The sequence below is a fragment of the Carboxylicivirga marina genome, from assembly GCF_016612505.1.
Classification (GTDB): Bacteria; Bacteroidota; Bacteroidia; order Bacteroidales; family Marinilabiliaceae; genus Carboxylicivirga; species Carboxylicivirga marina.
On sequence record NZ_JAENRR010000013.1, the window covers coordinates 1 to 115,343 of the forward strand.

Annotated in this window: 94 protein-coding genes and 5 tRNA genes; 45 read left to right on the top strand and 54 right to left on the bottom strand. The window is 38.7% G+C overall.

The features are described 5' to 3' along the window. Positions 1–79: 79 nt before the first annotated feature. Positions 80–2,443: a translocation and assembly module lipoprotein TamL gene (tamL, locus tag JIV24_RS07270; RefSeq protein WP_289048156.1), complete on the bottom strand. Its 2,364-nt coding sequence runs from the start codon at positions 2,441–2,443 to the stop codon at positions 80–82. Positions 2,444–2,532: 89 nt separating this feature from the next. Between tamL and JIV24_RS07275 the strand changes: the two genes are divergently transcribed. Then, complete coding sequence (locus tag JIV24_RS07275) at positions 2,533–3,300, top strand: TrmH family RNA methyltransferase (protein WP_200464369.1); 768 nt, start codon at positions 2,533–2,535, stop codon at positions 3,298–3,300. Positions 3,301–3,309: 9 nt separating this feature from the next. Here the strand turns inward: JIV24_RS07275 and JIV24_RS07280 are convergent, their stop codons facing one another. The 5 genes from JIV24_RS07280 to purL form a co-directional block, all read right to left on the bottom strand. Next, positions 3,310–4,884 carry an NAD(P)/FAD-dependent oxidoreductase gene (locus JIV24_RS07280; protein WP_200464370.1) on the bottom strand — a complete coding sequence of 525 codons (1,575 nt, stop codon included), beginning with the start codon at positions 4,882–4,884 and terminating at the stop codon, positions 3,310–3,312. 59 nt (positions 4,885–4,943) lie between these two features. Further along, complete coding sequence (gene porT / locus JIV24_RS07285; RefSeq protein ID WP_234445742.1) at positions 4,944–5,669, bottom strand: type IX secretion/gliding motility protein PorT/SprT; 726 nt, start codon at positions 5,667–5,669, stop codon at positions 4,944–4,946. 44 nt (positions 5,670–5,713) lie between these two features. After that, positions 5,714–6,442 carry a bifunctional demethylmenaquinone methyltransferase/2-methoxy-6-polyprenyl-1,4-benzoquinol methylase UbiE gene (ubiE, locus tag JIV24_RS07290; protein ID WP_200464459.1) on the bottom strand — a complete coding sequence of 243 codons (729 nt, stop codon included), beginning with the start codon at positions 6,440–6,442 and terminating at the stop codon, positions 5,714–5,716. Between the two features lie 106 nt (positions 6,443–6,548). Continuing rightward, entirely contained in the window at positions 6,549–7,067 is a 519-nt protein-coding gene (locus tag JIV24_RS07295; RefSeq protein WP_200464371.1) for a peroxiredoxin family protein, read from the bottom strand. Between the two features lie 27 nt (positions 7,068–7,094). Then, positions 7,095–9,317, bottom strand: coding sequence for a phosphoribosylformylglycinamidine synthase subunit PurL (gene purL, locus JIV24_RS07300; protein WP_200464372.1), 2,223 nt, complete (start codon positions 9,315–9,317; stop codon positions 7,095–7,097). Positions 9,318–9,527: 210 nt separating this feature from the next. On the opposite strand from purL, the gene JIV24_RS07305 reads away from it, so the two are divergent. Both JIV24_RS07305 and JIV24_RS07310 read left to right on the top strand, forming a co-directional pair. Continuing rightward, positions 9,528–10,286 carry an SDR family oxidoreductase gene (locus tag JIV24_RS07305; protein ID WP_200464373.1) on the top strand — a complete coding sequence of 253 codons (759 nt, stop codon included), beginning with the start codon at positions 9,528–9,530 and terminating at the stop codon, positions 10,284–10,286. Beyond that, on the top strand, positions 10,287–11,360 hold the full coding sequence (locus JIV24_RS07310; protein WP_200464374.1) for an Ldh family oxidoreductase: 1,074 nt from the start codon (positions 10,287–10,289) through the stop codon (positions 11,358–11,360). A 70-nt stretch (positions 11,361–11,430) separates the two neighbouring features. Here the strand turns inward: JIV24_RS07310 and JIV24_RS07315 are convergent, their stop codons facing one another. Continuing rightward, the gene (locus tag JIV24_RS07315) at positions 11,431–12,171 is read right to left on the bottom strand and encodes an NADPH-dependent oxidoreductase (protein ID WP_200464375.1); all 741 of its coding nucleotides are present in this window, start codon (positions 12,169–12,171) and stop codon (positions 11,431–11,433) included. A gap of 168 nt (positions 12,172–12,339) precedes the next feature. Here JIV24_RS07315 and JIV24_RS07320 point away from each other — a divergent pair, with 168 nt between their 5' ends. Both JIV24_RS07320 and JIV24_RS07325 read left to right on the top strand, forming a co-directional pair. Next, positions 12,340–12,930 (top strand): hypothetical protein, encoded by a 591-nt coding sequence (locus JIV24_RS07320; protein WP_200464376.1) that lies wholly within the window; start codon positions 12,340–12,342, stop codon positions 12,928–12,930. A gap of 14 nt (positions 12,931–12,944) precedes the next feature. Continuing rightward, on the top strand, positions 12,945–14,375 hold the full coding sequence (locus JIV24_RS07325) for a flotillin family protein (protein WP_200464377.1): 1,431 nt from the start codon (positions 12,945–12,947) through the stop codon (positions 14,373–14,375). Between the two features lie 77 nt (positions 14,376–14,452). Here JIV24_RS07325 and dapA read toward each other — a convergent pair whose 3' ends face one another. Next, on the bottom strand, positions 14,453–15,343 hold the full coding sequence (dapA, locus tag JIV24_RS07330; RefSeq protein ID WP_200464378.1) for a 4-hydroxy-tetrahydrodipicolinate synthase: 891 nt from the start codon (positions 15,341–15,343) through the stop codon (positions 14,453–14,455). A gap of 166 nt (positions 15,344–15,509) precedes the next feature. Here dapA and JIV24_RS07335 point away from each other — a divergent pair, with 166 nt between their 5' ends. Together JIV24_RS07335 and JIV24_RS07340 are read left to right on the top strand one after the other, a co-directional pair. Continuing rightward, positions 15,510–16,181: a hypothetical protein gene (locus JIV24_RS07335; RefSeq protein WP_200464379.1), complete on the top strand. Its 672-nt coding sequence runs from the start codon at positions 15,510–15,512 to the stop codon at positions 16,179–16,181. Between the two features lie 191 nt (positions 16,182–16,372). Beyond that, positions 16,373–17,932: a sensor histidine kinase gene (locus JIV24_RS07340; protein WP_200464380.1), complete on the top strand. Its 1,560-nt coding sequence runs from the start codon at positions 16,373–16,375 to the stop codon at positions 17,930–17,932. Positions 17,933–17,939: 7 nt separating this feature from the next. On the opposite strand, the gene JIV24_RS07345 is transcribed toward JIV24_RS07340, so the two are convergent. Together JIV24_RS07345 and JIV24_RS07350 are read right to left on the bottom strand one after the other, a co-directional pair. Beyond that, a complete protein-coding gene (locus JIV24_RS07345; RefSeq protein WP_200464381.1) occupies positions 17,940–19,580 on the bottom strand; it encodes a carboxypeptidase-like regulatory domain-containing protein in 1,641 nt (546 codons plus the stop codon). 4 nt (positions 19,581–19,584) lie between these two features. Further along, a complete protein-coding gene (locus JIV24_RS07350) occupies positions 19,585–19,950 on the bottom strand; it encodes a BlaI/MecI/CopY family transcriptional regulator (protein ID WP_200464382.1) in 366 nt (121 codons plus the stop codon). 246 nt (positions 19,951–20,196) lie between these two features. Between JIV24_RS07350 and JIV24_RS07355 the strand changes: the two genes are divergently transcribed. The 4 genes from JIV24_RS07355 (at position 20,197) to gap (ending at position 25,773) form a co-directional block, all read left to right on the top strand. Continuing rightward, positions 20,197–23,487 (top strand): YCF48-related protein, encoded by a 3,291-nt coding sequence (locus tag JIV24_RS07355; protein WP_234445743.1) that lies wholly within the window; start codon positions 20,197–20,199, stop codon positions 23,485–23,487. Positions 23,488–23,697: 210 nt separating this feature from the next. Continuing rightward, positions 23,698–24,165 (top strand): hypothetical protein, encoded by a 468-nt coding sequence (locus JIV24_RS07360; RefSeq protein WP_200464384.1) that lies wholly within the window; start codon positions 23,698–23,700, stop codon positions 24,163–24,165. A gap of 225 nt (positions 24,166–24,390) precedes the next feature. Beyond that, the gene (locus JIV24_RS22635) at positions 24,391–24,519 is read left to right on the top strand and encodes a hypothetical protein (RefSeq protein WP_262896392.1); all 129 of its coding nucleotides are present in this window, start codon (positions 24,391–24,393) and stop codon (positions 24,517–24,519) included. A 246-nt stretch (positions 24,520–24,765) separates the two neighbouring features. Further along, positions 24,766–25,773 (top strand): type I glyceraldehyde-3-phosphate dehydrogenase, encoded by a 1,008-nt coding sequence (gene gap, locus JIV24_RS07365; protein ID WP_200464385.1) that lies wholly within the window; start codon positions 24,766–24,768, stop codon positions 25,771–25,773. A gap of 57 nt (positions 25,774–25,830) precedes the next feature. Here the strand turns inward: gap and JIV24_RS07370 are convergent, their stop codons facing one another. The 3 genes from JIV24_RS07370 to JIV24_RS07380 form a co-directional block, all read right to left on the bottom strand. After that, complete coding sequence (locus JIV24_RS07370) at positions 25,831–26,838, bottom strand: PorP/SprF family type IX secretion system membrane protein (protein WP_200464386.1); 1,008 nt, start codon at positions 26,836–26,838, stop codon at positions 25,831–25,833. An 18-nt stretch (positions 26,839–26,856) separates the two neighbouring features. Continuing rightward, positions 26,857–31,419 carry a T9SS type B sorting domain-containing protein gene (locus tag JIV24_RS07375; RefSeq protein WP_200464387.1) on the bottom strand — a complete coding sequence of 1,521 codons (4,563 nt, stop codon included), beginning with the start codon at positions 31,417–31,419 and terminating at the stop codon, positions 26,857–26,859. A 368-nt stretch (positions 31,420–31,787) separates the two neighbouring features. Further along, positions 31,788–33,032: an ABC transporter permease gene (locus tag JIV24_RS07380; protein ID WP_200464388.1), complete on the bottom strand. Its 1,245-nt coding sequence runs from the start codon at positions 33,030–33,032 to the stop codon at positions 31,788–31,790. 191 nt (positions 33,033–33,223) lie between these two features. On the opposite strand from JIV24_RS07380, the gene JIV24_RS07385 reads away from it, so the two are divergent. Next, complete coding sequence (locus JIV24_RS07385) at positions 33,224–35,488, top strand: aconitate hydratase (RefSeq protein ID WP_200464389.1); 2,265 nt, start codon at positions 33,224–33,226, stop codon at positions 35,486–35,488. Positions 35,489–35,533: 45 nt separating this feature from the next. Here the strand turns inward: JIV24_RS07385 and JIV24_RS07390 are convergent, their stop codons facing one another. Continuing rightward, a complete protein-coding gene (locus JIV24_RS07390) occupies positions 35,534–36,409 on the bottom strand; it encodes a DMT family transporter (RefSeq protein WP_317193946.1) in 876 nt (291 codons plus the stop codon). A 118-nt stretch (positions 36,410–36,527) separates the two neighbouring features. Between JIV24_RS07390 and JIV24_RS07395 the strand changes: the two genes are divergently transcribed. The 3 genes from JIV24_RS07395 (at position 36,528) to JIV24_RS07405 (ending at position 39,702) form a co-directional block, all read left to right on the top strand. Then, positions 36,528–38,585 (top strand): S9 family peptidase, encoded by a 2,058-nt coding sequence (locus JIV24_RS07395; RefSeq protein WP_200464391.1) that lies wholly within the window; start codon positions 36,528–36,530, stop codon positions 38,583–38,585. A 174-nt stretch (positions 38,586–38,759) separates the two neighbouring features. Then, a complete protein-coding gene (locus JIV24_RS07400; protein ID WP_200464392.1) occupies positions 38,760–39,047 on the top strand; it encodes a hypothetical protein in 288 nt (95 codons plus the stop codon). A 10-nt stretch (positions 39,048–39,057) separates the two neighbouring features. Next, positions 39,058–39,702: an oxidoreductase gene (locus tag JIV24_RS07405; RefSeq protein ID WP_200464393.1), complete on the top strand. Its 645-nt coding sequence runs from the start codon at positions 39,058–39,060 to the stop codon at positions 39,700–39,702. A 16-nt stretch (positions 39,703–39,718) separates the two neighbouring features. Here the strand turns inward: JIV24_RS07405 and JIV24_RS07410 are convergent, their stop codons facing one another. Beyond that, positions 39,719–41,044: a DEAD/DEAH box helicase gene (locus JIV24_RS07410; protein WP_200464394.1), complete on the bottom strand. Its 1,326-nt coding sequence runs from the start codon at positions 41,042–41,044 to the stop codon at positions 39,719–39,721. A gap of 131 nt (positions 41,045–41,175) precedes the next feature. On the opposite strand from JIV24_RS07410, the gene JIV24_RS07415 reads away from it, so the two are divergent. Further along, complete coding sequence (locus JIV24_RS07415) at positions 41,176–43,260, top strand: hypothetical protein (protein WP_200464395.1); 2,085 nt, start codon at positions 41,176–41,178, stop codon at positions 43,258–43,260. A 1-nt stretch (position 43,261) separates the two neighbouring features. Here JIV24_RS07415 and JIV24_RS07420 read toward each other — a convergent pair whose 3' ends face one another. Next, the gene (locus tag JIV24_RS07420) at positions 43,262–44,209 is read right to left on the bottom strand and encodes a hydrogen peroxide-inducible genes activator (protein ID WP_200464396.1); all 948 of its coding nucleotides are present in this window, start codon (positions 44,207–44,209) and stop codon (positions 43,262–43,264) included. Positions 44,210–44,327: 118 nt separating this feature from the next. Here JIV24_RS07420 and JIV24_RS07425 point away from each other — a divergent pair, with 118 nt between their 5' ends. Further along, positions 44,328–44,807 (top strand): Dps family protein, encoded by a 480-nt coding sequence (locus JIV24_RS07425; RefSeq protein ID WP_200464397.1) that lies wholly within the window; start codon positions 44,328–44,330, stop codon positions 44,805–44,807. Between the two features lie 49 nt (positions 44,808–44,856). On the opposite strand, the gene JIV24_RS07430 is transcribed toward JIV24_RS07425, so the two are convergent. Next, a complete protein-coding gene (locus JIV24_RS07430) occupies positions 44,857–46,071 on the bottom strand; it encodes a BaiN/RdsA family NAD(P)/FAD-dependent oxidoreductase (protein ID WP_200464398.1) in 1,215 nt (404 codons plus the stop codon). A 483-nt stretch (positions 46,072–46,554) separates the two neighbouring features. Here JIV24_RS07430 and JIV24_RS07435 point away from each other — a divergent pair, with 483 nt between their 5' ends. Further along, the gene (locus JIV24_RS07435) at positions 46,555–48,213 is read left to right on the top strand and encodes a nucleoside kinase (RefSeq protein ID WP_200464399.1); all 1,659 of its coding nucleotides are present in this window, start codon (positions 46,555–46,557) and stop codon (positions 48,211–48,213) included. 124 nt (positions 48,214–48,337) lie between these two features. On the opposite strand, the gene JIV24_RS07440 is transcribed toward JIV24_RS07435, so the two are convergent. The 12 genes from JIV24_RS07440 to JIV24_RS07490 all read right to left on the bottom strand — a co-directional run bounded on the left by JIV24_RS07440 (position 48,338) and on the right by JIV24_RS07490 (position 58,117). Beyond that, the gene (locus JIV24_RS07440; protein ID WP_200464400.1) at positions 48,338–49,201 is read right to left on the bottom strand and encodes an SDR family oxidoreductase; all 864 of its coding nucleotides are present in this window, start codon (positions 49,199–49,201) and stop codon (positions 48,338–48,340) included. An 87-nt stretch (positions 49,202–49,288) separates the two neighbouring features. Continuing rightward, positions 49,289–49,792, bottom strand: a complete 504-nt coding sequence (locus JIV24_RS07445) for a cupin domain-containing protein (RefSeq protein ID WP_200464401.1) — start codon at positions 49,790–49,792, stop codon at positions 49,289–49,291. Positions 49,793–49,818: 26 nt separating this feature from the next. Next, entirely contained in the window at positions 49,819–50,316 is a 498-nt protein-coding gene (locus tag JIV24_RS07450; protein WP_200464402.1) for a hypothetical protein, read from the bottom strand. A 2-nt stretch (positions 50,317–50,318) separates the two neighbouring features. Then, complete coding sequence (locus JIV24_RS07455; RefSeq protein ID WP_200464403.1) at positions 50,319–50,849, bottom strand: helix-turn-helix domain-containing protein; 531 nt, start codon at positions 50,847–50,849, stop codon at positions 50,319–50,321. A 495-nt stretch (positions 50,850–51,344) separates the two neighbouring features. Beyond that, positions 51,345–52,190, bottom strand: coding sequence for a formylglycine-generating enzyme family protein (locus JIV24_RS07460; protein ID WP_200464404.1), 846 nt, complete (start codon positions 52,188–52,190; stop codon positions 51,345–51,347). Positions 52,191–52,387: 197 nt separating this feature from the next. Further along, positions 52,388–52,597: a GDCCVxC domain-containing (seleno)protein gene (locus JIV24_RS22775; protein ID WP_289048169.1), complete on the bottom strand. Its 210-nt coding sequence runs from the start codon at positions 52,595–52,597 to the stop codon at positions 52,388–52,390. 116 nt (positions 52,598–52,713) lie between these two features. Then, positions 52,714–53,340 (bottom strand): DUF2238 domain-containing protein, encoded by a 627-nt coding sequence (locus tag JIV24_RS07465; protein ID WP_200464405.1) that lies wholly within the window; start codon positions 53,338–53,340, stop codon positions 52,714–52,716. 313 nt (positions 53,341–53,653) lie between these two features. Next, complete coding sequence (locus JIV24_RS07470) at positions 53,654–54,223, bottom strand: REP-associated tyrosine transposase (protein WP_200464406.1); 570 nt, start codon at positions 54,221–54,223, stop codon at positions 53,654–53,656. A gap of 73 nt (positions 54,224–54,296) precedes the next feature. Then, a complete protein-coding gene (locus tag JIV24_RS07475; RefSeq protein ID WP_200464407.1) occupies positions 54,297–55,148 on the bottom strand; it encodes an alpha/beta fold hydrolase in 852 nt (283 codons plus the stop codon). Between the two features lie 584 nt (positions 55,149–55,732). After that, entirely contained in the window at positions 55,733–56,428 is a 696-nt protein-coding gene (locus JIV24_RS07480) for a hypothetical protein (protein WP_200464408.1), read from the bottom strand. Between the two features lie 139 nt (positions 56,429–56,567). Next, a complete protein-coding gene (locus JIV24_RS07485; protein WP_200464409.1) occupies positions 56,568–57,140 on the bottom strand; it encodes a hypothetical protein in 573 nt (190 codons plus the stop codon). A 248-nt stretch (positions 57,141–57,388) separates the two neighbouring features. Further along, positions 57,389–58,117 (bottom strand): DUF6261 family protein, encoded by a 729-nt coding sequence (locus tag JIV24_RS07490; protein WP_200464410.1) that lies wholly within the window; start codon positions 58,115–58,117, stop codon positions 57,389–57,391. Between the two features lie 616 nt (positions 58,118–58,733). Between JIV24_RS07490 and JIV24_RS07495 the strand changes: the two genes are divergently transcribed. The 3 genes from JIV24_RS07495 (at position 58,734) to JIV24_RS07505 (ending at position 61,868) form a co-directional block, all read left to right on the top strand. Beyond that, positions 58,734–59,480: a polyprenol monophosphomannose synthase gene (locus JIV24_RS07495; protein WP_200464411.1), complete on the top strand. Its 747-nt coding sequence runs from the start codon at positions 58,734–58,736 to the stop codon at positions 59,478–59,480. A 270-nt stretch (positions 59,481–59,750) separates the two neighbouring features. Next, the gene (locus tag JIV24_RS07500; protein ID WP_200464412.1) at positions 59,751–61,088 is read left to right on the top strand and encodes a dihydroorotase; all 1,338 of its coding nucleotides are present in this window, start codon (positions 59,751–59,753) and stop codon (positions 61,086–61,088) included. Between the two features lie 270 nt (positions 61,089–61,358). Beyond that, positions 61,359–61,868 (top strand): hypothetical protein, encoded by a 510-nt coding sequence (locus JIV24_RS07505; protein ID WP_200464413.1) that lies wholly within the window; start codon positions 61,359–61,361, stop codon positions 61,866–61,868. Between the two features lie 109 nt (positions 61,869–61,977). On the opposite strand, the gene JIV24_RS07510 is transcribed toward JIV24_RS07505, so the two are convergent. Then, complete coding sequence (locus JIV24_RS07510) at positions 61,978–63,240, bottom strand: aspartate kinase (RefSeq protein WP_200464414.1); 1,263 nt, start codon at positions 63,238–63,240, stop codon at positions 61,978–61,980. A gap of 162 nt (positions 63,241–63,402) precedes the next feature. On the opposite strand from JIV24_RS07510, the gene fbp reads away from it, so the two are divergent. Together fbp and mfd are read left to right on the top strand one after the other, a co-directional pair. Further along, positions 63,403–64,428: a class 1 fructose-bisphosphatase gene (gene fbp, locus JIV24_RS07515; protein WP_200464415.1), complete on the top strand. Its 1,026-nt coding sequence runs from the start codon at positions 63,403–63,405 to the stop codon at positions 64,426–64,428. Between the two features lie 479 nt (positions 64,429–64,907). Then, positions 64,908–68,360 (top strand): transcription-repair coupling factor, encoded by a 3,453-nt coding sequence (gene mfd / locus JIV24_RS07520; protein WP_234445745.1) that lies wholly within the window; start codon positions 64,908–64,910, stop codon positions 68,358–68,360. A 2-nt stretch (positions 68,361–68,362) separates the two neighbouring features. Here the strand turns inward: mfd and JIV24_RS07525 are convergent, their stop codons facing one another. After that, the gene (locus tag JIV24_RS07525) at positions 68,363–69,388 is read right to left on the bottom strand and encodes a response regulator (RefSeq protein ID WP_200464416.1); all 1,026 of its coding nucleotides are present in this window, start codon (positions 69,386–69,388) and stop codon (positions 68,363–68,365) included. A 95-nt stretch (positions 69,389–69,483) separates the two neighbouring features. Between JIV24_RS07525 and JIV24_RS07530 the strand changes: the two genes are divergently transcribed. The 6 genes from JIV24_RS07530 to JIV24_RS07555 all read left to right on the top strand — a co-directional run bounded on the left by JIV24_RS07530 (position 69,484) and on the right by JIV24_RS07555 (position 77,008). Further along, positions 69,484–70,218 carry a type III pantothenate kinase gene (locus tag JIV24_RS07530; protein WP_200464417.1) on the top strand — a complete coding sequence of 245 codons (735 nt, stop codon included), beginning with the start codon at positions 69,484–69,486 and terminating at the stop codon, positions 70,216–70,218. Further along, positions 70,202–71,545 carry a hypothetical protein gene (locus JIV24_RS07535; RefSeq protein ID WP_200464418.1) on the top strand — a complete coding sequence of 448 codons (1,344 nt, stop codon included), beginning with the start codon at positions 70,202–70,204 and terminating at the stop codon, positions 71,543–71,545. The genes JIV24_RS07530 and JIV24_RS07535 overlap by 17 nt, the downstream gene beginning before the upstream one ends. A 24-nt stretch (positions 71,546–71,569) precedes the next feature. Continuing rightward, positions 71,570–72,928, top strand: a complete 1,359-nt coding sequence (locus JIV24_RS07540; RefSeq protein WP_234445746.1) for a tetratricopeptide repeat protein — start codon at positions 71,570–71,572, stop codon at positions 72,926–72,928. A gap of 4 nt (positions 72,929–72,932) precedes the next feature. Further along, positions 72,933–73,511 (top strand): LPS export ABC transporter periplasmic protein LptC, encoded by a 579-nt coding sequence (gene lptC / locus JIV24_RS07545; RefSeq protein ID WP_200464419.1) that lies wholly within the window; start codon positions 72,933–72,935, stop codon positions 73,509–73,511. A 54-nt stretch (positions 73,512–73,565) separates the two neighbouring features. Continuing rightward, positions 73,566–74,828 (top strand): hemolysin family protein, encoded by a 1,263-nt coding sequence (locus JIV24_RS07550; RefSeq protein ID WP_200464420.1) that lies wholly within the window; start codon positions 73,566–73,568, stop codon positions 74,826–74,828. A gap of 116 nt (positions 74,829–74,944) precedes the next feature. Next, on the top strand, positions 74,945–77,008 hold the full coding sequence (locus JIV24_RS07555; RefSeq protein WP_200464421.1) for a peptidylprolyl isomerase: 2,064 nt from the start codon (positions 74,945–74,947) through the stop codon (positions 77,006–77,008). A 49-nt stretch (positions 77,009–77,057) separates the two neighbouring features. On the opposite strand, the gene cobA is transcribed toward JIV24_RS07555, so the two are convergent. The 11 genes from cobA to JIV24_RS07610 form a co-directional block, all read right to left on the bottom strand. Next, positions 77,058–78,776, bottom strand: coding sequence for a uroporphyrinogen-III C-methyltransferase (gene cobA, locus JIV24_RS07560; protein ID WP_200464422.1), 1,719 nt, complete (start codon positions 78,774–78,776; stop codon positions 77,058–77,060). Between the two features lie 27 nt (positions 78,777–78,803). After that, positions 78,804–79,307: a precorrin-2 dehydrogenase/sirohydrochlorin ferrochelatase family protein gene (locus tag JIV24_RS07565; RefSeq protein ID WP_200464423.1), complete on the bottom strand. Its 504-nt coding sequence runs from the start codon at positions 79,305–79,307 to the stop codon at positions 78,804–78,806. Positions 79,308–79,366: 59 nt separating this feature from the next. Then, on the bottom strand, positions 79,367–79,594 hold the full coding sequence (locus JIV24_RS07570; RefSeq protein ID WP_200464424.1) for a DUF2061 domain-containing protein: 228 nt from the start codon (positions 79,592–79,594) through the stop codon (positions 79,367–79,369). 1 nt (position 79,595) lies between these two features. Then, positions 79,596–81,320, bottom strand: coding sequence for an NADPH-dependent assimilatory sulfite reductase hemoprotein subunit (locus JIV24_RS07575; RefSeq protein WP_200464425.1), 1,725 nt, complete (start codon positions 81,318–81,320; stop codon positions 79,596–79,598). 21 nt (positions 81,321–81,341) lie between these two features. Beyond that, a complete protein-coding gene (locus JIV24_RS07580; protein ID WP_200464426.1) occupies positions 81,342–83,129 on the bottom strand; it encodes a diflavin oxidoreductase in 1,788 nt (595 codons plus the stop codon). 290 nt (positions 83,130–83,419) lie between these two features. After that, positions 83,420–84,343, bottom strand: a complete 924-nt coding sequence (cysK, locus tag JIV24_RS07585) for a cysteine synthase A (protein WP_200464427.1) — start codon at positions 84,341–84,343, stop codon at positions 83,420–83,422. Between the two features lie 11 nt (positions 84,344–84,354). Beyond that, positions 84,355–84,774 (bottom strand): RrF2 family transcriptional regulator, encoded by a 420-nt coding sequence (locus tag JIV24_RS07590; protein WP_200464428.1) that lies wholly within the window; start codon positions 84,772–84,774, stop codon positions 84,355–84,357. 210 nt (positions 84,775–84,984) lie between these two features. Next, on the bottom strand, positions 84,985–86,151 hold the full coding sequence (locus tag JIV24_RS07595; RefSeq protein WP_200464429.1) for a BamA/TamA family outer membrane protein: 1,167 nt from the start codon (positions 86,149–86,151) through the stop codon (positions 84,985–84,987). Positions 86,152–86,155: 4 nt separating this feature from the next. Further along, positions 86,156–87,397, bottom strand: a complete 1,242-nt coding sequence (locus JIV24_RS07600) for an aminotransferase class V-fold PLP-dependent enzyme (RefSeq protein WP_200464430.1) — start codon at positions 87,395–87,397, stop codon at positions 86,156–86,158. 58 nt (positions 87,398–87,455) lie between these two features. Further along, positions 87,456–87,875 carry a c-type cytochrome gene (locus JIV24_RS07605; RefSeq protein WP_200464431.1) on the bottom strand — a complete coding sequence of 140 codons (420 nt, stop codon included), beginning with the start codon at positions 87,873–87,875 and terminating at the stop codon, positions 87,456–87,458. Between the two features lie 29 nt (positions 87,876–87,904). Continuing rightward, positions 87,905–88,378: a DUF302 domain-containing protein gene (locus JIV24_RS07610; protein WP_200464432.1), complete on the bottom strand. Its 474-nt coding sequence runs from the start codon at positions 88,376–88,378 to the stop codon at positions 87,905–87,907. Positions 88,379–88,518: 140 nt separating this feature from the next. On the opposite strand from JIV24_RS07610, the gene JIV24_RS07615 reads away from it, so the two are divergent. From JIV24_RS07615 to JIV24_RS07625, 3 genes are all read left to right on the top strand, one after another. Beyond that, on the top strand, positions 88,519–89,067 hold the full coding sequence (locus tag JIV24_RS07615) for an IS1096 element passenger TnpR family protein (protein WP_200464433.1): 549 nt from the start codon (positions 88,519–88,521) through the stop codon (positions 89,065–89,067). Between the two features lie 7 nt (positions 89,068–89,074). Then, positions 89,075–89,980, top strand: coding sequence for a tRNA (adenosine(37)-N6)-dimethylallyltransferase MiaA (gene miaA / locus JIV24_RS07620; protein WP_200464434.1), 906 nt, complete (start codon positions 89,075–89,077; stop codon positions 89,978–89,980). Positions 89,981–90,415: 435 nt separating this feature from the next. Further along, on the top strand, positions 90,416–90,772 hold the full coding sequence (locus tag JIV24_RS07625; protein ID WP_200464435.1) for an NUDIX domain-containing protein: 357 nt from the start codon (positions 90,416–90,418) through the stop codon (positions 90,770–90,772). Here the strand turns inward: JIV24_RS07625 and JIV24_RS07630 are convergent. Genes JIV24_RS07630 through JIV24_RS07640 form a run of 3 tightly spaced genes read right to left on the bottom strand, consistent with a single transcriptional unit; the run spans position 90,762 to position 92,988 of the window. After that, positions 90,762–91,478: a class I SAM-dependent methyltransferase gene (locus tag JIV24_RS07630; RefSeq protein WP_200464436.1), complete on the bottom strand. Its 717-nt coding sequence runs from the start codon at positions 91,476–91,478 to the stop codon at positions 90,762–90,764. The two genes, JIV24_RS07625 and JIV24_RS07630, sit on opposite strands and share 11 nt — an antisense overlap. Next, complete coding sequence (locus tag JIV24_RS07635) at positions 91,478–92,431, bottom strand: glycosyltransferase family 2 protein (RefSeq protein WP_200464437.1); 954 nt, start codon at positions 92,429–92,431, stop codon at positions 91,478–91,480. The genes JIV24_RS07630 and JIV24_RS07635 overlap by 1 nt, the downstream gene beginning before the upstream one ends. Positions 92,432–92,433: 2 nt before the next feature. Continuing rightward, positions 92,434–92,988, bottom strand: coding sequence for a DUF4199 domain-containing protein (locus JIV24_RS07640; RefSeq protein ID WP_200464438.1), 555 nt, complete (start codon positions 92,986–92,988; stop codon positions 92,434–92,436). A 319-nt stretch (positions 92,989–93,307) separates the two neighbouring features. Between JIV24_RS07640 and JIV24_RS07650 the strand changes: the two genes are divergently transcribed. The 8 genes from JIV24_RS07650 to JIV24_RS07685 all read left to right on the top strand — a co-directional run bounded on the left by JIV24_RS07650 (position 93,308) and on the right by JIV24_RS07685 (position 95,953). Then, positions 93,308–93,381, top strand: a tRNA-Thr gene (locus JIV24_RS07650). Between the two features lie 52 nt (positions 93,382–93,433). After that, positions 93,434–93,519 (top strand) — tRNA-Tyr (locus JIV24_RS07655). 4 nt (positions 93,520–93,523) lie between these two features. Next, a tRNA-Thr gene (locus tag JIV24_RS07660) sits at positions 93,524–93,597 on the top strand. A 25-nt stretch (positions 93,598–93,622) separates the two neighbouring features. Then, positions 93,623–93,695, top strand: a tRNA-Gly gene (locus JIV24_RS07665). A 44-nt stretch (positions 93,696–93,739) separates the two neighbouring features. Continuing rightward, a tRNA-Tyr gene (locus JIV24_RS07670) sits at positions 93,740–93,822 on the top strand. A 172-nt stretch (positions 93,823–93,994) separates the two neighbouring features. Beyond that, on the top strand, positions 93,995–94,429 hold the full coding sequence (locus JIV24_RS07675) for a hypothetical protein (protein WP_200464439.1): 435 nt from the start codon (positions 93,995–93,997) through the stop codon (positions 94,427–94,429). Between the two features lie 87 nt (positions 94,430–94,516). Then, complete coding sequence (locus tag JIV24_RS07680; protein WP_200464440.1) at positions 94,517–95,131, top strand: L-threonylcarbamoyladenylate synthase; 615 nt, start codon at positions 94,517–94,519, stop codon at positions 95,129–95,131. A 480-nt stretch (positions 95,132–95,611) separates the two neighbouring features. Beyond that, positions 95,612–95,953, top strand: a complete 342-nt coding sequence (locus tag JIV24_RS07685; RefSeq protein WP_200464441.1) for a helix-turn-helix domain-containing protein — start codon at positions 95,612–95,614, stop codon at positions 95,951–95,953. Positions 95,954–96,293: 340 nt separating this feature from the next. On the opposite strand, the gene JIV24_RS07690 is transcribed toward JIV24_RS07685, so the two are convergent. The 4 genes from JIV24_RS07690 to JIV24_RS07705 form a co-directional block, all read right to left on the bottom strand. Beyond that, positions 96,294–99,770: a carbohydrate binding domain-containing protein gene (locus tag JIV24_RS07690; RefSeq protein WP_200464442.1), complete on the bottom strand. Its 3,477-nt coding sequence runs from the start codon at positions 99,768–99,770 to the stop codon at positions 96,294–96,296. Between the two features lie 311 nt (positions 99,771–100,081). After that, entirely contained in the window at positions 100,082–101,584 is a 1,503-nt protein-coding gene (locus JIV24_RS07695) for a TrkH family potassium uptake protein (protein WP_234445747.1), read from the bottom strand. A gap of 370 nt (positions 101,585–101,954) precedes the next feature. Beyond that, the gene (locus tag JIV24_RS07700) at positions 101,955–102,320 is read right to left on the bottom strand and encodes a hypothetical protein (protein WP_200464443.1); all 366 of its coding nucleotides are present in this window, start codon (positions 102,318–102,320) and stop codon (positions 101,955–101,957) included. Positions 102,321–102,419: 99 nt separating this feature from the next. Then, positions 102,420–103,490 carry a DUF3810 domain-containing protein gene (locus JIV24_RS07705; protein ID WP_200464444.1) on the bottom strand — a complete coding sequence of 357 codons (1,071 nt, stop codon included), beginning with the start codon at positions 103,488–103,490 and terminating at the stop codon, positions 102,420–102,422. Positions 103,491–103,610: 120 nt separating this feature from the next. Here JIV24_RS07705 and JIV24_RS07710 point away from each other — a divergent pair, with 120 nt between their 5' ends. Both JIV24_RS07710 and JIV24_RS07715 read left to right on the top strand, forming a co-directional pair. Beyond that, positions 103,611–104,732: a GNAT family N-acetyltransferase gene (locus JIV24_RS07710; protein WP_200464445.1), complete on the top strand. Its 1,122-nt coding sequence runs from the start codon at positions 103,611–103,613 to the stop codon at positions 104,730–104,732. Positions 104,733–104,802: 70 nt separating this feature from the next. Continuing rightward, positions 104,803–105,720 (top strand): YitT family protein, encoded by a 918-nt coding sequence (locus JIV24_RS07715; protein WP_200464446.1) that lies wholly within the window; start codon positions 104,803–104,805, stop codon positions 105,718–105,720. Here JIV24_RS07715 and JIV24_RS07720 read toward each other — a convergent pair. Next, the gene (locus tag JIV24_RS07720) at positions 105,683–106,390 is read right to left on the bottom strand and encodes a pseudouridine synthase (RefSeq protein ID WP_200464447.1); all 708 of its coding nucleotides are present in this window, start codon (positions 106,388–106,390) and stop codon (positions 105,683–105,685) included. The genes JIV24_RS07715 and JIV24_RS07720 overlap by 38 nt on opposite strands. 286 nt (positions 106,391–106,676) lie before the next feature. On the opposite strand from JIV24_RS07720, the gene JIV24_RS07725 reads away from it, so the two are divergent. Next, a complete protein-coding gene (locus JIV24_RS07725) occupies positions 106,677–107,576 on the top strand; it encodes a DMT family transporter (RefSeq protein ID WP_200464448.1) in 900 nt (299 codons plus the stop codon). Here the strand turns inward: JIV24_RS07725 and JIV24_RS07730 are convergent. Beyond that, entirely contained in the window at positions 107,566–108,522 is a 957-nt protein-coding gene (locus JIV24_RS07730; RefSeq protein WP_200464449.1) for a lipid A deacylase LpxR family protein, read from the bottom strand. The two genes, JIV24_RS07725 and JIV24_RS07730, sit on opposite strands and share 11 nt — an antisense overlap. Positions 108,523–108,697: 175 nt before the next feature. Here JIV24_RS07730 and JIV24_RS07735 point away from each other — a divergent pair, with 175 nt between their 5' ends. Both JIV24_RS07735 and JIV24_RS07740 read left to right on the top strand, forming a co-directional pair. Next, on the top strand, positions 108,698–109,912 hold the full coding sequence (locus JIV24_RS07735) for an acyloxyacyl hydrolase (RefSeq protein ID WP_200464450.1): 1,215 nt from the start codon (positions 108,698–108,700) through the stop codon (positions 109,910–109,912). Between the two features lie 46 nt (positions 109,913–109,958). After that, on the top strand, positions 109,959–110,525 hold the full coding sequence (locus tag JIV24_RS07740) for a DUF4251 domain-containing protein (RefSeq protein ID WP_200464451.1): 567 nt from the start codon (positions 109,959–109,961) through the stop codon (positions 110,523–110,525). A 38-nt stretch (positions 110,526–110,563) separates the two neighbouring features. Here the strand turns inward: JIV24_RS07740 and JIV24_RS07745 are convergent, their stop codons facing one another. From JIV24_RS07745 to JIV24_RS07755, 3 genes are all read right to left on the bottom strand, one after another. After that, complete coding sequence (locus tag JIV24_RS07745; RefSeq protein ID WP_200464452.1) at positions 110,564–113,944, bottom strand: sensor histidine kinase; 3,381 nt, start codon at positions 113,942–113,944, stop codon at positions 110,564–110,566. A 122-nt stretch (positions 113,945–114,066) separates the two neighbouring features. Then, positions 114,067–114,714, bottom strand: coding sequence for an urease accessory protein UreH domain-containing protein (locus JIV24_RS07750; RefSeq protein WP_200464453.1), 648 nt, complete (start codon positions 114,712–114,714; stop codon positions 114,067–114,069). Between the two features lie 76 nt (positions 114,715–114,790). Then, positions 114,791–115,312, bottom strand: coding sequence for an NUDIX hydrolase (locus JIV24_RS07755; RefSeq protein WP_200464454.1), 522 nt, complete (start codon positions 115,310–115,312; stop codon positions 114,791–114,793). Between the last annotated feature and the right edge of the window lie 31 nt (positions 115,313–115,343).

Sequence of the window (115,343 nt, forward strand, 5' to 3'; positions counted from 1 at the left end):
AATATACCATTTAATCATCAGAATATCAATTAATTAAACCGCTTAATTTATTCTATTTTAGGACTTTAAACAACTTCTATTAAAAAGGATATCCGATTGCAAAGTTAAAAGCGGTATCATCCCATGAAATAGGACGAACACCCAATACCCATCTTTTACCTTCTGGCAAAATAGGGTCCCTTGCCTTAACACCCACATCCAACCTAAAAACGAAGTAACTAAAATCAAGCCGGGCACCCGTTCCCACGCCAACTGCAATTTGTTTATAAAAACTATCGAAATGAAACAAGCCCTTTTCATCAACTTCATCATCACCTGACGAACGAATTGTCCAGATATTACCTATATCAACAAAAAATGCCCCTTCGAGCAACCAAAATAACTTAAAGCGATACTCAGCATTGGCTTCCAGTTTAATGTCAGCTGTCTGGTTGTAATAATCTAACTGCGTTTCTTCAAATGAGCCGGGACCAAGACCTCTTACCGGCCATGCACGCAGACTATTTGCTCCACCTGAGAAATAACGTTTCTCGAATGGCAACACCGTTAGGTTACCATACGGATAACCTACCCCCATAAAAATCCGATAGGCAAAGGAGTTAATTGGGTTAACATTAATGTGGTATCGCCAATCAATATCAGCCTTAATGTACTGTGCATATCGAATCCCGAACACCTCATTAAATTCATTACCACGATTATTACCAACTAAGGAGCTGATACCATCTAATAAATTACCGGCCGATTGAATATTGGCCTGAAAATAATGGTAGTTCTTATTGCCGGCAATGGACTGCTCATTATAAATAAAAGTATAGGAAGTACTACTAATTAAATGATCTTCGTAACTGTATTTTAGAAATGTACTATCAATATTGTCCTCAAAATCAGGATCGATATAAGGAACATTAATCACACTAAAGTCAACAGGCGATAGGTAATGAGTTACTAAAGGTGAAGATTTCCATGTATAACCAATTCGCCCATTGGCGATGGTTCTGGTATAGTCAGGGCGACGCTGATAATTATAGGACAGTGAGAAGTTGGTTTGAGGATTATAGCGTTTCCTAAAATTTTCGATTTTGAAAGGCACCATAAACTTTGGAATTGTTAGTGTTGCATCACCACCAGCCTCTAGCGTTCGGAAAGATTCTTTATTTTTTGCCTGCTGATTTTCTCCGGCTACCCTAAATCGCATATCAAACACTTCACCTCCCCGAAGAAGGTTCTTGTGCTTGTAATTAAAACTACCAGCTGCTCCTAAATTACCCGACGAGTTGGTACCTTCTACTTCAACTGTGTAGTTCTGTAGTTTTGATGATGATAATTGAATAAAACATTGCAACAGACCATTTCCCTCTTCATCCGATTCTCCTTCCATCTCTTTAAATCGAATATTTACAAATCGAAACAACTGAAGTTCTGCCAATAGCAACTGTGTTTTATTAACCAAATCCTGATTATACAATTGCCCTGGAAAAATATAGTTGGAATTCATTAGAACATCAGCCCTAAAGTCCAGGTTATCGCCGTACAGGATTTTACATCCCTCATATTGAAGACTATCGAATTTACTCAAATAAGTATCACCTTCTTTCAATGCTCTTTGCGGCTCGTATCCAACCAAAAAATACACATCCTTTATCCTGTACTTGTTGTGATTAATAATTGAATCAGCTCGCCCAACTATTTGAATCCTATCTTTAATAATAATCAAGGAATCATTTACAGAATAATTACCCAAAGCACTATCGGCCAAAAAGTAGACAAACTCCTTTCTGAATCCATAATACCCTTCATTTCGCATAACTTTGGTAATCCGTTTACGTTCATCATCATGCAAATCTGCATCGAAAGGCGCTCCTGGCTTTAACAGGGAATTGATCGTATCGTTATAAATATGCCCTTTGATTGAATCATCGTCTATACGATAAGCAATTTGATTTATTTTATAGCGTTCTCCCGATTTGATGGAGTACCTGATTTTTGCCTTTTTATTTTTTAAGAACAGTACGGTATCTTCCACTTCGGCATTGTAGTATCCTTTATTATTCAAGTACAAACGTAATTGTTCACTTGATTTTTGCCTTAGCAACTCGTCATATAACTCAGGTTCCTCACCAATTCGCCTCAACCACTTATTAAATCCTTTAGTATTGTCTTTTCCTGAGAGGTTGTATAATCCTAGGTGAAAACGCCAGAATCCAAGGATCTTAACATTTTCGCGCTGACGCACATAATAACGTAGTTCTTCTTTAGTAATATCCTTCGCCTGATTTTCGATTTCAATTTTATTGAGCAAATAAGCATCATCGGGCACATACTTTGTTGACCGGCAGCCAAAAGCGCCAAAAGCAAGCACTACAAACATGATTACTAAATACTTATTCCCCATTGTTACTAATTGAATCGATTCAGGCAATAAACGAAATGGATATTCCACTTTGTTAATTTGCCATAAAGATATTTAATTCGCTTGATAAGATATAACTTTGTATCACATAAACTCAATTCGAATATAAACACCTTACAATGCTAAGTAAAAACAAACAGAAGTTCATATTGTCGTTAAGTCGAAAAAAGGTACGCGAACAAAATGAAGTATTTGTTGCTGAAGGACATAAATTGGTTTCTGACTTACTTAGTGCCGGCTGCGATGTTGATACAATCATAGCAACAGATAGTTGGTTAAACGAAAACAAGACACTAACCAACAACTGCCACGAAATAATAGATTCATCAACAGATGAATTGAAAAAGGTTTCTCAACTTAAAAGTCCACCTTCGGTCATTGCCGTATTCAACCAAAATAAGAAACCGTTAAACATCGAGCATCTTAAAACACAACTAAGTATATTTTTAGATGAAATACAGGATCCGGGTAACCTTGGAACCATCATCAGGCTGGCCGATTGGTTTGGCATTAAAAATATTATCTGTTCAAAAAACTGTGCCGATGTGTACAATGCTAAAACCATACAATCAACCATGGGTGCAATAAGTCGGGTTAATGTGCATTACGTTGATACCTTAGCCTTTTTTCAAGACTTCCAAAATTTAAAGCTGCCTATCTATGGGACCTTTCTGGATGGCGATAATATTTATGAGGAGAGCCTAACTTCAAATGGCTTAATAGTAATGGGAAACGAAGGGAAGGGCATTAGTACTGAGGTTGAAAGACACATCTCAAGTCGGTTATTAATACCCCCTTACCCTGATAACGCCAGCACATCAGAGTCATTAAATGTTTCAGTTGCGACTGCCATTATTTGTGCTGAATTCAGAAGAACAAAAAACTAAGAAGTCCTTTTACTCAAGTGTCTTTCCAGTAATAAATTCCCAGGCTTTCTCAGCACATCGCTCACCATCAATGGCAGAAGAGGCAATACCACCGGCATAACCTGCTCCTTCACCACATGGATAAAGTCCCTGAACCTGTACATGCTGAAATGTGACTCTGTCGCGAGGGATACGCACTGGTGACGACGTACGACTCTCAACACCCACAACTAATGCTTCATTGGTCACAAAACCTCGCGCTCGCCTATCAAAATAATCAAATCCCTTACGAAGCCTCATACCTATATTTTCAGGAAGCCAAAAATGCAAAGGCGATGCCACCAAGCCTGGCACATAAGAGCACTCAGGTAAATCAAATGACAATTTCCCATCCACAAAGTCAGCTAATGACTGCGCAGGAGCTACAACCCCTGCTCCACCATTTACGAAAGCCAATCGTTCCAGTTCCTTTTGGTATTCCAAACCACCGAGCACACCTTTGTTTTGAAACTCCCCAATATCTTCTGGTTTGATTTCAACTACCATACCCGAATTAGCCCATTGCGAATTACGCTTTGATGGCGACATACCATTTACTACCATTTCATCAGCATCTGTCATTGCCGGCACGATAAAACCACCAGGACACATACAGAATGAATAAACACCACGATTATCCATTTGACAGGATAAACTATAGGTTGCAGCAGGTAAATGATTACCTCTACCTTTAGGTGAATGGTATTGTATTTGGTCAATTAATTCTTGCGGATGCTCTACCCGAACACCCATGGCCCATGTTTTGGCCTCTAGCTGTACATTATTTTCATCGAGCATGTAATAAATATCGCGAGCAGAATGACCCGTTGCTAAAATAACAGCCTGCCCGATTATTTTATCACCTGACTCCAATTCAACGCCTTTTATTTGATTATCAAGCAAAATGACATTACTAACTTTGGTATCAAAGTGAACCTCACCACCCGCTTCAAGGATGGATTGTCGCATAGCTTTAATAACTTCAGGCAACTTATCGGTTCCAATATGCGGATGCGCATCAATCAGTATATCTTCACTGGCACCATGAAAAGTAAAGACTTCAAGCACCTTTTTAAAATCACCTCTTTTGGTACTTCGAGTATAAAGCTTACCATCTGAGAAGGTTCCTGCCCCTCCTTCACCAAATGCATAATTTGATTCTGTATTGACCGATTCATTCCGGTTTAGCTGAGCCAAATCCTTTTTTCGCTCATTAACACCTTTGCCTCGCTCGAGCACAATTGGTTTAAGCCCTAACTCGATTAAACGCAAGGCAGCAAAATATCCTCCAGGCCCTGCACCCACAACAATTACCTCATCTTTCTGACTAACATCAGAATACTCAAACTTGGGCAATTCGTGCTTAGGAGGTTTTGCATTAGCATAAGCTTCAATGTGCAATTGCACCAATACAATTTTCTGACGAGCATCAATGGAACGCTTTACAACTCGTATGGCAGTTAACTTATCAGGGGCCACTTTCATTTTTTTAGCGACCAAAGACTTGATAACCTTATCGTCAGATGCTTCTTTAGGGGATAAACGTAAAACTATTTCGCGTTTCATTGATGTCATTTATTAATTCCACAAATGTGGAGTACTTTAAAACGCAAAAGTAATTGAATTTATTCAAAATAGAATGTCAGGCTAAATATTCGCGATTTGAGTTTATCCAAAGCTTCGGTATACACTTCGTCACCCGGCTCACCTGTTCCATCATGGTTAAGCATATCTGCCAGACCGATCGACATTCTTGCTTCCACTGACAAACGAAAATAAGTCAGATAGAAGTCAAAACCTGCTCCAAATTCCAGGTATCCATCCAATGAGGTTAGTAATAATTTATCTTGCTTATCCTTGGCCAAATCATAACGGGTATTAAAACCACCAATCAAATATGGTTTGGCATTATGCATGCGAAATGCATTGTATTTAAGCAAAAGTGGAAATTCTAAAAAAGTGGATTTAATCTTAAAAGACTCTTCACGCTCCAGAAAGTTGCCGTCCTTATCATATTTGATGTAGGTCATATTTCGCTGTCCGAAACTAATACCTGGTAAAAATCGCAGGTTTAAATTCTCTCTTAGCTTGTAACTGGAGACTATTCCAATATTCAGCCCCGGAGTTAAGTCCAACACATCGGCATAATATAAATTTCCATCAGGGTCTGAAGGCGGTGTAACCCCAGAGTTATATACCCGGAAGTCCATTGTATTGATTCCAATTAGGAAACCAAAATGCAGTGGACGCTCATCAAAGGAACGCAAGTTGGCAATTTTACTATTCTTACCCTGCGCCATTAATGCATTTACCTGCGCAACTAGAAATATGATTAATATTATCTTTTTCAATGTGTGCTTTTTGACTTTACATTACAAACTGATAATTTACTTTTTTATTGCGCTTTCTTTTCAGACAGATAAATTGTAGCAATGCCCATTGTTTGTTTGAAACGCTTCAACGGTGTCATTCCAGCCTTGGCTAATTCATCATCAAAACGCTTACCATCCGGAAAGGTCAAAACCGATTCGGGCAGATAAGTATAGGCTGCCTTATCTTTTGAAATAATGCCTCCCAACCATGGAAGTATATATCGAAAGTAAAACATATACAATTGTTTAAATGGAAAATACACAGGCTTTGAGAACTCCAGCACCACCATTTTACCACCAGGTTTCAGCGTACGAGCCATGTCACTCAATCCTTTATTCAAGTTCTCAAAATTACGAACACCGAAAGCGACCATCACAGCATCAAAAGAATCATTTTCGAAAGGTAGATTCTCTGAATCCCCCTCCTGTACTGAAATAACATTTTCGAGGTTTCGCTTTTTAATTTTCTCCTCAGCGACTTTTAACATCTCAACAGAAATATCAACACCTACTACTTTACATCCTAATCGCCGGTTTGCTTCCAAAGCCAGATCTCCGGTTCCGGTAGCGACATCTAGGATTAATGGTTGCTCAATATCTTTCAATAAGTTAATAGCTCTTTTTCGCCATATCTTATCAATACCCATTGAAAGAAAGTGATTAAGAAAATCGTATTTAGGAGCTATATTATTGAACATTCCGGCCACCTGTTTCTTTTTGGAGCCTTCTGCTGTATATGGTTTAACAGTCATCATTTAATAATTTTCACCAAAAGTATAAAAAAGGAAGGATTTATTACCTTAAATAAAAAGAGGATGCTTTTGTAAACACCCCCTCAATATCTAATTAGTAAATCTTTTATAATTGCCGCTTCAACACATCAATCATGTGTTCAAACTCTTTATGACTATAGCCTCTGGATGCATAAATTACTTTACCGCCTTTATTAATAATGTAATTGCGCGGAATAGATTGGGTTGCAAACTGACTGAAAATTTTCCGCTCTTCATCAGGACAAAATGGAAGGTCAAATCCTTTTTCCTTAGCAAACTTCTTCAATTCTTCAGGAGTATGCTCTCGTCCTATTACAAGCAGCACAAAATCCTCATTATCTTTAAATTGATTCCAAACTTCTTTTTCCAATACTGGTAATTCTTGAATACAAGGCGGACACCAGGTGGCAAAAAAGTTAAGTAACACAACTTTACCTTTAAAATCGGCAGTTGTCATTTCTCCATCGGGTGTCACAACAGTAAAAGAAGGGGCAACATCACCTACTTTCACTTTTTCCACTTCTTCGGCTTGCGCCCAAGCAACAAGCACTCCTGCAGTCAATATCAAACTAAGAAGTGTAATTATTTTCAACTTAGATTTCATAAATTATATATGTGTGTTTAATTCTTCTCATCCTTGAACCCAGTTCTCTAATCTTTGTTCAAATGCAAGTTTCAACTCATCGATATAGCCGTATGATTCATCATCAATTCGCACTTCTCCTTTCGTAACGTGTCCTAAAATCGAAAACGGAACCTGGGTACTCATCATAAAATCAACAAAATCATCTTGTTTTTCTGGTGAGACCGAGACAACCACACGACTCTGGGATTCTCCAAACAAGAACGCTTCTTTTCTGATTTCGGCATCTGATGTGATATCAAAGCCAAATTCTAATGGAATGCTCGACTCCAGTAGACTAAAAAATAATCCTCCGTTTGAAACATCATGTACTGAACGAACAAGACCATCCTTGATCATTTCTGTAACTGTTGATTGCAGTTCTTTTTCTTCTTCGGAGTTATAATATGGCGCTGCTGATTTTTTAATATTTAAGATGCTACTGGCATATTCAGAAGAATTCACATCATTTCGAGATTGACCAACTAGAAAAATCATATCTCCTTTATGTCGGAATGATAAAGTATTATGGTGCTTCTCGTCGTCGACCACCCCAACCATACCAATAACGGGTGTTGGTGTAATTGGCTTGAGCTGTCCATTTTCTGAACGTTGATTATAAAAACTCACATTCCCACCAACAACAGGCACACCAAAATCATTACAGGCTTTTGTTATTCCCTTAACAGAATCAACAAATGTGCGATAAACCTTTGAATCATATGGATTACCATAATTTAGACAATCGGAAAGAGCAATAGGTCTACCACCTGCACACACGATGTTACGTGCTGCTTCAGCAACTGCTATCTGCGCCCCAATTAATGCATCTGATTTCATATAACGCGAGTTACAATCCATCGTTGCCACAAGCGTTTTTTCTGATCCTTCAATATTTACAAATGCTGCATCGGATGGGTAATCAAAGTTACCATTATCGGAGTTTGTTTGGCTACTAAACTTATTGGTCAGCCACCCCTTGGATGCCACATTAAGATTAGAAAGCATCACCTTCACTACATCAGGATAATGATCGGGCTCATCATAAATATCCAAATTTATTGCGGGCAATTCCTCAATATCTTCATCAATATCACGCTCATACACCGGAGCAGATTTTCCATTCATCGCAATATCAACAGGCATCTCAGCAACCACCTCTTTTTCACTAAAGCACATCACCTTACCATCATCCGTCACTTTACCAATAACAGCCATAGCAACCTGCAAGCGTTCTATAATAGATTTTACTTTTTCTATTTCTGAAGGAGCAATACATACCAATACTCTGCCCCATGTTTGCGACAACAACAAATCTTTCACTTCCAGACCTTGTTGACGCTCTGGAATGGCTTCAACATCCAGGTGGATACCTGAATTACCTCTCCCTGCCATTTCTAAAGCAGCTCCAACAACTCCTTGGGTACCTATCGGCTGAATCCCAACCAAATCTACAGATGCACTCATTTGTTGTATGGCCTCGAGGAGTTCCTTTTCAATGGATACATCCATCATCTGTTCAATTGAAACAGGTGGCGTATCTATTTCGGCTAATATATCTGTTTCAAACACATCGGTATCAACTCCATCTTTACCTGTGCGTGCACCTACAACCAAAATCAAATTATCAGTTCCTTCGGCCTTACCATTAATCAATTTGTCTTTTGGCACTACGCCAATAGCCATATTATTAACTATAGGAGTAGTATTGTAGCCTCTCGAAAAGAAAGTTTCTCCGCCTAACACAGGCACTTCAAAACCACGCTCAAACTCACAAATGCCCTCTGCTACTTCTTCAAAAAGCCAACGAGCCGTATCGCGTTTGCCATCACCAAAACGAAGCGAACTTAAAATAGCCGATGGTTTAGCTCCCATTGAAAAAATATCACGCATAACAACACGCAAACCAGTTAAAGCTCCTAATCGTGGCTGTATAGCACAAGGACTATTATGTGACTCCACCTTAAAAACACAAGCATTACCATCACCCAAATCAACCACACCGGCATTATCATCACCAGCCTTCACCAGGATATCTTCCCCACCCTTAGGTAAAGTAGCTAACCATTTGATTGAATTTTTATAACTGGCATGCTCTGACCACAATCGTGAAAATAATTGTAATTCTAAAGAGTTTGGATGACGACCCAAAAGCACTTTTATCTTCTCAAATTCTTCTGAAGTCAACTCTAACTTCTCAGCTTCTTCTATTGTAGGAATTGTTACGCTCATAGTATAGCATTTTGGAATTGCTCTTTTATTCAGAGACAATTTAATATACATTTGCAGGGCTTCGGCAACGAAATTATTTTATGTTGAAAGTATAAAAAATAACCCAAATACCAAACGGAAGGTCGCATTTATACGCAACACTTGAGAAACGTATAAATAATTTACGCGAACTTACATTTTTAGTTGAGGAATGAATAAAATTGAACTGCAATGGATAAAATAGCACTAATCACAGGCGCCACATCGGGTATTGGAAAAGCGACTGCTTTAAAACTTGCAAAAACAGGCTATCAGATAATCATTACCGGTAGACGAAATGACAAACTACAGGCTCTAAAACTAGAATTAGAAGAATCAAACACGAAAGTATTAGCGCTTAGTTTCGACATAAGAGATCACGAAGCTACAAAATCAGCCATTGAACAAATACCAAATGATTGGCAAACGATTGATGTACTAGTTAACAATGCTGGCTTAGCTGCTGGTGCCGATCCTATTTACGATGGGCTATGGAGCGATTGGGAGCAAATGATTGACACCAACATTAAAGGACTCCTTTATCTGTCCAAACTAATTATCCCGGGTATGATGGAGCGTAAAAGCGGTCATATTATTAATGTATCATCCATTGCAGGCAAAGAAACTTATGCCAATGGCAATGTTTACTGTGCGAGTAAACACGCTGTTGAGGCCATCACCAAAGGCATGCGCATCGACCTATTACCCTTTAATATTAAAGTATCATCGGTATCACCGGGCATGGTAGAAACTGAGTTTTCAGTGGTACGCTTTCATGGCGATCAGGAGAAAGCAGATAATGTTTATAAAGGGCTAACACCTTTATATGCAGATGACATTGCTGACGCAATTGAATTTATGGTAACCCGCCCTGCTCATGTCAATATTAATGACATGCTAATTATGCCAACCGCACAAGCCACTGCCGTCTACAATCATCGAGAAGAGTAAATGATTAAATCTGCGCAACACCTCGATACATTTATTCAAAATGCTTTTATTGCAGCCGGTGCTAACAAACAACATGCCGCAATGGCAGCTGAAGCACTTGTTGCTGCCGACCTAAGAGGTGTTGATTCTCATGGTATTGCTCGCCTTGGTGGCTATATTCGCCTTTGGCAACAAGCACGTCTTAACATGCGCCCTAACATTAGAGTTGAGCACGAAACACCAAGTACAGCTTTAGTTAATGGTGATTTAGGTGCAGGATTAATCGTTGCTCAAAAAGCCATGGATATCGCTATTGATAAAGCCAACAACGTTGGAACAGGCTGGGTCGGTGTAAAAAACTCAAATCATTTTGGCATTGCAGGTTATCATGCTATGAAGGCACTAAAGCACGATATGATCGGCATATGCATGACTAATACTAGCGCCTTGGTTGCTCCTACTTTTTCAAGCGAACGTTTGTTGGGCACCAACCCAATAGCAGTAGCAATACCTGCCGATAAGGAACCTCCATTCGTTATGGATATGGCCACTACTCCTGCTGCTAACGGAAAGCTGGAGGTTTGTGAAAGACAGAATAAAGACATTCCTGAAGGATGGGCTCAAACCAAAAACGGAGACCCAACAACAGATAACAGAGCCCTCAAAAATGGAGGTGCTATGCTTCCTTTAGGCTCCGACCGTGAACACGGTTCGCATAAAGGCTATTGCCTTGGAGCATGGGTTGATATCTTTTCAGCCGTTCTTTCAGGTGCTAACTATGGCCCCTGGGTGCCCCCATTTGTATCCTTTCTCACACCACCTCCAAATCCGGTTGGTGATGGGATTGGGCATTTTATTGGCGCCATGCGTATCGATGCCTTCAGGCCAGCCAATGAATTTAAAACCCACATGGATAACTGGATTAAAACGTTCAGACAATCGCAACATATAAAAGCACAACCAACAGTTCAAATACCCGGAGATCAGGAGCGAATAATAGAAAATGAGCGTTTAGCCAACGGTATATCAATTCACCCAACAATTGTCAATGAGCTCAACGAGCTCAGTAGAATCCTGCATATCCAACAGCTATAACTGATAGCTTTTAAAAAAAACAGGCAAGCATATATATACTTACCCAATATTATCTGTGCAGTTAATACTTCTACATGAATCCCTGTGCTTTTAACACGCCTAGTAATTGCTTACTAAAATGCTCGTTATCTGCTTTTTTATATCTCACATCGGTAAAAACCTGAGCTAAGGTTTCTTTACCATTCTCTTTTACAAAGGCAATGTTCTCTTCCAGACTTTCTTTTGTCGCGTATAATTTTGAAATCTGTTCTTGAGTATAATCCTTATATGTTTCTTGATGTAAAACGGCTTCAAGTGGCAAACGATCAATTTGCGCCGGATCTTCATCAGGGTAACCCAATGTAACGGTAGTAATTGGCACAACGCCATTTGGCAATTTCAATACATCGATAATTTTATCTGCCATATAGGTAGTTGTTCCCAAATAACAAATTCCTAAACCTTTAGATTCTGCTGCCACACAAACATTTTGCGCTACTAACAAAGCATCAATTGCTGCAGTTACAAAAGACAGGAAATTATCGTAACCTGGCTCGGCATTATTTTGCTGACACCAAAGGTTAAAACGATTAAAATCGGCGCAGAAAGTTAAAGTAACAGGTGCTTGTTTTACCATGGGCTGATTAAAATGGCATGGAGCCAGCTTTTCTTTCATTGCATCATCTTTGGTAACAACAATGCTATACACCTGCATATTTCCAGTTGTAGAAGCACGCACCCCAGCCTCCAGAATGTCAATTAACACATCTTCCTCTATAGCTTGATTGGTGTATTTTCGAATGGTCTTGCGATTTTTTAAAATATCAATCATAGTTCCAGCTTTTAATTTTAAAGATTCAAATGTAGAAATAAAAGGGAGAACAAAATCAATACATACCGCCGGAAATAAAATGTTAAAAAATTTTCATTACAAACTGTATTTTTATGATTTAAATCAATCGCATTTTGTTAATTTAGGAAAATATAAAACTCATTTATTATGTTCGAATTTTTTGGTTTATCATGGGAAACCATGACACTTTTTGAAAAATTTTATTGGTGTATTGCAATTCCATCTTCTCTCCTATTTATCCTGCAGGTATTACTCACTTTTATAGGCAGTGACTCGCACGATATAGAAGCAGATGGCAACCCTGATTTATCAATTGAACATGATACAGGAATAGATTTTCAATTCTTAAGCATTAAAAACCTCATTGCCTTCTTTACAATATTTGGTTGGACAGGAATTATTTGCATTGATTCTAACCTTTCCATTTGGCTTACCATATTAATTTCAACAATCTGTGGCCTTTTAATGATGTTGCTAATGGCATCTATCATGTACTTCATGGGCAAATTAACAGAAAATGGCGTTTTTCATCTTTCAACAACTATTGGAAAGATTGGCACCGTTTACTTGACTATTCCCGGAAATAGAAAAGGTTCTGGTCAGATTCAAATCGATGCCCAAGGCTTTAGAACCATTGATGCCATAACAGATAACAACGATGATATTTCCACAGGTTCTATTATTGAGGTAGTTGACGTATTAAATAACGATATACTAGTAGTAAAAATCAGTAACTAACATTTTAAAAATTTATGGGACAATATTTAGTTTTTTTAATTGCCGCTGTCGTTCTATTCTTTTTCATTCTAATTATTTCGTTTTTTAGAAGATATAAAAGATGTCCATCAGACAGAGTAATGGTTGTATACGGAAAAGTTGGCAAAGGTTCAGGTTCAACATCCAGATCTGCAAAATGTATACATGGTGGAGCAGCATTTATCTGGCCAATTATTCAAGATTATTCTTTTCTAGATCTAACACCAATTTCAATAGAGATAAATCTTACAAATGCACTTAGTAAGCAAAATATCCGTGTTGACGTTCCCTCCAGATTTACAGTTGGAGTATCAACTGAATCAGGGGTAATGACCAATGCAGCAGAAAGATTATTAGGTCTCTCACAAGACAATGTTAGCAATTTAGCCAAAGACATAATCTTCGGTCAACTTAGGTTAGTTGTTGCTACTATGGACATCGAAGAAATCAACAGCAATCGTGATAAATTTCTTGCAGCCGTATCTAGCAATGTCGAACAAGAATTAAAGAAAATCGGATTAAAATTAATAAATGTAAATGTCACGGATATTAATGACGAATCGGGTTATATCGAAGCATTAGGTAAAGAAGCTGCAGCTAAAGCAATCAATGATGCGAAAAAGAGTGTTGCCGAAAAGAATCGTGATGGGTCTATTGGAGAAGCCAATGCGCATCAAGACCAAAGAGTACAAGTAGCAGGAGCTGATGCTACTGCGGTTGAGGGTGAGAATAGCGCAAAAGTAACTATTGCCAACTCCGATGCCAACAGACGCGAAAAAGAAGCTGAAGCTGAAAGAAAGGCTGTCGCTGCTGAAAAAGTCAGTCAGGCAAAAGCGCTCGAAGAAGCATACGCAGCTGAGAAAAGCGCTGAAACAGCTCGTGCCTTAAGAGATAAAGCTGCTCAAACTGCTGATGTTGTTGTACCTGCTGAAGTCGATAAACAAAAAGTAGAAATTGAAGCAGAAGCGATTGCCGAACAAACCAGAAGACACGCCAAAGGTGATGCCGATGCTATTTATATGAAAATGGAAGCGGAGGCTAAAGGTATTTATGAAGTATTAAGCAAACAAGCTCAAGGATTTGACCAATTAGTAAAAGCTTCAGGTGGTGATTCAAATAATGCTGTTATGCTAATGATTGCCGACAAACTTCCTGAGTTAGTTAAAACGCAGGTAGAAGCAGTCAAAAACCTAAAGATTGACAAAATTACAGTTTGGGATTCTATGTCGGGTGGAAAAGATGGAAATTCTCCAACATCTGCCAAATTCCTTTCTGGAATGCTAGGCTCTCTGCCGCCAATGGATGAATTATTCAACATGGCAGGTATGCAATTACCAGATTATTTAAAAGGAAAAACACCCGTTGAAGAACCTAAAGAAATTGAAGCTGAGGAAATAATTGATGATGAACCTAAACAGGAGAGTTAATCCCCATTTATAAACTAAAAAAAGAGCGTTTCCGTTGAAACGCTCTTTTTTATCCAATCCAACAACAACTAAAATATCTATATAATACTTAGTTTTTTAAGTTCATCAAGCAACAAAGCTTTTGTGCTTTTTTCCATTGCACACATCGGTGAGCGAAATACTTCTTTCACCCTTCCCATTTCCGCCAATGTAGTTTTAACGGGTATCGGATTTGATTCAATAAACATCAAATCCATCAACTCACGAAACTTGTAAAAAATAGCGTTCACTTCTTTGACATCGCCAGTTAATGAAGCCGCCATTAACTGAGCAAACTCTTTAGGAATAACGTTGGCAATAACTGAAATACAGCCATCAGCTCCAAGTAAATTGGCTGAAGCCGATAAGAAATCATCACCGCTATAAACCTTAAAACCATCAGGTCGCTGAGCTACTAACTCGGTAAACAACGCTAAATCACCCGAGGCCTCTTTGATTGCAACAATATTATCAAAAGCATTGGCTAACTTAATTGTATTTGCCACAGAAATCTTTGAACCAGTCCGGCTTGGTACATTGTACAATATAATTGGCACATCAATCGCTTCTGCAACCGTGGCAAAATGCATGTACATACCCTTTTCTGTTGGTTTATTGTAATATGGTCCAACAACCAATACCGCATCTACTCCAATAGCCTCAGCCTTAAGCGAATATCTGATACATTCCTGTGTCGAGTTACTTCCAGTACCTGCAATAACCGGTATTTTTCGGCCCACTCGCTTAACAGCACGCTCAATTAAAAAGGCATCTTCATCTCCTGTTAAGGCAGGTGTTTCTCCTGTGGTGCCACACACTACCAATCCATCCGTTCCATTTGTCAAATGCCAGTCAATCAACTGATCAAAAGCATCAACATCAATGTCTCCATTTTCGGTAAATGGTGTTACTATTGCTACAATTGAGCCTTTCAATTCAAAATTCTTCATGTATCTATTCCTTTCGACCAAGGTCAAATTCAAAGAGTTAATCAATTATTTCGGTTTCAAAAATATCAAACACTTTGGGTAAATGAAAGTTTTTCAACAAAAAAAACTTCTTTATAACACTTTGTTAATATCTTAACATTTAATATATTTGCCCAAAATTAGTAGTATGAAAACAGTTAGTCAAGCCGTTGAGTCAGTTATAAAAGTAAAGCCTTTTGTTATAGAAGCCTTGTGTGAAGGTCTGCTAAACATATCATCATTAGCCAGACAAATTCAACCTATGGTTGAGAAATTGACTGAAAAACCAGTTAAACAAGGCGCCATTGTAATGGCATTAAACCGACTTGCCCCACAACTTGACTACTCATTGAATCGGAACCTCCAGAAGCTACTTGAATCCTTGGGAGATATCATCGTGCGTTCTAATCTTACTGACTATACCTTCAGGAACAGCAATACCATTTTCAATAGTCACACAAAAGTAATGCATGATATTAGCAACCAGCAAGATGTGTTTTACACCCTTGTGCGTGGCGTTTTTGAATCTAATCTGGTGGTTAGCTCTACGTACGAAGAGCTGGTCGAAAAGTACTTTTCTGAAGAAGATTGCCTGATGAAACAATCTGAACTATCAGCCATTACCCTAAAGTTGCCGGCTGCTAATGTTCAAATTACCGGCTTTTATTACCACATACTCAAAGCCATTGCCTGGGAAGGTGTTAACATTAAAGAAGTCATTTCAACTACCAATGAATTTACCATTATTGTTAACGATGAAGATGTGGATAGAGGCTTCACCATTTTAAAGAACCTTAAAACAGCATACAAGCAAAAGTAACATAGGCATTAAACAACTATTTTTCAGCAGCATTCAAGCCCTTATTTTTATATAAAAACACCTTTCTGCTAATCTTTTTGGCCAATTCATTGTTGCTAAATAACAACAGGGCTACCTGACAAAGGGAAAACAAAATGATTTCATGTCATTGAACTGGAATTCATTAATTGTAAATCAAAATTTGGCGAGGGGTGGAAGGAGACAATTACACATATCAGCAACTGATAGAGGAATGTCAGAGCCTCAGGCAAGAAATAGAACTTTGCCGCAACAGCAGCTCTACAATTGAAGAATCGACCTCTAGCCTAAATGCTTTAATAAACAATCAGGAAGCTTCCATTTGGTCTATTGATAGCCAATACAACTACGTTATTTTTAACAACCATTTCAAAGATGCTTACTTACAAGCTTTTGGCCTTAAAATTAAGAAAGGGCTTAATTCGCTTGACGTATTAGATCATGAGTTAAAAGAGTTTTGGAAAGAAAAATACGATCAGGCTCTTAACGGACAACAGATTGACTTTGAATTTACTAACAAAGCAGATAACAAGGATTTTATATTTAACGTATCACTTAATCCGGTTATTTCAAACGGTATAGTAATTGGTGTTGCAGCCTTAAGTGTTGATGTAACGCAGCAAAAATGCGCAGCAAATATATTGGCCGAAAAGAATGCCAATATGCTTTCGATAATGGACAATACCCTGGAGAGTATATGGGCCATTAATACGTCTTATGAAATACTATTTACCAATTCTGTTTTTAAAAATGAATTTTATCACAGCTTTGGCGTTATGCTCGAAAAAGGTGTAAACCTGTTAGAGTCGCTACCCGATGCACTTCGGCCAATTTGGAAAAAACGATATGACAGGGCACTCAGCAATGAGCGTTTTTCGTTTGTCGATGCCATTGATGTTGGCGACAAAATATTTTATGTTGAAGTATCGATGAACCCAATGCTACACGACGAAAAGGTGATTGGTGCTTCTTTTTTTGCAAATGATATTACGGAACGTAAAGCTGCCGAAGATGCCTTAATCGAAAATGAGCATCGCTTAAAAGAGCTCAATAGCACCAAAGACAAGTTCTTCTCAATTATCGCGCATGATTTAAAAAGTCCTTTTAATAGTATTGTTGGCCTGAGCGATTTACTTGTAGTCGAAGCCGAGAAAGGGAATGATATTAGCGAGATTGCCAGAATTGTTCAAAAGTCATCGCACCAGGCTATGGATTTGATCAGCAATTTACTTGAATGGTCGAGAACACAATCGGGCAAAATTGATTTCAACCCTGAATATTTTGAAGTTTGTCACTTATTAAATCAGGAGATTAAGGCCCACAACACATATGCCAGGCAGAAAAACATTAACATTAATAACCTAATAGCTAATCACACGCTGGCACATGCCGATAAATATATGATAAGCTGCGTATTCAGAAATCTACTTTCTAACGCCATAAAGTTCTCGCACCAAGGTGGTGAAGTCAATATATCCTCAAGCAAGAATGATAAGTACATCTCCTTTTCAATTATTGATAATGGCATAGGCATCGATGATGATGACATAAATAAGTTATTTGTGATTGATCAAAACCACTCAACACCAGGTACAAAAAATGAACAGGGAACTGGCTTGGGATTAATCTTATGCAAAGAGTTCATTGAGATGCACAAGGGGCGCATATGGGTCAATACAAAAAATAAAAAAGGCAGCGAATTCTGCTTTTCACTGCCCATTATATCCTTATAATTAACAATTAATCAAACTCAACCGGCACAATCAAAGTAGTAGAAACAGGCTTACCACGTTGCTCACCAGGCTTCCAGTCATTCAATTCAGAAATAATCTTTACAGCATGTTCGGCTTCTTTTTCATCCCAACGGTTCAATGCTTTTATATTTGATATGCCTCCTTTGGCATTAACCATAAACTGAACATTTACAACCCCGTTCAGGTCTGTCTTTTCTTTGGCATTGGTAATCCAGGTATACAAACTGGCAAAATAACCATCCATACCCCCTTTATAACTCGGCATATCTTCTACCACATAAAATACCGGTTTTCCATCTTCTGTCGGAGGTGGTGGAGGTGGCGGAATCATTTCTTTCTCCTTCTTTGTTGCTGATGGCGGAGGCGGAGGCACCATCTTCCCTTTATACTTGGCTCGATAAGCTGAAGGATCTAACTCGTAAGCGATTGGTGACAGTGCAATGTAAAGATCCTTTCCTTTTTCAACCTTAACTTCCCTTGTATTAAATCCAACAAAAGACACAACAAGAATATCACCTTCTGAAGCCGGCACTTCAAAGCTACCATTCATATCAGCAACAGTACCGGTTGTAGTTCCTTTAATTACTATACTCGTGCCCGGTAATGCTCCTTCCACAATCTTTAATTCTGGCTTTTTGTTTCTATCCTTCTGAATATGCAAGGTATCAGACACAACTATCCTGCCTTTAACAGTAAATGTTTCTTTCTTATCCTGAGTCGTTTTATTATTTACCTCTTCAGGATTAGAGGAATACTCATAAACAGGCTCACTAAAAGCCCATAGCAAACCGCCAATCAATGGCAGTACCAACAGCAACTTTAACAATCGCCATTTGGATTTTCTGTTGTTTTTCATCATTTTTAATCGTCGTTTATTTTGGGAGAACCGGAAGTGATTGGCTAGCACTGACGCTTCCGCTCCCATTGTTTCACATATAATGTGTTGAATGTATTTTTCTTTCTGGAATCCTTCATTCAGAACTCCCTGATCAGCAATAAACTCTAAATTCTGTTTTACCAAACGACTATAGTACCAGGCAAAGGGGTTGAACCATTGAAAGACAATAAACAATTCACTCAAGATTACATCAATCCAATGATGCTGTACTAAATGAATACGCTCATGACTATATACCTCTGCATATTCAGGTGTCAGATAGGCTTCATCATTTATGAAAATCCGATTACCAAATACAAAAGGCATTTCAACCTTTTGATGAACACAAACGTTTACTCCATCAACACACAGTGCCTTAGATGACCGGAGCAGGTGTAACATTTGAATCAACTGGTGAAACAAACGCAATATAAAAAACAATGTAACAAGCCCGTAAATGCACATTCCCACCACATACCAATTAATATTGCTTGCCACCTCACTATCTACAGTAACAGCATTAACAACCTCAGGTTTTATCGGTACAAAGGCATCATCTTGTCTTATAGCCTCAACTATCACAGTATAATTGAGCTCAACAGCAGGTAATATAATTGCCATTATAAGACCTAATAAAAGGAAGAAACGGTTGGTACTATAATGTGCATCATTACGAAGAAACAAATGATATATGGCAACAAACAAAAATACGATAAGAAATGATCTTGAGAAATAAGTAAGTAGTTCCATGGTTTTAGCTATTAGATGTATGCCCTGCATCTTTCAAAAGTTCTTCAAGCTCTTCGATATCCATCTCATTATCTTTGGCAAAGAATGCTGCCAATCGGGCAAAGCTTCCTCCAAAATAGTTTTTCAACAGATGCTTCATTTGGTAGGATGAATATTCCTCTTTACTAATCAATGGATAATACATATATATATTCCCTACCTTTCTATAATCAACAATCTCTTTCTTTTTAAGCACTTTAAGAACCGTAGCAACCGTATTATATGCTGGCTGTTTATCTTTAAATCCCTTAAGAATATCTTTTACAATTCCCTCTTTCATTTCCCAGAGAATATGCATTACTTCTTCTTCAGCTTTTGTTAATTGTTTCATTTTTGCAGTATCAGAGTAAAAATCCTAAGAAGCAAGATTACTTACCTCACTCATTGTCTAAATATAAATTGTACTACAAGTATAATACTATATTTTTAGTATTTCAACTATCTTTATAGTATTTAATGTGCTTTTTTTCTAAAACACTTCCCACAAACAACTTTAAAGCTTTCAAGCATGCGTTAGCTATAAAAATGTTTATCTTCGATTTTATCTATTTAAATTTTCACCCCAAATCATATTATGATGATAAATCGACCTTTAGGAAAACTCACCACCATCCTCCTGGTGAGTGCATTATTACTTGGTAATGCAACTGCTTTCGGGCAAAAGAAAAAAAAGAAAGATGCAGATGAAAATAAATCTGCCATTAACAGTGAATTAGTTTCAGGCCTAAAATTACGCAATATCGGTCCGGCTTTTACTTCAGGACGAATTGCTGATTTTGCCGTTAATCCCACCAACCATTCTGAGTATTATGTAGCCGTAGCCAGCGGAAACATCTGGAAAACAACTAACAATGGTATTACCTTCAAACCTGTGTTTGATAAGTATGGCTCGTACTCTATCGGTTGCTTAGCAATGGATCCGAACAACAGTAACGTGGTTTGGGCCGGCACAGGAGAGAACAATCATCAACGTGCTTTAGGATACGGTGATGGTGTATACAAAACTGTTGATGGCGGCAAGTCATGGGAAAATATGGGTTTGAAAGAATCTCGCCAAATTGGTATGATTTTAATTGACCCACGCAACTCCGATGTCGTTTATGTAGCTGCCGAAGGTTCAGCCTGGGGAGCAGGTGGCGAACGCGGTTTATACAAAACTACTGACGGTGGCAAGAACTGGACTAAAGCCCTAGACGTTAGTGAAAACACCGGTATTAATAATATTATTTGTGATCTGCGTAATCCGGATATACTATATGCCACATCAGAGCAACGCAGACGCCATGTACACACTAAAATTGGCGGCGGTCCTGAATCGGCTGTTTATAAATCAACTGATGCCGGACAGAACTGGCGTAAAATTATGAAAGGCCTACCTTCAGAACACATTGGAGGAATGGGTATTGCAATCTCACCTCAAAATCCTGATGTACTTTATATCATTGCCGACGCAGCTAATAAATCAGGTGGTTTCTTTCGAACGACTGATCGTGGCGAATCATGGAACAAAATGAGTGATCACCATTCAAGTGGCCAGTATTACAATGAGATATTCTGCGACCCTGTTGAATTTGACAAAGTGTATTCTGTTGAAACATTCTCTCATGTCACTAAAGATGGTGGTAAAACCTGGGCTAAATTAAGCACGAAAGATCGCCATGTTGATGACCATGCACTTTGGGTTGACCCGACAGACAACAAGCACTTTATGATTGGAGGCGATGGTGGAGTTTATATTACATACGACGCAGGTAAAGCCTGGCGTCAGGTCAGCAACTTACCAGTCACACAATTTTATCGTGTAACGGTTGACAACGAAGCGCCATTCTATAATGTATATGGCGGAACACAAGATAATGCCTCACAAGGAGGCCCTGTTCGAAATACCTCTGAGTTCGGAGTAACATCTGGCGAATGGTATGTAACAGTATTTGGCGATGGATTCTGGTCGCGTGTTGATCCAACAGACCCAAATATTGTGTACAGCGAATGGCAATATGGTAACGTAGTTCGTTACGACAAAAGAAGCGGTGAGAAAATTATGGTGAAGCCACAACCGCGCAAAGATGAATTAACGTATCGTTGGAATTGGAATGCTCCATTAATTTTGAGCAAACACAATCCATCAACCATTTACATGGCTGCCAACAAGGTATTTAAAAGCACCGACAGAGGTAATACATGGGAAGTTATTTCGAATGATTTAACAGCCCAGATAGACCGTAACACATGGCCTGTTATGGGCAAATACTGGAGCGTTGACGCAGTGGCTAAAGACGTTTCAACATCGCAGTATAACACGATAGTCTCGCTGGATGAATCTCCAATTAAAGCCGGATTAATTTATGCTGGATCTGATGATGGCTTAATTCAGGTAAGTGAAGACGATGGCAAAACATGGCGTAAAGTGTCAACATTCCCAGGTGTTCCTGCACATACCTATGTCAGCGACATTTATGCTTCACGGTTTGATGAGAATGTGGTATATGCCACTTTTGATGGTATGAAAAGCGATGACTTTAAACCTTATATTTTAAAAAGTACAAATAAAGGCCAAAGCTGGACCCCTATTACCAATGGTCTTCCTGCGAATGGAACTGTACATACCTTAGAACAAGATACCGAGCGTAAAGAACTGCTTTTTGCCGGTACTGAATTTGGCATTTTCTTCTCAATTGACGAAGGTGCCAACTGGACACAATTAAAAGCAGGCATACCAACCATTGCAGTGCGCGACTTGGCCATACAAGAGCGAGAAAATGATTTGGTAATGGCAACTTTTGGCCGTGGTTTTTACGTATTAGATAACTATGCTCCTCTTCGCGAGTTGAGTGAAGAATTAACTAATAAAGATGCCCACCTATTTGAAACTAAGGATGCACCTTTATTTATGCAAACAGATAAGATTTATGGACAAGGTGCTACTTATTATGGAGCCCCTAACCCTGAGTATGGTGCAACTTTTACTTTCTACCAAAAGGAAACACCCAAAACACAACGCCAAATCAGACATGAAAAAGAAAAGGAATTGTTTAAAAACGGAGAGCGTATTCCTCAACCATCATGGGGCGAATTAGAAGAAGAAGGGAAAGAACTTCCTGCTTACTTATTGGTAACGATTAAAGATGAATCTGGAAGTATCATCCGAACTTTCACAAAGAAACCATCTAAAGGCATTACCCGTTTCAACTGGGATTTGCAATATAACAGCACTGATATTGTTAAGGCTAAAAAATTCGATCCATTCAAAAAGTCAGATGGAGGGATTTATGTTCTTCCTAGCAAATACACGGTAGAAATTGCGCAAATCAAGGATGGGCAAGCAACACAGTTAGCAGATCCGCAAATGTTTAATGTTGTTGCCTTAAACAACACAACGCTTCCGGCAAAAGATCGTCCGGCCATGGTAGCTTTCCAAAAAGAAGTTAGTGAGCTGTCTAAAGCCATGAATGGAACACTTGCTTTGGTTAATGAAATGATGCAAGAAGTTGCAGCCATGAAACAAACAGCACTGGTTTTACCAAATGCACACAAAGAAGTACTTCCTTCATTAAATGCTATTGAATTAGAATTAAACGATATTAGCTTTGCATTCAGAGGCTTAACAGCAAAAGCCAGCTGGGAAGAAATTCCACCTGCTGAAATGCCGCTAATGAATCGTCTGAACAGTATTATTTGGGCTCAAATCAACAGTACCTCTGATATTACTACTACTTCTAAAACAAGTTATAATATTTTAACTGAGAAATTCCCGGTTGTATTAGAGCAAGTGAAAGCAATTGCAGAAACTAAACTACCTGAAGCCAGAAAACAAATGGATGCGATGAATGCCCCATATACGAAAGGGCGCATTCCGCAATGGAGATAAATAAACATGATTGTGAGTGATAAGAATTGAGTGATGAAACGATATGTGAGATAATTATTCTTGTACTATTTTCTTACTCTGCTCTTACCACTCACTCCTATAGTTCGTATGACTTTTTTAAATTTTAATCTACTCTTAACAAAAACAGTAGATTAAATCAATGGGGTTTTCTATATTTACCCCCTAAACTTTAAATAATTTAAAAATAAAATGACACCAAAAGCCATTTTGCCGCACATAGGATTCGGCAGCATCAAATTCGGGATGGAAGAACATGAAGTATCAAACTACTTAGGTGATCCTGATGAAACAGAAGTACAAGACTATGGTGAAGGCGCCGAGGCCAATGTACTTTATTTCGATGAAATGGGAATTTCCATGTCTTTTGACAAGGAAGAAGATTATAAATTAGTTGAAATCTCATTTGAAACCGACAATTTTATCTTGCATGATGCCATTAAAGTAGGCATGCCAAAATCTGATTTCTTGGCAGCACTAGAGAAACTAGAAATGGGCAACTACGATATGGAAGATATGGCAGACGATGGTTTCGACGACAAAGAACTTTATGTCTTTGAAAAAGAAAATGTTAATATTTGGATGGACGAAGAAGCTGTTTCTTCCATTCAAATTGGTCCTGAATGGGTCGATGATGAAAACATTCGATGGCCTCTATAAAAGACCTCAAACTCTTTAAAGCTCTGTTAACGCAGAGCTTTTTTTTATCTCCTTCCGTTCATGTAAGAAAAACATTCATTCATGTAGATTATTGAGACATTGCCCAAGTAGAATATAATAAATGAAACCCTACAGCGCATTTTCCGTTAACTGTGTTGGAAACTAAAAGATTTTGGAGATATCGAATAATCTCCTATTTTTACAGACAAAGTAAAGGATAGAAAAATGAAAAAGATTTCGTTGATTGCAGCTGTTTTATTTTTGATGGTGTTGGGAATGAGTTCATGCAAAAGCACAGAGGATTGTCCTGCTTATGGCTATGCCGAAGTAGTTGACAATACAGAGAGAGCATAAATAATACAGTTCAGAAAGAATTACTAGTAGCATAAAAGGAGTGTATAAACTCGCTTTTATGTTACTTTTTTTGTTTTATACCACCAACGTTATCTGTGCGTCTTCCAGTCACAAATTTCACTTTCTACATTTTAAAGTTTATTAAGAAAATCATTTTCGTATTTCTTGACGTTTTAATTATGATTTGCTACTTTTGTGACGCATTTTTGAAGACCTTATCAAAACAATTCTTAAAAAAGCAATAAAATGTCAAAAATCAAGATTGGGATTAACGGGTTTGGCCGTATCGGACGTTTCGTTTTCCGTCAGGCTGTAGCTAAAGGAACAGTTCAAGTTGTTGCTATCAACGATTTGATCGATGTAGATTACATGGCTTACATGTTGAAGTATGATTCAACTCACGGTCGTTTCGACGGTACTGTTGAAGTAAAAGACGGTAAATTAATTGTTAACGGTGACGAAATCCGTGTAACTGCTGAGAGAAACCCTGCTGACATTGCATGGGGTGCTGTAGGCGCTGACTACGTTGTAGAGTCAACTGGTTTATTCTTAACTAAAGAAACAGCACAAGGTCACATCGACGGTGGTGCTAAAAAAGTGGTAATGTCAGCTCCTTCAAAGGATGACACACCAATGTTTGTTATGGGTGTAAACAACAAGAAGTACACTAACGATATGACTTTCGTATCAAATGCATCTTGTACTACTAACTGTTTAGCTCCTATCGCAAAAGTATTGAACGACAAGTTTGGTATTGTTGATGGTTTAATGACAACTGTACACGCTACTACTGCTACTCAGAAAACAGTAGACGGACCTTCAGCTAAGGACTGGAGAGGTGGACGTGGTGCTGGTCAAAACATCATCCCTTCATCAACTGGTGCTGCTAAAGCTGTAGGTAAAGTAATTCCTGAGTTGAATGGTAAGTTAACTGGTATGGCTTTCCGCGTACCAACTCCTGATGTATCAGTAGTTGACTTAACCGTAAACTTAGCTAAAGGTGCTTCTTACGAAGAGGTTTGTGCAGCTATGAAAGAAGCTTCAGAAGGCGAATTAAAAGGTATTTTAGGATACACTGAAGACGCTGTTGTTTCTAACGATTTCATCGGCGAAACTCAGACTTCTGTATTTGATGCTAAAGCTGGTATCGCTTTAACTGACACTTTCGTAAAAGTTGTATCATGGTACGATAACGAAATGGGTTACTCAGCTAAAGTATGTGAATTGATCGAGTACATGGAATCAGTAAAATAATTGATTCTCTCAATCATATTAAGAAGGCTTCCAATTATGGAAGCCTTTTTTTATCTCCTAATAACTCAAGAACTTGTAATTATGCCGCTTGTTACGTCTTTCGATTGAACAAGGAATTGCACTTTTACTTTTATCGCGACACATGCGATAATTGACTACCAATTGATAAGTATTTCCATAGGCAGAACGTGCTTTGGTTAAACCAAACTGATATTCCAACCCAACACTGAAGTTTTGATAAACTACACCTCCAGTTACAGCCATACCTAACGATTTACCAATTTTATCTTCTGTAGTATGTCGATATGAAACCAATCCCCAGGTTGCCCAATCAGGATCTGGCGTGGGCATATAAAGCTTTAAATTGGCATCCATCCGGCTATCTATATACATATTTCGTCGATACAGAAAAGTGGGTTCAATGTAAAAATCACGATCGGGAATTTTATAACTCCCCCCTGCATGAAAGTGAAAATCAGTTGTTAAGTCTGGCTCATCCTCATGACTATACAACGAATTATTTTGTGGCAATAAGTTTGTTACGCCCAGTCCAATATGATAGTCATTGTACTTCAAAAGAATACCCGTACTGGCATTAAAACCCCATCCACTTTCATTGCCACCGGATATCGCAGGATCGAAGTATTCAGGATCCAACAACTCTTGTACCTGTAATGAGCTTTGCTCAACTGTAAAAGCTAATCCAAACGACAAGGTCATGGTTCTTCGTTTGGTTTTTGTAAGTTGAAGCTCATATGAGAAAGCTTGGTGCAAGCCCATCTCGCTATAATAGCCATTTCGATCATTGTAAACATAGGTACCTGAACCCAGTTGTTGCAAAACAGGAATTTGAAAACTAAAAACCTGATATGTTGGAGCTAAATCTGTTCCAAACCATTGCTTTTGAAAAATACCAGTAGCTGTAACACAATTCTTATGAAAGGCAGCAGCAGCAGGATTCATCTGAAACAAATCATATACATATTGATTCGTCAGATAATATTTTTGTGCATATCCTAAGTTAACACACAAAAGCAATAGCAGTATTACCCTAATCTTCCTCACAATATCAACAGTTAAGGTTTATCTTTTAATCGTTAAATGACCTTTTAATACTTTATTGATTGGCATAAGCTGAATGACATACCAATAAGCATCGGACTGAACTGCTTTACCGAGGTACTTTCCATCCCAAGGAGGATCACTGGCTAAATATTCGGTTAATAGTTTACCATAGCGATCAAAAATTCGAATGATTGTATCAGGCATTCTGTCCAAGCCTCCAATTTTCCATGTGTCATTATATCCATCACCGTTGGGTGTTAAAACTGGTGGAATTTCGATATCTAAAATATTATTAAGATTGATGGTGTCAGAAGCCATACAACCATTTAAATCCTCAACAGTAAATATGTGTTCCCCGTTAGATAAATTCGGAAACACATTACTCTCTTGCAGTTCATCTTCATTGATAGCGTATTGATATGGCATTGTACCACCATTTGCCAGTACTACTACCTGTGCATAAATTGTCGTATCAAGAGCAGCAACAACCGGTGTTGGATAAACTTTTAACTGCATCGTATCTGTAGCCCAAACACAACCATCAAATGCCTTTAACCAATATATTCCTTCTTCATGCAATTCAATGGTTGGAAAAACACCACCAGTACTCCATTCATACTGTTCAAAACCAGCCGCAGCATCTATCCAAATTGTTTCAGAAAAACATATTGACGTATCATTCAGCAATTCGAGTGGAGCCGCCACTTTATGCTTCACCGTTTGTGTATCAAATCCATGACAACCGAACTCATCTGTTACAACAACCGTATTAATAGTATCCATTAAACTAGCTGTGACTAATTGAGAAGATTCTCCATTGTGCCAATCGTATGAAGCATAACCATCGCCTGCATCAAGCACCCATAATTCTAACGGACAAATAATCACATCTGGCCCTAAATCTACTTTTGGCACCGGACGCCATACTACAGAACTCGTACCTGTCCCTACACAGTCGTTTTCATCTGTTACATGTAATGAATACTCTCCATTTGTAACATTAATGCTTTGAGTAGTTTCTCCTGTACTCCAAAAGTATTCGTATGTTCCTGACGGACCCGCTAATAAAAACTCAGTTCCAGCACAGCCAATATAATCCTGAAGATTAACCTGAGGTGCTTCCAATAAAAAAACATCGACATCATCCTGTGCCGAACAACCATTTTCATTCCAAACCTCTAGTTTGTAATTACCCGACTGCGTAACAAGCAATTCATTGGAAGCAAGTGCGGGATTATCATTCCATTGGTATCGATTATGTAAACTATTGGGTGAAATACTAAGGCTAACATTTCCACAAGCAGAAATATCTTCACCTAAATTAAGCAGCGGAGCTGCATCAATATTTACCACTACCTCACCTGAAGCATCGCAATTGTTATTATCTAGCATTCGGAGTATATAAGTACCAGATTCAGTAACATCATAAGATGCATTGTCAATCAATAATATTTCTCCAGCTGATGATGCTTTGTACCAACTATAACTTTGCACATTTGCAGCTTCTGGGTTCGTTAATGTTACCAATTCATAATCACAAGCATTTTGTGGCTGACCCAAGTCAATATTTATTGGACTAATACCATTGACATTCGCCTGTTCTGTTGCTTCGCATCCGAACTCATCAACTACTGTAACAGAATACGTTCCAGAAGCATTTACCTCATATGAGGCAGTTTGCCAATCGTTGTAACGTTTTGTGTCATCTCCATTCCAATACAAGTAAGCAAATGCTGAAGTGGACGAACTAAACGACTCTACCTTAAGCTCAACAGATGTATCATCACAAAGTGATATTACTGCAGGAAGATTAACCGTTGGAAGTTCATGCTCATCAACTGTAATTCGATTGCGTTTTTGACAAGTACCAGCCATAGCTACCACTTCATAAACTGCTTCAGCCGAAACATTTGCAATTTGATTCAGATTATCATATTCTGGTCGGCCAATACCGTCAATTGTCCACGAATAAGAATCATAACCAGAGCTTGCAATAACGTCAATGGAATTGCCTGCACATAAATCTTCAGTTATTATTAAATCAATTGGGTTGGCCGTCTGGAATGTAAATATAACCTCATCACTTACCGCACACCCATTGATATCTGTAGCCTCAACCTTATATAAACCACTATTATCGATTGTAGAGTTCGTTATACTATAGAGATGAGCTGGTGATGGGTTCAAATCAACTACAGTTCCCGGGCTATTATCCGGTTCAAAAGTCCATTTAAAATCAGTATAATTTGATTCGTTGGAAATATTAATTGAAACACCAACGCACTCTTCTCTATCCGGACCTAAATTAATATTTAATGGCTCATGAAATGTAATCTGAACTTCATCATTGGTAACACAACCATTGGCATCTACTACTTCAAGCATATAATTACCTGATGACATTACATCAATTGATTGTGTTGTTTCACCTGTACTCCAACTGTAAGAATTCAATCCGGCAGGTGCAGTAATTTTCAATGAACTTCCTGCACAGGCTGATTGACTACTAAGATTCAATACAGGCAACGGAATGACCGTAATATCAATTGCTTCGGTTTTAGAGCAACCTTCAGCTGTCCAAACGGTCAACATATACACACCTGATTGCGTTGGGTTTATCCAATTTTGTGACTCATCTATATTTATCACCACACCATTTAAGCTCCATTCATAACGCTCAAAAGTGCTTGTATTTATTACTGCTTCGCCTTCACAAACCGTAGTTGAATTAATAATTATTTCAGGAACGGGAGCTATACCAATACCAACCGTATCACTATTAGAGCAACCCATTGCATCTGTTACAATCACACTAAATTCTGACGATGTACCATCAGCAACAAATTGCGATCCCGAAGCATTATCCCCATTGCTCCATAGATAAGAAGCATATATATCTTCCAAGGCATAATCAATCACCTCTCCTTCACACACTAAAGTATCATTGCCTAATTCAATTTCAGGAAAGAAGAAATCAACATCCAATGTATCTGCTGTAACACAGCCACCAAACATAACCTCGGCCTCAACCCAGTATTTTCCAGGTTCAGTTACGGTAAAAGTCCGATCGTTCGATAATACTTGCCTGCCCGTTTCTGTTGAGAACCAATTGTATGATTTCATTCCGTCTTTAGCCTCTAATTGAACTTCCTCTCCAAGACATTTATCGCCTGAGTCGCTAGCATAAAACGAATTATACGATGAAAAATATCCAAAACTGGAACCTCCTCCTGTGATATCCGAATCGCTTTCGTCAAGAATACACAAATGAAATAAACCACTTGAATTCTCTAATTGATAAGGAATACCAGTACTCAGGTTATTCAAGTTTACAGCACAACACACCCAGGCTTCTTGCCCGGTATCTTGTCCAGGAACCGTTTGCCAACTATTAATGTACTTTGACACATTAATATCGTTACCTGCATTATCATACAAACTAAAGTTCTTCACATCTTTTCGTTTAATGATAACATTGACCCAGAAGTCTCGATTAAAAACCCGTGTGAATGATACACTATTGGAGCCATTACAACTGTAACTAGGCAAAATCGCACTTCCTATTTCATTAGCTATTGTGCTGGCATTAGGGTTGACTAAACCAGTTAATTGATAGGCATAAACTTTTTTTGTTGCAAAAATAAACAAGGCATGATCCGATATATCAAACTCTTCGATTTCTCCCCTATTTAAAGCCTTTGTGTTTTTGGTTGTATTGTTTGTGAAAACCAAAGTATTGTCTTCGATAGCCATTACAAACACCTTTTGTACTGAATTTTGATTTTTATAGCTGGATGCAGATTTGCTGGTATTAATAGCTACATATTCATTTCCAATAACATTGACAGGGATTAGTTGGTCACCGATCAAATCATTCGGAAAACTATCTGTATCCTCTATGATGGCATCATCAGATATTGTTATGGCAATTCGTTTATCGGCTACAACATGAGTGCCCCCTAATGAGGCTGATGGAGAAATATCAGCACATTCGATACAGTAGGTTTGCCCTCTGTTTAATACAATATCATACGCTATACCAGCAGCATGACCTACAACATTAATTGAAGGAGTAATCGTTACAGTTGTATTATCCTCTGTAGCAACTATATCAGCTTTCTCACTGGCATTCCCTTCAAAATCAGCATTATTACCATATACATTTTGAGATGGAATAAAGAACTCAAAACCAATAGCATTATCTTCTTTAAGAATAAACTTATCAGGATTATCAACTGCACTAACATCGTAATAAGCAGTAATGTCAGCTGTAGATGTTATTAATATTCCCTTATTATTGACTTGATTGGAAGGATAATTTTCCACATCCACTTTTTTTAACTGAAAACCATAGTGGGAGTGTGCACCAATAGAGTGCATCCCAAGAACTTTTCCTCCCTGCGCAGGCAAGCTAATAGTCACAGTAGCAGGTTCGTCAAGAGAGGTAACTCTTAACACAACCGGATTATCGCCAGCACCTTCCCATACGTCGGGTGCTGCGAACCAAAATTCACGACCAATCTGTCCATTGACTGCAGTGCAGAGCATCAATAGCAGAATATTTGTAAATATTCTTCTCATTTTGGTTAATGTTAGGTGAGATGTAAGATACCGTCCAAACTCTCACTTGTTATTACCATTTGTTACAACACAATTTTATAACACCTACACTATTAATCCCCTTAGATATATGCTCCCGAGCATTCTTGATAATTAAATACGATGGTTACATTGCTAATGTTGCATTTTCAATTACATTTTTAACATCATATACTATCCAGAAACTACTAGCACACACACTAAGAGCCTATTTTATTGGATATTACAAATAAAATAAAGTTTACATATTTTCACATATAAAAACACCTATAAATATAAAAAGACGGTATTTTTTTCAATGCGATAAACAATTGAATTGCTTAAATCACATCAAGATATACTCAGGGCAATTATTCGTAACGCAATGATTCGATAGGATCTAATTTAGATGCTTTAATGGCGGGTAATAAACCAGACAAAACACTCACTCCTAAACAAACTAACACACCAACAATAACCCAATCCCAAGGAACAATAAAACTTGATTGCATTATCATTGACATCAAATTACCAACGAAAACACCTACAACAATTCCTACAAAACCCCCAATTTGACCAATAATGATTGTCTCAAATAAAAACTGATTTCGAATGGCTTTACTACTTGCCCCTATTGCTTTTCTAATCCCAATTTCCCGAGTCCGCTCAGCCACTGCCACCAGCATTATATTCATTAATCCGATAGCTGCACCAAGAAGTGTTATTGCGCCAATTCCAAATGCTATCCAGGTCACCTGACCGGTGCTATCGATAAGTAAGCGAGATAGATTATCACTTTTGTTAATATTGAAGTTGTCTTCATCATGCACTGTCAGTCGTCGTATAATCCGGAATAAACCCGTTGCCTCTGATATGGCGATATCAACTTGCTGACTATCGTTTGCTTTAACTACAATTTTGTAAGACATACTAGCGCGGCTAAACACCTGACGCACATTGGTAACCGGCAGAAGCAATATGTTATCACTCTGTGAACCAAAGCCTGCACCCTTTTCTTCTAAAACACCAATTACACGGTACTTGGCTCCTCCGCTCACAATTACCTTATCAACAGGATTCTCATCATTCGGAAACACTTTTTTCGCTAAGGCACTTCCAATTAAAGCCACATAGCGATTATCCTTAATTTCCTGCTGAGTGAAATTTCTTCCCTTAGTAACATTATGACCTTCCACATCCAAAAAGTTCTCATCTACTCCAATCACCATCACATTCGGATTAGACTTCTCAGATTCGTGCTTAACGGTTGCTGCTCCCGTAGCAATATGAGACACTGCTACAATGGCCGGGAAATCAAACTCGTCTTTAAACTGCATGGCTTCTTTAAAAGAAATGAAACCATAACGTTTATTGCGCAACTTTCTTTTCCCAATCTGCACATTCATCCCCCGATTCTCAATAGTAAATGAATTAGCTCCCATACCTGTAAACTTTGAACTAATAGCCGATTGGATGGATGAGATAGCGGTTAATATCCCAATTAAAGCAGTCAGGCCAATTCCAATAATCAAAATTGTTAAAATCGTTCTCAACAAATTGGCTCGGATGGAACCAAGAGCAATGCGAAGATTTTCATAGATTAATGTTAACTTCATATCGGGTAGATTTCTGCTATTACAAATTGTGGCATCAAGTTAATAAAAGTATTCCAATGCCTGCTATTAACGCAACCAAATCCCATCTGAACTGTTAAAAACATGATAATTAACTAAGTTCTTTTTAGTAAGTTTGTACTTCTTATAATTTGACAGAAAATCGATAGTAATAATATTAAATCAATAGTAATATGGCTTTTGATATTAAAATGATTAAAAAGGTTTATACTGAGCTACCTGGCAAGGTTGAAAAGACTCGTCGTCTACTTAATAAACCTCTGACATTAACCGAAAAGATTTTATATGCTCACCTGGCCGATGAGACTCCTTCAAAATCCTTTGAACGAGGTACCTCATATGTCAACTTCAACCCAGATAGAGTTGCCATGCAAGATGCAACTGCTCAAATGGCTTTATTGCAATTTATGCAGGCTGGTAAATCAAAGGCTGCCGTTCCTTCAACGGTTCATGCCGACCACCTAATACAAGCCAAAGTTGGGGCTGATAAAGATTTGGCTACCGCTGAGGTAAGTAATAAGGAAGTTTATGAATTCTTGAGTTCAGTTTCGAATAAATACGGTATTGGTTTCTGGAAACCTGGTGCTGGTATTATTCACCAGGTGGTGCTTGAAAACTATGCCTTTCCGGGCGGTATGATGATTGGAACAGACTCGCACACCGTTAATGCAGGCGGACTGGGAATGGTTGCAGTTGGTGTAGGAGGAGCCGATGCTGTTGATGTTATGGCTGGCATGCCTTGGGAGCTGAAATTCCCGAAACTGATCGGTGTAAAGCTTACCGGAAAATTGAATGGCTGGACAGCCCCTAAGGATATTATTCTAAAAGTAGCCGGATTATTAACGGTAAAAGGTGGAACCGGATGTATCGTTGAGTATTTTGGCGATGGTGCTGAATCATTAAGTTGCACAGGAAAAGGAACCATCTGTAACATGGGTGCTGAAATTGGTGCCACTACATCTACTTTTGGTTATGACGACTCGATGGCTCGTTACCTTGAAGCAACTGACCGCGCCGACGTGGCAGCAGCCGCCAATGAGGTAAGAGAGCACTTAACGGCAGATGCCGAGGTATACGCCAATCCAGAACAATATTTCGATCAGGTAATTGAAATTAATTTGGATACCCTTGAGCCACATTTAAACGGACCATTTACCCCGGACAAAGCAACACCAATTTCAAAGATGCGCGAAGAAGCAGAGAAAAATGGTTGGCCTTTAAAAGTAGAAGTGGGCTTAATTGGTTCTTGTACCAATTCGTCATACGAAGACATCTCGCGCGCTGCATCTATTGCTAAACAAGCCGCAGAAAAGGACTTAAAGGCAGCAGGTGAATTTAAAATCACACCAGGGTCAGAGCAAGTACGTTACACCATTGAACGTGATGGTTTAATTAACACCTTCAATGAGATGGGTGGCGAAGTGTATGCCAATGCCTGTGGACCATGTATTGGAATGTGGGCCCGAACAGGTGCCGAAAAGCAAGAAAAGAACACTATCGTTCATTCGTTTAACCGTAATTTTGCCAAACGAGCTGATGGCAACCCAAACACCTATGCTTTTGTGGGTTCGCCTGAATTAGTTACTGCTATAGCCATTGCTGGAGATCTTGGTTTTAATCCAATTACCGACACGCTTAAAAATTCAAAAGGCGAAGAAGTTAAGCTGGACGAACCAAGTGGTTTTGAACTTCCTCCAAAAGGTTTTGCGGTTGAAGATGCAGGATATCAAGCTCCAGCTGAAGATGGATCTGGAGTTAATGTAGCTGTAAGCCCCGAGAGTGATCGATTACAACTGCTAACACCTTTTAAGCCTTGGGATGGCAAAAACATAACCGGAGCCAAACTTTTAATAAAGGCCAAAGGGAAATGTACCACTGACCATATTTCTATGGCTGGTCCTTGGTTGAAATTCCGTGGTCACCTTGATAACATTTCAAATAACATGTTGATTGGTGGCGTTAATTTCTTTAACGATGAAACCAACAAAGTCAAAAGCCAGCTTAGCGGCGAATATGGTGAAGTACCAGCTACGCAACGTCAATACAAAGCAGAAGGCATTCCAACTATAGTAGTGGGTGACCATAACTATGGTGAAGGTTCTTCACGTGAGCATGCTGCCATGGAGCCACGTCACCTTGGTGTGAGAGCTGTGTTGGTGAAGAGTTTTGCCCGGATTCATGAAACGAATCTTAAGAAGCAAGGAATGCTAGGTCTAACATTTGCTGATGAAGCTGATTATGACAAAATTCAGGAAGATGATACATTCAATTTCCTGGATTTAGATGCTTTTGCTCCTGGTAAAAACCTTAAGCTTGAGGTAGTACATGCCGATGGCTCTAACGATGTAATTGTAGTCAATCACTCATACAATAAGCAACAAATCGAATGGTTCAAAGCCGGCTCGGCATTAAACCTGATTAAAGAACAAAACAAATAGAAGAATCACTATTTTAAACTTAAAGGCTGTCAGTTTTGGCAGCCTTTATTTTTTTCTATTAATCAGATACACTCCCAATAAAACCACGCCCATAAACAATAAGTGAAAGACGGTAACTGTTTCCCCATCCAATAATCCCCACATAATCGCGAATATAGGAATTACATAAGTGACGGATGATGCAAAGACTGCTGACGTATATCTGATCAAGGTATTCATCATCAGCATTGCCAAGGCCGTGCCTACAATACCCAATATTGCCAGCGCCCCCAAATGCAGTAGCCAGTTTTCGTTTTGAATAGCTTGATTTATATCAGATGTGAAAAAATAGACAATAGCGACCGGTCCAATAAAGAAGAAGGACAAGGCTGTTATCTGAACGCCATTCAAATGAGTCAAATAATTCTTTACCACATTAATATTGAAAGCATAGCAAATGGTTGCTGCAACAATAAAAAAGGCATAACTATTAACATTTGCCAAGGACACATCATTGCCCGACGTGATTAAACCAAGAGCACCTAATAAACCAAGGGAGATACCTATTACCTGACTTATTTTTTTCTTAATGCCGAAAAACACCAATCCAACCACCAGGGTAAATACAGGTGTTAAAGAATTAAGCATACCTGCCAAAGCACTATCAATACGCGTTTGCGCTTTGGTAAAGAGAAAAGCAGGAATCAGACTCCCCACAAAGCCTGCAACCAACAATGGGATAACATCTTTGCGTTTCAATGATTTTAGATGGCGTAAGGAGACTGGCAATAGCACCAATGAAGCAAAGCCGATACGCAAGGCAGCAGCTTGCACACTATCAAAGCTTTTCAATCCAATTTTCATCAATATAAACGAGCTTCCCCACACAAATGCTAAGAGCATTAATGCTGAAAATTGAAACCATTTTTTATCCCAGGGCATAATAAAATTTTCTACGAAACTAGTATTTTTTCATTAACGAAGCTGTGAATCTAATTTATATCATACCCTTTCAAACTCAATCTTTCTATCTTTATAATTAAATTTCAATACAACAATTATGCATTCAAAAATCAGATCCTACATGATGCTGGCCCTCCTTTTCCTGGCCACAAGTTTTACCATTCACTCTCAGGGCGTCTTAACGCCAGAAGAGCTACTTCAGTTAAAATCAAGCAGAACTGTTCAGTTGCATCCTGATGGTTCAAAATTAATTTACACAGTTCATACACCTCGAACTCCAAACGAGGCTCCGGGCGGATCGCATACTAAGTACATGTTGGCAGATTTAGTAACCAATCAGAGCTCACCTCTTTTTGAAGATAACATCAAAGCAAGCACTCCAAAGTGGAGTCATGATGGACAAAATTTAGCCTTCAGAATGAAAACAGATAGTGGTTACCAAATATTTGTTATTCCTAACGGAAAGAATAAACCAATAAAAATTACCAATGAAAGTAACGGCATAAATTCTTTTCAATGGAATCCTGATGGTAAAGGCTTTGCTTACTTATCAACAACACCACTAAATAAACAAGAAAAAGCACTAAAAAAGCGTGGTTATGATTTTATCTATTACGAAGAGAATATCAAAAACGACAACTTATTCCTGATTAAAGTTGATGAGAATTTTAAACAAACTGCCAAAACCCAAATTACTAAAGAAGTAAATGTTTGGGACTTTAACTTTGATCAGAAAGGCGAACAGTTGGCTTATTCTGCTACAGGATTAAAATTGATTGATCAAAAATACATGTTTCGAAAAATCCACATCTTTAATTTAGAAAGTGGATTAGTAAAGCGTGTAGTAAACAATGTAGGCAAACTGGGCAATTATAATTTCAGTCCCGATGGCCTACATCTTTCTTACACTGGTGCTTTAAATATTAATGATCATGCTGTTAGCCAGGCTTATTGGGTTAATATCTCAAGCGGAGAAATTAAAAATATAACACCTAAAGACTACAAAGGCCACATTACCTGGGCTAACTGGAAAAACGATAAAGAAATTGTGTATCTGGCTCATGAAGGAGTCTACCCAAAACTATATACAGTAGCCATTAAAAACAACAAGCGAAAGCTATTACTTGATGCACAAACTGTTGAAATTATTTTTAGTTCACCACTCTATAGCAGCGACTTCAAATCATTTGCCTTTAGCGGAAGTACGCCCAATGACATGTCGAACATTTATAAATGGAATGGCAAAAATGAATTGATAACAGTAACAGACATTAACCCTGAACTGGCGAAAACCAAACTAGGCCAACAAGAACTCATTAATTTTTCGGCACGTGATGGTTTAAATATCGAGGGCTTATTAATGAAACCGGTAGGTTATAAACCAGACGAAAAGTATCCACTAATTGTTTATGTTCATGGCGGACCTGAGTCGCACCATTCTAATGGCTGGCTAAGCGGCTATTCAACACCAGGGCAGGTAATGACTGGCAAAGGATATTTGGTAGCGTATTTCAACTACCGGGCCAGCACTGGTTATGGAGTTGACTTTGCCATGGAAGGTTTTGAAGACCCAGCCGGCAAAGAGTTTGATGACCTGGCAGATGGCATAGACTATCTGGTTAAAAATTATGGTGCCGACAAAAACAGAGTTGGCATGGCAGGCGGCTCTTATGGCGGCTATGCTTCGGCCTGGTTTGCAACTTACTACACAGACTATATAAAAGCAGCAGCTGTATTTGTTGGCATCACCAATGTTGTTAGTAAACGAGGCACTACTGATATTCCCTATGAGGAACTACATGTTCATAGCAATAAACCATTAGAAGATATGTGGGAATTAAACCTTAAACGCAGTCCCGTTTACCACGCCCACAAAAGTAAAACTGCTACTTTAATTTATGGCGGAGCCGCCGACCCACGTATTCACCCATCCCAAAGTATAGAATTATATCGCCGTATGAAGATGAATAATCACCCGGCCGTTCGCTTGGTACAATACCCTGGCGAAGGACATGGCAATCGCAAGCAAGTGGGTCGTATTGATGTGTTATATCGCCAGATAAGCTGGATGGACTGGTATGTAAAAGACCTGAAACCATTTGATGGAGATATGCCACCATTGATCATCAGCGATAAATATGGCATAGACTGGTAGGTATCTAAGAACTAAATGAATTTGATTTTTGTTTATCAAGCGAAGTTGAAGTGAAATTGCAGGCCATTATTCACTTCAACTTCGCTCAGTGAACAAATACAAAAATGATTCGAACAACATCTGTTAATAATTTATCAAACGAAACATACTAAACTACTAATAAGCTCATCTCAAATGATTAAAAAGCCAAATCTCGACACAATTGTCTTTACCTTATGGATAGCTTACATGTTTATTGGTTTTATAAAGCTATCGGCCATTTCAAGCATTTTAGTATTAACAGGTGCCATATTAGGTTGCGCCTTATTATTCAACAGAACCAGAGGTATTCTTAAAGGTGAAATCAAGTTTCAGCTATGTTTTTATTTTTTAGTGGCACCGGTTATTTCTATTTGGTTTATCTACAGTGCCGCAACAATACTAATTGAACATTTTAGTACAGGCACACCTTTATTTCTTTAAATCTTCAACAATGAAAACGGCGCTTATAGCTGGCCCTACCGGATTAGTTGGCCAAGCTCTTCTATCATTTTTACTTGAAAGCAATCATTACGAAAAAGTGATTGCACTTATTCGACGACCTCTTAATAATGAACACCCAAAACTCATAGAACAGATTATCGACTTTGAGCAATTAGAAAACCTAAGGACCGAACATACCGTTGATGATGCATTTTGTTGCCTGGGTACCACCATTAAAAACGCCGGCAGTAAAGAAGCATTCACAAAGGTCGATTATACCTATGTAATACAATTAGCCAATTGGGCCGAACGCAATAATTGCCGTTCATTCTCAGTTATCAGTTCAGTTGGTGCCAATAGTCATACAACTAACTTCTATCTGCAGACAAAAGGCCATATGGAAGAGGCGGTATCAAAACTCAGCATCCCTTCAATGCACCTATTCAGACCTTCGTTACTTTTAGGTGATAGGAATGAGTTTCGTCTGGCCGAGAAGCTTTCTGAAAAAATCATGTATCTGTTCAATCCATTATTAATAGGACGATTCCAAAAATACAGAGCCATAAAAGCGACTCAGGTTGCACAAGCAATGCATAACAAAGCTCAAGAAGACATAAAAGGCGTCAGGATTTATGAAGGGAAAGAGATTAGATAAAGAAGATACTTACCAACTATTTCGAAACCTCCATCTTTAGTTTCTTACCTTTTATCTTTTCACCCTTTAGTACTTGCATCACCTTTTGTACTTTACTTCGTTTTATGGCTACAAAAGCACTACGATCCAAGACGTTAATCAAGCCCAATTCATCTTTTTGCAGTTGTCCTTTTTTAAGAAACAAACCAACAATATCCACTTTATTGATTTTATCTTTTTTCCCGCTTCCGATGTATATCGTTTGCCACTCGGGCAGTGCAGGTAAAGGTAAGTCCGTTTTTAGCTCATCAAATTCAACATCTTCGGTTACAAATTCAGGTATCACCTCATCTTCAGCCAAAACAAGATAAACTGTACCATCGGCGTGCATACGGGCCGTTCGACCGTTCCGGTGAATAAAAGCGTCTTCTTTGGATGGTAAATGATAATGCATCACATACTCTATTTCCGGAATATCTAATCCGCGTGAAGCCAAATCAGTTGTTATCAATAAATGATGACTCCCATTACGAAATTTTAATAAGGAACGCTCCCGTTCTTCCTGTTTCATACCACCATGAAACACATCATGAGCCACGCCCATATCCACTAAATGATTACTTATTCGATCTGCGGCATCGCGGTGGTTAACGAAAGCCAACATAGGGGCATTACCCAGCTGACTAACCAAACGAACAAAGACATCCAGCTTATCTTTACCCTCAGCCCTAACACCTTTCATCGTCAGGTTAAGTGTCTGAACATCTTCTTCAATGAAATTTAATTCCTCAGGACTTTTGATGCCTGTAAAATGCGGAATTTCGTCCATGGCCGTTGCTGATGTCAGCACACGCTGTTCTACTCCCTTCAGCTGTTGTGTAATTTCTTTCATCTCTTTTTGAAAGCCTAGCTCCAGTGCTTTGTCAAATTCATCGAGCACTAAATATCTGATAGCCGATGGACTAAAGGACTCACGTCTTAAATGATCGGCCACACGACCTGGTGTCCCTACCAACACAGCTGGTGGATGCTTAAGATTGTTAATCTCAGTTCGAATGGCATGACCACCATAACAACAATTCACTTTAAATCCGGTGCGCAAACTCTTAAACACCTGTTCGATTTGCAGAGCCAGCTCGCGAGCAGGAGCTAAAATTAAAAGCTGTACTTCCTGACTTTTTTTATCTAATTGCTCAAGCAATGGCAGCAAAAATGCCAGCGTTTTACCAGATCCTGTAGGAGAAAGTAACACCACATCGCCTTGGCGCTTAATACTGTCAATCGACGCCTCTTGCATTTCATTTAAGGAATGAATATTTAACTGACGTAAAGCTACCTGTGTTGATTTTTGTAATTGTTGCATACCGCAAAGATACGCTTTAGTTTAGTAGCTTCTATGTTACAATTTGAGGTTTTCGAACCGATTTAATCACCTGTTTATTTTTAGAACCATTTTAACCAATAAGCGTATACGCCAAATAAATTCAATTGTATATGCCCAGGCTGTTTATAGTCGCTATTTCATATTTACTTGCATCTCATATTTGTTTTAGTCAGCAATTAACTTCGCAACAAGAAGCATGGCTTTATCGGATTGTACAAAAAACACCAATCTTAAAACAAAACTGGAATGATTCTTTCCACTTCAACACCCTTCCTTTTACAACAGAAAAACGAGGACGAAAACGTTTAGATTACAATGCAATAAGCTATTATCAGACACATAACCCTCAAAGTTTGCAAATAGATTATGATGAAATTAAATCATCATCGCAAGGGTTAATTACAGAGGCCACCATCAAACTTACCCTATGGGAATTAAATGAGGAATTAAAAAAATGTATTAATCAACATATCGATTGTAACAAAGCCCTGCATGAACAGCTAACGTCGCCCCTTAAACAATATTTACCCAAACGAGGGAGTAAGAAACGACATGCACAAATTATAAATATCGTTATCCATCCTTCTTTGCCCATTTTTAAGAAAATTGAAGAACTGAACGATTCTAATGTTGATGGACTAGCACAAAAGAATTTACTCAATACCTGGAGCCAAATCATCTCCGATTATTCTTTCAATCGCAGCCATCACTTTTTTAATATTTTAACCGGAGGACAATCACTCAACAGCACTACTTTTCTGGCAGCTGGTGAAGGCAGTGGAACAGCTGGTTTATTATACGAATGGGAGCTTAACCCTAATGACAGCACCAAAACATGGTATGGTAAAGGCATTGGCCTGTTTACCTATCAGGTAAGAAACTACAAAGATGAATTAAGGTTACAAACGCATTTGACCAAACAATTAAAACTAGATAAAGATGAAGACATGGCTCTTCATACATCTTTATGGGGATTAGATTCTTCGTTTAAACCTATGTTGATTGTCACTGATGACTCAGTCAGTTATCATTTATTTGCTATTTCGGCTAAATCAGGTTTATCGCCAGACAGACATTTGAGCAATGGCATCTCTCATGTTGAGCGTATAGAAGAACACAGGCAAAGGAATATTATTACTCCGATGAAAGAAATTCAATCAAACAGCCTGTTGGATAAAGCATATAAAAACAAACAACTGACAGAAGCAGAAATCACACTATTAGAATCGGAAATTGATACACTCAGGAAGTATGAACCTGATAACATAAATGCCATTGATTATAAAAAAAGGCTCATTGATGCGAAGTTAAGTACCTTATCGAAAAAAGAACAACGTATTAATGAATTGGAACGCTCCCTAACCAACAAATACAAGTCCATTTCGAATGCCGAAAAGAAACTGATGGAGATGGAAAAACTATTAGGTCCATCGCCACAAGAATGGACCAAGGAAGACGACATTTATACGTTCAAGAATGGCGTTACCTTCGACCCCACTACACAGGATTTAGTATTTCCCGCTAGAGAAAATGAAAGAGTGATAGATGTTCGACTCGTATCGGCAGGATACACCCTTGAAGGCAAAAAGAAAGATGAAGTTCAGGCTTATATTACCATAACACTAGCACAAGAACGAGCAATTGAGCCTGAAAAATCTCAATACACAAGCATCGATACAACACTTATTAAGCACTATTTTCCGGATGAATTTGTACTTACCAACCTTCAATTGGATAGCTCAACTATTGCAAAAACTAAAACCTTTAATCACTATAAATTCACAATCGAACAACTTGCCATTTCAGATAAGCTTAAAAGTCATTCGAGCAACTACACAAACCGGAAGCGCGAATATCAATTGCCATTAACCATTGATGCTCAAAACAGAAAAACACTTATACAATTTAAATCGGCAGGCGATACCTTGCTGATTAATTGTAAAGCGTACGCTGACCCGGTGGCCACCCGTCTGTCCGTCGCATCATCTCAATTAAGGGAGCACCTGAAAGTGACAAGTAGCTCGCAAAGCAACAATAAATACCTGATTGCTCTAAGAGCTATGCATGCATTAAAAGCAATACTTGCAACACTCGACATCTCATATTCTGACTGTTCAGATGAGAACACATACCATAACCTGCAGTTGAATCAAAAAGAATTCGAAATTATATTTGACTCAATCAAGGATAAATAGCTTACTTCCATTCTACAATGTGCCCTCGGTTTTTATGTAACATTTCCTCGGGCACACTTACCTTTACCGAATGTGCTATACGATCGAGCAACAGACGTTTATAAAAAGCACGTGAATAAACTAGACTTACTTCACGCAATGGCACAGGCGACTCAAATTCCTTAACTTGCTTGTGCAGATCGAATACTAATTCCAGTGCTGCCAATCCTGGCAAGAGCGTATATCCACCTTCAGTGTCTACCATTTTCCGAATCGTATCCAGTGAGCCACTTTCAAAATGCAAGGGCAAATCAGAGCTCACATTCTCTTGCAACTCACAAAGATTGAGCACTTGCGAACGAAAACAATGCCCTTCATCTAATAGCCATAATCCCGACGATGTCAACATATCAACTGTTAAAACATCCACTTTATGCAAGGAATGATTGGGATGTGCATAGATAAGTACATCCTCATAAAAAAGCGGCTGCTCAATAATATCATTTTCCTCCAATGGTGTAACCAGAATAGCCGCATCCAACAAATCCCTTTTAAGGGCTTTAACGAGCTCTTCGGTTACCATCTCTTTGAATGAAATATTTACTAAAGGATTGTTTTTCTTAAAATGTCCGACAAAAAGAGGTAATAAGTAGGGTGCTAAAGACGGAATAATACCAATTGTAAGATTCCCTTCTATGCGCCCCGACTCTTCCCTGACAATTTCTTCCAGTCGGTTATACTCATTAATAACAACACGTGCCTGATGAATAATCTTCTTTCCTACCGGCGTTGTTAATATGGGTTGCTTGGTTCGATCAAAAATGACGATATCCAATTGTTCTTCCGCCTTCTTAATCTGCATACTTAATGTAGGCTGAGTAACAAAGCATTTTTCGGCCGCAATGGTAAACTGTTTGTAATTATCTACTGCTACCAAATATTCTAACTGTTGCAAATTAAGTCCAAGCATCTGTTTTTCAACTATTATAAACAATATCGATGCAATGTATAAAATTTATCTATTTGATTGATAATATTAGGCAAGATATATTTGTATCAGAAATTAAAACAAACAAAAACACAATATTATGAAGACAATTAACGAACTATTAGGACTTAAAAAACAAGAGAGCGAACAATTAATTAATGACCTAAATAATCTACTGGCCAATTATCAGTTATTCTACCAAAACCTTCGTGGTTTCCATTGGAATGTTAAAGGTGAGAAATTCTTTGAGCTTCACCTCAAATTCGAAGAATTATACAATGATGCAGTGGTAAAAATAGATGAGATTGCTGAGCGTATTTTAACTTTGGGAGGAACGCCAATGCATGCCTTTGCCGATTATCTCGACACTGCTAAAATAGAAACAGCTAAAAATATTACCAACGGTAAGCAGTGTATGGAGTTGACTTTAGAAAACATGGCCACTCTGGTGAAAGTTGAAAAGGCTATGCTACCTCTGGCTCAGGAGGCCGAAGATGAAGGCACCATCACTCTCTTAACCGATTACATCAGTCAACAGGAAAAAACCATCTGGATGTTACATTCATGGTTGACTAAATAATTTCATGAACTTGACCGCAGTAGGCGTCTGATATTTTCAGGCGCTTTTTTTATTTTAATTGAGCGGCCACAAATCCGGTCGACCAGGCTGCTTGCAAGTTATACCCTCCGGTGATGGCATCAATATCCAATACCTCGCCAGCAAAGTACAGATTCTCGCAAACCTTGCTTTCCATAGTGTTTAAGTTTATACTTTTTCGACTGACACCTCCGCAGGTCACAAACTCCTCTCTGAATTTGGAAATTCCTTTCACTGAATATTCATCATTGCTTAAGGTATTGATGAGCCTATTCATCCCTTTCTTACCCAATTCACTCCACTTTTTGCGGCTCGACAGCTCACATTTATCCAATAGGAAAAGCCACAAACGCTCCGATAAACCAAAGGGTTTTACATTTGCTAACACCTTATTTGGATACCGCATAACGATGGCATGCAGCTCATCCAACACCTTATCACTCCGCTGTTCATTACACCAATTAACCAGAACTTTAAAGTCATAATCCTTCTCATTAACTAAGCGAGCTCCAAAGGCCGATAATTTCAATATGGCAGGACCACTCATCCCCCAATGTGTAATCAACAATGGTCCTTCGGCTTTTAGTTTTGTTCCCTGAATACTTACCGTCGCTTTTTCAACCACCACACCCATTAATTGTGTGACTTTATCGTTGGGAATATTAAAGGTAAATAAAGATGGAACAGGCGATTCTATTTTATGCCCTAATGCTTCGAGCCAATTTAAACCGCTTTTCTTTGGTGAACCTCCAGTGGTGACAATGACTTTATCAAAAAAGGTTGAAGCTTGATTCTCATTGAGAAAATTCAACTCCAGACCATTATCTTTTGGCTGAATAGCACTTACGCCGGCCTGTGTTTTTATTTGCACACCTAATCGACGGCACTCTTTTAAGAAACAATCAATAATACTTTGAGAATCTTGAGAAACCGGAAACACACAATTATCATCCTGAATAACAAGTGGCACACCTCGTGATTGAAACCAATCCATGGTGTGAGTGGTATTAAACACATGAAATACCTTCTTGAGGCTTCGCCCTCCCCTCGGATAAGCTTCGCATAAATCGGGTATCGAAGTGCAACCATTGGTTACATTGCAGCGTCCTCCTCCTGAAATTTTCACTTTCGACAAAACTTTCCTTGCTTTTTCGAAGATGATTACTTCTGCATTTGGGTAATTCTCTTTAACTGCAATAGCTGCGAAAAAACCTGCTGCTCCTCCTCCTATAATTCCAATCCTCATTATCTGTACTACTAGTGATTCATTAAATACACTTTGCAAAATTAGAAATTAATAAATGTAAACCACCACTGGAAAGCTTGCATATCACTGCAATTGCATTTAAAAAGTAGCTTCGACAACTCAAGCCGTTGAGGCTTCACCTTTTTGCCTCCAGCTCAAAAAGGTGACAAAAAAGCCGCCGACTAAAGCACTCGTTTACCCATTATGGCAATGTTTCAGGAAAAATTTAAAAATTTCCAGCTTGTCATCAAATTTTTCTTCCCTCCACTTATGCCAATGGGTCCCAAACTGCGTTGCTTATGTCGGTATAACATCATCAAACTTAATTCCACTTTAATACCAATCATGTTTTATCATGTAAATACCATTTTTGGGCAGCCTTGAAATTGATTTCAAGCTTCAATTCTACCTTTTTATACAATAATTGCGGCCTTTATTTAGTAAAAACCTTAATTTTATTACTCAAACTTTAATACTGACAGAATGAAGACAGTTCATATAAAGTGCCTCAACAATGGCAAAGCCGGCTGTTATAAAGTAGGCACCCCTCTTGAAGAAATCGCCAAAGATCTTGGCATTAAACTTAAAACACCAATACTAGGTGCGTATGTCAACAATAAACTTCGTGAATTATCTTACGAGGTGTATCATCCAAAAACCATTGAATTTATTGACATCACACGCCCTGATGGAATGCGCATGTATATCCGCAGTTTATCGCTGGTACTATATAAAGCTGTTGATGAGTTATATCCTAAAGCCCAATTACGCATTGAGCACTCGGTATCAAAAGGCACCTATTGTTCGGTAGAAGGAGAAGAGCTAAATATTGATGATGTGTTGCGCATTAATAAACGCATGAAAGAAATCATTGCCTCTGATACACCTTTTATCCATCGCCAGGAAGAATCTGAAGAGGTAATTACACGCCTCGAACAACAGAACCAACACGATAAAACAGAATTAATTCGTCATCGCGGACAACTGTATACATCATACCACCAGTTGGAAAAACACATTGGACTATACTATGGTTACCTGGTACCTTCAACCGGCTATTTAAAGGTATTTGACCTCATCAAGTATTACAATGGCATGTTGTTGCAAATACCAAAGCGCAATAACCCCGATGAACTGGAAGACATTGTGGTGCAAAACAAGATGTTTGATATTTTCCAGGAATTTGCTGAATGGAACCGCGTATTAAATGTGCGTAACCTGGCTGACATTAATGACTCATGTTCCAATGGAAAAGCAGAAACACTCATTAAGATTTCAGAAGCACTGCACGAAAAGAAAATCGGTCATATTGCTGATATGATAGATGAACGAAAGAAATCAGTTAAACTCGTTTTGATAAGCGGTCCGTCATCAAGTGGGAAAACCACCTTTGGTAAGCGATTGGCTATTCAACTGATGGTGGCAGGCATGAAACCACTTAACCTTTCACTGGATAATTATTTTGTTAATCGAGAGAAAACGCCTTTGGATGAAAATGGAGAGTACGATTTCGAAGCTTTAAATGCTCTGGATGTTGAACTTTTTAACGAACAGCTGCTTGACTTGCTGGCTGGCAAGGAAGTGGAAATACCTAAATTCAATTTTGAAACAGGACAGCGCTACTACGATGGGGAGAAGCTTCAGATGAATGATGATAACATTCTGATTGTAGAAGGTATTCATGGTTTGAATCCTCAACTTACTCACCTGATTCCTGACCAATCAAAATTTAAGATATACGTATCGGCTCTAACGTCGGTTAATATCGATAATCAGAACCTGATACACACCACTGATAACCGCTTGGTACGTCGAATTGTACGTGATTATAAATACCGAAAATATTCAGCTCAAGATACCATTTCGCGCTGGCCAAGTGTGCGTCGTGGAGAAGATTCACACATTTTTCCATACCAGGAAGAGGCCGATGTCATGTTTAATACGGCCTTATTATATGAGCTATCGGTATTAAAACAGCAAGCTGAACCAATCCTGCTGGAAGTACAACCAAATCAACCTGAGTATACAGAAGCCAGAAGATTATTGAACTTCTTCAGTTATTTTAGACCGATACAAACCAGTGAGATCCCACCTACATCTATTATCAGGGAGTTTCTGGGGGGAAGTAGTTTTGACTATTAATCAAAATGCAATGCAAAAGGGGCTGTCTCAAAAGTATGAGTTGGTTTGGCATCAAACTTACAATTTGTAAATTTTATTGTCATGCCATATGCTTTTGAGACAGCCTCTTTTAGTTATAAATTGTTTACGCCAGCAAATCTTTCATACCAAAGGCTGTCAAAAATCCGGCATGCTGCTCGGCAACTTGTTTATTAGCCTTTTCAACAAAATCGCCCGTCATAGCATCTACCACTGTTCGCAATGGGCGCTGTCCCTTTGGTGTATCTATTAACTGAAGAACGGCATCGGGCACCATTTGAGGATCGGGCTTTACTGTTTCAAACATTTGCCCCATACCAGCACCTATCTGCTCAGGTATTTTAGCCAAATCACCATAAGCACTGGCAACACCTTGGTCAGAACCATAGGCTACCTTACCAAATATCTCAGTAGGAAATGCTCCCGGTTGTATTAACACCACATCAACACCTAATGGACGAACTTCGTAATGCAAGCCTTCCGTAAGGCCTTCCACGGCGAACTTTGTTCCATTATAAACAGTCATAAAAGGGGCAGAAAAACGCCCTAAACCACTGGATATATTGACGATTAACCCTTCGCCCTGTTTGCGCATTTGTGCCAGACTGGCTTTTGTTACACGCCACAAGCCTTTTACATTGACATCAAACATCTTCTCAATATCATCGGCCGTATAAGTCTCGGCCAATCCACCGCCATAGAAACCGGCATTGTTAACCACTACATCTAATTGTCCTTCTTTGGCAATCAAGTCCGCTACTACCCGATTCACTCCTTCACCATCCGTCACATCCAACTCTACAACATTGACATTATCTACTGCCGATAATTCCTTGGCTTTATCGGCATTTCGTCCATTCAAATCTCTGATGGTGGCATAAACCGTGTAGCCTTTGGCTGCCGCACTTTTAGCCGTTAAATAGCCAAATCCACTGTTCGTTCCGGTAATTAATACAACTTTCTTTCCCATTTCAATCGTTATTTGTGGTTTAAACTTACTCTAAAAGCAAAACACAAGTCCGTATTGAATGGTTCAAAACCAACAGGATAGGATATATTACGAATGTGTTAATTTACAAATCACCTCTTTTTGATGAGGAAAAAGGGTAATAAGCTCTTTTCGTGGTCGTAAATCAAAGTCCTCAAAACTAAAACCGGGAGACACTGTGCATCCAACTAAAGAATAAGCCTCTTCATCAGGCACTTCGGCAGCAAACCAGCAACCACCGGCAACAACAAACTGCGGTAACTCGCCAGCCAAAACATCAGCTCCAATTATATGATTAGAATAATGGCCTTCGGGCGTTATGACATGAAGCCGAATGGGCGAACCATCGTAAAAATGCCATATTTCATCTTGCTTTATCCTGTGAAAAACAGAAAAACTATCAGAAGTCAATAAAAAGTAAATACAGGTTGAATAATTCCTGCTCCCTTTATATTCTGCACCTAAGCTTTCTTCCTTTATTTCTCCAACACTTCGATAGGTTTCTTTAAAATAACCACCTTCAGGATGCGGGCTTAAGTTTAATGCTTTTATAATCGATTCTATCTTAGTCATTGTATTCTCAATTGCAATTCCACTGATTACTTGATGGCTCTGGGTAAAATATTTTCTCTCTTTACAAACCCATCTTTACTTGTCACATACAGGTAATAATCGGCCAACCCCATTTCAATATTAACATCAATCTTCAATTCTATAAATTCCATTGTTTCCGAGTCGGTTTTAAGCTGATACCGCATCGTTTTTATTAAACCTTTATCAAGCACCTGAAATAAGCTATAGCTTGCTATTTTACCAATGGTGATCGGGACATATTCATACGCCTCTTTATACATGTTGGCATTCTGTACAATTCGTCCGTGTACCAAAGCTGTCATATAATCCTTATGCAATAAATACCTCGCCCCATTTTCATTTTTAAACGACTTCAGAATATCTTTCACGATCATACTACCGCGGTTTTTCAGCTTCGGTTCAAGCTGATTCAATGGTATCTTTGGGTATTCTGAGGGTCCGCACGATGTAAAAACAATAAGTCCGATTATTATTGCAATCAGGCTACTCTGTAGTTTATTCATAGTCAGCTGTTATTATCATTAACCATTGCTTTTTCCTTATCACTAAATGTATTCAAAGCCCTGAATATAGCAAATAAAGCATTGGCTAATAATACACCAACCAAAGGCATGATGATATTAGTTTTCCAATACACCCACAGGCAACCAAGCGTTACCCCCAGCACCATTAGCTGCAGACTCATCACCTCTTTATAGTGTTTGTGCATGCCATTAACGACATTCTTTTTAGCATTCCAGATTAAAATACTTGGGAAGACAAGCGGTATGATGCTACTCAAATGCAAGAGTGCTATCCAGTTGTTATCATTCACCTCTTGAACCGCTGTACTTTCCTCCGAAGAAGTTTCAACAAACATACTGTAATCAACTTCCAGGGCTTTTGCAATCATTTGAAGAGTATAGGCACGTGGGTCCACGTCCCCATTTTCAATGCGCTGAATGGTGCGGGTGCTCACCTCTGTTTGGTGTGCCAGTTCTTCCTGTGTGATCCCTTTTTTAGTACGGAGTTCTTTAATTAGTTTACCAATTTCCATCGTTTCTTTTTTTCTTCAAATGTCACACTTATACGCTTTACAGAGCAACTACAAAAACACGACATTCACACGACATTTGCAAACAGAACACTTTTTACCAGTCACATAACTGACAAATTCATCATTGTATATCAATGTTGTTCTAAATGTTATATCAATTGGGCTGTCCGCCCAAACCCGACTTCATTTTTTGGCTTAATCCAAAAAACGAAAGCAAAAAAGATCAAGGCTACACCCGCTTCGCTTAAAAAACTACGGTTGATGACAGAAATTGTTTTAAACTCGTCTTTTTCCGTACCTCCAAAAGACTCGAACAGAAAACAATTTAAAAGCGTCATTTCAACCTTGTTTTTTGACTCACCTGCTGAGGCCCTTTCGGAACAAGATCATTCGAGGCACGAACAAAAACGTTTAGGACGCTAATGATTGTATATCTAATTTGCCTGGTATTATAATTCACTACACCTTAATACGGGCTACCCACTTTGGCTGAGCTTAATGACTATCAATCATAACTGGTCTGACAACACGAAAACCGATATCATTATCACTCTTGTGCACTTTTAGTGCCTTGCCTTCAAAAATACCCTGATTACCATCCCACGAACTTCCTTTCACAATTTTCATTTGTGAATCGTTGACATAGGCATTTGAGCAAGTCCATTCGGCCACATTACTCAACACATGATTGACTCCCAATACCTCTAAGCCACCTTTGTCAGACGGAAGAATCTTCTTTGAATTAAATGCTTTATCATCAGTTTGGATTTGACTGGCCAGGTACATCCATTCATTTTCGCTTGGCAGGCGATAACGGTAATACAAAGGCTGACCTTTGGAACGGTGCTTCTTGACTTCCATCTCTGATTTCCAGGCACAATACCACTGAGCGGCCATATGCGATACTCCCACCACAGGATACTGTGCATATTTTTTATGGCTAAAATAATCGTCATAAGGTTGTACACTCAGGTCAATCAGCAAATCAAGGATTTCATGATATTGCACGCATACCAAATATTCTTTCATAGCAATAGATGACGCAGGTATATTCCTGTATTGTTTCGCCTCATCATGGTCGAGATTAACCATGCACAGCTCTTCATAAAGGTGTTTTTGTGCATAGTCGATAAATTGTTTATACTCTGCATTGGTCACCTCATTACTCACCCAAAAAGCCTTCACCTCAACGGTCTCATTTGGATTTGGCAATATATTAACAAAGCTTCCTTCAGGTATATAAACCATGCCCTTTGGCTTTATTTCTTTCACTTTATTTTTAGGAGTCGAACTAGCCAGTAAAAAAGCCAATCCGATCAGTAGGAGCAAGCGTATTTTCATTCGTATAAAATTTATCTCTTTTGTTAGACGATAGTCTCAATAAGTTTGGATTTATTATCGTTTTAATAACGTTTGGCTGCCAGATAAAGTATTTGTATATCTATAAAATCATTCGACCGTATCTCACATAAAGTGCAGTGCTTCATTACTTCGAACGACATTGACTCTTATACAATTGTATTATCGGCTTTTATGCGTCAACAACAGCAATCGGTTCCTTTCTGTATCGGAGGGCATTTTACACTTCCATAACTACAAAACACACAGCAGTCGCCTTGTTTTGGTTTTAGCATTTTATTACAGCTTTCGCATTCATAAAAGAATTGACAAGCATTTATTGGCATTGTTTCTTCTTTTTTGTGTCCGCAAGCCGGACAAGTTATGATTGATTGCAGTATGATTTCCATTTGATATTAATCTTTAAAATAAGAACCTCCGTTAAACTTAGCGAGACACTATATCAACAAGGAGTTTAACCAGTTTCTCCTTCCAAAATCCATGGAGCCAAAGCCCTTTTTTTGTGTTAACTTTCCTTTTTAAGCCAGTATCCGCAAATGATAAAAACGCTTGCAGCCCCCAGGATATCGAGATACATATCTTTTTGCGCATCCCATATATCGCCTTGAGAACCAAGAAAAGCAGCACCAGCATCGCCACCCTCGAATACAGCATAGTACATTTCTATTACCTCATACAAAGCGCCCCAAAAACCCATTGCCAGAATACCAAGGAAAATAGCTGTAGCCCTATTTTTTACCCATTGTTTTCTTAAAAAGAGCTCAGCAATGGGAAAGGCAAGAATACCAACCAGGAAATGCCCAAGCCTGTCAAAATTATTTCGACCATCGGGAAACAGAAAATCCATATTAAGACCACTTAAAAGCTTATTTCCGAATTTAAACGGTGCAAGCTCAAAGGTGTAGTGTCCGCCATAGGTATGAAATAGAAAGAAAAGAGTTATCAAAAAATACGACAGGTTTGAGAACCTAAACTTGTTATAAGTAAAAATTAGAATGACTACAGGAATTATAATTGGTAAATTCTCAGCAAACCATACAGCTCTGTCAAAAGGATTTATTGCTAAAACTGCAAACTCAACAAGGTAGAGCAGTAGAAAAAAATGAGGTAAATAGTGTTTCAATTGTTTCATATTGTAGTGTTATTATTGGTTGTAAAAGTTGTTCTCCTTTGCTTGCACCCTTAGTCATTGTGTCACGCTACGTTTTCTTATAATGCTTTTGGCTTGTTATTAATGACATAGCGGAAAAGGGCTTCTAGTTCGCATATTAAAGCAAAAGTATTAAAAGTAAAATTATCACGAATACAATGATTATATAAGCCTGTATGGCACTTGATTTGCCCCATACATTATCACCTTTTCCCATAATTTATCGTCAAATTCTTACTTCGTTAAGCGTAGCGTCTCGCTACGTTTTTTTTCTACAAGGCCTCTGGCCTGAACACTACTTCACAATTACTACCGATGGTGTTAGTACTTCTACTTCGGGCAGCACTGCACTTTCGCCAGCATAATTACAAGCACTTGAATAGATATAATCTTCGGGCTGGTGAACCAGGCCGGCACGTACAGGGTTCATATGTATATAATCCACTTTTTGCGTTACAAACTTATCAGAATAAACATGCATAGCATGGTCCTCGTGTGTCCAAACCTGATAATGTGAATTGCGCTTATGTCTTAAGGCAGCTTGTCGAAATACTTTCAACAGCCACTCAGAACGACTTTCATTGTCCTGCTCAATGTATTGAATAAAATTTTTACTGGTATAACTCTTAAAATCGCGAATAGTATTACTTAACTGACCACTATTACTTTGCACCAATAAATGTATATGATTACTCATGATGACATAGGCATAAACAATCAAACCTTTGTTAGCTATACAAAATTTTAAGTTATCGATCACAATATCACGATAAATCTGACGAGAAAATAAATCTACCCAACTTACTAGCTGTAAGGTGATAAAATATGCGCCTTCTTGATTATCTATTTTATACCCGGTACTCATACAACGAAGATACGTTATTAAATAAATACCTAATCGATTATGCATTTACAGGCCAGAGGCCTTGTTATTACGCCTAGTAATTATTTACTTCTCCTTTTCTATAAATTAACACAAGTTCCTTAATTGCGTTAACTACAAGCTCTGGCTCAGTAAGATGTATAGAATGTCCGCTTTTAGTAGTAATAATTTGTTCAGCATCTTGAACATTTTCTATGATGCTTGCTTGCATATCAGCCCAAACTTTCATATCGTCTCGGTGATATCCTACAGATTCTTGATTCCTTCCATATTTAATCGCAGTTATCATTCTTACTGGTATTTGAGAAGGAATTTCTATACCTTTTATTAATTCACAATTAATTTCATACTGTTCCCATTCTTCCTTTATTATTCCTGTTGTTTGATTAAGACTAGGATCAAATATTTTGTTAAATTTTATTATATCCTCAGCGGCGTGTGTAGTCCTAATGTACTCAAACCAGTCTTCGTGTGGATGATCAATAAAAACCAATCCAGCCACATGATCTGGATACATATGCGTGAAATACCGAATAATTAATCCGCCAAGCGAATGTCCAACAAGAATATATGGAGGTTTGATTTTTTCATGATCAAGAAATTGTTTTAATTCATTGACATAATTTGGGAGTATTCTTGGATTAGGGCTCTGAGTAGAATTACCTAATCCGGGTCGGTCATAAGATATGACCCTAGTAAAATGTGGAATCAAAGTTTGAAGAGTATCATAATGCATTAATCCAAAACCTAAACCAGCTTCAATTATTACGGTTGGCTTACCAGTTCCATTATCTTTTATATGTAGATCAAAATCATCAAATGAGACTATTCTTTCTGAATCAGATTCTTTACATGAGTAGAGTCCTAAAAGAATCAAGAGGAAGATTAATTTAACTATTGTTGCCATGACATCAGAGTTTTGTTAAAGGCTAATTTATATTTGAGAAAGGCAAATGTCAAATAATTTAGTATTATTAGGCCTAACAACGTTTGGCTAGTCGAGTAGGCAAAGGGAATTTGACCCTAAGCCTTTCACATAACCGTGCTTGATAGTCTCTCCGTTAAGCGTAGCGTCTCGCTACGTTTTTTTCTACAAGGCCTCTGGCCTGAACACTACTTCACAATATGATTACTCATGATGACATAGGCATAAACAATCAAACCTTTGTTAGCTATACAAAATTTTAAGTTATCGATCACAATATCACGATAAATCTGACGAGAAAATAAATCTACCCAACTTATTAGCTGTAAGGTGATAAAATATGCGCCTTCTTGATTATCTATTTTATACCCGGTACTCATACAACTAAGATACGTTATTAAATAAATATCTAATCGATTATGCTTTTACAGGCCGGAGGCCTTGTTATAAACTACGTAGCGAGACGCTACGCCGAGCGGAGGGAGAATATTACATTCAGTCTGTTACAATGTTCATCTAAAATTCCAAAGCCTGCCAAGTTTTCTAGTTTAGCTAACTCTCATTTTCTAAAGAGATAAACCCCATGGTTGATTATCATTAAAACCAGTCAAAACCTCTGTGTCTGATTCAACCACTACTTCATTACCTAAACGGGCATTACACATTATCCTCAATTGATAAGCCTTTGTATTGTATGGATTTCTTCTTATCAGTTCGTCCAAACAGTCGACACACTTTTGATATTTCTTTTTATTAAGATGTTTATTTATCATACTCTGCAGTTTGTCATCTGATTTAAAAGTTACTGGTATATTCTGAGAATAGGCCACTATCAGCGCAGGTGCTGCAATATGTTGTTCACTCAAATAACTATAATGGTACTTTGTTCCGTTTATAATAAATGCTAATTGAATTATTATCTTCTGGTTAACTGTTATCGAATCTGTTGCTTGCCATTTACCACCAGTTGACATTAAAAGCCGAATAACCTCTTTATCAATGTGGTTATCAATCGGATTGAGAATAGATACATCAACAATGTGTCCTTTAGGTGATACAGTAAGCGATGCAACAGACAATCCAACCGTTAGTGAATTCTGTGAAACTAAAGGATAGGAGGCATTCTTAGCAATAAATTTATTAAAGCCATCCTTGCCTTCTGTAAATCTTGAATTAATATCTAATGCTCTGTCTGATATGCTCTGTGCACTCATTAGTAAAGACAGGTAAAAGAATACAAACAGTAATAATTGCTTCTTCATCTCTTTACGATTTTTTAAATAGCCATCGTTGCATGTATCTATGCTCCGTTAAGCGTAGCGTCCCGCTACGTTTTATCTTGCATGGCCTCTGGCCTGTTTACATTTCGACGGAGCGAGACGCTAAGCCGAACAGGGAGCGTTATTGTATAATTTTCTCTAGTAGTAAATTTTCGTCACTTTCATTACCATGCAATTGAATTTTTACTGTTTTGCTTTTCGCAAAAGCGTTGAACTTTGAGTTTTTTTGAAGTCTCCTGAAGTCGCTCATGATTTGTTCTAAAAATTCATTAGTTCCTTCAGTTGTATTAATTTCCTTTTCATTCCATAGTAAATCATTTCGTACTGTAAGTGTATTTCCTTTACCTTGATATATTTTTAAGTTCTCATAATTCCATATCTGACCTTGTTGAAGCTTTTGGAGACCCTCAGTAATTAAATCACTATCATCTAATTCTTTATATACTGAGTCTACTGCCTTAAATTCTCGTAAACCAATTGTTAAGCCTGCAATTCCAAACAATAGTAATGAGATTATTAGTCTTGAAATTTGCATGTTTTCAATTTGGAAATCACTATTCAATAAGAATGATATAATTGCTATCGGAATACCCCAATAAACTGAACCATGAAGAAATGCGTATAGCCACTTCTTCTTTCTACGCTCTTCCCATTTTGAATAGAATTCTTCTTGTTTTTTGCTTAATTCTTTCATGTACGTCATTTTTACCTCCCTGTAAATCTTACATATACAACACAATGCCATCTTCTTTATCAAGCCTTCAGTATTTTACCAATCCCTCTCTTTGATTTGCTACACCTAAAAACAGCATTCCCTAAAACTACTATAAATCACCGCTCAATGGCGTGAGTAAAGTCGGATAAATGAAATCCATTAACTACTCATACAAAAGGGTGCCATTACATGGCACCCTTAAAACTTACACCAACTGTGATAATTAGTTAATTACTGCTTAGCTGTAAATCGTCAGCATTGTTGCGTCGGCGCCTGATGATGCTGTTGGCCGAATCAATTAACAAAGCCGTTTGGGAGCACAAGTCGGTATACTTATCAGGGTCAACCTGAATCATGGCTCGCAGATACACCACCAGTCGTTCATTCACAACTTTCCGCAATTCTCTTTTAAGCGATGAAGCATTCTCTGATTGTTGCACTGCCGTTCGGCTATTGTTCCAGGCTGCTTCTGCTGTTTTAAATTTTGTCTGCTCGTTATCCAGCTGGCTGCTTAGTTCTTTTAAACCGGGTAACAGTTCCACTTTAGATGCCACCTCCGGCTTAGCCATATCTTCTAAAAAAGAATCCGTCAAGGCCGACTGCGCTCCATAGGCTTCATTTACCAAATCAAAACCATACTTATCAATAACGGCATCTACTTCAAAGGCCGCTTCTCTTACCTGTGCATCCGGATGGTGCAGATAACCCTTTGCCAGGTACAAAAGCGAACGGTAAACACCATCGCGTGCCGCATCAAAATTATCCAGGTCCGACTCCGCTCTATCTTTATTAATAGCTGAAAGCAGCTGGTTATTTAATGGCTGAATCTGCCCCTTGAGCGCAAGCATATGCACATCGTCGGCAGGTGCCTTATCAATTTCATTCAAAATATTCGTTGTTAAATCGGCCATTTCAGCCACACGAATGTCGTTAAATACTTTACTAATTTTTCTCATAAATACTTGTTTAAATGATTATTGTGTCGGTGTAAGTTCTTGTCGGATAGCCATGCACGAACATGCAAAGCTTATTTTATGGAAACGTAACGTCATGTACGCACCTGCATAAGCTTCCTGCCAAAAAAAGAAGCCGTACACAAACGTGCAAAGCTTGTTTTACGCATAAGAGAGCCCATGCACGGACGTGCATGGCATGTTTTTTCAAAAAGTGAAGGCATGCACGTTTGTGCATAAATGGTGATTGAGCACTTAAAAGCATTCACCGTTAAGAAGTAAGTTGACATGTCTGGTTACAATTGTGTTATCTACTTGTTAATTGCAGAAACACAAAAACGTAACACCTTTTGACACACCTATTTTTCATTTTCTTGACGAATAGCTGATTTTTGCAGATAAACAACGTCTTTTATGTGATGAAAAATGAATTGTGTTTAACACCTATTATTGAGCCACTAAGAGAAAATGGTCAATTTTCTTTCACAAACACCGTTGCACAAGTATTAACAGGACCTTACTTTTGAGTAATAGGCCAAGCCGACAGTTCGCCAATTCGACAGTTCTTACTACCTTTAGCCTTTCATTACATAATACACAACAAGAGGAACAGCCACATATGCAGAATACACGAAACCTGGTCATTATACCCACTTATAACGAGAAGGAAAACATTGAAGCCATTATTGATGCGGTTTTTAGCCTGCCTCGTTCCTTCGAGATCTTAATCATTGACGATAATTCGCCCGATGGCACTGCTGATATCGTAAAAGGCTTGATGGAGAAACATCCAGAGCAGCTGCATATAGTCGAACGTGAAGGCAAGCTGGGATTAGGAACCGCCTATATTACGGGCTTTAACTGGGCTGTTGAGAAGGCTTATGACTACATTTTTGAGATGGATGCCGACTTTTCACATCCTCCAAAAGACTTAATTAACCTGCACGATGCCTGTTTAAATGGTGCTGATATGGCCATTGGCTCGCGCTACATCTCAGGTGTGAATGTGGTTAACTGGCCCATGGGACGTGTACTGATGTCGTATTTTGCCTCAGTGTATGTACGTTTCATCACCGGCATGAAAATTATGGATACCACTGCAGGCTTCAAGTGCTACACTCGCAAAGTACTCGAAACCATCGACCTGGACAATATTAAGCTAAAGGGCTACTCGTTCCAGATTGAGATGAAGTTTACCACCTGGAAATTTGGTTTTAACATCGTAGAGGTACCCATTATTTTTACCGACCGTACCGAAGGCACCTCCAAAATGAGTGGCGGTATTTTTAACGAAGCTGTTTGGGGTGTTATCAAAATGAAAATATCGAGCTGGTTTAAATCCTATAAAAGAGACGAAAGCGTTTAAGGATATTGGATGTATGACCTTGGCCGTAAAGATAGATAAGGACGTCAATACTATTGATCTAATGACCTATTGACCTATTGACCTACTAATCTAATCACCTACTAACCCAAACATGGACATTCAATACAATTATTCTGAACTTAGCAAAGTAGTTCAACCAATTTGAAGCAAAGCTGTTAAACTACTAAACTTTTCAACTCCTTAAACTCTGAACTGGAAACTGAATAAGGAAAAACCCATCAACTTTTTAAACTGATAAACTAAGAAGATATGTCAACGCTACTTATAAAAAACGCCACCATTGTTAACGAAGGAGTCAAAATCAATGGAAGTGTTTTAATCGAAAACGACTTAATTAAAAGTATTATAGCTGATGGTGATTTACCAAAAGCAGATAAAGAAATTGATGCCACTGGTTTACTATTATTGCCTGGTGCCATCGACGATCAGGTGCATTTCCGCGAGCCGGGATTAACACACAAAGCCAATATCGAAAGTGAATCGCGTGCGGCTGTAGCTGGAGGCATTACCTCATTTATGGAGATGCCAAATACCAAACCTCAGGCTACTAATCATGCTGTTTTGGAAGAGAAGTATGATGCTGCATCGAAAGTATCGCCTGCCAACTACTCGTTTTACCTGGGGGCTACCAATGACAATATTGATGAAATCTTAAAAACAGATCCTAAAAAGATTTGTGGTATTAAAATATTCATGGGCTCATCAACGGGTAATATGTTGGTTGATGATGAAGAAACATTGGGTCGTATTTTTGCCGAAAGCCCAACCATCTTAACTACTCACTGTGAAGATGAAACCACCATTCAGGAGAATACCACTATTTATAAAAATAAGTTTGGCGAAGACATGCCATTTAAATATCACCCGGTGATTCGTTCATCAGAGGCGTGTTACAAATCATCTAAAAAAGCATCGGAATTGGCTCGTAAGCATGGTGCACGTCTGCACATATTACACCTGAGTTCAGCCGAAGAGTTGGATTTACTGGATACAGACCTGCCTTTAAAAGACAAAAAAGTAACGGGCGAAGTTTGTGTACATCACCTTTGGTTTACCGATTCCGATTACGACAAATATGGCTCGCGTATTAAGTGGAACCCGGCAGTTAAAGCTGAGAGTGACCGTAATGCATTACGCAAGGGCTTAATTAACCACAAGCTCGATGTAGTAGCTACCGACCATGCACCGCATACCATTGAGGAGAAGAACAACAAATACTTCAGTGCACCTTCGGGAGGTCCTTTGGTACAGCACGCTTTAGTATCGATGCTCGAAATGGTGAAGCAAGGTATATTCACCTATGAATTAGTGGTTGAAAAAATGGCACACAACCCGGCCATATTATTTGAAGTTGAGAAACGAGGCTACATACGCGAAGGTTACAAAGCCGATTTGGTATTGGTTAATCCAAACGATAGCTGGGAGGTAAAACCAGATAACATCCTTTACAAATGCGGATGGTCGCCTTTTGAAGGCACTACCTTCTCACACAAAGTGGTGCATACACTGGTTAATGGTCAGTCAGCCTACGCCGATGGCAAAGTCAACACCGAAGTAAGAGGAGAAAGACTTACTTTTGACAGATAATAGTATCTATTGAAGTCAATGGTTAAACACATATGCTTATAGCTTACAGCAGGAAAGTATAGTGTGTTGGCCAGTCAAAAAGGCGAGCCGGCGAAGGGATGTGGGATAAAGCTTCTTTTTGACTAGACTTTTTTTGTTTACTTTTGGTAGCAATGACAAAAAGTAAAGACTTGTCCCTTGTCAAAACGGGAGCCCATCCGGCTAGAGGATAAAAATTTATGTATTAGCATGCACTTAAAATAACTATTAATTATAAATGATTAATGAATAATGAATAATAAAAAATACATCAAGCACACGGCTTTTATAGTTGTGTGCTTCTTTTTTGTTTTTAATGCCTGTAAACAAAAGCAAACAAGCTCATCATCTACTGATTTCAAAGCGCCAGGCCACTGCATTGCCGATACCATTATTTATCCGGTGGTGATAAAAAACCTGGATTCATTAGATGTGTGGACCGAACAATGTCTGAGCCAGCTGGAACGCCAGAAATTTGTTGACCAGATATTTGATGCTATTTATAAGCGCAAAGCCAAAGCCTATAGCTACTTTAACAACGAGGAAATGTCGATTTCCGACATCAAAGCCCTTGAAGAACAAGCTGATTTTAGTCGTGATAAAATAGGCAAACTACAGTTTTGGGAAACCTGGCATTTTGATGAAGAGCAACTCATAATGACAAAAAAAGTACATGCCATATTACTGGCCTATGAGTTCTTAACCGAAGAAGGTGAATTACGGGGTTATAAAGCAGCTTTTTATATTAAGATGAAGGAATAAACTGTTAAACCTGACCCTCGCTGGCGCGAATTTGTAATTCGTGCCAATTAAAAGAAGTTCCAAGTACCGATTACAAATCGGCGCTAGCGGTGACCTGTCAGGTTTTATATTATTCAAACTTCCACTCCGAAGCTTTTAAGACATAACGTGCAGTTTTGCGGCTCATCTGAGAATCAACAACTTCCTTTCCGGTAATCACCTCATTAATGGCTTCATCGGTATAATGTCGAATGGTGACCAGCTCCATCTCCTCGTTGTAACGTACATCAAACTGCTCTTGAAGTTCTTCAATGGCTGCCTTCACATATTTTGTATCATCCACACAAACTGAGAAATTCAATGCCGATGTTTGCATCATATTTAAAGTAACACGGTGATTGGAGAAGATATGGAAGATATCGCTCAAACTTTCCTCCATAATAAAAGAGAAATCTCTGGGCGACATAGAGATGAGCATCTGGTTTCGTTTTAATACATATATCGGTTGAAGCTCTTTTGTTTGCTCACTACTTTTTATCACGGTACCAACATCTTGTGGCTCCACAAACGACTTAACCAATAGAGGTATATGCTTATTCTGCAAAGGCTTTAGTGTCTTTGGGTGAATCACCTGAGCGCCGTAATAGGTCAGCTCAATGGCCTCCCAATACGAAAGTTCATCAATCTTTGTGGCTTTCGCATACCAACGTGGGTCAGCATTTAGTACACCAGGCACATCTTTCCAAATAGCCAGGTACTCAGCATCCATCACATGGGCTATAATTGCACCGGTATAATCAGAGCCTTCGCGTCCTAATGTGGTGGTTAAATTATTCTCAGTAGATCCTATAAATCCTTGCGTTACCCAAATATTCCCATTGCCGGTTTCTAAATTATCCTGCATCAACGATTGCGTCAGTTTCCAGTTCACATTGGCGCTGCGGTAACAATCATCGGTACGGATATATTTACGAATATCCAGCCATTCATTAGCGATATTGATACTATTTAAATAGGCGCTAATAATAGTGGTACTCAACAATTCACCAAAGGGCACAATCTGGTCGTATTCGAAGTCATAGTTAAGCGATGGCTCTGTACAAAGCTTGGCATCCAACTGAGAGATAAGTAGATTAATACAAGCATTTCCATCTTCCAATAAATCATTAACAATTTTAAAGTGATAGCTTTTTAAAGCGTCAAAACGCTCTTGCAATAAAGTGTTATCTTTTTGCATATACGCCTCAACAATGGCCTCCATTGCATTGGTGGTTTTACCCATTGCCGACACCACAATAAATAACTGACCGTCATAATGCTTAATTATCTCTGCCAGATTCCTGACCCCTGAAGCATCTTTAACCGAAGCCCCACCAAATTTGAATACTCTCATGCTATAAAATTACATCTTCGATTGGTTTCGCAAAAACATGTAAAACAAAAAATTACTTTCAATTTATAACTATTTCCTTTCAGCGCACAACAAGTGAGCCTTGTCATTGTTAAGCACCAAAGCATTAGCTAATCTTACAAATCAACACTAATTCCAATTTACATGACAAAATTTGAAGTAACAACCCTAAACGAATTCATCCTCAAAAGCCAGATGGAGCTGGACTACAAGGCAGATGGAGGATTTTCGCACATGCTCCACCATATTGGCACAGCAGCTCGCATTGTTAATCGTGAAGTAAACAAAGCCGGTTTGGTTGATGTTCTTGGCGAAGCAGGAAACACCAATGTACAAGGTGAAGACCAGAAGAAACTGGACATCATTGCCAATGAGTATTTTATTGATGCCATGCACAGTTGTGGTGAAATATGCGCCATTGCTTCTGAAGAGAACGAGAGCTTCATCTTTTTTGATGATGAAATAGCGAAAAATGCGAAGTATGTGTTTATGATGGATCCACTTGATGGCTCATCAAATATTGATGTGAATGTTTCCATTGGCACCATTTTCTCGATATACAAGCGCGTAACACCAGAAGGTACGCAGGCTACAATGGAAGACTTCCTGCAAAAAGGAACAGAACAGGTAGCATCAGGCTATATTTTGTATGGTAGCTCAACCATGCTGGTATATACAACCGGAGAAGGTGTTAATGGCTTTACGCTTGACCCATCCATAGGTGAATTTTGCCTCTCACACCAAATGATAAAAACACCTGAAGATGGAACCATTTACTCTGTTAACGAGGGCAATTACAAGAAGTTCCCCAAAGGTGTAAAGAAATACATTAAATACTGCCAGGAAAGAGATTCGAAGACCAGCCGTCCGTACTCATCGCGATACATCGGGTCGCTCGTTTCTGATTTTCACCGTAACTTACTTAAAGGGGGTGTTTTTATATATCCTGAGTTTGAAAATGCACCTACCGGAAAGCTACGACTGCTATACGAATGCAACCCCATTGCCTACTTAGCTGAACAGGCTGGCGGAAAAGCCACCAATGGCGAACAACGCATAATGGAACTTAAGCCTACGTCACTGCACCAACGAACACCATTTTATACAGGTTCAAAAAACATGGTTGAGAAGGTTGAAGCCTATTTGAAGAAACACGGAAAAGACAGCTAATACCAATTTTATTTCAAAGTGAGACTTATACAATTTTAGAATATTTGCTTTTAGGCAAGGCGTAAAAAAGAGGCATAGCTAAAGCTCTGTCGGTTATTTTTATAACGATGCCTCAATGCAAATAAATGGAATTGCAAGGCTCAGTTTGATGTAATAATAGTATAAACACTTTGATTATATACGGTTAAAAAAAGGATGGCTTCTCGTTAAAGAAAGCTGTCCTTTTTTGTTGCATAAACACACCTTAATCCACGGCAATCACATTTGAAATATTAATGATGATTTGTTATTGTTATACCGACATAAACAACGCAGTTTGGGCCCCATTGGCATAAGCGAAAGGAAGAAAAATTTGATACCAAGCTGTTAGTTTTTAAATTTTTCCTGTAGCAATGCCTTTATGGGTAAACGAGTGTTTTAGTCGGCGGCTTTTTTGTCACCTTTTTGAGCTGGAGGCAAAAAGGTGAAGCCCCAACGGCTTGAGTTGTAAAAACAATTTCTTAAATACGATTGCCTTACACCTTAACAAAAGCTATCGTATTTTCTTTACTTTTGCACAAAAAAAAGAGAACGTGGAGATTAGTCAGATATTAGGGTTATTTGAAAACGACCAGCGCGTTAAACAAATCGAAGAGGCACTTGCGATACCAAACAGCCGCCTGTTTTTAAAAGGATTGAGTGGAAGTTTGAAAAGCGTTTTTCCAGCCTCCTTACACACTCATGGTCCACACCTGATAATTCTTAACGATCGCGAAGAAGCCGCCTACCTGTATAACGACCTTTCGCAACTATGCGGCAGCAAGCATGTCTCTTTTTTACCATCATCCTACAAGCGCTCGCCTGAATATGGGCAGAAAGATTCACAAAACGTACTGCTGCGAACCGAAGCCTTAAGTCAGCTCCACAGCAATAACAAGCAATTGTTTGTCATCACTTACCCTGAGGCTTTAATTGAAAAAGTACTCTCGGCCGATTCATTGGATGAAAACAGATTAATCATTAACAATGGCGACCAGCTTGACATATCATTTATCACCGATGTGCTAAATGAATACCATTTCCAGCGAGTTGATTTTGTCTTTGAACCGGGCCAGTATTCTGTACGAGGTAGTATTATCGATGTATATTCCTTCTCTGATGAAGATCCATATCGAATCGATTTCTTTGGCGATGAAGTGGATAGCATACGTAAATTCAACCTTGAAAACCAGCTCTCAAAAGAAAAACTGGAACAAGTCACCATTGTTCCAAACCTTACCGAAAATCAAGACACGCAATCGCTCACACCTCTTTCTGACTATTTACCTCCCAAAGCTAAAATTTGGGTTGATAGCTTTGACTTTATTGAGCAACGCATGGATGCTATCAATGAAAAAATCGAAGCACACACCTTTGAAATTGACGAAGAAGAGGATGACGATAAAAACTATAGCTTTTTAAGTGATGAGGCTATCTGTAATTTCAAAGCTTTTTTTACCGGTTGCCAGAAGTTTCCCCTTATCTCAACAGGAAACAATTCTTTATTGCCCGATGCCCATACCATTGAGGTGAACGCATCGCCCCAGCCCGTTTTTCATAAAAACTTTGAACTACTGGAAGAAAACCTGAAAGAGAAACAAATGGAAGAATACCAGTGTTTCATCTTATCAGATAACCCAAAGCAGTTTGAGCGTTTAAAAGCCATTTTTCACGACAGGGGCATCAAACTTAATTATGGCGAAATCAACCACAGTTTGCACGAAGGCGTTATCGACCACGATGCAAAGCTTTGTTTATACACCGATCATCAGATATTTGAGCGTTACCATAAATTCTCATTACGAACAGAAAAGGCCAAATCTGCTCAGCAAGCTATTTCGCTAAAAGAGCTTAACCGACTCAACCCTGGTGATTTTGTAGTTCACATCGACCATGGCGTGGGGCGTTTTGGTGGCCTAGTCACACAAAGCGTAAATGGCAAACCACAAGAAGCCATTCGTTTGGTTTACCGCGACAACGATGTATTGCTGGTTAACATCCACTCACTGCATCGCATCAGTAAGTTTAAAGGTAAAGAAGGCACACCGCCTAAAATCAATAAGCTGGGCACTGCCGCCTGGAAAAACCTAAAAGAAAAAACTAAGAAGAAAGTTAAGGATATTGCGCGTGAATTGATTGCCTTATATGCTCAACGAAAAACAGAGCCCGGCTTCACCTATTCGCCTGACACTTATTTACAAACTGAACTAGAAGCCTCCTTCTTTTTTGAAGATACACCTGACCAAACAAAAGCTACTGTAGCCGTTAAGGGCGACATGGAAAAACCGACACCAATGGACCGCCTGGTATGTGGCGATGTAGGCTTTGGTAAAACGGAGATTGCCATACGAGCTGCCTTCAAAGCCATTGCTGACAATAAGCAAGTAGCTGTATTGGTACCAACAACCATATTGGCTCTTCAGCACTATCAAACATTTAAAGAACGCTTAAAAGATTTTCCGGCTAATATCGAATATGTGAGTCGACTGCGACGCCCAAAAGATACGAAGGCTGCCCTCACTAAATTAAAAGAAGGACAAGTCGATATACTTATCGGCACCCATCGATTAACAGGCAAAGATGTTGAATTTAAAGATTTGGGTTTATTAATCATCGACGAAGAACAACGTTTTGGTGTTGCCATTAAGGAAAAACTCAAACAACTAAAGGTGAATGTTGACACCTTAACACTAACCGCAACACCTATTCCCCGAACGCTTCAATTTTCGTTAATGGGAGCACGTGACTTATCCATTTTAAACACAGCGCCTCCTAACCGTCACCCAATTATTACCGAATTGCATGTGATGAATGAAGAAATCATCAAAGAAGCTATTCTGTACGAAGTAGAGCGTGGCGGACAAGTGTTCTTTATCAACAATCGTGTACAAAACATCATGGAAGTGCAAGACATGGTGAACCGAATTTTACCAGAGGTTAAAACAATAGTGGCACATGGTCAGATGGAAGGTCCTAAACTGGAGAAAATAATGCTCGACTTTATTGAAGGTGACTACGATGTATTAATTGCTACTACTATTATCGAATCAGGGCTCGACATTCCAAATGCCAACACCATCATCATTAACAATGCACATAATTTCGGATTAAGCGAACTGCACCAATTGAGAGGCCGTGTGGGTCGTTCCAACAAAAAAGCCTTCTGCTATCTGATGGCTCCTCCCTTATCAACACTCACTCAAGAAGCCCGCAGGCGCCTGAAAATTGTTGAGGAATTCTCAGATTTAGGCAGTGGTTTTAACATTGCGATGCAGGATTTAGATATCCGGGGAGCGGGTGATGTGTTAGGTGGTGAGCAAAGTGGGTTTATTTCAGACATAGGTTACGAAACTTACCAACGCATACTTAACGAAGCGTTGCTCGAATTAAGAGAAACCGAATACAAAGACACCTTTGAGGATCAGCAAAATGATACGCCTAGCGTATTTGTGACTGACTGTGTAATAGAGACCGATACTGAACTTCGTCTGCCTGACAGTTACATTGAGAATGTGGCTGAACGAATGCACCTTTATCGCGAACTGGATAACATGGAAGAAGAGGAACAAATTGTAGCCTTTGAAAACAATCTGATTGACCGCTTTGGTCCTATTCCGGAATCCGGTCAGCGATTATTTGAATTGGTGCGCATCCGACGCATGGCCAAGCAATTGGGCATCGAGAAGATAATCTTTAAAAACAACTTGTTGTATTTCTATTTTGTATCCAATCAAGAATCACCCTTCTACCAATCATCAATCTTTAGCGGTATCTTAATGTGGATTCAGAATAATTCCAAGAAGGCAACTATGAAAGAAGGTAAAAGCAAACTTTACCTGGTAATGCGCGATATTAAAACCATTAACGAAGTTAAGGAGTTAGTCTCCAACATGAATGATACAGTTAACAGCTAAGTTTACTGTTGAAAATACACAATTTCATATACCTTATTAGCGGCATCATAAATTTCGTGCGCTTGAAATACCATTGCTTCGCCTTTATTCTCAAAGGTGAGGGTTTTGCTGCTATCTCCAAATTGGAAAAAATCGGATAATTGATTAATGCGTTTACCCTTTAAGTCCATACCATCGAACAACGGATGTGACGCAACAGCTTTCACCTTCATACGTGAATCTACAATGATATAAGGCCGCTCACAGTCAGATAAAAATTTCAGAAGTAAGGCATTTCGTTTTTGCACATATACCTCTTTACTTCTGTCAAGTATGGTAACTTGTAAGGATTTCTTTTTATTAAAAATAATGGATGACCCGGAAATTTGAGCGTAAAACGATTGCCCATGAACATCCGTCATGGCAATATCAATCGAATCAAAGCCCTGTCCTTTTTCTGAGAATCCATTTAATATGTTTGTTACAGTTTCTTTATCATCCTGACCCACAAAATTCAAATATGGAGAAAGCAACACATCTTCCATGTAGTGTGTCTTATAAAGATCTAATGCCAGGTTATTTAAATACATCACACGCCCATCTTGCAAAATCATCAATGGCATAGACGCTTCACTTATAAACTGACGATAACCGCGCTCGCGCTCTCGCTGCTCTTGATCTACTTTGTGTTTATAGTAAGCTAAGTCGATGGCAATACCCAACTCCTTCTTATTGACAGGCTTCACCAGGAAACCATAAGAGTTAGAAACAATTGCACGCTTAATAACCTGACTGCTTGTATCTGATGACACATAAATAACCGGTATATCTAACTCCCGTCGCAGCTGTTCAGCCGTTTGTATACCATCCATCTCACCTTCAAGATGAATATCCATTAGCACCACATCGGGTCTTAAGCGATGACTCAAATCCACAGCATCACCTCCATCGGCGCATTTACCAACCATCTCATGCCCTAAATCGCGCAGAAACATTGTAAATATCGCCGAGATAAACTTATCATCTTCAACAACAAGGACTTTTCGCATAAAAACACCTGGGTTATCAAAACAAGTGCAATAACTTATGTATCTTTGCACCTCTTTTGAGGTAAAACGAATTAACGGTTTAGTTACTTTTAAGTGTGAATTTAGTTATTGACAGAGGAAATACACAGGTGAAGTTTGGGATTTTTGACCAGCGTCAAATTATCCACTCCGACTATTCGGATTTTCTTGATAAACAAACAGTCAAAAGCATCAATACACAGTTCAATATCTCTAAAGTGATAATATCAACTGTAGTAAGTGAGCGGCATGATGAGTTGTTGGGTAATTTATCAGACATTGACACTACACCAATTATTCTAAACGCAAACACACCACTGCCTTTTGAATGGCAGTATGAAACAAAAAGCACCATTGGTTTAGACAGACTGGCAGCTGTAGCTGGTGCCATTAGCCTATATCCAAACACTAATCTTCTGGTTATCGATGCCGGCACAGCAATTACATATGAACTTATTAACCAAAGTAATGTATTTCTCGGTGGCAATATTTCACCAGGCATGAGTATGCGCTACAAAGCGCTTAACCACTTTACAAGTAAGCTTCCATTATTAAATCAAGATCCTAATCAGAAACTTATTGGCCAATCAACGGATGAAGCCATTCGGGCGGGCGTACAAAATGGTATCAAATACGAAATAGATGGATTAATTGATGAATTAAATGCGCAATACAAACAGTTAAAAACAATTATAACAGGCGGTGATGCAGATTTTTTTGCGAGGAAATTAAAAAATCCCATCTTTGTACATCCTAATTTAGTACTTATTGGACTTAACAGAATTCTAGAATACAATGCACAATATATATAAGGTTGCTGTAACTCTCTTTTTAGTAGTGATAATTGGTATTTCTACTACTGCTCAAAACAGAACATATTCACCATATTCGAGATATGGAATTGGAGAAATACAGGATGGTGGATTTGGGCGTAATGCGGCAATGGGTAATACCGGAATCGCGTTAAGCAGCTCATACAATTTAAATAATATCAACCCCGCGTCATACTTCAGCATGGACTCTATATCTTTCTTCTTCGAAGGAGGAGTTTCTGGTTTTGATCAGAAATTAGAGACTGAAACGTCAACAGCACGCTTTTCGGATATGAATTTCTCTTATTTTGCAATCGGTTATCCGGTTTCAAAGTGGGGATTTATGTCAATAGGTGTTAAACCTGAATCAATTGTGGGGTATCAGTTTTATGACGATAACGAATCAGAAAGCATTCCTACTACAAATACAAACTATACAAGCTCAAATTATCAGGGCAGTGGTAATACCACCAAAGCATATGTTGGTTTAGCATTAAGCCCGGTAAAAAACCTATCATTGGGAGCTCACTTTTCCTATGTATTCGGAAAGGTATCGCATTATTCTATCGCTCGATTCCCAAATGATCCTTCAGCCTTTAATTTAGGTACTTCTGAAGAAATATCGATTAATGATGTTTATATGGACTTTGGCGTGCAATACCGTTTGTACCTCAAAGAAAGACACAATATTGTATTGGGGGCCATTTACAGTCCCAAAACAGGCATGAGTGGTAAAGCCAAACAATTAGTGGCGGCTGGCACAGCTTTTAGCCAGGATGGAGTTACAATCATTAACGCTGACACCTTGAGTTTTAATGAAGATAAATTTGATGGTAATGCATTGGAATTACCAGCAAAGTACGGCTTTGGCGTAGCCTATAATATTGATGACTTATTGACCATTACAGCTGATTACTCAATTGCTAAATGGAGCGAATCAAAATTTCCAAGCCTATCAACCTCTACAAATGACCCAAATGCATTTACCATTGGTGATGAACAAACGGTTGCATTTGGAGTAGAGTATATACCAAATTACAGAAGCGCAAACTTCTACCCTAGTCGTATCAAGTACCGCCTAGGTACTTCTTACAAGCAAGAGTATTTGATAACGCCAGCATCAGCCGGTGGCGATCATTTGAAAGACTTTGGCATAACTTTTGGAATGGGATTACCATTAAAAAGAAGTAAAACGTCTTTCAACCTTGCATTAGAATGGGGACAACGAGGTAGCACCGACAATAGTTTAATTAAAGAAAACTATATGCGCTTTACGATGAACCTTACACTTCACGAGTACTGGTTCATGAAACGAAAATTTGATTAAAACTAATACAAAAACCAGAATACCATGCCAATGAAAATTGCTACATTACTAATTGCAGGACTTTTGTTCACAGGTTCTGTGTTTGCTCAAAAAGGAGTAGAAGATGGGTCGAAGTACGGCCATGGAGAAGATAGTTTAAGATGCTTGGAAAATCTTTCACTTTACTACGAGTATTACAAACAAAAGAATTATGCCGAAGCTTATCCAAAATGGGAAATCGCATTCAACGAATGTCCGGCTTCCAATAAAAACTTATACTCTCACGGTGAAAGAATTGTAGAGTCTCTTTATAAAAAAGAAAAAGATGCTGCTAAAAAAGCCGAATACTACAAAACATTAATGCTTGTTTACGATCAACGTGCCAAGTATTTTGGGAATGACAAAAGATACCCTACAGCTTATATCATGGGTAAAAAAGCCATCACCATGTTACGCTACAATCGTAACAATCCTGATGTAATCAAAGAAGTTCAGCCATTGTTAGAAGATGGTTACAAAGTATTGGGTGTAAAAACTCAGCCTCCTGCATTACTTACATATATGGCTAATAGTACTGCCATGTATAAGATGAATGAGTTATCGGGCGAAAAGCTAGTTGAAATTTACACCAATGTAACAACGACGCTTAACAAGCAGAAGGAAATGACGAAGGAGGCTAACAAGCCTAAAATTCAGGAAGTGATTAACAACGTTGAGAAATTCTTCGCGCAAAGTGGAGCTGCTAACTGTGAGACTTTAGCTGAGATTTTTGGCCCTCAATTAGCTGATCACACCGATGACCTTGCGTGGTTAAAGCGTGTAAATCGCTTATTAACAAAAGGAGACTGTGGTGAGTCTGAATTATTTTATCAGTCATCAGAGTACTTGCATAAAATTGAACCAGCAGCATCTTCTGCATATGGTATTGCTCTTATGTACATGAAAAGAGGTGACACTAACAAATCTGTTGAGTTTTTAAATGAAGCCATTACATTGGAAGAAGATGCTTCTTTTAAGGCTAAATACCACAACACACTTGGTCTTATTTACATGTCACAAAAGAAATATAGCCAAACACGTGCTGAAGCACGCAAAGCAATTGCTTTACGTGGCGACTGGGGTGCTCCTTATATTTTAATTGGTAAATCTTATGCAGCAACAGCTTCTAGTTACGGTTCTACTGAATTTGAACACAAAACTGTTTATTGGGCTGCCGTTGACCAATTTAAAAAAGCAAAATCTGTTGATGCAGAAGCATTAGCTGAAGCTAACGAGAACATTCTTTTGTATTCACAATACTTTCCTAATACCGAGGAGATTTTCTTCCAGGGATTAAAGATTGGTGATGCGTATAAGATTGCAGGATGGATCAACACAAGTACAACAGTAAGAGCTAAAAAATAAAGCTTTGATACCTTTATTTAGAAATACAATCAAAACAATATATACAGCAAGCGGTCTTGTACTGCTTGCTGTTTGTTTTTTAGTAACGGGCTGTCAATCCAATAAACCAGAAGAGATAGCCGCCATTACCAACCGCGAAGAAGTACCATCTATCATTTATGAAGAGTTTGAATCGGCCTTAACTGACTCTGGCCGGATCACACACCGTTTTATCACACCTAAACTCTTACGCTACGATAGAAAAAAAGAACCATACATGGATTTTCCGAATGGACTTCATGTAATTATGTACCTTCCTAATGGTGAAATCGATGCTCAGATCAAATGCCGAAATGCCATCAATTATGAGAAAAAAGGCCTGTGGGAACTAAATATTGATGTAGAGGCTATTAACCAAAAAGGAGAAGTATTAAATACCGAACAACTCTTTTGGGACACAAAAGAGAAACGTATTTATTCCGATAAGTTCGTAACCATTACGCAGGAAAACAGTGTATACACCGGAACTGGTTTTGAGGCTGACGAAAACATGGAAAACTGGCACATTACGAATTTGCAAGGCGATCTAGAATTTGAAGAGTAAATCACTTTTAACAACTTTTTCCTATCTTTCCTTTTTATTAGGTCTCACTCAGGCATGAATGAATACGTAATTATTTCGCTTACTTTATTGATGTCAGCCTTTTTTTCGGGCTGCGAAATGGCGTTCTTTAGCTCTAATAAACTACTTCTGGAGCTCAATAAAAAGAAACACCCCTTTCCGGCTAAAATAATTGATCGATTTGTATGTAACCCTGGCATCTTTTTGTCAACAATATTAATTGGCAATAATGTAGCACTGGTTATTTACGGTCTGCATATGGGCCAACTTATCGAACCTTTAATTACGCAATATTTTGAATCGAATATTGCGCTACTATTGATACAAACAGTCTTCTCAACCATCATAATACTCATCACGGCTGAGTTCCTGCCCAAAACCTTATTTCGCATCCACCCAACCTTTATTCTCAATATTTTTGCGATACCACTGTTAAGCTTTTACTTTTTATTTTATCCCTTTAGCAGGCTTACAATGGGTGTTTCAGATTATATTATTAATAAAATACTGAAGGCCAAAACAATGCCAGAGCAGGCCAACTGGATGTTAAGCAAAGTTGATTTGGATAACCTTTTAACAGAGCATCACGAAAAAAGTGATAAAGATGACGAAGGGGCCAATGAAATAAAACTGTTGAAAAATGCCCTCGATTTCTCAAAACTGAAAATACGCGAATGCATTATTCCACGTACCGAACTTCAGGTGATTGAAGTAAATGACGAATTAGAACCATTGCGCCGGCAATTTATGGAAACCGGCTTATCTAAAATTCTTGTTTACAAAGATAGCATCGACAACATTATTGGCTATGTACATGTATCGTCGCTCTTTAAACACCCAAAGAAACTACGAAATATTGTTAGCCCAATCTCCATCATTCCTGAGGCAATGACTGCGAATAAAGTACTGGAACTTTTTACAAAAGAACACAAAAGTATTGCCTTGGTTGTTGATGAATTTGGAGGAACTGCCGGAATTGTAACGCTAGAAGATATTTTAGAAGAAATTTTTGGTGAGATTAATGACGAACACGACATACTAGAGCATATAGAGGAGCAGGTTAGTAATCATGAATATCGTTTTTCGGCCCGATTAGAAATTGATTACCTCAATGAGAAGTACCCGATAAACCTTCCTCAATCTGATGATTACGAAACAATTGCAGGACTAATCCTATTTCATAATCAATCGATTCCACAGATAAATGACATCATTACCATCGACCAATTTACCTTTGAAATATTAGAAGCCAGCAATGCACGTATTGAACTGGTAAAAGTGCGTTACAAAGACAATTAAGGGAACAATAAAAACTTTCTGGCAGCAAAGATGAAAGCACCTTATCGTGTGTCCCATTTTTTTGTATATTCGTAACCTGATTTTTAAATCTACATAATTTTATAAGTAATAACAGAATGGCAACATTAGAGAGAATTAGAAATAAATCTGGATTACTCATTATCGTGATTGCGATCGGACTTCTTGCCTTTTTATTAGGCGACTTGATGAGTTCGGGAGACTCCATTTTTAGAAGACGTAACATGCAGATTGCTGAGATCAATGGAACATCAGTATCGTATCCTGAATACCAAAGTTATGTAACTGAGTTAGAAGATTATTACAAATTAAACTCAAGTTCATCAGCATTGGATGAAAATACTTCATATCAAATTCGTGAGCAGGCCTGGAACCAAATGGTACAGGACTTCATCATGGAAGAGAAATATGAAGATCTTGGTATTGCCGTTACAGCCGATGAGATTTATGAAATGGCCACTGGTAAAAATGTGCATCCACAGATTCGCCAGATGTTCACCAATCCTCAAACGGGCATGTTTGACAAGGCACAAGTTATCAACTTCCTTCAGCAAAAGAATTTAGATCCTAACGCAAACTTCTACTGGTTATTCCTTGAGAAGCAGATCAAAAAAGAGCGTTTATTCACAAAATATCGTGAGTTGATTAAAAAAGGAATGTTTGTAACAACTGCTCAGGCTGAAGCTGAAGCAAATGCAAAACAAAACAAGGTGGACTTTGACTTTGTAGTTAAGCGCTACTCAGCGGTTCCTGATTCAACAGTTTCGGTATCGGATAGCGAAGTAAAAGACTACTACAACGCTCACAAAGAAAATTATAAGCAAGAAGCGACACGCGACGTTGTTTATGTAGCATTTGACGTTAAACCTTCTGAAGAAGACCGTCAGATGGCTGAAGAATGGATTGAGAAATCGAAAGCCGAATTCGAAAACCCTGAGACTGATGCGGTTCAGTATGTGAACATGAACTCTGAGTCAAACTACATTGACCGTAATCTTAAATTTGAGCAACTAGGCCCAACATTACAGGGATTTGTTCAAGGTGCTTCAGTTGATGAAGTTTATGGACCTTATTTAGAAAATGAGACATTCAAATTATCTCGTATTGTTGCTATCAAGCAAATGCCTGATTCGGTTAAAGCACGCCACATTTTAGTTAACGATCCTGTTTTAGCAGATAGCTTATTAGCTTTAGTTAAAGGCGGTGCTGACTTCGCAAAAGTTGCGCGTGATAACTCAAGCGATCAAGGTTCGGCCATTAACGGTGGTGACTTAGGTTGGTTTGCCGAAGGAACAATGGTGAAGCCTTTTAACGATGCTTGTTTCGAAGGTAATAAAGGTGATATCGTAAAAGTTGAATCTCAATTTGGTATTCACATCATCAATGTACAAGACAAGGGTAAGCCAGTAACTAAATACAACATTGCTACTTTAGAGCGCAATATTACTTTCAGTACTAAAACAAATCAGCAGGTTTATGCGCAAGCAGCTAAGTTTGCGTCACTAAACAATACAGTTGACAAGTTTGATGAAGCGATTACTGCCGATAATTTGGTTAAGCGTTATGGAAGAAGCATAAAAACTAATGACAGAACAGTTAACAACCTGGAGCACTCACGTGAGATGGTACGTTGGGCATTTGAAGCTGAAATGAATGATATGTCTGACATCTTCGAATTTGGTGATGCATACATTATCGCTTTCTTAACAGGTGCTAAAGAAGAAGGTTACCAATCGGTAGCTGCTGTGAAAGGTTCAATCGAAAGAAAACTGCTTAACGATAAAAAAGCTGAAGTACTTACTGCCGAGCTTAACAGCAAAAAGCAAGGTAACGACATTGCAGCTTTAGCAACTGGTATTGACAGTGAAGTTATGACAGCTAGTCAGATTGATTTTGGTGCATTCCAAGTTCCTGGTGCTGGTGTTGAACCTGCATTAGTTGCCTTAGCAACCGGTTCTAAAGCTGGCGAATTAAGTGCTCCTGTAGCAGGAAACAACGGTGTATATGTTGTTAAAGTTAACAATGTAACAGCTAACACAACTGATGTTGCAGCTGAGCTAGCTCAACTTAAGCAAAGCAATGGCTTTAAAGTAGATTATCAAGCAACTGAAGCGATTCGAAGTAAGGCTGAAGTAACTGATGAAAGAAGCAAATTCTTCTAAAAACAGAAGCGTCAAAAATATAAAAGCGGAGCCTATTGCTCCGCTTTTTCTATGTGTCAAACTCAGATAGGTTCTCGGTACTTAAGACAACAACAGGCATTTCACTTTTACTGATATACTTTTCTAATACCATTTTAGTATAAACTCCTCTTACCTTAACCTGTATTCCTTTCGGCAAACAATTGTGAAGCTGAAAGAAATGACGAACAGCTTTAGGGGAAGAAAATACAATACCGGTGAAATCGTCGAGGTTATGCCGAACAGCATTATCTGGTAAGACTGAATCATACAACTTAAATTCATATGGGCGATTGCCCATTTGCCTCAAAGCATCGGGCAAAATGCTCAAACCATCCGATGAGCAAGGCAGTAAAATATCTTCATCTACAATCTGTTCATTCTTTAAGCAGTCAACCAGGCCATTTATTGAGTTAGTTGCCGACGAAGCAGGAATTAACAGGCCATATTGCTTTAAAGCTTTTGAAGTCGACTCTCCAATTGAATCTATTTCAACATCACTAAGTATTCTGGCATCTAGTTCACACTCAAACAGCGCATTAAAAAATTCATGAACGGCATGTGGGGTTACAAAAACAATCCGATTAAAAGCCCTGATGTTTTTTACCAGTTCAACTTGACTTCTTTCCAATGGTATCTTTTGAATTTTAACCATCGGGTTATGCACAACTTCTCCTTCTTCCTTAAAGTAACTTAAGTCACTGCCTGTATACAACCATCTTTGAGGGCGCCCTGCCACATATTGCTTAACAGTTTGGCCCACAATTATCAAGGCAGGTGCCGGCAATACTTCATGACTATTCACTAATTCAGCAAGGGTATATCTTAAACATTTTTGATTTTTCAACGAAGCATTTTGAACGCAAGCTACTGGTGTTTGAGGTGCCCATCCTTCTTGCATCAAGCGATTAGCCCAATTGCGCTGCTGTGAAGCACCCATATAAAACACAAGTGTATCTGCTTTTGGTAGTTTATTATAAACAGCATCGTGCCCCAGTGTAAAAGCAACTGATGCACTCACCCCTCTTGAAGTAAGTGGGATAACTGCTTCTGCCGCGGCAGCCAATGCTGATGTTACACCAGGCACTATACACACATCAACAAATCGCTGACTTAAATAGTGATACTCTTCGGCACCACGACCAAAAACAAGTGGATCACCACCTTTTAGGCGCAGCACCTTCTTTCCGTTTAAAGCTGACTTATATAAGCGTTCATTTATCTCTTGTTGCTTAGCACTATGCTTGCCTTTTCGCTTACCAACATATACCAACTCAGCATTATATGACTTTAAATACGTATCATCTAATAAATCATCGTAATAGACAACATCTGCTTCTTCAATCAAACGTTGTGCTCTAATAGTCAATAAATCTGGGGAGCCGGGTCCAAAACCAACAATATACACGCGCCCATATTGTTTACGAATATCAAATTGTAAATCATCTATTTTTTGGATGACCTGATTATTAACGGCTATCAATGCTAATGGATTTGATGTATCATTCTGATTATCTAGTAATGCTACAACATTTAACTCATTGGCATTAATATACTGAACTTCGCTTACAGGGATAAGCACCAAATCGACAGCCTGCATTAATAATTCAATGAGCTGTCCTGTGGTCAGCTTCGTAGCATTTTTCTGATACGACCAGGTAAAATCCGTATGTACTGGCAAGGCCTTTTCGATGGTTTGATACAAACCATTAAAGTCATTTACAAATGTTCGAATATGTATTTTCATCATATTTGGTCATTGTGGTTAATGAAAGAATTACTCCGTCTTATTAAGAAACTCTTGTCGATATACTTCTTTTGTTTCTAGCTGAAATAGCGTGCCGGCATTAGCCATCTCTCGAATTTGATTACGCCACTTAATGGCGGCGTACACGTTCTCACCATTGGAACTAACAGCCACTGTCATATTCCCTTGCCTGAAAATAGCCGGTGAAACAAAATCACAATGCTGCGGCTTATCGACAACATTCACAATACAACGAAAACGCTTCCCATCCCGGCGAATTTCTTCATTTAAATCTTTATTATTTGTAGCAGCATAAACCAGGAGATGACCTTCTAAATCACTGGGTTCATACTGTTTTTGTTCAACCTCAACAAAACTACGATCAAGTAATTCAGGTACTACATTAGTAGCTATTACTTTAATTTTATGAGTAAACCGCTCTAAAGACTCAACCTTGTGCACAGCCAAATGACCTCCACCAATAATGAGAATGGTTTCATCTTCAATATTAATACTGATGGGTAGAAAGTTCATAATCCTAATTCTTTATGATAATCTGAATTCTGAAATTTAAATCGAATTCGGGTTAATAATTAAATCTGATAATCTGGTTCAACTTTCTCTTTACCAATTTTCACCTTATTCCAGATACGTTCGTGCAGGTAGTAAAGTAATAGCTTGGTAAACACCTCAACCAAACTAATGGATGCTGCTATACCAACACGGCCTGTCACTAAATAGGAAACCAGAAAAGTATCGATGGTACCAGTTACACGCCACGAAATGGTCTTGATAACACTTCGATATCGTTTATCTTTCATACTAGCCTTTTTTAATGATGGAAACACTTTGGGCAGGTTCTACTATTTCCTTTCGAATGAGAAAATCTCCAAACCGCTCTTTTGCTTGTCGCTCTTTTGAATACTGTTGCAGCAAAGGCTCTAAACAACCTAGAATCTCCTCTTCTGACAACATTTCTTTATAAAGTGTATTTAATCTGTCACCAGAGAAACCAGCACCTAAATACAAGTTATACTTTCCTGGAGCACGCCCCACCAATCCAATTTCTCCTAAGAATGGTCGTCCACATCCGTTTGGACAACCGGTCATCCGAATTAAAAAATCATCTGTGCTTAAATTATTTTTGGCAAGAATTAACTCAATCTTTGAGACTAAATCAGGCAAGTAGCGCTCAGCCTCGGCAAAGGCCATTGTACATGTATTGAGTGCCACGCAAGCAATGGCATGCTTTCTGAGGCCAGAAATTTTCTGATACTCACCAGCATAATATCGACTCAATATCTCTTGAATTTTGCGCTTATCGGCAGTTGCTACCTTACCTAACACCAAACCCTGATTCCCTGTTAAGCGAAAATCACATACTTTTAACTCCGCCACTTCCCGAAGTGCTTGTTTAAGTTTCAGTTCATCTGTGTCCTTCACTCGCCCATGTTCAATGAACAATCCCAGGAACCACAGACCGTTGGCGGCTTTCTTCCAACCAAATACATCACCATTAGATGTGAATTTATAATCTTTGGCAGGCTCCAAATCAAATCCTAATCGAAACTCCAAGAGCTTAATAAAGGACTCGCTACCAATGCGATCAAGTGTATATTTCAAACGAGCCTGCTTACGGTTATTCCGATTACCAAAATCACGTTGTATTTTAACAATTTCCTCAATAACACTTAAAGCCTTTTCTTTTCTAACAAACCCAATAACATCAGCCAAACGAGGATATGTTTCAGGCATGCCATAGGTTTTTCCCATACCTCCACCAACGGCAAAATTGTATCCAATCAACTTACTATTCTCAACAATGGCAATCAGCCCAATGTCATTAGCGAAAACATCGGTATCATTATAAGGCGGAACGGCAATGGCAATTTTGAACTTCCGTGGTAAATATGTTTTTCCATAAATAGGCTCTTCATCCTGCTGCTCTTCTGTTATCAGCTTTTTATTCAGCCATATTTCATGGTAGGCCGTGGTTTTTGGTAATAAATGTTCACTTATTGTATTGGCAAAATCAGCCAACTCGCCAACAACCAGTGACAAGCCTTCATTGGAAGTACTCATCACATTTCGGTTTACATCGCCACATGCTGCAATACTATCGAGTAAAGCATCATTTATTCCCTTCATGGTTTGTCGCAAATTCTTTTTAACAACCCCATGCAATTGAAATGCCTGACGCGTTGTTAATTTTAATGTGTTATTCCCGTAGGAATTGGCCAGATTATCCATAGCAATCCACTGCTCAGTACTGGCAATACCAGCTGGTACACGCGCCCTAATCATAAAACTGTATAGGGGCTCTAACTTACTTTGCTTTCGCTCATCATCTAAATCGCGATCGCTTTGCTGATAACTGCCATGAAACTTTATAAGCTGGGTATCGTCGGCAGCAATAGCACCGGTAAGTTCATCATTTAAACTCTCTTCGATACTCCCCCGTAAATAGTTACTTTTTAGCTTAATCGTTTCCACCTCAGATGGTGTCCAGCTTTCTGGCTGAGGCAGATTATTTTGATCTTTATTCATAATTTGTTGCTTTCTGTTTGGTTAATAAACATCCTCTTGATAACGACCTGTTTTGCGATACTTTAAAAGCTGTTTCTCAGCTTGCTCTGAACTTAAGCCTCCTTGTTGAACCAGTATCTCAACAAAAGCTTTCTGTACATCTTTGGCCATTTTTTTTCGATCACCACATACATATACCGTAGCGCCATCTTTGAGCCATTGATAAATGTCATCGGCCTTTTCTAAAAGACGATGTTGCACATATATTTTTTCATCCTGATCTCGTGAAAAAGCTACATCCATTCTTGTGATTTCGTTTTTGCTTCGATATTTCAACCACTCACTCTGGTATAAGAAATCAGTTTCGAAATGCTGATCACCAAAAAACAACCAGTTTCTGCCTGTGCCATTATTTGCTACCCGTTCCTGAATAAATGAACGATAAGGAGCAATGCCGGTACCTGCGCCTATTAACAGGATATCCTTTTTATCAGACGGAAGTCTAAAACCTTCATTTGGCTTGATTTTAACAGCAACCTTATCACCTATAGCCACCCTATCAATTAGGAATGTGGAACAAACACCCTGGTGTTGACGACTATTTTTAAAATAACGAACTGCTCCTATCGTTAAGTGAACCTCATCACCAACTTCGGCTTGTGAAGAAGCAATAGAATAGGCCCTAGGTGGCAATGAGCGTAAAGTATCAGCCAAATTCTGCGGACTAAGGTTAAATGCAAATTCGCTTAATACATCAAGCAAATCACTGCCTTCAAGAAAATTAGCCAGTTCATCGCGATTATCGAGTAAACGATTTAAATCGGGCTCATCCACAAAAGCAGACAGATTTGTTAAAACCGGCATGGTCACAAGCGTTATTTCTTTGTGATGCAACAGCAAGTCCTTTACCGACACTTTCTGTTCTTTATAATTCACCAACTCATCGCCTACAAAACTTAGATGCTTGATAATTGCAGTGACCAATAATTCATCATTGACAGCATATACTTCGATGGAATCACCAGGCTGATAGCTAAAACCTGAACCTTCAATATCTAATTCGACATGATACGTTTCTTTATTTGAACCACGACCATTTAACAATACCTTTTCCACCAACTCAGCCCTGAATATCTCCTTTGAAGCAAGCACCTCAGCATTGACACGTGGTGCTTTATCAACATGACTGCTTCCCATGCCCTGAAAGATCTCATTAATGATGCGGTCAATATGCTCTTTGAAATCAACATCTAATAGGTAGGGCTCCAAAACTGGTTTTGCCCCATGCGTTTGCAAGCGTTCATGAAAATCGAGTCCTGTCTGGCAAAATAACTTATAGGAACTATCGCCTAATGCAATTATGGCATAATTTAAATGTGACAAATCACCAGCTCGTTTACTCCCGAGAAAACGAAATAATTCCTCCGCTTCAGCAGGTGGTTCTCCTTCACCGTGAGTAGACACAATAAAAAGAATATTGTCTTCACTCTTTAATTGCCGGGCTTTGTAATCAGACATGTTAATCAGTTCCACCTTCTGATTATTAGATTTGGCTAAAGCCTGTATTTTTTTAGCAATACCCTTTCCGTTTCCGGAATGAGAACCAACCAACACTTTTAAGGTTTGTACCTTGGAAGAGCCATTTAAGCCGACTTCAGCATTAGCTATCTCTTTGGGCGTATCAGCTGCTATTTTTAGGGCATTTAACCCTGCACCTGACAGGTAACCTCCTAACCAAATTAATTGTTCTTTGCTTAGCTTTTGCACCAGTTGATTCGCTTCACCCAATAGCACTTCTGACAATACTTCAGTATTATTAAGATGTGACATTTTACATCGTATTTAAAAGTAACACAACACCTTGTAGCTTATCTACTACAATGAAAATTTTTAAAAAGAGTGTTAAACCAGATGAACATCCGGTTGTAATACCAATATAACATTGGCACATGAAGTTAGTTAAGCCCAACAGGGCATTCGTAATATTGAGCGAAGAAAAGTAGATTTTAAAGACAACATCGCAGACTTTTTAGGGTGTTAGTGACTAGTTCGAAAAGCGGCCTGAAACCACCTTTCGACATCATCAATTCAATAAAATATCTAAGTAAAAAGTATGTACCTTAATCGATATTAAAGCTACTTAGGTAACGCTCACCAGTATCCGGTAAAACAACTACAACGCGCTTCCCTTTATTCTCAGAACGTTTAGCCACCTCAATGGCTGCATACAATGCTGCGCCCGATGAATAACCACACAATATACCTTCTTGTTTAGCGGCCTTATGAGCTGTTTCAATGGCTGCTTCATTGGATACCTTTACCACTTCATCAAAGACATCTGTATTCAGAACCCCAGGTACAAACCCTGCACCAATACCCTGTATTTTGTGAGGTCCTGGCTGTCCTCCAGATAAAACAGGTGATGCTTCCGGTTCAACAGCCACAATCTTAACATCAGGTTTTCTTTCCTTAAGAACCTCACCAACACCTGTAATTGTTCCACCGGTTCCGATACCTGCAACAAAAATATCAACCTCACCATTGGTATCATCCCAAATTTCTTCTGCTGTAGTGCAACGATGGATAGCCGGATTAGCAGCATTATTGAACTGTTGTGGCACAAATGACTTTGGCAGTTCACTGGCGATATTTTCGGCTTTTTCAATGGCTCCTTTCATCCCCTTTTCGGCTGGTGTCAGCACCAATTCAGCACCAAATTTAACCAACAACTTGCGACGCTCAATACTCATACTCTCAGGCATTGTCAATATGAGTCGATAACCTTTTACAGCGGCCACAAAAGCCAGGCCTACTCCTGTATTTCCACTGGTTGGTTCAACAATAACGGTTTCTGCATCTAACAATCCTTTTTGCTCGGCATCACTGATCATTGAATAGGCAATTCGATCTTTTACCGAACTGGCTGGGTTAAAAAATTCCAATTTAGCAACAACTTCAGCCTGAGCCCCATTGGTTAAACGGTTGACTTTTACTAAAGGCGTTTTACCGATTAGTTCCGTTACATTTTGTGCAATCTTACTCATGGTTTTATGGTTTATATGTAATACATTATTCTTTCATTCTCTTCTGAATAGTAGTTTTGAAGCTTTTCAAGGGTGACTCTTCTTAATAAGCGCCCATAATCGTTGCGTACACTGACTAAAAAACGACCAACAGCTTTTTCAGTATTATTACCCTCAGCTATAATCTCCTTGTCTAGTTTTTCATCCAACACCGTCACTACTTCAAACAAGCTTATCTCCTTTAATGGCTTAGCTAAGCTGTAGCCACCACCGGCTCCTCTTCTAACATTTACAATCTCCTTTTTACGAAGCGCCACTGCAATAGCCTCAAGAAACTTAACTGATAAACTTTCCCGCTCAGCAATTTCAGCCACACCTAAATGACTTCCTTCAGCCACACCTGACAAAGCCAATAAAAATCGTAAACCGTAATGAACCTTCTTTGGAAACATATCCTACTATTTTACTTTAATTGTTAGCAAATATCAATCAGTTAAATAACATGTCCAAAGAATAAAATACTTTTTAATCCTATATTTATTATATGATTTAACCATAAATACTGATAACCAGCCACCTATGCTGACAAATATTTTTCAGCAAACACCTAGTATTCCTACTATTATTATAGCCTTAATAGAATTGATTTAGTGGGAAAAAGTTTAAAAAGCTTCGCGGATAGTAAAATAAACACCATTGTCGCCATGATTAGAGATACCGAAGTCTATTCTGAAATTCAGACCTTCATCGGGTAGTACTTTAAAGCGAACACCGGCACCTGACACCACATGCAGATTACTAAATGGTGATTGAAAGAACTCTGGCGATACCTTTCCTGTTCCGGCAAAAACAACGCCTCCCAGACGCCACCAAATATGTTTACGCCATTCGGCCTGTGCAAACCACGAATGCTTATCCATGTAACGATATGGATGGGCAATACCACGCAACATACGCTTACCCCCTATGGACGATAATTTATAAAAAGGCACATCACCCGTTGTAGCGTTAATGACTGTTTGAAAGCCAAGGATTGACTCTTCTCCTTTTAATGAAATAAACTTACGAACATCTATACTGGAACTTGTAAAACGGTAGTCACTGCCAATAAAATTATCATAGGCAGCTGCTGAGAATATAACAAACCACCCACGGGAAGGATACAGAAGATCATTTCGACTATCAAATGCGAGCCCCGGACCAATACCATTGGCCCATCCTCCTTCATAACCCAATACATCGGGGTTGAGTAATTCGCCTTCAACATTTGAAAACTCATCATAGTTAAAATCCAGTCGCAAACCAACAAACCAACTCTCATTTAACCCCTTGAGAATATCACTCTTAAACGCAAATCGATTAATATCAAATTGCGAAAATGGAGGTTCTTTTTGCTGATTACCAATCCCATAGAACTCATCGGGCAAAAACAGATACTGAAATTTTGAGATAAACATCCATCTTTTAGAAGTAAAGGCCAGTGCATCAAATTCCACCTCATACATGCCTTTTGTTGAAAACTTAAGAGATGGCGCAAAAGTCGTTGGTCGGTAAAACTCACATTCTTCTGCATTTCGTGGCTTAATACGCCACACTGGCATCACACCAATTTCAAAACCTGTACGAGGAGAATAACCAGCCATAGGGTAAAAGGATAAAGTGCTGCGTCCTTTTTCAAAGGTGACCATATCAATCAAACCTTCCACCATACCTGCCGCCTGCTCAACAAAGCCATTATCAAGAGTATCCTGCTTCTCCACCTCCTGAGCCCGCATAGTGATACTTGTCAATAACAGTACGCAAACCCCTAGTCCTAAAATCTTCTGCATATGATTAAAATTGCAATGCCTGCTCAAAATCAGAAATTAAATCCTCTACTTCTTCAATGCCAACTGATAGTCGCATCATTGTTTCACGCACCCCCATATCTTTCTTTTCTGCATCTGAGAATTCAGCATAGATAGTCGACTCAGGATGAATTACAAGGGTTTTATTATCATTCAAATTCGTAGCCTTACGCATGACTTTTATTCGATTATAAAAGCGATAACAAGCTTCCTTAGATTCTAAATCAAATGTCATAACAGCGCCTGGCTTACCCGAAAACTGTTTCTCTGATAAAACAAAACCCTTCTTCCCTTCCACACCAGGATAATTGTAGTCAGCAATCCGGTCGTGCTTTTCAAAATACCTAGCAAGCTTCTTGCAGTTATCTGCACAACGCTCAATACGCAAGGGCATAATATCCAGACCCAGGTTCATAAAATGAGCCGTATGAGCTGTCATGGTTCCACCCAGATGTCTGAATATTTCCTTACGGATACGTGCCATTAACGCATCCTTACCAAATTTAGGAGCCCACTCTTCCAGCGCCGGCAATTTTGAATAATCAAAACTTCCATTATCAAGCACAACTCCGCCAAAAGCAGCAGCACCGCCTGATATAAACTTGGTGGTAGACATCACCTCTACATCAACACCAAACTTTTTTGAATCAAATACATAAGGTGGGGTAATGGTACTATCACACACAATGGCCACGCCCTTTGACTTGGCCAACTGACTCAACTGCGTTAAATCAACGACTTCTAATTGAGGATTGGTGATGGTCTCGAAGAAATAAACGCGCGTTTTATCATCCGTCGCTGCCTCCACAGATTTAACATCCAACATATCTACAAAACGCACCTCAAGCCCCAGAGATGGTAATGTTTGTTTGAGCAATGCGTACGAATGGCCAAAAAGTTGATTTGAAGTCACGATATTACCGCCCTGCTCTACCATACTTAAGAGTACATTTGATATGGCGGCCATACCCGAAGCCAATGCAATTGCCGAATAAGCACCTGTCACAGACAATAGCTTCTTCTCAAAATATTCAACTGTTGGATTGGATGTACGTGAATAAGCATGTGCAAACTTCTTTCCAGCGAAGGTTTCTGCAATATCTTCGGCATTATCAAATTCATATGCCACACCATCGTAAACTGGCATATGCAAAGCATTATAGGCATCTTCTTTTGGAAAATCAGTATGTAAGGAGCGGGTGATAAAACCCTTTTTATTGCTATCCATTTTGGTTTCAATTCACAATTTAGACCGGTAAAAATAAATATTTATTACTCAACACCTACTATCGCAATGCTTTTACCTCAGCTGCAGATATCTCCTCACCCGAATTACCAAAACCCGATCGTAAGTAATTTAAAACTGCTGCAATATCTTTATCAGGCAGATTTTTATAACTGGCCATTACTCCATTATATATTTCACCATTTACCTCAATTTCACCACTCATACCTTCTAGCATAATCTTAATCAAAGGCGCCTTATCTCCTGAAATGACTTTATTGTTGGCCAATGGTGGGTACATTTTAGGTATACCACCTGCATTGCCCTGATGACACGCTAAGCAGTGGCGCTTATAAATAATTTTACCGGGATGATCGGCTTGCACAGTTGACTTCTTCACTTCTTCCACTTGCTTCGTTTTTGGCGAACCGCAAGCTACGAGCCCTACTAAGATGGCAATTAAAACAATTCCTTTATACATTCTTAAATTCTTAATAATAATAATAATACTTACTGAACTACTGAACTAATAATCTCCTCACTCTCCTGACCGGCTACTCCCATAGCTTCTTTAATCACACCACCAAGCAATCCGCCCATCTTAATACTATTCATGCGGGCTACATACACCTTACCATCACTTTTTTCGTAAACCGAAATACGACAAGGCATCATGGTTGATGCAATTCGCTCATCATCTTTTGATAGAATCATTTGAGCAATATCCGGTTTACAAACTTCCATCACTTTCACCTTTTTCACATCATACGAGAACTTTTTCATGGTTGCTTGCAAATCATGAACATGAGGCGTTTTCCAGCCTAAATCATCGATCGACAACTGTAATTTATCGATTGTTTCTTCAAATCCATAGCGACTAACACTCTCGACTAACATCATTTTTGATGCTTGACTTCTTACAAAAACAACGGTGACAACTGCACCAATTACTAGGCCTATTAATAAAAAAATAATGCGTTCCATATTAACATTTTTAGGGATTACAACTTACTAACAAATCTATATTTGTCAATGTTTAAACCTTTTGAATAACATTACGTATTACTTGCGTGTTATTTTTCATACTTTTGCAGATCTGACCCGAGCAACCAAAAACAGGCGCAATGATTATTTATTTACGTATTCTCTCCCATGAGGCTGAAGAATTTGTCAAAGAATTGGCAATTGATGATACGCTCACATTTGCAGATCTCCATAATTATATCCAAGAGGTATTAAGTTATGATGCCACCCAAATGGCCTCTTTTTTCACAACCGACAGTGAGTGGAATAAAGAGATGGAAATCACCTTGTTTGACATGGCAGATAGCGGGTCAAATCTACTAAAAACCATGCAAGACACCCTTTTGTCTGACTTTTTGTACGAGACAGGGCAACGACTCTTATACGTCTTTGATTTCTTTTCCGAACGAGCCTTTTTCATGGAGGTGATTCAAATAGCAAAAGGAAAACTTGAAAAGCCTAATTGCTATCGAAATGAGGGCAAGGCACCTGAACAAATTATGATTGGTGATCTAAGCGGAGACATCAAAAAAGAAAGGTTCGATGATTTTGAAGATGAATTCGACGGTTCACTTGATTCAATGAAATTTAATGAATTGGATGATTTAGATCGCGACGTTAACTTTGACGACATAGCCGATCAATATTAAAAACAGAATGAATCATACACTTATTGTTCTAATCGGACCAACGGGGATAGGTAAAACTGAATTGTGCCTATTTCTGGCTCAACACTATAATACCGATATAATTTCTTCAGATAGCCGGCAGATCTTTAAAGAATTAAAGATTGGAACGGCAGCCCCTACCCCAGATCAGCTATCGAGGGTCCAGCACCATATGGTTGCCACCCATTCGGTTAACGATTATTACAACGCTTACGAATTTGAACAAGACGTACTAAAACTTTTAGAGGATAAACTCTTCAAAGAACACAAGCAGGTGCTTATGACAGGTGGCTCTATGATGTATGTTGATGCTGTATGCAAAGGCATCGATGAGCTACCAACCATTGATCCGGAGCTACGCCAGCATGTTATGGACATGCACCACAAGGAAGGCCTGGAAGCCGTGAGGCGTCAGCTTAAAATGCTCGATCCTGAGTTTTACGATCAGGTGGATTTAAAAAACCATAAACGTGTGATGCACGCTGTTGAAGTGTGCTTAATGACAGGTAAACCCTATAGTTCACTTCGTAAAAACGCCGCTAAAAAACGCCCCTTCAACATAGTGAAGGTGGGTCTTGACATGGATCGCGAAACCTTGTATCAGCGCATTAATCAACGGGTAGATATAATGGTGAAAGAAGGCCTATTTGAAGAAGCCAAAGCTTTTTATCATCTGAAAGACACCAATGCATTAAACACAGTAGGCTACAAAGAAATATTTGCCCATTGGGATGGTGAGTACGATGCCGACACCGCCATTGAACTCATCAAACGTAATTCGCGTCGCTACGCCAAAAGGCAACTATCGTGGTTCAGGCGCGATAAAGAAATTAATTGGTTTCATCCGTCGCAAACCGATGAAATCATTAAATTTGTAAATAATCAATTAGATTAATTTTAACCCACCGGGTCAGTAGCAAATCCTTGCTCGCGGTTTACAAACTTAATGGCCCGGTGTTTTTATATTCCATGGCTCCTACTCATCAATTCAATATTCGCGTATACGGCCTGCTCATCAACCAACAACAAGAGGCATTTACCTGAGTTCGATTTAAATTTTAAAACTCAGATTGCAATAAAAAGCTGATATACAAGGAATAATTTTAGAAGAATAGTAAACTATTGTGATAAAATTTGACGCTGTAGAACAGTTTTTATTCAAAGCGTAGCAATTCCACTTACCAACAGCAATTTTCTTCGTGTAATCGACTCAAAACAGCCCGCTATTCTTTCGCCAATCCACACTTGAAACTCACTATTAGTAAGCGTTCTGAGTTCAAAATTTTACGTCGAACTCAGGTTATTAGTAACAGATGAATACCGACTGGATATGTTTATGACTAAATTTCCGGGAGGTGGACTGGAGTATGGCGAAGGCACTATTGACTGTCTAAAGCGGGAATTTAAAGAGGAGCTCAATATCGATATTGAGATAAAGAGCCATTTTTATACTACTGACTATTTTCAACCCACCATATCGTTTAAGAATATGCAACTAATCAGCATCTATTACCTGGTTTCATCCGACGATATCGATAAAATTGTAATAAGCAACAAACGCCATAACATCCCGGCAATAGATCATGCCCAATCATTCCGATGGGTCCCTATTAAGCAACTCAAGGCCGAGGAATTTACATTTCCCATTGATAAAAAAGCAGCCGGCTTAGTGAAGGTTATTTCGTAGCTTCTACCACCAAGTGAAACGACGAAGGCGACCACTGAGAACGGTCAAAACCACCAAAATACTCCACTTTCGTAAAATACTTCCGCAAAATATTATCCAATTCCTCTTGCCTGATCATCAACAAAGGAACTGAATTCTTAATCGACTGTTTTCCCTTGTTCAAAATCGTTTCAAAATCGACCTTACCATCGCTGCGGTGAATATAGTTTCGAATAAAAGTATAGGGCTCAGAATTAAGTGTAGGCAGACTCTTTACATCATCAGCAATGACTCGATCATAATTTACGATTTGAAGTAAAAACCGTCCATCTTGTTTTAAGCGGCCTGAAACAGCTTCAATGGTCTGCTCTACTTCTTCGAGTGTTTGTAAATGCACCAATGTATTTCCAAAACACAAAGCCACATCAAATGTTGTGGGCATAAAGTAAGCATCAACCAGACGCATATCGCCTTGTCTAAACACAATATCAAGGGCAGCAGGACGCTTCTCTTCCGCTTTACCTAACATGTCTGCGTCGTAATCAAAGGCTCTTACTTTAGCGCTACGACGCGCCATGGCTATGGATAGCGCTCCTGTGCCACAGCCCATGTCAAGCACCACCTTTGATGCCAACTGACCACAAGCTGTTTCAACGAACTGCAATTGCTTCTCATTAAATGGAAAAATGGCATCGTATGCCTCTACTATTTCGCTGTAAAATGCCACTAGTCAAGCTTTTCAGATATATGATATTGATTACGCTCAGAACCATTGCGAGACACCAGTTCAGCCAAAAACCCAGCCAAAAACAGTTGTGTTCCAATAACCATACTTACCAATGCAATGTAAAAATAAGGACTATCAGTCACTAACCTGGCTGATGCATGGTAATAATAAACCGATAGCAGCTTACTAATTCCAAGCCACAAGGCCGAGAAAAAACCCACCATAAACATTAAAGTACCCAGGGCACCAAACAAATGCATTGGTCGCTTTCCAAACTTAGAAATAAAAGTGACTGACAATAAATCAAGAAACCCTTTTATGGTGCGCTCAATACCAAATTTAGATACGCCATACTTACGTTCCTGATGCTGAACAACCTTTTCGCCAATAAGTTCAAAACCCGCTTGCTTGGCAATTAAGGGTATATAACGATGCATCTCGCCATACACCTCAATGTTTTTTATCACTTCTTTTTTATAAGCCTTCAGCCCACAATTGAAGTCATGCAACTTAATGCCCGACACCATCCTTACCGTACGGTTAAAGAGCTTACTTGGAAGCGTCTTGCCAATTGGGTCGAAGCGCTTTTTCTTCCAACCACTGACAATGTCGTAGTTTTCTTCGCGCACCATCCGTACCAACTCTGGTATTTCTTCTGGGCTATCCTGTAAATCGGCATCCATGGTAATCACCACATCGCCCTTTGCTGCTTCAAAACCACAATACAAGCCAGCCGATTTCCCATAATTACGGCGAAACTTAATGCCTTTCACTTCGGGCGACTGACTTCTTAGCTTAACAATCTCGTCCCAGGAAGCATCTGTACTGCCATCATCGACAAATATGACTTCATAAGACCAATTCAGCGGGCTTACTACCCGCTGAATCCATTTATATAATTCTTTTATTGACTCTTCCTCGTTTAATAAAGGAACGACGATTGATAAATCCATCTTTATTCTGCTTCTTCCATTATTTCAGAACGATCAAACATTGATTGCTCCTTTTTAAATATAGCGGCTAAGATAAGTGAAATAATAGCGCCAAATATAAGTGCTGATACTATTCCAATAATTAATGACCCCGTTGGTCCGGCTATAAACCCATACATTTTCTCGACAATTTCAACGGCTTCATCAGGCATATCACCCTGTTGCTTATAGGCTTCTTCAATGGCAAAATCAACAGTCTTCTGCACAATTGACGGATCAATAAAGGCCACATAAATCGCTTTAAAAACCGCAGCTATAACTCCCGATATGATATTGACCAATAAACCTAGCTTAAAACCCTCTGCAAATGTCATATAACCACCGTTATGCTTCTTTCTAAAATCTAGAAAAACCCAGCAAAGTAATCCTATAGAAACCAGAATCAGCCCCATTCCTACGGCTTGATTTAAAAATAAATCAGTCATAAATAGGGCAACAGTTAATACAATCGATACAATACCAAGATAAAGGCCATAGGTCATGGCGTGATTAGCCAGTGAAGTTTTTTTAATTTCCATGATTTAGTTTTTAGTTATCGCCTTCTAAAATACAAATATCCTTTTAAACTCGCAGAATACCTCAATATTTTCTTCTGCCTGGCCATTTCAAAAAATATTTAAAAATTTTGTTTTTCATTATCACCACTTTAGATAAGGAAAATAAAAAAAGTGCACTTGAAAATTTGCAAGGATAAAAAATTGCCCTACTTTTGCATCCGCAATCAAGAAATAAACACGGGTAAGTCCCATACGACTAGCTCCTGTTGAACTCCCCCAGGGCCTGGCGGCAGCAAGGGTAGACGGTTGTAGCAGTGCGATATGGGTAGCTTACCCACCCGCCTGTGTAGCTCAGCTGGCTAGAGCAGCTGATTTGTAATCAGCAGGTCGGGGGTTCGAGTCCCTCCACAGGCTCTAAAGACCAAAGGGTTTTTAGAAAGAATTAAAAATATTGAAAGTAATTGATGGGGAGATACCAAAGCGGCCAACTGGGACGGACTGTAACTCCGTTGACTTATGTCTTCGCAGGTTCGAATCCTGCTCTCCCCACCAAATTGCCTGTGTAGCTCAGCTGGCTAGAGCAGCTGATTTGTAATCAGCAGGTCGGGGGTTCGAGTCCCTCCACAGGCTCTCATTACTTCAATATTTTTTTATTGCGAAAGTAGCTCAGTTGATAGAGCATCAGCCTTCCAAGCTGAGGGTCGCGGGTTTGAGCCCCGTCTTTCGCTCAAAGCCATTCTTAACAGGATGGCTTTTTTATTGAATAATCGTTGGGGAGATACCAAAGCGGCCAACTGGGACGGACTGTAACTCCGTTGACTTATGTCTTCGCAGGTTCGAATCCTGCTCTCCCCACTCAAAAAGGTTCTGTTAGTTTTAACAGAACCTTTTTTTATGCCCGCCACTTTCAAAACTGAACTTTTTATCCTTTAACTCTGTTCTTTTTTTAAGAATTGAAGTAAATTAAGCTAAAACGAATACAGTTGAATCTGAGTTAATCAATTAATAATCATTAAACTTTATTGTTATGAAATATTTAATCGCTCTTTTTTTGGTCGCCTTTTTGGCATTTGGCTGTGACGACGATGATGACAACAACGATCACGAATACCACCTGGAAAATATAGGTGTCAAAACAGTCAATCTTCCTGATAGTTTCACATATGGTGAAATTTATAAAATCACGGGTACCATCGAATTACCCAATAGCTGCTATTATTATTACAACCAATATGATTATTTCTACGAAGGAACAACCAGGATCATCTACCCTCTCGCTCATGTAGATGACGGCGTTAGTTGTACGACAAATACCTCCGTTGCTAATTTTGTTATACCACTGCATGTGTTGCAGGAAGAAACTTACACGTTTAAATTCTATCAGGGATTAGATGATCAAGGAGAAGAGATGTTCCTGGTTATTGATGTACCAGTAGGCGATGTTACGGTTCCAAATAATTAGTCAACCTACACTTTAAACAACAAAAGCCAGTAAGTCTTATACTTACTGGCTTTATTTTGCTACTTTTAGCCAAAACGATCAGTTAGCATGTTAGTTAAAATATACCCGGATAATCCGAACGAAAAAGAAATCAGAAAAGTAGTAGATGTACTACGCAGGGGCGGATTGGTTATTTACCCTACCGACACCATTTATGGTATTGGCTGCGATATTAACAACGCCAAGGCTGTTGAAAAAGTAGCTCGCATCAAAGACATCAACCTCAAAAAGGCTAACCTCTCGTTTATCTGTTACGACTTAAGTCATATCTCAGACTTTACCAAACCATTAAACAACCATGTATTTAAACTAATGAAGAGGTACCTCCCCGGTCCTTTTACATTTATATTACCGGCCAACAGCAAGGTACCAAAGCTTTTCAAAAACAATAAGAAGACCATTGGTATTCGCGTGCCCGATAATAATATTATTCGCGAACTGGTAAAAGAACTGGGCAACCCCATTCTATCTACCTCAGTGCGGGATGAAGACGATATCATCGAGTACACCACCGACCCGGAATTAATTGACGAGAAATTTGCCGACCAGGTGGACATCGTTATTGACGGCGGATATGGCGACAATGAACCTTCTACCATTGTAGATTGTACCGGTGATGAGTTGGAGATCTTACGTTATGGCAAGGGGGAGATTGAGCTGTAGTTATTTCATCAAAATCACTGTTCACCAAACCTATTTATTCTTTCCCACGCTACCGTGCGAATCCTTTCGCGTGGCTAACCAATAATACCATAGCAATACAGAAATCCCCCAAACATCAAGTGCCAAAATAAAAAATACAATACCTAACGAAATTCTTATATTTGACACAACTAATATTGCATCTTACACAACTTCCCCACCACTTCACACAACTATTCATATATCTCAAAAAAATACCCCACTAATAGAAGCGATACTACCAACGATTCAAGGCATTCCTCCACCATCTCAAGCTTTTACCCCAATGTTTTAAGCAATTATAATAAGTGAGCATAAGATTATCTTTTCATTTTAAAGATTTATAATTCCATTTTACACAATTGACATTGTATTTTAAACAAGTTAAATTGCATTAGAAGCAACTACACGAATAATTCAAACAAGTTTATTCAATAAACAACCAAACTAAACCCATACACTATGCTTAGATACAACTTTACCCGCATATTTAAAGCCAAAGCCATTGAACGCCCCTATACTTATTTGTGTAAAGCCGGTTTTTCAGAGAATTTCTCAAGCAAAGTAAAGAACAACCTTGTTAATCGACTGAATCTTGATTTACTAGAACGCCTGTGCGAATGCTTTGGCTGCACGCCTAACGATTTAATGGAATGGGTGCCCGATGAAGGCTCTCCTTTAAAGCCAGATCACCCCTTAAATGAACTGCGCCGAAATGAGAAGATATTGGACCTTACGGCAGCCATTAACTCCCTGCCGCTATCGAAATTGGAGAAAATAGAAAAACTTATCAGTGACGAATGAGAAGAAGTATTGAATAGTGACTCTTCCCTATCCCAAGGTATAATGAATACTAATTACCCGAGTTTCGACGCAAAACATTAGGCTAATTGACTGATTACCAATCCTAGTCAGCCTAATACAACGCATTAGGTAATATTACATCTTACAATTTTTTCGCTTTGAAGTGGCAGCTTAATATTATGCTAGGCTTACAGCCTGTTTTATTAGTCATAGAACTTACCCAATGCCTTGCATTGGGCTTTTATACTGCACTTCCTGTGCGACAATGATATCGAGTACACCTTAATTTTAGGTCAAAATCGGGTTAATTGCTACAGTCCATTGCATCAATACGCTTCACTTACTTAACAAACATAAACTTCACACCATAATCAACCTTCTCATTATTTACCTGGAGAAGATAAATACCATTGGGCAGTGATTTATTAATCGGGAAACTGATCACATTGTCGGTGGTATCATAAGATGCCACAACCTGTACCACTTCACCTCTAAGATTAACGATCCTAAAATTAAACTCATCTGACAGCTGTGTTTCAGGGATCCTTAACATTACCATATCGCGCACCGGGTTTTGTTCAATGTAAAACTTCGACCTACTATTTTCTGCATAGTCATCTCTCCCTGCCTGCGCACCAACATTGGGTCGAATATTTTCAATGTCAATCGGATTACCAAAAATATCCACATCAGGATTGACCGGTATATCTTTAAAAATCCCTTTGCCAGCCATCGGGAAAACAGGTTCTTTAAAAGACAAACCGGCATATACAGCATAACTTGGCTCATTTAAGGCATAGTGCTCCTTGCCCGACCCTCTTGGGTTTTTATGATTCGGATCGCCTAATATGCCATTCTTATCTGTATTTCTGAATGAGCGATGTACCTCGCCATCGAAGAGGTTATGCGATATGGAAATACCACCTCCCTTACGTTCAACAATATTGGTAGTTCTGCCAATTGAACCGTCGTCAAACGCCTGAAAAATATTATTATAGATGATGGTGTTGGTGCCTTCGATATATATTCCGGGCTTGATATTGGCATCAACAAAAATTGTATTGTTGTATACAAAGTTACTATCTGAAACAACTCTGACAGGCTCAGAATGATCGGATATTTTTAATGAATTACCATCTAGCTTGTCACTGCCTCCTTTTCTAAAACCATCGTTAACACTCACATTAAAGCGGTAGGTTGACTTGATATTATCGCCAAGTATTTGCATGAATCCCCCTTCGCTGTCTTCGCTATAATTATACTGAACGATAACATCCTTGTTCTTAAAGTCAATATGTTGCCCATAAGAATCATTCTCACCACGAGGATGGTAAATGCTATTATATTGCGATATCCCATTATACGTGGCGTAAAACCAAATACCACTTCCTCGCCCAACCAAGCGCTCATCGGGGCCAGAAAAGCCCGAATAGTCAATCAAATTATTTTCTACAAGGCAATTATACGCCCTTGACACGGTTATACCCGAGCCGCCTGTTTCAAACATATGGTTATTACGTATGATAATATCCATGTTTTTATTGATCGTATCATTACCCACACCCTCTTCAACTATACCGTTATGCTTGACCCAAATTCCAAACTTTCCGGTTCGCGTGATATAACAATCTTCGACAATAATATCACTCATATGCTTAGGGTTAGCTGGCCAATTTTCAGTCGTATAGAAATAAACCCCGGCCACGTCAACATACTGAAAATCTACTCCTTCATTCGTTACCGGATAGATATCCATGATGGTGAGATCTTTTATCCGAAAATGCGTTTGAGATTCTGGTCCGTTAACCCTTACATGCACACCATAACTTCGGGTGTCTTTATTATCTGCCCTTGGCACAAAGCGGTTGTTACTTATTTGCAGACTACTAATTTCAATATAAGACTGATTTTCAACATAAATAACATCAGCAAAGTCACCACCCTCAGCTCCAGAGCCATTTAAATGCGGCTTATCACCCTCACCATACTTTGAGATTACAATTTTCTGACCGGGCTTTCCTGAGTTGTTAACCCTCAACTGACCTATAAATTCATCATCGGTTTTAAAAAGAATGGAATCACCAGGTACAAAAAAGGACTGATTTACCTTTTCAAGACTTTGCCAGGCCGTTTGCGGCGATAATCCATCATTGCTATCATTTCCTTCAGAGCTACTCACATAATAAGCTTGCGGCTCTTTGTCTAAAATATTTAATGATACATTATCGATAAAACATGAATCTCCTCCCGGGTTTCGAAAAAATGTCAATCGTACACCAGAAGCATTATCAGGTATCGTTATATTGCCTTCGTATTTATTCCAATTGATATATTCATCAACTTCCAATGTATCCAAGTCCCATAAAAAGACATCAACCGGAGCACCATCAACCATTTTTTTGACACCAAAGCGCAGCACATTGTCTGCTGTATTCTGCAATTGAGCCATAAAACTAAAGGTATATGTCTCTCCGGCTTCAACTGGTATATCCTGCCAAACGGTTATACTATTCTTTTGCTCTTCACTGGCGTCGCGCTTAAAAAAGAATCCATAGGCACCTTCATAGGCAGCGTCCTCACTGGCGATAGCTGTTCCTGCGCCATCTTTCTCCCATTGAATTTTATTATTACGCCAGGGTCCATCAAACACCCGCAGATCCTCTGTTACATTATCTTCGAAATGACCATTTCCAACCAGCCCGGTTTCAGTTTCAGGAACATACTCCAGCAACGATACATTATCGACAAAACAGGAGTCTCCACCCGGATTGCGGAATAATATCAGACGCACCCCTGAGGCATTATCGGGTATGGTAATGTTACCCTCGTACTTATTCCAGCTCGTATACTCGTCAACAATCAAAGTATCAGGCTCCCACAAAAACACATCAACCGGAGCATCATCAACCATTTTTTTGACAGCAAAACGCAGAACATTTTCTTCCGTATTCTGCAATTGAGCCATAAAGCTAAAGGTGTAGGTCTTTCCGGCCTCTGCAGGCATATCCTGCCAAACTGTTATATTATTCTGTTGCTGATCACTGGCATCGCGCTTAAAAAAGAAGCCATAAACACCTTCATAGGCAGCCTCTTCACTGGCAATCGCTGTACCCGTCCCATCTTTCTCCCATTGAATTTTATTATTACGCCAGGGTCCATCAAACACCCGCAGATCCTCTGTTACATTATCTTCGAAATGACCATTTCCAACCAGCCCGGTTTCAGTTTCAGGAACATACTCCAGCAACGATACATTATCGACAAAACAGGAGTCTCCACCCGGATTGCGGAATAATATCAGACGCACCCCTGAGGCATTATCGGGTATAGTAATGTTACCCTCGTACTTATTCCAGCTCGTATACTCGTCAACAATCAAAGTATCAGGCTCCCATAAAAACACATCAACCGGAGCATCATCAACCATTTTTTTGACAGCAAAACGCAGAACATTTTCTTCCGTATTCTGCAATTGAGCCATAAAGCTAAAGGTGTAGGTCTTTCCGGCCTCTGCAGGCATATCCTGCCAAACTGTTATATTATTCTGTTGCTGATCACTGGCATCGCGCTTAAAAAAGAAGCCATAAACACCTTCATAGGCAGCCTCTTCACTGGCAATCGCTGTACCCGTCCCATCTTTCTCCCACTGAATTTTATTACTGCGCCAGGGGCCGTCAAACACGCGCAAGTCTTCTGTTACATGGTCTTCAAAATTGCCGTTCCCCACCAGGTTATCACCATAAACGGAAGATAAGAGTACAAAACTCATAAGGTGGAGTGCTGCCGTTATTTTTATATATAGCCCGAATTTATTCATCTCACTCCTGATTTATTGTTACATAACAAGTAATGGAAAGCTCATCAATAATAGCCTAACTATTATTAAGACAAGGAAGTACGAAAAGATGTTCACTCAATACATTTTAGCATCTGGCAATAAGCACCCTTTCAATTCAAATATCATAAGTTAGCAGTACAATGTCAACCCAGCCTATCTCAACCCGTCAATGAAGATTGAAGAAGAAATATAGGTTAATTGCACTTCCCAAGGCCTAAGAATGGCCTGAGTTTGGTACATTTAACAATACCAAAAGGTCTAAAAAAGGAATAAATAAATGATTGAAATAACTACTCTTTCCAAAAATACGGCGAGAACAATAATATAACAGTAAACAGCTCTAAACGACCGATTAACATTAGAAATGACAAGAACCATTTTCCGAAGTTTGGTACTTCGTAGAAATTAAGTGCAGGGCCCACTTCACCCAATCCAGGACCAATATTACCAATGGATGTTGCCACCGCACCAAGCGCCGTATCCAGGTCGTAGCCCATAATACTCATAATAATCATGGCCAGACCAACGGTCATCATGTAAATAACAATAAAGGCTAACACGTTAGTAATAATACTTGGGTTGACAGCTCGCGTATTGTATCGTACAGGTATTACCGCATTGGGATGTACCAATCGCTTCAGCTCAAAAAATGAGTTTTTCATTAACAGAACAATCCGCACAATTTTAATACCTCCACCTGTTGAACCCGCTGACCCGCCGGTAAACATTAGTAAGAATATAACGATACTCAAAAACGGAACCCACATTAAATAGTCGGCTGTGGCATATCCTGTTGTGGTAATTATAGACACTACTTGAAATAAACCATCACGCCATGCTTTTTCAATGCCCAATGTTCCTTCGGTAAAATAAAGCACCACTGCCACCAAGGTACTCACCCCAATGATAATACCTGCATAAGCCTGGAACTCTTCATCCTTAATTACCTTTTTAACCTTACCACGCAAAGCACTGAATGACAAGGTAAAATTCGCTCCTGCAATAAACATAAAGAGGATGATAACATACTGGATGTAGGGAGAAGCAAAATAAGCCACACTGGCTTGCTTGGTCGAATAACCACCCGTTGCCATTGTTGTAAACGAATGACAAATAGCATCAAAAGGTGTCATACCACCAAAGATGAGTAAAATTGCCTCTACAAAGGTGAACAAGACATATATACCATACAGGCGCTTGGCCGTTTCTGTAATTCGCGGATGCAACTTATCAGGTGCTGGTCCGGGTACCTCAGCAATAAACATCTGCATACCACCTACTCCCAAAACCGGCAAAATGGCCAAAGACAGAACAATGATTCCCATACCGCCTAACCATTGAATCAAACTACGCCAAAATAATAAACCATGCGGCAAGGCTTCAATATCATTTAATATACTACTACCAGTTGTAGTAAAGCCCGAGATAGTTTCAAAAAAGGCATCGGTATACGAAGGAATGGCGCCACTTAACCAAAAAGGTAGTAAGCCAAAAAATGAGAACACAATCCAGACAGAAGCCACAATCAGGTAACCTTCGCGCTTACCTATGTCCTTGGGAGCTTTGCGCAACGACAGGCCTACTGTGCCTCCTAACGCAATACACACAGCTGCTGATATCAAATGATACGGCATATCATACTCTCCATATAACATTGCAACACCAGCTGACAAAAGCATAAATACACCCTCAACCACCAGGAGTAGTCCGAGTACTAATAGTATAAATCGTGTGTTAAGCATTTCCCTTGAGAGTAGTTTTAATGCAGCAAAGATGTTACTTTTTTTTAGCATAAGTAAATTCTTAACACAAAAAAAAGAGGCTCAATATGATATTTAGTGGGTAATATTCTTACTATCATTCTGGGGTTTTCAACCCCAAACCCCGACTTCATTTTTTCCATGATGAAAAAACGCAAGCAAAAAAATCTTTGGCTACGCCTGCTTAAGCTCATAAAACTACGGTTGAATGACTGGAATCGTTTAAACTCACTTCGTTCGAACAGAAAACGATTCTTAAACGTCAAATACAACCTTGTTTTATGGCTCACCAGCCAAGGCCATAGGGTAATTCTTGGGCTTACCCACTCTAATCCATACAGAACCAAAAAAGAGGATATTCGATCCTCTTCTCCTTTTAAAATATGCTATTTGAATTCCGAAATCAATTCTTTGAAACCAACCATTCTTTAGCTAAATCAAGTGTTTCGAACGAACGTAAATCGCGTCCCGTAATCTTCATAATACCGTTGTAAACGATTCGCTGTAAGCCTGAGATACCAACAACAGCGCCATGACTTACATAAGGTTTGTTGCCACTAATGAACTCTGAGAATATATTTTTAATCTCAGCATTAAAGTGCATTCCCTGTATATTCGATAACGATATCACCGATTTTTCGGGCTGCATTCTAATGTAATCCTTACTCTGCTTAATTAAATCTTCTATCTCTTGAACTTCCCGCAATCCGTTAAAGTCCATAAAAAAAATTCGTCGACCGCTGTAGTTGATGATTTCTGGTTGTCTCATTTTCGTCCATTTTTTATTCACAACAAAAATAAACAGCTACATCTAATTCATTCAAACCTTTATCAATAATTAAAAGGCTTTTATCAAAGAGCTTTTAAACTATCGACCAATATACTCTGACTGTAGATAGTCCATCACATATTTCACCACACCCTCATAGTCTTCAATACCTTCTTCAACATTGTTTGACTTCAGATAAGCATCATTGACAGTTGTAGCTACCAGCTCAACATTTCGATTCATCAAAGCCATCCAATGGTAATGTGATTTATAAAAATCATGCCTCACTTCGTATCTTATGTTTTTCACAATCTCTTTGAATCCCTCATATTTATAGCATTCATAAACAAAATACTGCATCAGGTAGAGGTTTGCACTATAAGCCAGACGTTTATCCTCTGATTTAGAACAAACCAGCCAGGCATAAAAATTTGCCTCAGCCTCACTGCTCACACCAAGTTTATGTGCCATCTCATGAGCCAACACATGTGGATAATCCAATGGTAAAATGTATTTATTAATATGTACTTCGCTAAAAAACGGCCCATAATAGCCCGAAATAGTAGCAGCAGCAAACAAAGAACTCAATGTAATCGACTTCGGATTTGTTTTCAACAAGAGCGTATCTATCTTGAGAAACTCACTTTGGTGAATGTATTGTACTTTTATAGCTTTGTAGACTTCCACCTTATCAAGACTATAAACTGGCACATAAGAGTTATTCGTTTGCTCAACTAACCACCTAAATGCTTCCAGTAATTCATCAACATTAGCTTTTGCTGTTGGTAGTTGCAAGCGAGTTGTTAAGTCTTCGCGGTAATAATTAAAGCCCCAAAACACATTAAAACTGCTATACACGATTACCAGCAATAACACAATACGCTTCAAAAAAACAAGCCATTTTATTGTCCTTATGAATACCAACACAATACCTAGCAACATGAAAATAAATAATGAGGCATAAAAAACATCATCCAAAGAGAAGGGAAAAACGTTGCTAACAAGCGATAAGAATCTAGAAATAAATGGATATAAACCTGATGAATAAATACTTTCTACCAATCCAGGATGCGCTAAACCAATGCGTGTAAGTACAAATATAAGAACAGCCACATATATATTAATGGCCCAAAACGATGCTAATATTTTCTTTGAAAAAAATCTGTTCATACACAAAAATACACAATGTATGCTCTAAAACAGAAAAGTGTCATTTCTATTATAGATTTTTATCAGCAATAACCGAAATTAATATATTAACTTCGCGGCTGAAACAAAACTATCTTTAAAATGAGCATTGTCATAAAAGAGGTAATTGACGGCAAAACGCTTAACGATTTTGTTAATCTGCCATACAGGCTTTATAAAAAAGAGAAAAATTGGGTGCCGCCAATGAAGAAGGATGAGCTACATGCGCTTATTCCGGAAAAAAACCCGGCATTTGAGTTTTGTAAGGTTAAACTTTGGGTGGCTTATCAAAATGGCAAATGTGTGGGCCGTATTGGTGGCATCATCAACTCACTTTGGATTGAAAAGAAAGGTGAGAACATTGGCCGCTTTACCCGCCCCGAGTTCATTGACGATAAAGAAGTGAGTCAATTGCTCTTCAGCACCGTTGAAAATTGGTTTAAAGAGCAAGGCATGGTAGAGATGCAAGGCCCCTTGGGCTTCTCAAACCTCGACCATCAGGGCTGTTTGATTGAAGGGCACGATTGGTTGCCTTCGGTAGCTTCGGATTATCACATGGCCTACTATCAAAAGCACTTTGATGATTATGGTTACGAGAAGGAAATTGACTGGCTCGAATTCCGTATTACCTTCCCGGATGAATTACCAGAAAAAGCGTATAAGGTAGCCGCTATGTTAACCAAGCGTTATAGCCTGAAGACCTTGAACTTTAACACAAGTAAGGAGCTCGAACCGTATAAGGAAAAAATCTTTGCTCTATTCAACAAAGCTTTTGCTGAGCTATTTGGCACATTCAAGTTGCCCGAAAAGTTGGTTCAATTCTACATCAATAAGTTTTTCCCAACGCTTAACCCCCGTTATGTGAAAATGATATTGGATAAAGAAGATGAACTGGCTGGTTTCATTATTGCTTTACCGTCATTATCAAAAGCCATGCAGAAAGCAAAGGGTAGACTATTACCATTTGGCTGGTGGCACCTCATGAACGCCCTTAAGAAACCCAAAGAAATGGATTTATTACTTACGGGTGTTAAGCCAGAGCTTCAAAAAATGGGTGTTGTTTCGTTACTGATGAATGACCTGTGGAAAACAGCCAACGAAGACGGTGTTAAAAAAGTGGAAACTACCGGCATGCTGGAAAACAATCATGTTGCCATACAAATGTGGAAATCATTTGATCATATACAACACAAAAGAAAACGCTGTTACAAAAAAGCACTATAACAACAACTATTATATTGATAATAAAAAAGGTGCTTGTAGTAACAGGCACCTTTTTTAATGGCTTAAAATAATGACTAAAACAGAACTTTTAAAAGAGGTAAAGAGCTACGCGATCATCACACTTGGATTGATGGTGAGTGCTGTTGGCTGGACTGGCTTTATTATCCCGTCCAATATTGTGGGTGGTGGTGTAATGGGACTTTCGTCGCTGTTATATTTTGTTTTTGATTTACCGGTTGGCCCTACCAACCTGGTGATTAATGGCGTTCTCATCCTTTTATCGATGAAAATTCTGGGTAAAGGCTTTGGTTTTAAAACCATTTATTCACTGGTTACTTTATCCTTATTCATCACCGTTTTCCCCTATTTTATTACAGAGCCTATTGTCACTGAGAAATTTATGGCAGCCATTATTGGTGGTGGCATGGTGGGCGCCAGCATTGGTATATTATTCGTTCAGGGAGGAAGTACAGGTGGCACTGAAATAGTAGCCATGATCATTAACAAAAATCACAACATCAGTCCGGGTCGTATCATGATGTTTTTAGATGTTATTATCATCAGTTCCTCGATTTTTGTATTTAAATCATTGGAAACAATGGTGTATGGTTTTGTGGTGGTTGGACTCATGTCGTACATTGCCGACATGCTATTAACTGGTTCGCGCCAATCGGTTCAGGTACTCATTATTTCACAAAAGCCGAAGGAAATAGCGCATAAGCTCTCAGCACAAATTAATCGCGGATTAAGCTTCTTAAAAGGACGTGGATACTATCATCCTGATGACCGTGAATTTATCATCACCATCGTTAAAAAATCTGAATCGCACATGGTGTTTCAAATCATCAAAGAAACGGATCCAGACGCCTTTGTTTCGGTGGCCAATGTAATGGCTGTTTATGGTCAGGGTTTTGACGAATACAAGCCACCGCTGAGCAGTAAGAAAATTGCTAAGTCAAAGAGTATTCAAGCCCCGAAAGTTGATTAAGAACAATATTAAAAGCCTCGGGCATCTTTGCTTCGAGGTTTATTTTTTGTCCACTTTCAGGATGCACCAGCTCAAGGGAAGTGGCGTGCAGCAGCAGACGCTTAACACCCGTCAGCTCTGTCATTATTTTATTCAAGGTCCAGTCGCCATGCTGTGTATCGCCTAATATATCGGTGCGATTCATTGCAAAATGCTGACGCAACTGATGCCAACGACCTGTCTCGGGCGTGGCCTTAACCAAACTAATGGATACATTCTCATCTTGTTTATAGCAAATACCAGTATCAATCGATGAAATGGTTTTGTAGGCTGTTTTTGCCTTTTGTCGCTTTTTCTTTTTCTTGATGAGTACCTCTTTATCAAACACCCCTTCTCCCGGGATGCCCTTTGACACGATCAAATAAGTTTTCTTTACCTGCCTTTGCTCAAATTGCTTAGCTAAGTTATTAGCCACCTCTCGCGACAAAGCCAATACGATAACCCCCGATGTTTTTGAATCGAGCCGATGCACCGGATAAACCGATTGGTTAATCAATTGCCCTACCTGTTTGGTAAGGTATTCGGCATCTGCAGGCATAAAATCATTTTTATGAACAGGTAAATCCACAGGTTTATTAACGGCTATCATACATTCATCCTGATAGAGGATATCATCGTTGCTTATTTGCATGTCGCAAAGATAATGGCTTAAGGATTGGAAAGCTTTGTTTAAAGTGATTTATTCGATTTTTTTTGTTAAAAATCCAGGTGAAACCTCTTCCATACGACTCCGTAACTCCTTCGTACCTTCATCGGATCAACTTCGCTGTTAGCGAGGTTGATCCGATGAAGACATCTCCTTGACCCAAAGCTGACACCCCGTTATCTAGCAAAAGAAATAAAATCAGATTCTGACAAGCTTTTCTCAGTGATGCGTAAGAATACTTATTATTTTTGCTGTCCTTTAACTATATCAGATGCAGAAAGAAGCAATTAAAAACACCGTTTTAGCCATTATTGCCTGTTTGTTATGGTCAACTGCTTTTGTTGGCATAAAAATAGGTCTTGAGTATACGACACCCATTCAATTTGCCGGATTACGATTCTTCTTCTCAGGATTATTATTGTTACCTCTTGTAAAATCCATTACAAAGTACATTACTGCCATCAAGCAAAACTTGTGGCTGGTCATTAAAGTATCTGCCTCACAAACCTTTGTTTTATATGCTTTATTTTATTGGGGTGTTGACTTAATTGATGGTGCTCTGGCGGCTATTATCATTGGCTCACAGCCACTGTTTGCAGCTCTTACAGCTCATGTAATGATGAGTAATGATAAAATGAGCCTTCGCAAAACACTAATTATTTCTTCTGGAATTAGTGGCATCATTTTAATTGCTATTCCTAAGGGAATAAGCGGGCCTGATAGCTGGAATGAATTACTAGGGATTGCCTTATTGGTTGTAGCCAATATTGCGTCGGGAGTGGGCAATGTTTTTGTCAGTAAAAACAGAAACACCATCTCTCCTATTGTTTTAAATTCGATTCAAATGATAATAGGCGGCGCTTTACTGTTTCTCTTTTCATTATTTACCGAACCATTTAATGGCTTTGCATTTCCAACAGAATATTATCTGGCACTGTCATGGTTGAGCTTTTTATCAGCCACTGCTTTTACTTTGTGGTTCTTCTTGCTGCAAAAGCCAGGAATAAAAGTATCCGACCTCAATATTTATAAATTTATCATCCCGGTATTTGGTGCAACTTTAAGCTGGGTCATCTTACCCAATGAGTCACCCGATATTATCTCAATTGCAGGAATGGTGATTATTGGCGCATCTGTGGTTTTGTATAGCCTGCTCGCCTCTAAAAATTAATAAATAAACGGGTAGATGTATACCAATGGTGTACTCCACCTTTAAACTCTTTTGATTGCAAAATGACATCGAAATTTATTCCAAATGACTTGTAACTAGCCCCTAGTCCGGTTCGCCATCGACCAATTATTTTCTCCATCTCATTAAATTCTACGTAATGAATTTTCTCATTACGATGCCAACCACCCATCAAAGTAGCATTGTATCCAACCACTGTTATAGTAGGTTCAGTATTAAAATACATCTGCCATTTACCTGTATTTCCCATTAAAGGTAAGCCCATACTTTCCATGTAACTATCCATTTTTCCTGCTCGCAAAAGCAATCCTACAGAAGCATCATCGTGTAAAGTACCTAAACGTGCACCACCTTTGGCATAAAATTCAAAACCTTCCACTTCGTAGAGTTGCTTTGTAGCTTCGAAATTATAGTTTAATACAGGCCAGTTATATTGCTGATGGTGCCATCCATTAGGCAAAGTATTATCCGACCATTCGTGATAACGATACTGCACATGTCCGGCCCCCGATGCAGGTCCCATTACGCCTATATCTAATTCAGAGCTAAACAACCATCCGGCTTGAGCATTCGTTGCCCTGGCATGCGAAGTAAATACCAATACGCCTGCGTATGGTCTATCGGTATATTGAATCTCATCACTCTTTAAGTTTTTGGGCGTATAAGTCCTTTGAAAACCCGAAAAGCCGTAAACAACTTCCTTATAGCCTTTAGGTTTTATTAGTATAAGATTTACGGGATTATACTTAAAAAAAGGATGATAGGTGCCAAATGACATACCTTGAGAATAGTAATAATCAGTCATCATAAACACATCATTGTCCCATCCTAATTGATAATATTTATTGGATAAAGGTTGCTGACCGAAAGCAGTCATATGACTAAATACCAATATACAAACACTTAAAATACACCTGACTTTCTCCATTTTACTAGAAATTTTGACAGAGCAAAGCAAAATTGATTCCACTAAATATTAAAAAATGCTAAACTTTATTATGATCTTCTTTGTCGTAATAATGTAACATTATAAACAAAGCATTATGCAGATAAATTAATTGCTCATTTCTAAATTCAAAACCAAACCACTTAATAACACATCTATGAGGATAATTACAACATTAATTATTATTGCATTAGGAATGCAATTAATAGCTCAAGAAGCACAGAACAATGATTCCACTCGTTCAGAGAAAATACCGAAGAATGTCAAATCTATATCACTGCGCTACCATGCCGGTAGAGTTTTGCAAACCAATGACTTTGTAAAAGGTGAAAACGAAGCCAATCAGGTTATCGATTATTATCAGGCACTTAATATTTCTTACAATGTCCAAACAAATGGCAGCCGTGAGTGGCATCACATTTTTAATTTTCCATATTATGGTGTGGCTTTTTACAATGCCAACTTTTTTAATGTCGATGAGTTAGGTAAACCCATGGCATTATATGGTTTTATGGGATTTCCATTCAGAAGGGGAGAGAAAAGCATGTGGGGCTATGAATTGGGATTTGGATTAACCTACAACTGGGAGCCTTATGACGCCTATACCAACCCATTTCAAGTAGCCATAGGATCATATAGAACCGTATACATCGATGCCAATTTATTTTACCAATACCACCTTAGCCCAAGATGGGACATCAGGGGAGCATTTGGCTTCACACATTTCTCTAATGGGGGAACAAAAAAACCAAATAGCGGCATTAACCTGCTTTCTCCCTCGATAGAAGTAAGCTATAGCTTCAAAGATCGACCTTTATTGATTAAAAAACCTCAACCTGCTTATGGCCAACATTACGAAGTGGCTATACAATTTGGCATGGGGGCCCGTAATATATTATATGACAATCCTAATGAGCCACAAGATCCGAGTATGCCTATTGGTTCGGCAGATGTGATGCACTCCTATTTTAATTTTTCAGCAGCCTGGCTAAAACAATCAACCTGGAAAAATAAATTTGGTGGTGGTATCGATATCACCTACGATGAAACACAGAATGTGACAATTGAAAACCCATCGGATGGAAACGAAACGCCAATTGTAAACTTTTCAGATAAACTATCAGAAAAAATGATGCTTGGGGTATTTGGGGCTTATGAATTTACAATTGATCGCCTATCGGTTGCCTCGTACATAGGCATCCTGGCACTTCGTAAAAAAGGAACAAATGCCAACCCCTTGCTGTACCAAAAATTTGGTATAAAATACCACTTTAAAAATGACATGTACACCGGGCTGTTAGTACGCGCTCATAACTTCTCTGTTGCCGAGGTGATTGAGTGGAATATTGGTTACAGAATAAAATGGCATTAATTTTGAAACAACCAGTATTCGTAGTATTAACCAAATAGGAGTCGTCATGAAAAAGATATTAATATTTAGTTTAATATTTAGCTTCACCCTTATAGTATTCGGTCAGGAAGTTGAAGAAAAAAAATTAACACGTAAAGAAAGACGTGCATTGCACAAACAACAACAAAAAGAGCTGAGCGAGCAGATGGCACTCGTTTTATCTATAGCTATTGATGGAAAACAGTGGGTTCTGGAAGCAAATACACTGCAAAACAAAAGAGGCTCGAGTGTAAATGTGAATAGCAGCTTAAACTTCATCGCCATTGAAGGTGAGGAAGCTTTTGTTCAACTTGGTTCAAACACAGGCATGGGACAAAATGGCGTAGGCGGTGTTTCAGTTAGAGGCAAGGTTACCAAATATGAGGTTAAGAAAAATGAGAAGAAAGGAACGTACTTTATAACGGTTTACGTAACATCGGCTCTAGGTTCTTTCGACATTCGTTTAGATTGTAATTCTGATGGACAAATTGCCAATGCAACAGTTCAGGGAAACTCGTCGCGACGTGTACAATACCGAGGCATCATCGTTCCGATACCTCAATCGTCGGTATATAAAGGTACACCAGTTATATAGGATTTTTCAGAACACAAGATATTTAAATTAGGTTGGGCTTAGGCCTGACCTTTTTTTGTACATGGCAGGTAAAAATAAAAACTGGTGCCTTCTTCAAGTTGCGAATGTAACCATATTTTACCTCCCAGCATTTCAACAAGTTGCCTGACAATACTTAAACCTAAACCAATGCCACCATGCACATCGTGTCCGTTTTCCACTTTTTGAAATGGCGAGAATATGTTGTTATGGTACTCTTTCGCAATTCCCAGGCCGGTGTCTTCTATTTCAAATAAGACGCGTGATGCATTCGTTACACCATTCTCATCGTCATTTTGAAATGTCGTTGTTTCTAACCTTACTTTAAGCTTAACATGTCCTTCTGAAGTGAATTTGAGAGCATTATTTAAAAGATTAATGAGTATTTGTTTCAAACGCTCAGGATCAGTCCAAAGCTCAAAATTGGCATTTGGCAACTGAATATCTAACTCATAATTAACTGTCAGTGAATTTACATTGAGTTCTAAAGATTTAAATACATCTTTACATAGAGCAGGCAAATTAATCCAACTTTGGACCAGATTAACCTGGCCGGTTTCTATTCTTGATATATCAATGATATCATTAATTAACACAAGTAAACTATCACTACTTTTTTGAACAACATTGGCAAATTCTTTACGTTCATCAGCCGAATATACATCACTGGATAAGAGAGTTGAAAAGCCAACGATTGAATTCATTGGGGTTCGAATTTCATGAGATAGGTTAGCCAGAAATGCTGTTTTTAAACGATCCGACTCTTCAGCTTTCATTTTAGCCTTCTCCAAATCTACTGTTCGCTCTTGAATCAGATCTTCCAGATAAAAACGATGACGCTCTAATTCCTTTTTTCGAGCCACCACCTCTTCCTTACTTTCCTCTAATTCGGCATTGGCATTTAACAACTGTATAGTACGTTCCTGAACCTGAGCGGCCATTAGCTTTTGTTTGCGTCGCAAATATTTAATCCTGAAGATATAGAACGCATAAATTACCAGAATAACCAACAAAATCAAAAAGGCCTTAAAAAGCTTGCTATCAGTAAATATTGGTTTTACAATAATAGTCAGTGAATCTCCTACATCATTCCAAAAACGGTCGTTGTTACACCCTTTAACCCTTAGCGTATAGGTACCTTCTGGCAATGAACTGTATGTTTTATAACTGAATCCCATTAAGGTGTCATAATTACTCTCATACCCGTCAAGTTGCCAAGCCGACATATTCTTTTGGGAATTTTCATAATTAAGTACACTGGCATAAAAGGAGATTGGTTGATGATCTGTTTTAATTTCCAGAGTATCAGCTCCAATATACTCCCAATTTCGGTAGACCTGACCTGCGATTATTTGATTATCATTTTCGAGTGAGTACGAACCTAAATCAACGTGTGGAGCTATATTATTAAAAGGAAATTCATTGGGATTAAACTCTACAAAACCACCAAAACCTCCCATTAAAATGGTTCCATCTTTATCCTGATAATGTGCCTTTCCATTAAACTCACGACACATGGTACCATCACTTTTTCCAAAACTTAATATCTGCTTGTCAACAAAAGAATATCTTAAAATCCTCGAGTTTGTATTCATCCATAAAAAACCTTCCTCATCTTTATAAATTGAATACACATTAGTCGTTAACAACTCACTATCAGGAACCTGATTAATTGCACCACTTAATTTATTTAAAGTTAACAGCCCTGTTCCATAGGTGGCCACAAAAATGGTGCTGTCATTGTGATTTAGAAGGTGCATTATTCGATTATAACGCTTACCACCTTGCTCAGTCTTCAGATTGGCAGAATACCTCCGAAATGACTTGTCAAAAGTATTAAATGCCATGATATAGCCATCCTTGTCGCCCATCCAGAAGGTGCCATTGGAATCAAAATTAGCCGTTGTTATTTTTATAGTATTCTGATATTTGTACTCTTCCGGGTATGGATAAACCGTATAACTGGCACTATGGGGTTGATACCTTACTACAGCATCATAAGTTGCCAACCACAGATATCCGTCATAGGCACGAATATCCTTAATAACATTAAGGTAATGCTCATTACATCCTTCAGTAAAAAACGTCTTTCTTGTATACTGATTAGTATTTAAATCTATCGATAATAGCCCATTAAACGTACCTAAATGAAGTATTTGGCCCTCTTCTTCATAACCGCATGATATCGTATCACATTGGTTGCTTCCCTCTTTGGTTGCAATAAATTTATCAACTCTGTTATCTTCATTTTGCTTAAACAATCCATCATAGGTCCACCACCAATATTGCTGCTTTGAATCTTTCAACAAGAAAAAAATATTATCCAAAGAGCCATCTTCTTCATGACTGGTTTCAAACTGATTAAAGCGAATGTAATGATCAGAGTATTTTGATAGTCCATCTTTGGTGCCAACCCACAATATATCATGTTCGTCAGAATAACTCAAAGCACTTATCCAGTCGTTTGCCAAAGCCCCTTTTCCATTTTTCTCCTGATGTTTTGATATGTAAGCACCATCTTTAGTTAATTGAATCAATCCTCCGCCATTCGTACCTACCCAAAGGTTGTTTCTTTCATCAACCAGATGCTTGGTGAGCATTGCCTCCTCCCTGCTTTTCTCATATAATATCTCCTTTTCGTTGGAGAAGATATTCTTCTTCATCAGCCGGTCTGAAAAACAAATCAACAAGGTGGAGTCATTAATAAAACTCAGTGAATTAACCGTTTTATCACAATCACAAAAAGGAGCCTTGCTAAACTTGTATTCCTGTCGCAATAATCGGTCTAACGAGTATGAGTATACTCCATCGTTTGTACCCAGATATAAAATTCCGTTTTTATATTTTATGGCATTAACATCTAATGTATTACTATCGGCTTCATCGAGGATGTCAATAAACTCATGAGTAACAGTATTGTAAACCTGAAGTCCATGGTCATCTGTTCCGATGAACAACCAATCTTTGACTTTTAGCAGTGCATGAATGGCGCCTATTCCAACCTTATGATGCTCATCCTCTTCACGTTGAATATGCTCAAAGGTAAATGTCTTAAGATCAAACTTATTAACTCCTCCAAAGTTAGTCCCGATCCACAATACTTCTTTTTCATTATCAATATAAATGGTATTAATGTGGTTATCTGATATTGAAAGAGAATCCGCCTGGCTATGTCTGAAGCTATCGAAGTAAGACCCATCATATAAGTACAAGCCTTCCGTTGTACCAATCCAGGTATAACCTGTTGAATCCTGAACGACACATTCTATAAAAGGATGTTCTAATCCATCAGATTCATTATAGTTACGAAAATCATATTGTTGCGCCACAACGACACTACAAGACAATAGCAAGATGGTAAATCCAAGCAATAACCTACTCAAAACGTCCTTTTTTTTCATTAACAACATGGGTTCATAAAACCGGCACCATCATCATACAATTACAGCACCAGAATATGAATCATGTAACGTTTTTAAATACTAAAGGTTACGTACTTAATCCATCATTTATGCCCAGTTAATTACAAGCCAAGAACCTGTATGGCTAAACCGGATAAGAAAATAACAAAACCTGCAATGGGGTGCCCCAAATTTTCAAAGCGTTTTAAATTAACAAATGATAATCCATAAGAAACAGCTAAAACAGCTCCTGTCATTGTCAGCAAAGTTGTTAAGCCAAATATGCTGGTTACCATCACCAATGCGCCTGCACTTTCAATTGCTGCCGGATACATCAAAATTGGAATTAAAGGTTCGCATGGACCAAGGGCAAAAATGATGAATAACACCCAGGGTGTAATGTTTTTTGAATTTTCAATATCATCGACGTGACTGTGGCGATGTTTCTTATACCAGCGACGAATGCCCCATAAGGCATATAATAACCCGAATGCAATGAGTGCCCAGGCGGCCAGATTCCCTCTGAATGATTCAAACCAATTGAGTTTCTCCACCTGCAGTTCAAGCGCAATACCAACTAAACCAACAATTACCGAACTAAGTATATGTCCAATTCCACAAAGAATAGTGAGTCCCAGCACCTTCCCCAGTTTCCACTCGCGTGCCTTTCCAATCATGATAAATGGTAAATAATGATCGGGGCCAAGCAATGTGTGGAAGAATCCAATGGAAGCAGCACTTATTACTAGAACTTGTAATTCCTGACTCATTTTTTCTTTTAAAAATAGAAAAATATGACCTTTTGAACTCCATTCAATTCCATTAAGCCGCTAATTTATTTTCAGTCTAAATCAACTTTTTGTAGGCATTTATAATATTCTTAATGGATGAAGAACTCACATCATTAAAGTCAATATCATCAGGTTTAATAAATTCAAAGCCACTAATATCATCCTGAGCATGCATATTGTCAAAGTTTTTAACCTTGCATAGAAATGCCAAATCTATTGTAAATACTGTATAACCCGAGAAAACATACTCATTTGGGTAAGAAGCAATAAACTGCATTTCAGTAATTTCAAGGTTTAACTCTTCCTTTATTTCCCGAATAGTGGATTGTTCAGCTCTTTCCATCGGATCTACAAATCCTCCTGGCAAATCTAACATACCAATATTAGGCTCACAGGCGCGACGCGTGAGCAGCAACTCACCATTATCATTTACAATTAGAGCTGCCACAGCGCAGGCCGAATTAATAAAAAAATGAAACTGACACGTCTGGCATTTAAATGATTTGCTGCCATCGTAGATAAAATCTCCGGAGCCACATTTTGGGCAATATTTTATTACTTCCTGAGGTTGCGTCATCTTTGTTTAATTATAATTATTTAACACAAAT

Bases quoted from the DNA above. Each gene is read 5' to 3' on its own strand.
- JIV24_RS07460 (WP_200464404.1), bottom strand. From the start codon at position 52,190: ATGAAAATACGCTTGCTCCTACTGATCGGATTGGCTTTTTTACTGGCT.
- JIV24_RS07510 (WP_200464414.1), bottom strand. From the start codon at position 63,240: ATGAGAGTATTCAAATTTGGTGGGGCTTCGGTTAAAGATGCTTCAGGG.
- JIV24_RS07440 (WP_200464400.1), bottom strand. From the start codon at position 49,201: ATGGGAAAGAAAGTTGTATTAATTACCGGAACGAACAGTGGATTTGGC.
- JIV24_RS07385 (WP_200464389.1), top strand. From the start codon at position 33,224: ATGGCTTTTGATATTAAAATGATTAAAAAGGTTTATACTGAGCTACCT.
- JIV24_RS07730 (WP_200464449.1), bottom strand. From the start codon at position 108,522: ATGGAGAAAGTCAGGTGTATTTTAAGTGTTTGTATATTGGTATTTAGT.
- JIV24_RS07685 (WP_200464441.1), top strand. From the start codon at position 95,612: ATGCTTAGATACAACTTTACCCGCATATTTAAAGCCAAAGCCATTGAA.
- JIV24_RS07575 (WP_200464425.1), bottom strand. From the start codon at position 81,320: ATGAATAAAGATCAAAATAATCTGCCTCAGCCAGAAAGCTGGACACCA.
- JIV24_RS07375 (WP_200464387.1), bottom strand. From the start codon at position 31,419: ATGAGAAGAATATTTACAAATATTCTGCTATTGATGCTCTGCACTGCA.
- JIV24_RS07355 (WP_234445743.1), top strand. From the start codon at position 20,197: ATGATAAATCGACCTTTAGGAAAACTCACCACCATCCTCCTGGTGAGT.
- JIV24_RS07430 (WP_200464398.1), bottom strand. From the start codon at position 46,071: ATGAGGATTGGAATTATAGGAGGAGGAGCAGCAGGTTTTTTCGCAGCT.
- JIV24_RS07450 (WP_200464402.1), bottom strand. From the start codon at position 50,316: ATGAATAAACTACAGAGTAGCCTGATTGCAATAATAATCGGACTTATT.
- JIV24_RS07275 (WP_200464369.1), top strand. From the start codon at position 2,533: ATGCTAAGTAAAAACAAACAGAAGTTCATATTGTCGTTAAGTCGAAAA.
- JIV24_RS07325 (WP_200464377.1), top strand. From the start codon at position 12,945: ATGGGACAATATTTAGTTTTTTTAATTGCCGCTGTCGTTCTATTCTTT.
- JIV24_RS07310 (WP_200464374.1), top strand. From the start codon at position 10,287: ATGATTAAATCTGCGCAACACCTCGATACATTTATTCAAAATGCTTTT.
- JIV24_RS22635 (WP_262896392.1), top strand. From the start codon at position 24,391: ATGAAAAAGATTTCGTTGATTGCAGCTGTTTTATTTTTGATGGTGTTG.
- gap (WP_200464385.1), top strand. From the start codon at position 24,766: ATGTCAAAAATCAAGATTGGGATTAACGGGTTTGGCCGTATCGGACGT.
- fbp (WP_200464415.1), top strand. From the start codon at position 63,403: ATGACAAAATTTGAAGTAACAACCCTAAACGAATTCATCCTCAAAAGC.
- JIV24_RS07715 (WP_200464446.1), top strand. From the start codon at position 104,803: ATGACTAAAACAGAACTTTTAAAAGAGGTAAAGAGCTACGCGATCATC.
- JIV24_RS07580 (WP_200464426.1), bottom strand. From the start codon at position 83,129: ATGTCACATCTTAATAATACTGAAGTATTGTCAGAAGTGCTATTGGGT.
- JIV24_RS07750 (WP_200464453.1), bottom strand. From the start codon at position 114,714: ATGAGTCAGGAATTACAAGTTCTAGTAATAAGTGCTGCTTCCATTGGA.
- JIV24_RS07305 (WP_200464373.1), top strand. From the start codon at position 9,528: ATGGATAAAATAGCACTAATCACAGGCGCCACATCGGGTATTGGAAAA.
- JIV24_RS07425 (WP_200464397.1), top strand. From the start codon at position 44,328: ATGAAGACAATTAACGAACTATTAGGACTTAAAAAACAAGAGAGCGAA.
- JIV24_RS07395 (WP_200464391.1), top strand. From the start codon at position 36,528: ATGCATTCAAAAATCAGATCCTACATGATGCTGGCCCTCCTTTTCCTG.
- miaA (WP_200464434.1), top strand. From the start codon at position 89,075: ATGAATCATACACTTATTGTTCTAATCGGACCAACGGGGATAGGTAAA.
- JIV24_RS07480 (WP_200464408.1), bottom strand. From the start codon at position 56,428: ATGAAGAAGCAATTATTACTGTTTGTATTCTTTTACCTGTCTTTACTA.
- JIV24_RS07755 (WP_200464454.1), bottom strand. From the start codon at position 115,312: ATGACGCAACCTCAGGAAGTAATAAAATATTGCCCAAAATGTGGCTCC.
- JIV24_RS07335 (WP_200464379.1), top strand. From the start codon at position 15,510: ATGAAAACAGTTAGTCAAGCCGTTGAGTCAGTTATAAAAGTAAAGCCT.
- JIV24_RS07720 (WP_200464447.1), bottom strand. From the start codon at position 106,390: ATGCAAATAAGCAACGATGATATCCTCTATCAGGATGAATGTATGATA.
- JIV24_RS07600 (WP_200464430.1), bottom strand. From the start codon at position 87,397: ATGGATAGCAATAAAAAGGGTTTTATCACCCGCTCCTTACATACTGAT.
- JIV24_RS07465 (WP_200464405.1), bottom strand. From the start codon at position 53,340: ATGAAACAATTGAAACACTATTTACCTCATTTTTTTCTACTGCTCTAC.
- JIV24_RS07400 (WP_200464392.1), top strand. From the start codon at position 38,760: ATGATTAAAAAGCCAAATCTCGACACAATTGTCTTTACCTTATGGATA.
- JIV24_RS07700 (WP_200464443.1), bottom strand. From the start codon at position 102,320: ATGAGACAACCAGAAATCATCAACTACAGCGGTCGACGAATTTTTTTT.
- JIV24_RS07315 (WP_200464375.1), bottom strand. From the start codon at position 12,171: ATGATTGATATTTTAAAAAATCGCAAGACCATTCGAAAATACACCAAT.
- JIV24_RS07535 (WP_200464418.1), top strand. From the start codon at position 70,202: ATGCACAATATATATAAGGTTGCTGTAACTCTCTTTTTAGTAGTGATA.
- JIV24_RS07435 (WP_200464399.1), top strand. From the start codon at position 46,555: ATGAAGACAGTTCATATAAAGTGCCTCAACAATGGCAAAGCCGGCTGT.
- JIV24_RS07415 (WP_200464395.1), top strand. From the start codon at position 41,176: ATGCCCAGGCTGTTTATAGTCGCTATTTCATATTTACTTGCATCTCAT.
- JIV24_RS07740 (WP_200464451.1), top strand. From the start codon at position 109,959: ATGAAAAAGATATTAATATTTAGTTTAATATTTAGCTTCACCCTTATA.
- JIV24_RS07550 (WP_200464420.1), top strand. From the start codon at position 73,566: ATGAATGAATACGTAATTATTTCGCTTACTTTATTGATGTCAGCCTTT.
- JIV24_RS07295 (WP_200464371.1), bottom strand. From the start codon at position 7,067: ATGAAATCTAAGTTGAAAATAATTACACTTCTTAGTTTGATATTGACT.
- JIV24_RS07470 (WP_200464406.1), bottom strand. From the start codon at position 54,223: ATGAGTACCGGGTATAAAATAGATAATCAAGAAGGCGCATATTTTATC.
- JIV24_RS07565 (WP_200464423.1), bottom strand. From the start codon at position 79,307: ATGAACTTTCTACCCATCAGTATTAATATTGAAGATGAAACCATTCTC.
- JIV24_RS07420 (WP_200464396.1), bottom strand. From the start codon at position 44,209: ATGCTTGGACTTAATTTGCAACAGTTAGAATATTTGGTAGCAGTAGAT.
- JIV24_RS07570 (WP_200464424.1), bottom strand. From the start codon at position 79,594: ATGAAAGATAAACGATATCGAAGTGTTATCAAGACCATTTCGTGGCGT.
- JIV24_RS07625 (WP_200464435.1), top strand. From the start codon at position 90,416: ATGTTTATGACTAAATTTCCGGGAGGTGGACTGGAGTATGGCGAAGGC.
- JIV24_RS07635 (WP_200464437.1), bottom strand. From the start codon at position 92,431: ATGGATTTATCAATCGTCGTTCCTTTATTAAACGAGGAAGAGTCAATA.
- JIV24_RS07405 (WP_200464393.1), top strand. From the start codon at position 39,058: ATGAAAACGGCGCTTATAGCTGGCCCTACCGGATTAGTTGGCCAAGCT.
- JIV24_RS07345 (WP_200464381.1), bottom strand. From the start codon at position 19,580: ATGGAACTACTTACTTATTTCTCAAGATCATTTCTTATCGTATTTTTG.
- JIV24_RS07485 (WP_200464409.1), bottom strand. From the start codon at position 57,140: ATGAAAGAATTAAGCAAAAAACAAGAAGAATTCTATTCAAAATGGGAA.
- JIV24_RS07505 (WP_200464413.1), top strand. From the start codon at position 61,359: ATGAATAATAAAAAATACATCAAGCACACGGCTTTTATAGTTGTGTGC.
- JIV24_RS07390 (WP_317193946.1), bottom strand. From the start codon at position 36,409: ATGCCCTGGGATAAAAAATGGTTTCAATTTTCAGCATTAATGCTCTTA.
- JIV24_RS07605 (WP_200464431.1), bottom strand. From the start codon at position 87,875: ATGTATAAAGGAATTGTTTTAATTGCCATCTTAGTAGGGCTCGTAGCT.
- JIV24_RS07495 (WP_200464411.1), top strand. From the start codon at position 58,734: ATGCAGAATACACGAAACCTGGTCATTATACCCACTTATAACGAGAAG.
- JIV24_RS07500 (WP_200464412.1), top strand. From the start codon at position 59,751: ATGTCAACGCTACTTATAAAAAACGCCACCATTGTTAACGAAGGAGTC.
- JIV24_RS07710 (WP_200464445.1), top strand. From the start codon at position 103,611: ATGAGCATTGTCATAAAAGAGGTAATTGACGGCAAAACGCTTAACGAT.
- JIV24_RS07280 (WP_200464370.1), bottom strand. From the start codon at position 4,884: ATGAAACGCGAAATAGTTTTACGTTTATCCCCTAAAGAAGCATCTGAC.
- JIV24_RS07690 (WP_200464442.1), bottom strand. From the start codon at position 99,770: ATGAATAAATTCGGGCTATATATAAAAATAACGGCAGCACTCCACCTT.
- JIV24_RS07490 (WP_200464410.1), bottom strand. From the start codon at position 58,117: ATGAGAAAAATTAGTAAAGTATTTAACGACATTCGTGTGGCTGAAATG.
- JIV24_RS07555 (WP_200464421.1), top strand. From the start codon at position 74,945: ATGGCAACATTAGAGAGAATTAGAAATAAATCTGGATTACTCATTATC.
- purL (WP_200464372.1), bottom strand. From the start codon at position 9,317: ATGAGCGTAACAATTCCTACAATAGAAGAAGCTGAGAAGTTAGAGTTG.
- JIV24_RS07320 (WP_200464376.1), top strand. From the start codon at position 12,340: ATGTTCGAATTTTTTGGTTTATCATGGGAAACCATGACACTTTTTGAA.
- JIV24_RS07610 (WP_200464432.1), bottom strand. From the start codon at position 88,378: ATGGAACGCATTATTTTTTTATTAATAGGCCTAGTAATTGGTGCAGTT.
- JIV24_RS07445 (WP_200464401.1), bottom strand. From the start codon at position 49,792: ATGACTAAGATAGAATCGATTATAAAAGCATTAAACTTAAGCCCGCAT.
- JIV24_RS22775 (WP_289048169.1), bottom strand. From the start codon at position 52,597: ATGGAAATCATACTGCAATCAATCATAACTTGTCCGGCTTGCGGACAC.
- JIV24_RS07525 (WP_200464416.1), bottom strand. From the start codon at position 69,388: ATGCGAAAAGTCCTTGTTGTTGAAGATGATAAGTTTATCTCGGCGATA.
- cysK (WP_200464427.1), bottom strand. From the start codon at position 84,343: ATGAGTAAGATTGCACAAAATGTAACGGAACTAATCGGTAAAACGCCT.
- JIV24_RS07675 (WP_200464439.1), top strand. From the start codon at position 93,995: ATGAAATATTTAATCGCTCTTTTTTTGGTCGCCTTTTTGGCATTTGGC.
- JIV24_RS07615 (WP_200464433.1), top strand. From the start codon at position 88,519: ATGATTATTTATTTACGTATTCTCTCCCATGAGGCTGAAGAATTTGTC.
- JIV24_RS07725 (WP_200464448.1), top strand. From the start codon at position 106,677: ATGCAGAAAGAAGCAATTAAAAACACCGTTTTAGCCATTATTGCCTGT.
- ubiE (WP_200464459.1), bottom strand. From the start codon at position 6,442: ATGACTGTTAAACCATATACAGCAGAAGGCTCCAAAAAGAAACAGGTG.
- JIV24_RS07595 (WP_200464429.1), bottom strand. From the start codon at position 86,151: ATGCAGAAGATTTTAGGACTAGGGGTTTGCGTACTGTTATTGACAAGT.
- JIV24_RS07735 (WP_200464450.1), top strand. From the start codon at position 108,698: ATGAGGATAATTACAACATTAATTATTATTGCATTAGGAATGCAATTA.
- JIV24_RS07380 (WP_200464388.1), bottom strand. From the start codon at position 33,032: ATGAAGTTAACATTAATCTATGAAAATCTTCGCATTGCTCTTGGTTCC.
- JIV24_RS07475 (WP_200464407.1), bottom strand. From the start codon at position 55,148: ATGGCAACAATAGTTAAATTAATCTTCCTCTTGATTCTTTTAGGACTC.
- dapA (WP_200464378.1), bottom strand. From the start codon at position 15,343: ATGAAGAATTTTGAATTGAAAGGCTCAATTGTAGCAATAGTAACACCA.
- JIV24_RS07540 (WP_234445746.1), top strand. From the start codon at position 71,570: ATGCCAATGAAAATTGCTACATTACTAATTGCAGGACTTTTGTTCACA.
- JIV24_RS07360 (WP_200464384.1), top strand. From the start codon at position 23,698: ATGACACCAAAAGCCATTTTGCCGCACATAGGATTCGGCAGCATCAAA.
- JIV24_RS07455 (WP_200464403.1), bottom strand. From the start codon at position 50,849: ATGGAAATTGGTAAACTAATTAAAGAACTCCGTACTAAAAAAGGGATC.
- JIV24_RS07680 (WP_200464440.1), top strand. From the start codon at position 94,517: ATGTTAGTTAAAATATACCCGGATAATCCGAACGAAAAAGAAATCAGA.
- JIV24_RS07705 (WP_200464444.1), bottom strand. From the start codon at position 103,490: ATGAACAGATTTTTTTCAAAGAAAATATTAGCATCGTTTTGGGCCATT.
- JIV24_RS07745 (WP_200464452.1), bottom strand. From the start codon at position 113,944: ATGAAAAAAAAGGACGTTTTGAGTAGGTTATTGCTTGGATTTACCATC.
- cobA (WP_200464422.1), bottom strand. From the start codon at position 78,776: ATGATGAAAATACATATTCGAACATTTGTAAATGACTTTAATGGTTTG.
- JIV24_RS07640 (WP_200464438.1), bottom strand. From the start codon at position 92,988: ATGGAAATTAAAAAAACTTCACTGGCTAATCACGCCATGACCTATGGC.
- JIV24_RS07350 (WP_200464382.1), bottom strand. From the start codon at position 19,950: ATGAAACAATTAACAAAAGCTGAAGAAGAAGTAATGCATATTCTCTGG.
- JIV24_RS07410 (WP_200464394.1), bottom strand. From the start codon at position 41,044: ATGCAACAATTACAAAAATCAACACAGGTAGCTTTACGTCAGTTAAAT.
- JIV24_RS07695 (WP_234445747.1), bottom strand. From the start codon at position 101,584: ATGCTAAAAAAAAGTAACATCTTTGCTGCATTAAAACTACTCTCAAGG.
- JIV24_RS07590 (WP_200464428.1), bottom strand. From the start codon at position 84,774: ATGTTTCCAAAGAAGGTTCATTACGGTTTACGATTTTTATTGGCTTTG.